Raw genomic sequence first — 111393 nt, 5'->3', positions numbered from 1 at the left:
CGTACGCCTCGCGGACGGCGGCCTGCACCCGGCGGATGACGTGGACCACCTCGCCGCGGATGTAGATGAACGCGTGGTTGGCCCGGATCGCGTAGGACGAGATGATCACGCCCTCGACCAGCGAGTGCGGGTTGGCCATCATGAGCGGGATGTCCTTGCAGGTCCCCGGCTCCGACTCGTCGGCGTTGACCACGAGGTAGTGGGCCTTGCCGTCGCCCTGCGGGATGAATCCCCACTTCATGCCGGTGGGGAAGCCCGCGCCGCCGCGGCCGCGCAGGCCCGAGTCCTTCACCGCCTGGATGACGGCGTCCGGGTCCATGCCCAGGGCCTTCCTGGCGGCCGCGTACTCGCCGTACCCGTCGAGGGTGAACGAGTCGTCCTGGTCCCAGTTTCTGGTGAGAACAGGCGTTAGGGTCGTCACTTCTCGCTCCCCTCGGCCGCGGGGGCCTCCCAGCCGTTGGTCTTGGCGACCTTCAGGCCCTCCAGCGAGGGACCGGCGGCCGACGGGCCCTCGCCCGCCAGTCCGTCGGGGAACCCGGCGAGGACCCGGGAGGCCTCCTTGAACGTGCACAGCCGGCGCGGGCCGCGCGTGGGCGCGACCTCCTTGCCGGCGCGCAGGTCGTCGACGAGCTGCTTGGCCGACTCAGGGGTCTGGTTGTCGAAGAACTCCCAGTTGACCATCATGACCGGCGCGAAGTCGCAGGCGGCGTTGCACTCCAGCCGCTCCAGCGTGATCTTGCCGTCCGCGGTGGTCTCGTCGTGGCCGACGCCCACGTGCTCGCTGAGCTCGTCCCAGATCTGGTCGCCGCCCATCACCGCGCACAGCGTGTTGATGCAGACGCCGACGTTGTACTCGCCGGCGGGCGAGCGCTTGTACATGGTGTAGAAGGTCGCCACGCCGACGACCTCGGCCTTGGACAGGCCCAGCATCTCGGCGCAGAACTCCTGGCCGTCGTCGGAGATGTAGCCGTCCTCCGACTGCACCAGGTGCAGCAGAGGCAGCAGCGCGGAACGCGGCCGGGGGTAGCGGCCGATGATCTCCTTGGCGTCCGTCTCCAGACGCTCGCGGACCTCGGGCGCGTAGCTCATCGGTCCACACCTCCCATGACCGGGTCGATCGAGGCGACCGCGGAGATGACGTCGGCGACCATGCCGCCCTCGCACGTCGCGGGCACCGCCTGCAGGTTCGTGAACGACGGGTCGCGGAAGTGGACCCGGTAGGGCCGGGTGCCGCCGTCGCTGACCACGTGCGCGCCCAGCTCGCCGCGCGGCGACTCGACCGAGGCGTACGCCTGCCCGGCCGGCACCCGGAAGCCCTCGGTCACCAGCTTGAAGTGGTGGATCAGGGCCTCCATCGAGCTGCCCATGATGTGGGCGATGTGGTCGGGCGAGTTGCCGAGGCCGTCGGGGCCGAGCGCGAGCTGCGACGGCCAGCCGATCTTCTTGTCCTCGATCATCACCGGGCCGCCCTTGAGCGGGCCGGACAGCCGGTCGAGCGCCTGCTCGATGATCTTGAGGGACTCCTCCATCTCGGCCATCCGCACGAGGTAGCGGCCGTACACGTCGCAGGTGTTCTGCGTCGGCACGTCGAACTCGTACGTCTCGTAGCCGCAGTAGGGCTGCGACTTGCGCAGGTCCCACGGGAGGCCCGCGGCGCGCAGCATCGGGCCGGTGATGCCCAGCGCCATGCAGCCGGTCAGGTCGAGGTAGGCGACGTCCTTGGTGCGCCGGGTGTAGACCGGGTTGGCGTCGAGGAGCTTGCGCATCTCCTTGATCCGCCCCGGCATGACCTTGAGGAACTCACCGATCTTGTCGACGGCGCCGGCCGGCAGGTCGACGCTGACGCCGCCCGGCCGGACGTACGCCATGTTCATCCGCAGGCCGGTGATGTACTCCATCAGGTCGAGCACCATCTCGCGCTCGCGGAAGCCGAACAGCATCGGCGTCGTCGCGCCCAGTTCCAGGCCGAACGTCGCGATCGCGACCAGGTGCGAGGAGATCCGGGTGAGCTCCATCGTCAGGACCCGGATGGCCTGCGCCCGGTCCGGGATCCTGTCGGTGATCCCCAGAAGCTTCTCGACCCCCATGCAGTAGGCGGTCTCGTTGAAGATCGGCGCGAGGTAGTCCATGCGGGTGACGAACGTGACCCCCTGGGTCCACGTCCGGTACTCCATGTTCTTCTCGATGCCGGTGTGCAGGTAGCCGATCACCGTGCGGGCCTCGGTCACGGTCTCGCCGTCCAGGGTCAGCACGAGCCGGAGCACGCCGTGCGTCGACGGGTGCTGCGGGCCCATGTTGACGACGAGGCGCTCGTCGGCCGACTCGCTGACGGTCTTGACCAGTTCGTCCCAGTCCTGACCCGCGACGTCGTAGATCCGGCCTTCGGTCTCGGTGGTGCTCACGACGCTCTCCTCGCTGCCCTCGTCCACTCGTGCAGGTCGACGCTCACGAGTACGACCTCCTCCGGTCCGGCGCGGGCACCTCGGCGCCGCGGTACTCCACGGGGATGCCGCCGAGCGGGTAGTCCTTGCGCTGCGGGTGCCCCTCCCAGTCGTCCGGCATCTCGATCCGGGTCAGCGCCGGGTGGCCGTCGAAGACGATCCCGAAGAAGTCGTACGTCTCGCGCTCATGCCAGTCGTGCGTGGGGTAGACCTGAACCGTGGAGGGGATGTGCGGGTCGGCGTCGGGGCAGGAGACCTCCACCCGGACGCGCCGGTTGTGCGTGATGGAGCACAGGTGGTAGACGGCGCGCAGTTCGGCGCCGGTCTCCTCGGGGTAGTGGACCCCCGAGACACCGAGCGACAGCTCGAACCGCAGCGCGGGATCGTCACGCAGGTGCTTCATCACCTCGGGCAGCCGCTCGCGCCGCACGTGGAAGGTGACCTCGCCGCGGTCCACGACGACGCGCTCGATCGCGTCCGCGAACGCCGGCTCCAGCGCGTCGGCCACCTCGTCGAAGTACGACCCGTACGGCCGGCCGCTGACCAGCTTGGGCGGGCGGCGGACGACCAGGCGGTTGTAGCCGGAGGTGTCTCCGGTGTCCTTGACGCCGAACATGCCCTTGCGGGCGATGGGCTCCTCGGGCAGCCCGGGCAGGTTCTCGGTGCTCACTTCCCGGCTCCCTGGTCGATCAGCGGCAGCGTACGCAGCGCCTGGAGCTCAAGCTCCTCGATCTGCTTCTCACGGTGCGCGCCGAACTTCATGTTCTGGATCTTGTCGTGCAGCTTCACGATGGCGTCGATCAGCATCTCCGGACGCGGCGGGCAGCCGGGCAGGTAGATGTCGACAGGCACCACGTGATCCACACCCTGGACGATGGCGTAGTTGTTGAACATGCCGCCGCTGGACGCGCAGACGCCCATCGCGATGACCCACTTGGGCTCGGCCATCTGGTCGTAGATCTGGCGAAGCACGGGCGCCATCTTCTGCGACAGCCGGCCGGCCACGATCATGAGGTCGGCCTGCCGCGGGGAGGCGGAGGCGCGCTCCATGCCGAAGCGGGCCAGGTCGTGCTTCGGGCCGCCGGTGGCCATCAGTTCGATGGCGCAGCAGGCGAGACCGAAGGTCGCCGGCCAGACGGAGTTCTTCCGGGCCCAGCCCGCCACCTGCTCGACGGTGGTGAGGACGAACCCGCTCGGGAGTTTCTCTTCAAGACCCATGGCTAATCCCAATCGAGACCGCGACGCCGCCACACGTAGGCGTACGCCACGAGAACGGTGACGATGAACAGCACCATCTCGACGAGCCCGAACACGCCGAGTTTGTCGAAGGCCACCGCCCACGGATAGAGAAAGATGATCTCGATGTCGAACACGATGAACAACATCGCGGTGATCATGTATTTCAGCGGGAATCGGCCGCCGCCGACCGGCTGCGGAGTGGGCTCGATGCCGCACTCGTAGGCGTCCAGCTTCGCGCGGTTCCAGCGCTTCGGCCCGGTGAATGGCGCGATGCTCACGGAGAACACGGCGAATCCCGCCGCGAGGACCGCGAGCACCACGATCGGCACATACAGCTCCATGGCTACATGTCCTCGCTTACTCGATGAAGTTGGGCGATCACGACAATGCCGGAGAGCGCGGTCTGCCGGGCGGCCACTCGCGGGGCCTGCGCCGGGCTGCGCGTCTTCTCGGTCATGAGGGCTTCAGTCATGCGGGCTTCGGCGGTCATGATGGCGGAGCCACCTTGGACAGGGCGTTGATGATGCGGTCGGAGACGTCGCCCCGCCGGTCTGTGAGATTAGCGAGCAACTTGAAGGCGAACCTCATCAGGGTGGGATGGGGCATCCCGTGCCGGGTGGCGAAGCTCATCACTCCCGGTCTCCCGATCGCCTCCACGAACAGGCGGCCGAGGGTGAAGTATCCGCCATGGGCGTCTTTGAGGATACGCGGATACGCGAGTAATACGCGCTCACGCTGCGCGGGCGTGGGTCGGGACAGCGCCTGGACGATCACTTCGGCCGCCGTGCGGCCGGTCTCCATGGCGTAGGCGATGCCCTCGCCGTTGAAGGGGTTGATCGACCCGCCCGCGTCGCCCACGAGAACCAGCCCGCGGGTGTAGTGCGGCTGCCGGTTGAAGCCCATCGGCAGCGCGGCGCCCCTGATCGGGCCCGTCATGTTCTCCTCGGTGTAGCCCCACTCCGACGGCGTGTTCTTCATCCAGCGCCGCAGCAGGTCGCGGTAGTCGATGCTCTTGAACGCGTCGCTGGTGTTCAGCAGGCCGAGGCCGACGTTGGACGTGCCGTCGCCGACCGGAAAGATCCACCCGTAGCCGGGGAGCAACCGGTCGCCGTCCCACAGTTCGAGCCACGTCTCCAGGTAGTCGTCGTCGTGGCGGGGGCTCCGGTAGTAGGTGCGCACCGCCACGCCCATCGGGCGGTCCTCCCGCTTGTGCAGGCCCAGCGCGAGCGACAGCCGGGTCGAGTTGCCGTCGGCCGCCACCACGAGCCGGGAGCGGTAGGACACCTCCTCGCCGTCCGCCTTGGCCGTCACGCCCACGACGTGGCCGCTGCGCTCGTCGAGCAGCGGGCCTGTAACGTTCACGCCCTCGCGCAGCCGGACGCCCGCGCCCTCGGCGTGCCTGGCGAGGATCTGGTCGAAGTCCGCGCGGGTGCGCACGAGGCCGAAGTCGGGGTAGCTCGACAGTTCCGGCCAGTCGAGTTCGAGGCGCACACCACCGCCGTAGACGCGCAGCCCCTTGTTCCTCATCCAGCCGGGCGCGTCGATGTCGACGCCCATGGCGACGAGTTCCTTCACCGCCCGCGGGGTCAGTCCGTCGCCGCAGACCTTCTCCCTGGGGAAGCGCGTCTTCTCCAGGAGCAGCACGTCGAGACCGGCACGGGCGAGATGGAAGGCCGTCGTGGCGCCCGCAGGGCCCGCGCCGACCACGATGACGTCGGCGTCGACCTCTCTCCGCGTCGCGCGGGTTCGCTCACTCACGGGGGACCTGTCCGTTCCAGCGAAGGAAGGCCTCGGAATGGTCTAGACCTTCGTGCCTTTGTGAACAACTTCACAAACTGTCGCGCCGAAGTCTAACCCCTCCCACGGGCGCGACGTCAGAGGGGTGCGGCCAAGCACGTCGCATCACGCCTTGACCGCCCGGTGCAGCGCCACGATCCCGAGCGTGAGGTTGCGCCAGGCCACCTTCCGCCAGCCCGCCTCCTGGATGATCCGGGCCAGCCCCTCCTGGTCGGGCCAGGCCCTGATCGACTCGGCGAGGTATTCGTACGAGTCGGGATTGGAGCTGACCATCCGGGCCACCTGCGGCAGCAGCTTCATCAGATACTGCGTGTAGACGAGGTCGAACGACTGCGGCTTCGGCCGCGAGAACTCGCAGATCACCAGCCGGCCACCCGGCCGGGTCACCCGCAGCATCTCCTCCAGCGCCTGTCCCGTGTCCGCCACGTTGCGCAGGCCGAAGGAGATCGTCACGGCGTCGAACGTCTCGTCGCGGAACGGCAGGCGCAGCGCGTCGCCCGCGACGAACGTCACCCCGCGCACGCCCCCGCCGTACAGGCCGGAACCGCCACGCCGGGCGACGCCGGTGCTGAGCATGCCGAGCGAGAAGTCGCACGCGATGGCCCGCGCCCCGAGCGCGGTGAACGCGTCGGTCGAGGTGCCGGTGCCCGCGGCGAGGTCGAGAACCAGCTCGCCGGGCCCGGCGTCGATGGCCGCCGCGGTGGCCTTGCGCCACAGGCGATCCTGGCCGAGCGACAGGACGTCGTTGACCAGGTCGTAGCGCCGGGCCGTGCGATCGAACATCGCGGCGACCTCGTGCGGCTGCTTGTCCAGCGATGCGCGCGTCATGCAGGCAAGCCTAGGCCGCGAAGAGCGCGCCCCCTCACCGCCGCCACCGGATGAGCGGAACGTAGTTCGCCGATTACGCTGAGTCTGCTAGAAATTGGGGAATGCGCGTCACCACCGCACTACTTCCGGTCGCATCGCTCGTCACCTGCGCCGCGTTCGTCCCCGCCGTCCCGGCATCCGCCGGCATCCGGCAGCCCCGCGTGGTCTCGGCGAACCCGGTGAACACCACGCCGCACGTGCTCGACGGCATCGTGAACGCGTTCGCGCTGGTCGGCCGCACCGTCGTGGTGGGTGGCGAGTTCAGCGCCGTCCGCGAGGCACGCGGCGGTGAGGACCTGCCCCGGACGAACGTCTTCGCCTTCGACCTCTACACAGGGCGCGTCCTGCCCGACTTCGCGCCGGACCTCGACGCGCCGGTGGCCGCGCTGGCCGCCGGCCCTGACGGCACGGTCTTCGTGGGCGGCGCGTTCACCATGCCGGCCCGGGCCCTGGTCCGCCTCCGCGTGTCCGACGGCGCCGTCGCCGAGGACTTCTCCGCCCCCGTCTACGGCGGGAACGTCACCAGCCTGGTACGGCTGGGCGGCGCGCTCTACGTGGGAGGCGACTTCAGCAGGATCGGCCGGAGCCCGCGCACCGCGCTGGCCCGGGTGGACGCGGAGACCGGCGAGGTCGATCCCCGGTTCACGGTCACGCCGGGCAACGGGCGTCACGGAGATCCCCGGATATACGCGATGGCCGCCGTCAGCGACCGCTTAGTGGTGGACGGCTCGTTCACCACGCTCGACGGACTGCGCCGCCCGCAACTCGGCGTGATCGATCTCACGACAGGACGGGTGGCCGACTGGCACACCGAGGCGTACGCCCCGGCGTGCAAGCCGGACTTCCCTTCGTACGTGCGCGGGCTCGACCTGTCGCCGGACGGGCGCTACTTCGTGGTCGTCACGACCGGCGGGGCGGCGCGCGGCACCTCGAAGCTGTGCGACTCGGCCGCCAGGTTCGAGACGTACACGAAGGGCGAGAAGATCCGTCCGACCTGGGTGAACCTGACCGGAGGGGACTCCCTCTACGCGGTCGCGGTCACGGGGTCCGCCGTGTACGTGGGCGGGCACCAGCGCTGGCTGGACAATCCCCTGGGCGCCGACACGGCGGGCCGGGGGGCGGTCCACCGGCCCGGCATCGGGGCGATCGACCCGATCAAGGGCAAGGCTCTGCGCTGGAACCCGACGCGGGAAAGGGGAATCGGGGTAAAGGCCTTCCTTACCGTTAAGACAGGTCTTTTGGTGGGAAGCGACACGACGGAGCTCGGGCATGAGTACCATGCCCGCGTCGGCATGTTCCCGGCGACCTAGTTCATCCCCTGCTCCCGCCGTTTCCCGGCGATGCGCTCGCTCACCGCGTCACGCTGTTTGGACAGCAGGACGTAGCTGGCCAGACCACTGACCAGGACGGCGACGAGGAGGAGCGGGAACGACCGCAGGCCGACGAGATACAGGACGCCGAGAGCGACGGCGAACAGCCCGAGGCGCGAAAGGGTGTAAACGACAACCGGATGCACAGCGTCGAGGTTACGTCACCCTCCCGGCGCGCCGGTCTCTCTTCGCATCTGCTGCGGGCACTGCTAGTGTTCACAACAAGGCGCTTTTGTAAAGAAACACCCATGAGCGCCCCAAAGAGGCTCTATCATATAACAATCGGGCACTGAGCCGGTAACAACCCGTGATCTTCTCCGAAAACCACGGATAAATCAGGCTTCGCTCGGCACACTGGTTACCTGTCCGCCCGCTGCAGGACGCGGGACGCGAGGGGGAGAGATTGTGGAGAGTAGCAGCGAGCGACTGCTGACTCCTGGAGAGGTTGCCGCTCTCTTCAGGGTCGACCCGAAGACCGTGACCCGTTGGGCCGCGGCCGGGCGCATCAGCAGCATCCGTACCCCCGGGGGGCACCGGCGTTTCCGTGAATCGGAAGTGCACGCCCTCCTTCGTGGTGAGGACGTCCTCACGGCCGAAAGGCCGAACGGCGACTCCCCGCGAGTCTGACGAAGTATCAGCACCGAGTGATCCTGCGCACTACCCGGATGGCGCAGGGTCACCGGAGTCAGTCGCATGTCGATTCTGCGTCCCGGCCTGTCCTGCTCCCTTGCCGGGACCGTCAGTCTCCCCACCCGGGTGCTTCAGTCCTGCTCCGCCTTGAAGGCAAGGAACGCCTGCTCCAGCGCTTCGTCACCCTCACGCCAGCGGCGCCGCCGCTCGGCGTCCTCCTCCTCGGTGATCGACTCGGCGAGCCAGCGTTCGTAATCGGGCTCGCCCGGCACGACCTCCACGTACGCGTTGCCGATGAGGCGCCCGTCATCGGTGGTCAGTGACCTGGGCACGCGCAGCGTCCCGTCGCCGAGCCGGATCACGTACATCCGAATCACCTAGATTCCGTAACGCCGGTTGAAGAAGAGCATGACGTTCAGGGCCACCCGCGTGTCGCCGCCCAGCATGTCGACCAGGGCCGGACGCTGCCGGGACGCGATCGCCGCGAACGCGTCGGCGAAGAACTCCTTGCGCCCCAGGCCGCCGGGCTGCCGGTGGAACGACGACGCGAACAGCGGCAGGCACTCCTCGTAGAGCGCCGCGAACTCCGGGGAGTCCGACACCCACTCTCCCGGACCGGCGTCCACGTCGTCCAGCGCATGCCCGACTTCGTGCATCATCACGTCGGGCGTGGGCGAGGGGCGGTCCCCCACCACGATCTTGCGGTCGCCGTACGCGCCGGCGCAGATGTCCCAGGTGGCCCGTCCCGACGGCAGCGGCGCGCCACGCAGGTAGCCCATGTCGTCCAGGTCGGGCACCCCGCCGCGCCCGACGTAGATGCCTTCGAGCCCGATGGCGAGCTTGGTCTTGAGCTGCTCGGGCAGCCGCGCCAGGCTGTCCACGGCCCGTACGGCGTCGGCGGACGGCGGCCCCTCCGCGGCGTCCCACTCGCGGTACAGGATGCGTTCCAGGGGCCCGCAGTGCCGCCTGCCGTCCCGCAGGTCGGGTGCGTCGGGCGGGTGGGGCGCGGCCCGCGTCGTGAGGTCGTCGAGTTCGAAGTCGCGCCAGGTGTACTGCGGCCGGTCGTCCACCACGGGCGCGGTGACCGCGTGGACCCGGTCCGCCGGCCGCTCCTGCGGCCACCCCGCCGCCCAGTCGCCGCCCCGCAGCGCGTCCCACCCGCTGTCCCACTGGCTGTCGCGCCGGGCGTCCCGCTCCCCTGGCCGGTCCCTGTCGCGGTCCGCCGTACGGTCGGAGGGCCTGTCCGAGGGCCTGTCGGGAGCACGGTCGCGAGTCCGTTCAGAGGCTTCCGTCCGCCGATGGGAGGACAGATAGGCTCCTCGCTGCCACCACCGCGACCCTCGCCGGTGGCGGCCCCTGTCGCCCGGCTCCGCCATCGCACCCCTCAGTCAGGCTCCGCGTCCTCGTGCCGCGTACCGGTCCACCGTACGATGCCGGACTGCCCCCGTCACCCCAATGCCCGACCCGATCAGTCGCCCGTATGGCTTAGCGTGTGGGCATGCCTAGCGTGATTATCGGCCTGGCGCTGCTTGCCCTCTGGCTCTACTGCCTCTTCGACGTGATCACGACCCCCGCGCAGGACGTGCGTAATCTCCCGAAGTTCCTGTGGGTCCTCATCGTGGTCTTCCTGGCGGACATCGGCGCGCTGACCTGGCTCCTCGTGGGGCGCCCCCGCCGCGAGCCCGCCGTGCACCCGGCGGGCGCCGGCGGGTGGGCGCGGAGCGGTGAAGCACCCCGCGGACCCGACGACGACCCCGAGTTCCTGCGCACCCTCGAGCGGCGCCTGCGCGACGAGGACTGACCCCTCCGCGAGGCCCCGCCCGGCACGCCGGGCGCCTCCCGCCGACGTCCCCGTGTGCGGACCCCGGCGCGAGCGACCTCTACCTGCGCACGTCTACTTCGGCGCGTCGGCTACTTCGGCACGTCGGCGTAGGAGTGCAGTCCCGAGAAGAAGATGTTGACGCCGACCAGGTTGAACAGCAGGCAGGCGCAGGCGACCAGCGAGATGATCATCGCGGCCTTGCCTCGCCACCCCGCCGTCGCCCGCGCGTGGAGATAGGCGGCGTAGACGACCCACGTGATGAACGACCAGACCTCCTTGGGGTCCCAGCCCCAGTAGCGGCCCCAGGCCCGGTCGGCCCACAGCGCCCCCGCGATGACGGCGAAGGTCCAGATCGGGAAGGCGACGACGATCGCGCGGTGCGCGACGCGCTCCAGGCTCTCCCTGACCGGCAGCACAGACGGGCGCCCGTCCCTGCGGATCAGGTAGAGGATCGCGCACACGCCCGCCAGGATGAACAGCCCGCCGGCCACGATCGCCGCCGTGACGTGGATCGCGATCCAGTACGAGTGCAGCGCGGGCATCACCGGCCCGGCCTGCACGTGGAGGAACAGCACGGCGAAGCCCAGGCCGAGCGCCGCCGTCACGGTCACGAACGCGCCGAGGAAGCGGATCGGCTGACGGACCAGCAGCACGAGGAACGCGGTGACGGCGGCGAAGCAGATGGCCACCACGAACTCGTACATGTTCGCCCACGGCCAACGGCCGACCGCGATGCCCCTGGTGAGGATGCCGGCGAGGTTGGCCGCCCAGCCGAGCCAGGCGACGGCCACGGCGATGGCCCCGGCACGGGCCGCCCAGGCCGCCGGCTGCGGGACCGGGCCCTCCGCCGTGGCGTCGGCCGTCGTGTCGTCCGGCAGCGCCGGGCCGCCCGCGCCGACGAGTTCCCGCCGCCGGACGGCCACGGCCGTACGGGCCCTGCCGAAGGCGAGATCCAGCGCGAAGCAGATCATCGAGGCGAGATACAGCAGGACGGTGACCAGGATCAGCTGGTCGCTCAGCGCGGCGAGACTCTCGTTGACCGCGTGGGTTACCGGGGCGGGCATCACTCACTCCTCGTCCGGGCGGCCGCCCGGCGCAGCGTTTCCGGTGGGCGCGTCCTGCTTGGACGCGCCGGGCTCGGTGGTGGCAGGCTCGGTCGTATCCGGCGTGTCCGGCGCGTCCGGCCCGGTCTCCGACGGCCGCTCGGCGGGGGACGCGCCGGGGCCGCCGCGCAGGGCCGTGACGATCTGGGCGAACTCCTCGGCGAAGGCAGCGCCGCCGCCTTCTGTCCTGGTCAATCCTCCCACCGTGGCCCTCCCGTCCTTCACCCGCACCCAGACGCGGCGACGCCGGACCGTGAGGGACAGCACGAGCCCGATCACCGCGGCGGCCGCGGCGAGCAGGGCGGGCTCCCTGCCGGGGTCGTAGGTGATCTGGAGGCTGATCCACTCCTTGACGCCGGTGAACTGGATCTTCCCCGCGCCGTCGGCGAGCTCCTTCGTCTCCCCCACGTTCAGCGGGGTCGGCTGGGCGGACATCTTGCCGAGCGGCTTCAGGTTCGTGGTGTCGAGCTGGTAGACCGACTGCGGCTGCCCCGACTTCAGGCCGAGATCGCCGCTGAACGGGAAGATCTGGACGGTCGGGTTCACGGCGCCGGGGAAGACCGACACCCAGGCCTCGCCGTCCGGCACGGTGGTGGGCAGGAAGCGCGCCAGGAACCCGAGCTGGGACGGCTGCGCGTCCGGCACCTTGATCACGCACTCGGACGCGTACGTGGCCTGGTCCTCGGCCAGGCACGGCACCGGGCCGTCGTAGGCCACCTGGCCCTTGCCGTCGGTCACCCGGAACGTGGGCGCGTACCCGTGCCCGATCAGGTAGGTCAGCGTGCCGTCCACGTTCAGCGGGTCGTTGACCTTGAGGTCGATCTCACGCGGTGCGGCCGTCGGCGAGTCCTGGACGGTCAGCCTGGCGAGATAGTCGAGCGGCTGGCCCTGCTTCTCACCCGCGGCCACATAGCTCGCCTGGAAGTCCTTCAGCGTGAAGGAGAACGGCTCCAGCGACTCGGCGGTCACCCTGCTGCCCGGCATGAAGCGGTCGTAGGCCGCCACCGCGTTGGAGAAGCCGTCGCCCTCCACCACCAGCACGTTGCCGCGGTAGCCGTACAGGCTTCCGGCGCCGACGGCGAACAGCAGCGCGAGCAGCGCGACGTGGAACAGGAGGTTGCCGGTCTCGCGGAGGTAGCCCTTCTCCGCCGCCACCCAGCCGTCGCCGGTGACCACGCGGAACCGCTTGCGTCTGAGCGTGGCGGCGGCCTGCTCCAGGGTGAGGCCGCCGTCGAGCGCCTCGCTGTGCGGCAGGCGCAGGAGGTTGCGCGGCGCGGCGGGCGGGCGGCGCCGGATCTCCTTGACGTGCGCCAGCGCGCGCGGGAGCACGCACCCGGCCAGCGAGACGAAGAGCAGCAGGTAGATCGCGGCGAACCACGGCGAACCGAAGACGTCGAACATCCAGAACCGGTCGAGCCACCGGGCCTGGGTCGGGTTGTTCTTGAAGTAGAGCGCGACCCTGGCCGGGTCGACCCCGCGCTGCGGGTAGATGGAGCCGGGGACCGAGCCGAGCGCGAACAGGAACAGCAGGATCAGCGCCGTGCGCATCGAGGTGAGCGTGCGCCAGGCCCAGCGCAGCCAGCCGACCGGCCCCAGGCCGACCGGCTTCTTCCGCTCCTGCTCCAGTGCCTCTGTCGGCGCGGGCTCGTCCCGTACGGCGGACACGAGGTCGTCGGGGGCGCTCATCAAAGCACCGGCCTGAAGCCGCCGACCCATACCTGCAGGTGCACGATGATCTCCGCCCACTGTCCGGTCACGAGCAGCAGACCGACGGCCACGAGCATGCCGCCGCCGATCCTGGTGATCAGGGGGGTGTGGCGGCGCACCGCCTTGAACGTGCGCAGCGCCCTGCGGTAGGCCAGCCCCGCCAGCACGAACGGCAGGCCGAGGCCCAGCGCGTACGCGAAGGCGAGGGCGGCGCCGCGCGACGCGCTGCCCTGGTTCACCGAGAGCGTCATCACCACCGCGAGCGTCGGGCCGATGCACGGCGTCCAGCCGAGACCGAAGACGACCCCGAGCAGCGGGGCCGTCGCGATCCCCGCGGCGGGAAGCTTGTGGATGCGCACGTCACGCTGGAGACCGGGGATCACCCCCAGGAAGGCCAGCCCGAGGACGATCGTCACTCCCCCGAGGACCCTGGTGATCACGTCGGCGTTGCCGTGCAGCGCCGCGCCGAGCCCGCCGAACAGCGCGCCCCCAAGGACGAACACGGCCGCGAAGCCGAGCACGAAGAGCGCGCTGCCGAGCACCATCCGGCCCCGCTTCTGGTCGCCGCTCATGCCCGTGACGTACGACAGGTAGCCGGGGACCAGCGGCAGCACGCACGGCGAGACGAACGACACGAGCCCGGCGGCGGCGGCGATCGGCGCGGCCAGCAGCAGCGACCCGCTCGCGACGGTGCTGCCGAGGTCATTCATCGGTCACCTTGGTGACGGCCGAGAGCAGGTCGTCGTACTTGACCGCGCCGAGCGCACGCGCGGCGATGCGGCCCTGGGCGTCGATGATCAGCGTGGAGGGGATGGCGGCGGGCGGCACCGTGCCCTGGAACTGCAGCAGCACCTTGCCGCTCTGGTCGTAGATGCTCGGGTAGCCGGGCTCGATCGAGCGGTCGTACGCCTGGGCGGAGGCCTTGAGGTCCTTGAAGTTGACCCCGAGGAACTGGACGCCCTTGGGCTTCGTGGTCGCCGCGATGTCCTTGAGCACGGGCGCCTCCGCGCGGCAGGGCGCGCACCAGGAGGCCCAGAAGTTCAGCACGTGGACCTTGCCCGCGGCCAGCATGGCCGTGCCGCCGTCGAGGGTCTGGCCCTCGATCACGGGAGCCTTGTGCCGCTGGTCCGCGGGGAAGAACTCGACGCGGCCGTCGCCCGCGACGAAACGCGTGTCCCCGGAGCGGGGCTGTGCCTCCTGACCCCCCGCGCAGCCGGCGAGGACCGTCGCGGCCGCGGCCGCGACGGCGAGCGCGGTCAGGCGCTTGACGGTCACACGTCTGACGGTCACGGGCTTGACGGTCGCACGCGTGGCGGACGGGCGCTTGGCGGACACGGGAGGAGAGTCTCCTTGTACTACAACCGGTAGAGCTGTAAGCCTACCGACCGGCGCGGGTGCCCCGTTCGCGGGGTCACGCGCCGGGGACGGATCGGGGGCCGGGCGTCTCCTCGTCCTCCTGGCCCGCTCTCAGGGCCTCGGGGAGGACCTCGTCGGCCTTGTCGAACAACGCGGCCTCGCCCTGCGGCTGCGCGCCCGACGCCCTGAGCAGCGCCCCGGCGGGCTCGCTGTAGCCGACGCTGATGAGCCGGCCGCCCTCGAAGGTCAGGCTGGTGAGGCTGGCGAGTGCGCACTGACGGCGGCGCGGGTCGTGCCACAGCCGCCTGCCCTCGGCCGCCAGCCGGATGATCCAGATGGGCAGCTGGTGGCTTACCAGCAGCGCCTCGTGGCCGCGCGCCGCCGCCCGCGCGTCGTCGATCACGGCCTTCATCCGCGCCACGATGTCGAGGTACGGCTCGCCCCAGGACGGACGGAACGGGTTCGTGAAGTACCGGTAGGAACGCGGGTCGCGGAAGACGTTGTCGCTTCCCGCCATCCGCAGGCCCTCGAAGACGTTACCCGCCTCGATCAGCCGGTCGTCGGTGGTCACCTCGAGGCCGAGCGCCTTGGCGGGCGGCGCCGCGGTCTCCTGGGCGCGCTCCATGGGCGAGCTCCACACCGCGACGATGTCCCTGCTCTCGACGGCCTTGGCGACCACCTCGGCCATCCGCAGGCCGGTCTCGGACAGGTGGTAGTCCGGCAGCCTGCCGTACAGGACCCCACGAGGATTGTGAACCTCACCGTGCCGGAGCAGGTGAACGATGGTCATCTCTGTCATGACCTGGACAGCCTACCCGCCGGGCAGCTCTGAGCACGCGGAGCGCAGCGCCTCGACGGCGGCGCGGATCGCCGGACGGCGCGCGGCGTCGGTCCGCCAGGCCGCGTAGATCCGCCGCACCGGCGGTGGCTGGACGGCCAGGACGGCGACGCCGTCCGGCAGCGGGCCCCGGCCCAGCCGGGGGATGAGCGCGCACCCGTGACCCTCGGCGACCAGCGCGAGCTGGGTGGGGTACTCGTCGGCCATGCAGACGATACGCGGTTCCCGCTCCTCGGAGCGCAGCAGGAACACCAGGAAGTCGTGACACACCGTGCCGGGGGCCGAGCTGATCCAGTTGTCGCCCGCGAGGTCGCGCAGGCTCACCTGGTCCACGCCCACCAGAGGATGGTCGACCGGTACGACGACGTCGGCCACGTCGTCGAGCAGCGTCGTACGCGACACTCCCTCGGGCAGCGCCAGGGGCCGGTTGAGCCAGTCCTGCAGGATGGCGAGGTCGAGGTCGCCGCGCACCAGTTCGCGGATCTGCCGCTCCGGCTCCCTCTCGTAGGCGAGCAGGTCGAGATCGGGGTGCTGCCTCTTGAGCGCGGTCAGGGCCCGCGGCAGGATCCCCCGGGCGGCGGTGGGGAAAGCGGACATGGTCAGCCTGCCGACCACCGCGCCGCGCAGCGCCTCGAACTCGGCCTCCGCCGTCTCGACGAGCGCGAGGATGCGCTCGGCGTGCTCGGCGAGCAGGCCGGCGGCGTCGGTCAGCTTCACCCCTCGCCCGTTGCGCTCGATCAGGACGGCGCCCGTCTCCCGTTCCAGCTTGGCGAGCTGCTGCGAGATCGCCGAGGGGGTGACCATCAGCGCCTCGGCCGCGGCGCCGACGGAGCCGTAGACCGCGACGGCGTGCAGGGCCTTCAACCGGTTGAGGTCTAACATGTAGCCAGTCTAAACCGTCCTGCTTAGAAAAACTTGTTTGCGCTCAACTGTTTAGTGATGCCACCATGTAGGCATGCGAATTCTGAACAGACTCTTCACGAAGCCCAACCGCTCCGAGCAGACCTCCTACCTGGAGACCCTGGCAAGGCAGGCCAGGCAGACCCGCGAGCGCCGCCCCTCCCGCTGATCACCCGCTGACTCGCGCTGATCCATGCGCCCCCGCCACCTGGCCCTCGCCGTCGCGCTCGCGGCGGTCTGGGGGGTCAACTTCGTCGTGATGCAGACGGGCCTGAAGCACTACCCACCGCTGACGTACGCCGCTCTCCGGTTCCTGCTGGCCGCCTTCCCCGCCGTACTGGTCGCCGGAGGGCCGCGCGTGCCCTGGCGGTGGGTGCTGGCCACCGGCGCGTCGCTGGGCGTCGCACAGTACGGCCTGCTCCTGCTCGGCATGCGCGCCGGGATGCCCGCCGGACTGACCTCCCTGGTCATCCAGGTGCAGGCGGTCTTCACCGCGCTGTTCGCGACCGCGCTGCTGGGCGAACGGCTCGGCCCTCGGCGGATCGCCGGGATGGCGGTGTCCTTCGGCGGCCTCGGCCTGATCGCGGCCGACGTGGCGGCGAGGTCGGGGGCGATCCCCTTCGGCGCGTTCCTGCTGTGCGTCGGCGCGGCGGCCGGGTGGGGGCTCGGCAACGTCGCCACCCGCAAAGCCGCGCCGCCCGACTCCCTGCGGTTCATGGTCTGGGTCAGCGCGGTATCGGCGCCGCCCCTTCTGGCGCTCGCCCTGGCGACCGAAGGGACGTCCTCGCTGGGGTCGTTCACGGCCGAGGGCGTGGGGGCCGTGCTCTACACCGCGCTCCTGTCCACCCTCGGCGGCTTCGCCGTGTGGGGATGGCTGCTGGCCCGCTACGACGCCTCGGTCGTCGCGCCGTACAGCCTGCTCGTGCCGGTCTTCGGCATCGCGTCCGCCGCCCTGTTCACCGGAGAGCCGATCTCCCTCCTCACGGTCGCCGCGGGCGCGCTCATCCTCGCCGGCCTCCTGTTCGCCAACTCACGCCCCCGTACGGCTCCCGCACACCCACCCGTCCCCGCCTCCCGCTGACCCCGCCCGGCCCGCCGATTGGGAGACAATGGACAGTGGTCGAACGGCTACAGTGAGTGACGTGAATGGGGCGGAAGTGCACGATGTGAGTAGCGCACTCGAATACTGGCCGGCACCGCCTCCCTGGGGATGGAGCGCCGAGGACCTCGATCATCTGCCCTGTGAAGGCCCGAACGGCGAGCCCGACTTCTTCAGACACGTCGAGCTGCTCGATGGAGCACTCGTCTTCATGTCCCCCCAGCGGCGGTCCCATCAGAGCCTCATCCGGGGCCTGACCGAACGGCTCGACGCGGAGGCCCCCGCGCACCTGGCAGCCGTTCAGCGGATGGACGTCAAGCTGGGGGAACGAACGCGCCCCTGCCCTGATCTGATGGTCATCGACGCAGAGGCAGCGGCGGACATGAACCGTACGTGTTACGAAGCGCGGGAGGTCCGTCTCGTGATCGAGATCGTCTCCCCCGAGTCGGTGGAGCGTGACCGCAAGCTAAAGCCGCTGCGGTACGCCGAGGCGGGCATCCCGCACTTCTGGCGAGTGGAGGAGAGCGACGGGCGTCCCGTCGTCTACGTGTACGAACGCGACCCCGCCACGGGCGCGTACACGCCGACCGGGATCCACCACGGGCACCTGGCGGTGCAGGTGCCCTTCCCGATCGAGGTGGATCTCGACCAGCTGGTGAAGTGACTCAGACGCCGGCGTCCGAGGAACCTCAGCCGCTTTCCGCGTGGTCGGCGTGTAGCAGCTCGAGGAAGGCGGTGGCCGCCGGGGACGGCCGGTTGCCCCAGATCAGGTGCTCCACCCGCGTCGGAGCGTCGCGAAGACGGATCACGCCCAGGTCGGTGAAGCGCGGCGCGTACGCGGCCGGCAGCATGCCGACACCGAGGCCCTGACGCACCAGATCGACCATGAACTCGGCGGACGACACCTCGAAGGGCACGTCACGCCGCACCCCGGCGGCCGCGAAAGCCTCGTCCGACTGCGCTCGCCCCGCGTGACCGGCGCGGAAGTCGACGAACGGCTCGTCCGCCAGGCTCCGCAGGTCGGCCTCGCTCCCCGCCAGGGGGTGATCGGGCGCGACCACGGCGACCAGCTCGCCTCCGCCTAGACGACGGCTGTGCACGCCCCTGGGCTCCGCGCGGGGCGGCAGGCCGAGGAACGCGACGTCGACGCCGCCCTGCCGGACGCGGTCGGCCAGTTCTTCGCTGCCCGCCGAGGTGAGCGTGATCCGGACGCGTGGATGGCGCCGGCAGTAGTCCCTGAGCGCGACCGGCAGGTTGACGGCCGTCACCGTGGGAACTGCGCCGACGGCGAGCCGTCCGCGGATCTCCCCGCTGGCGACCGCCACTTCGGCCCGCGCGCGGTCCGCGGCCTCCAGGCACTCCCGGGCGGCGGGCAGGAACGCCTCGCCGGCCGCCGTCAGGCGTACGCGACGGCTGGTGCGCTCGAACAGCCGTGTGCCCAGTTCCCGTTCCAGGGCGGCGATCTGGTGGCTCAGCGCCGACTGCACCACCCGGCAGCGCTCGGCCGCCCGGGTGAAGTTGCTGGTCTCCGCGACCGCGACGACATACCTCAGCTGCTGTAGCTCCACACACTCATCGTATTCATCGATCAATAACAATGAAAATCATGTGTTGGACTCATAGATGGCCGCTCCAGCACCCTTGGACCCATGACCGAAACGAAAACGGCCGGCCAGGGCGAACGTACGCGCTCGGCCCTGAGGTCCTGGCTCGGCGTCTCGGCGATCACCGCCAGCCTGTTCGTCTTCCTCACGACCGAGTTGATGCCCGTCGGCCTGCTCACGCCGATAAGCACGAGCCTGGGCATCTCCGTCGGCGCCGCCGGGCTGATGGTCACCCTGTACGGCGTCTCGGCCGGGCTCGGCGTGCCCTTCATCGTGGCGTGGACCAGGCGCGTCAACCGGCGCGTCCTCCTGTCCGCGCTCCTGGCGATACTGACCCTGGGCAACGTGATCATCTCCGTCTCCCCTGACTTTCCGGTGATCCTGACGACGCGGCTCGTCATGGGATTCGCGAACGGGGTGTTCTGGGCCATCGGCGTGAGCATGGCGATGCGCCTTGTCGCGGAACGCCACGCCGGCAGGGCCGCGGCGATCGTGATGTCCGGCATCTCGGTCGCCGCGGTCGTGGGCATACCGCTGGGAACGTTTCTGGAGAGCCTCAGCGGCTGGCGGACCACGTTCCTCATCTGGGCCGGCCTCAGCGCGCTGGTGTTCGTCGCGGTGGTCTCCGTAGTCCCGTCGCTGCCGTCGACGAACGCCGTTTCCGTGCGTGAGGTCTTCACGCTTCCGCTGCGGAACGCCCGACTGCGTCTCGTGCTCATCGCCGTCGTGCTGTTCGTGCTCGGCCATTTCGGCGCGTACACGTTCGTGCGCCCCTACCTGGAGCAGAACGCCTCCGCCACGCCCTTCTTCATCACGCTGGTGCTGATGGTCTACGGCGCCGGAGGCGCGGCGGGCAACTTCGCCGCCGGATCCACGGTGACCAGGAACCCGCGGGGCGGCTTCGTCGCCGGCAGCGCCGGGCTCGTGGTGTCCCTGCTGCTGCTGCTGATCACCATCGGTCACGGGCTCGCCGGTTCGATCGTCGCCCTGACCGCCTGGGGAGTCTCCTTCGGCGTCGTCCAGCTCTCCCAGCTCGCCATGACCCAGGCCGCCGCGCCCCGCACCTTCGAAGCCGCGATGTCGCTCAACACCATGGCCTACAACACGTCCATCGCGCTCGGGGCGCTCTTCGGCGGGCTGTTCGCCGATCACCTGGGCGTGACGAGCGTCGTCTGGTACGGCCTGGCGCTGACGGCGGCTGCGCTGCTGATCGTGCTCGTCACCCGCCGCCGCACGTCGGAGAGCGCCGTCCCGGACGCCGGGTGACTCGGACGCCGGGTGACTCAGACGCCGGGTGACTCAGACGCCGGCGGCCTGAGCGGCGGCCTTGGCCGCCAGGGGCAGGGCTTCGGCCACCTGGGTGAGCGCCGCGTCGTCGTGGGCGGCCGACAGGAACCACGCCTCGTACGCCGACGGCGGCAGGTAGACGCCCTGGTCGAGCATGCTGTGGAAGAAGGCGCGGTACGCGTCGGTGTTCTGCGTCCGGGCCGAGTCGAAGTCGGTGACCGGCGTGTCCGTGAAGAAGATCGAGAACAGGTTCCCGGCCCGCTGGAGGCGGTGCGGGACCCCGGCCGCGGCCAGCGCGTCCGAGGCGGCCCGGCCGATCACCAGGGCGGACGCGTCGACCCGGTCGTACACGTCGTCGTCGCAGGCGCGCAGCGTGGCCAGGCCCGCCGCGCAGGCGAGCGGGTTGCCGGACAGCGTGCCCGCCTGGTAAACGGGCCCCTCGGGGGCGAGCGCGGCCATGACCTCCGCCCGGCCGCCGAACGCGGCGGCGGGCAGCCCGCCACCCATGACCTTGCCGAACGTCATGAGGTCGGCCTCGACGGGGTCGATGCCGTACCAGCCCGAGGCGGACACGCGGAACCCGGTCAGCACCTCGTCGATGATCAGCAACGCGCCATGCTCGGTGCACAGCTCGCGCAGGCGGCGGTTGAAGCCGTCGGCGGGCGGCACCACGCCCATGTTGGCCGGGCACGCCTCAGTGATCACGCAGGCGATCTCGAAGCTGCGGAACGCCTCCTCGACCGCCTCCACCGAGTTGTACGGCAGGACGATCGTGTCCGCGGCGGAGGCGCCGGTGACGCCCGGGGTGTCGGGCAGGCCGAAGGTGACGACACCGGACCCGGCCGAGGCCAGCAGCGCGTCCACGTGCCCGTGGTAGCAGCCGGCGAACTTCACGACCTTCGCCCGCCCGGTGAAACCGCGGGCCAGCCGTACGGCGGACATGGTGGCCTCGGTGCCGGAGCTGACCAGGCGGACCTTCTCGACGGGGGCCACCCGGGAGACGATCTCCTCGGCGAGCAGGACCTCGCCCTCGGTCGCGGCGCCGAACGAGAAGCCGTGCGCGACGGCCTCCTCCAGCGCCTCCACCACGGCGGGGTGACGGTGGCCGAGGATCATGGGGCCCCAGGAGCACACCAGGTCGACGTAGCGGTTGCCGTCCACGTCGGTGATGTACGGGCCGTCGCCGGAGGCCATGAAGCGGGGCGTGCCGCCCACGGCGCCGAAGGCGCGCACCGGCGAGTTCACGCCACCGGGCACGATCCGGCGGGCGCGGTCGAACAGGTCCTCTGAGGTCTGCGTGCGAGTCACGCCCCCAGATTACGGGCCGGGCGGTCCGGGGCCCGTACCGGGAACGGGCAGTGGCTCGTTCTCCTCGCTACGGCGGGGATCAGGAGACGCGGCCTACTCGCAGAAGTCGGCGAGGATGTCGAGCACGCGCAGCGGGTCGGCCAGGGGACGGCCGTCGGGGGGCCTGATCCAGCTCACGACGCCGCCCGAGGGCGTTGTGGACGGCGGCGCGAGCACATAGCTCTCCCGGCAGTGCCAGCGCAGGCCGGGCGTCTCGTCGATGATCTCGGGGCCCGCGTCGAGGTGGCAGGACCACCACTCGTCCTCGTCCTCGGGCGCGCCGCGCGTGGCGACGAAAAAAAGCACCCGGTCGCCGTTCTCGGCGACCGGGCCCGTGTCGAAGCCTGCGGCGTCCATCGCGGCCAGGGCGGGACGGCCCGCCGAGGCCGGTACGTCGAACACGTCGAACACCCTGCCGGTGGGCAGGATCACGTTCGCGTCCGGCTCCTGCTCCCACCACCGCGTGAGCAGGGCCGTGTCCGTCGTGGCCTGCATCTGCCAGGCGGGCGACAGCGGGTGCATCCCGGGGTCGGGACAGCCGACCCGGTCACAGGAGCACGCCCTGCCCCCCTCGCTCAGCGGATGCGCGCCCACACAGCTCGCCCAGCCCAGTTGCGCGTACTCGAGCACCGACGTCAGCTTCCGCGGCGCGTGATGCGCACGCCGTTTCCCGCGTCGGGCCAGCGGGACCCCCACCATGGCGCTCCTCCCCACAAGCGTCACCGCCGCCGTTCCTGCGGTGCGCAAGATGCGGGCGGTACGTACCTGATAATGCCTTCTGGCCGGTAGGGGCGCTGCAGGACCCCCCTGATGAGGAGTCAGGATAGTCCGCGGGCGACCTCGGTGGCCCAGTAGGTGAGGATCATGTCGGCCCCGGCGCGGCGGATCGCGACCAGCGACTCCATGATCACCCGCTCGCGGTCGATCCAGCCGTTGGCCGCCGCCGCCTCGACCATCGCGTACTCACCGCTGACCTGGTAGGCCGCGACCGGCACGTCCACCGTGTCGCGCACCTGCCGCAGGATGTCCAGGTACGCCAGTGCGGGCTTGACCATGACGGCGTCCGCGCCCTCGGCCAGGTCGAGGCGCACCTCGCGCAGCGCCTCGCCGATCGGGCCCGCCGGGTCCTGCTGGTAGGCGCTGCGGTCGCCGAACTGCGGCGCGCACTCCGCGGCGTCGCGGAACGGCCCGTAGAACCCGGAGGCGTACTTCGCGGCGTACGCCAGGATCGGCACCTCGGCGAAGCCGTTGGCGTCGAGCGCCGCGCGGATCGCGCCCACCTGGCCGTCCATCATGCCGCTGGGCCCGATCATCCTGCTGCCCGCCGCGGCCTGTGCGACCGCGGCCGACGCGTACCGCTCCAGCGTCGCGTCGTTGTCCACCTCGCCGTCGGCCGTCAGCAGGCCGCAGTGACCGTGGTCGGTGTACTCGTCCAGGCAGGTGTCGGTCATCAGCACCAGCGCGTCGCCCAGGTCGGAGGAAAGATCGCGCAGCGCCACCTGGACGACGCCGTCGGGGTCGTCGGCGCCGGAGCCGCGCGCGTCCTTGTACGCCGGGATCCCGAACAGCATGATCCCGCCCACGCCGGCCTCGGCCGCCTCGTGGGCCGCCTTGCGCAGCGACTCGCGGGTGTGCTGGACGACCCCCGGCATGGAGGCCACCGGCTGCGGTTCCGCGATGCCCTCCTTGACGAACATCGGCAGGATGAACTCGGCCGGGTGCAGCCGCGTCCCCGCGACCATCCGCCGCATCGCGGCGGTGCGGCGCAGCCGCCGGGGCCGCGCCACCGGGTATTGGGCGTTCACAATGGTCTCCCCGCTCGGAATGGCACCGGCCCGCGGGAGCGACTCCCGCGGGCCGTACGCCCGATTCAGTTCATTTCACGCGCCGCCGTGCGCCCCTGCGCATCTGGGACGGCCGGCGGGGCACCTCGCCCGCCGAGACCGCGGCGTGCCGCATCTTCGCACCGTAGTCCGCCAGCGCGGCCGCGAGGGCCGTGGCGGACGGCTTGTCGGCCATCACGTCGACCCGCAGGCCGAACTCCTCCGCCGTCTTGGCCGTCTGCGGGCCGATGACGGCGATCACCGTGACGTTGTGCGGCTTGCCGGCGATGCCGACGAGGTTCCGCACGGTCGAGGACGACGTGAACAGCACCGCGTCGAACCCGCCGCCCTTGATCGCCTCGCGGATCGGAGCCGGCGGAGGCGCCGCGCGCACGGTCCGGTAGGCCGTCACGTCGTCGCACTCCCAGCCGAGCTGGGTCAGGCCCGCCACCAGCGTCTCCGTCGCGATGTCGGCCCGCGGCAGCAGCACCCGGTTGATCGGGTCCAGCATCGAATCGTACGGCGGCCACTCGGCCAGCAGGCCCTCGGACGACTGGTCGCCCGTCGGCATGAGGTCGGGCTTCACGCCGAACTCCACCAGTGCCCGCGAGGTGGCCTCGCCCACGGCGGCGACCTTGAGCCCGGCGAAGGCCCGGGCGTCCAGGCCGTACTCCTCGAACTTCTCGCGCACCGCCTTGACCGCGTTGGCGCTGGTGAAGGCGACCCACTCGTAGCGGCCCGTGACCAGGCCCTTGATGGCGCGGTCCATCTGCTGCGGCGTACGCGGCGGCTCGACGGAGATCGTCGGCACCTCCTCGGGCACCGCGCCGTACGAGCGCAACTGCTCCGACAGGCCCTTCGACTGCTCCTTGGTGCGCGGCACCAGGACCCGCCAGCCGAACAGCGACTTGGTCTCGAACCAGGACAGCCGCTCGCGCATGCCGACCGCGTCGCCGACCACGATCAGCGCGGGCTCGGTCATGCCGGCGTGCTTCAGGTCGGGGCCGAGCCGTCCGAGCGTGGAAGCCACCGTGTACTGCTCGGTGGTCGTGCCGTCGCTGGTCACCGCCACCGGCGTCGAGTCGGGCTTGCCCGCGGCGATCAGCGCCTTGCCGATCGGGACCGCGTCCGCGACCCCGTTGTAGATCACCAGCGTGCCCTCGCACGCGGCGTGCTTCGACCAGTCGTCCACCTGCGCGGCGTCCACGATCCGGAACTCCGGCACCGACGCCGCCGGCGGGATGCCCGCGTAGGTCAGCACGGCCGTGGCCGGCGGCACACCGGGCACGATCTCGAAGTCCACGTCCGCCTTGGCGCAGGCGGCCACCTCGTCGGTGACGGAGGAGAAGAAGGACGGGTCGCCCGAGCACAGCCGCACGACCGTACGGCCCGCCTTGGCGGCCTGGATGGTCTTCAGCGAGACCGAGTTCTCCGCGGCGTCGGCGGAGATGTCGACGATCTCGACGTCATCGCGGCAGTGGCGCAGCAGCGCGCCGTACGCCTGCCGGTCGAGCACGACGACGTCCGCCCTGCCCAGCAGGTCGGCGCCACGCAACGTGAGCAGGTTCTCGTCACCGGGGCCGGCGCCGACGAAGGCGACGAACCCGGACCGGGTCATTGTGCTGTGATTCGCGGGGCTCAACGGGCCTGCTCCCCCATCAACGTGTCGGCCCCCTCGGCGATCATGGCTGCCGCGAGATCGCGGCCCATCTCCACGGCCGTCGAAGTGGGTCCGGAGGTGGACTTGCGCACCGACCGTGCGCCGTCGACGCCGACGACGGTGGCGGTCAGATTGAGAATGTGCCCGTCACCGGAGGCGAAAGCACCTACCGGGGCCGCGCAACCGGCCTCGAGGGCGGCGAGCACCGAGCGCTCGGCGTCCACCGCGGCCCGCGTCAGCGGGTCGTCGACGGCGCCCAGCAACTCGATGAGGTCATCGCGGTCGGCCAGGCACTCGACGGCGAGCGCGCCCTGCCCGGGAGCGGGCAGCATCTCACCGACCTCGAACACCTGGGCGATCTCCCCGTCGCGGCGGATCCTGGCCAGCCCTGCGGCGGCCAGCACGATGGCGTCGAGCTCACCCGACGTCACCTTGCCGATGCGGGTGTCCGCGTTGCCCCTGATGGGCACGTACTCGAGATCCGGCCTGAGCAGCCGCAGCTGGGCCACCCGGCGCGGCGAACCGGTGCCGACGCGGGCCCCTGCGGGCAGGTCGTGCAGCTTCACCGGGCCGACGAGCGCGTCGCGCGGGTCGTCCCGCCGCGTGATCGCCGCCATCGCGATCCGCCCGTCCGGCTTGGTCGGCAGGTCCTTCAGCGAGTGGACCGCGAAGTCGACCTCGCCGGCGAGCAGCCTGCCGCGCAGGTCGTTCACGAACACGCCGGTGCCGCCGAGCTGGGTCAGGTGGGCCCGGGACACGTCGCCGAACGTGGTGACGCCGACGAGCTCCACGGCCCGCCCGGTCAGGGCGGTCAGCCGGTCGGCGACGATCTGCGACTGCGAGGTCGCCATCAGGCTCTTGCGGGTGCCGAGCCGCAGCGGGACGGTCACTGTTCCACCTCCAGGCCGGCGACGGCGTCGGGCGCTTTGGGATCGAGGCCGAACAGCTCGCGCAGCGCCTCCGCGTACTGGTCGCCGCCCGGTGAGGCGGCCAGCCGCTTGACCCGTACGGTCGGTTCGTGGAGCAGCTTGTCCACGACCCGCCGCACGGTCTGACCGATCTCTTCGCGCATCCGCCCGTCGATGTCGGGCAGGCGCGACAGCAGCCGGCCCATCTCGGCCTCGACGACCCCGGCGGCCTTGCTGCGCAGGGCCACGACCGTGGGAGTGACGAGCGCGGCCCGCGCCGAGTCGAGGTAGGCGGAGACCTCCTCGCCCACGATGCGCCTGACCTCGCGGATCGCCTCCGCCCTGCCGCCGTCGGAGACGTCCTCGCCCACGCCGTCCTGCTGCATCGACTCGAGGTCGACCAGCGTCACGCCGGGCAGGGCCCGTACGCCGGGGTCCACGTCGTGCGGCAGCGCGAGGTCGAGCAGGAACAGCGGGCGATCGCGGTCCCCGATCATCTCGGGGGTGACGGTGCGGGTCCCCGCGCCGACGCAGGAGATGACGATGTCGGCCTCCGCCAGCTCCGCGGGGATGTCGGCCAGGTCGACGGCCCGGCCGCCGACCGTCTCCGCGAGCCGTTCCGCCCGCTCGCGGGTGCGGTTGGCGACGACGACGCCGGTCAGGCCCGCGCGGGACAGCGTCGCGACGGACAGCGAGCTCATCGAGCCCGCGCCCACGACCAGGGCGCGCCGGCCGGGGATCGGGCCGAGCACCCGCTCGGCGAGCGTCAGTCCCACCCCGACCAGGGACGCCCCCGCCCGGTCGATGCCCGTGTCCGCGTGGGCGCGCTTGCCCACGCGCAGCGCGTGCTGGGCCAGCTCGTTGAGCGTGGTCGCGGCCGTGCCCTGCTCCTGCGCAAGGCGCAGCGCGCCGCGGATCTGGCCGAGGATCTGCCCCTCGCCGATGACCATGGAGTCGAGCCCGCAGGCGACGGTGAACAGGTGCTGGACCGCGCGGTCCTCGTAGTGCACGTACAGGTGCCGCGCGAGCGTCTCCTGCGGGAGGCCGGAGTGAGCGGCGAGCATGTTCGTCACCGCCGTGACGCCGCCGTGGAAACGGTCGACGACGACGTAGACCTCGACGCGGTTGCACGTCGAGACGACCAGCGCCTCGGACACGTTCTCGTCCGCCTGCACGTCGTGCAGCAGCTTGACGAGCGCGTCCCCGCTGACCGTGACACGTTCGAGCAGCGCGACAGGTGTGGTCCTGTGGCTCAGGCCGACGACGAGGACACTCATGAGCTCGCTCCGATCGATGGCTCACTCACATGACCACCCCGTCCGGCCACTCCTCGGCCATGATGGGCCCTCCATTAGCCTTACGCTGCTCGTGGAACGCAAGTATCTGCAGTTCAATGGATAAATCGACTTTACGGACGTCCACGCCGTCAGGCACAGCCAGGACGACAGGGGCGAAGTTCAAAATACTCGTGACACCGGCCGCGGTGACACGGTCACAAACCTGCTGCGCCGCCGTGGCAGGGGTGGCGATCACCACGATCGACACCCCGCGCTTCTTGATCACCGACTCCAATTCGTCCGTGTGCTCAACGACGAGACCGACGATTCGGTCGCCCACGACGTGCGGATCCGCGTCGAGCAGGCCCGCGATCCGGAATCCACGGGAGGCGAAGCCGCCGTAGTTGGCCAGCGCCCGGCCGAGGTTTCCCACCCCCACGATGGCCACTGCCCAGTCTTGAGTGAGACCAAGCTCACGCGATATTTGGTAGATGAGGTACTGCACGTCGTAGCCCACGCCCCGGGTGCCGTACGACCCGAGGTGGGACAGGTCCTTGCGGAGTTTCGCGGAGTTCACCCCGGCGGCGAGCGCCAGGTCCTCCGAGCTCACCGTGGCCGTGCCCCGCTCCGCCATGCCGTTGAGCGCACGCAAATAGAGCGGCAGCCTCGCCACGGTGGCGTCGGGGATGCCGCGGTCGCGGTCCTGCGGGATACGGCGGATCACTTGCCGGGGCTCCAGGGGGACGGACGGCCGGTTGCGCCCCCGGCCGCGCAGCGGATGCGAAGGATGAATACCAGGTTAGTGCCTTTGTGAAGCGATGCACAAAGTGATCGAGCGCCGCCTACCATGCATCCAAGGGTCCCAGGAGGGGACGCCGGTCTCCATTCCGGGCCACAAGGATCGCAATAATCGAGAGCATGGCTCCTCGAGATCACCGGATCACGCTGCTCGGCAAGCCCGGCTGCCATCTGTGCGACGACGCCCGCGAGGTGGTCGGGCGCGTGGCGGCGGAACTGGGCGTTCCCTGGGAGGAACGCGACATCACCGCCTCGCCGGAGGACCAGGCGGAGTACGGGGAGATGATCCCCGTCGTACTGATCGACGGCGTGCAGCACGACTACTGGCGGGTGAACGAGAACCGGCTCCGCACCGCCCTCACCCGGTGAGCGGGGTGGGGGTTAGGCACCGGCCGTGATCTTGTAGTTTGTCGCAGCGACCCACTCCCACCTGCGACGTTAATTTCCGTGACCATGCAGTACGGCCGCCAAAAGGCCCGCCTACCTGCGGCTACATCATTCGTGATCTTGCAGTATCAGGAAATCGCAAGATCACGAATCGCGTTTCCGCAGGTCAGCGTACGCATCCCCAGGCGGAGTGCATGATCCCGAAGGTCGTCACCGCAGGTCATCCCCCATGCCTGCGACAAACTACAAGATCACGGGAGGTGGCGGGTGGGGAGGGGGACGACCTTGGCGGCGTTGACGGTGAGCTCGATCACGTTGGCCGCCAGCACGTATCTCACCCGCTCGGTCGCGAAGCGCTCCATGTGCGGCTGGCGCTGGTGCTCGCCGTAGCCGACCTCGTCCCGGTAGAGCTCGTAGACGATGCGCTGGAGCGGCGCCGACTTGACGCCGTGGCAGACGAACAGCAGCGTGTCGGGCTCGTTGCGCTGGACGGCCTGCACCGTCTCCTCGGCCAGTTTGTCGAACGCCTCGCCCGTGCCGTCGAGCAGCGTGAACACGGTCAGCAGGCCGTAGATGCCCGGGGCCGGCTTCACCGAGCTCCCCTGACCGGCCGGCCTGGCCGCCTGCCGGTCCCCCAGCACGTCGGCGGGACGGTTCATGGGCGGCCGTGACCTGCCGCCGAACCCCACACCTAAGCTCGCCGCGAGGTCGCCGGGGTCGGGGATCTCCGCGCCGGGATACAGGGCCCCCGTGGCCGGCATCGCCCGGTCGGGCTCGGACGGAGACGCCGCGGGCATGCCGTACTCGGGCCGGCGCGGCTGGCCGTACTGGTCGGCGGCGAGAAGCTGGCCGGTCGCGGGCCCGCCGAAGTCGTCGGCGGACCGGCGGCCGTCGGGGGGCCGCATGCGGGCGGCGTAGTCGACCTCGCCCTGCTCCCCCGCGCGGTATTCGGCCACCAGGTCGCCGAGCCCCGACCGCCGCGGCGCCCCCGCGGCTCCGGGGACGCCCGGCATCCCGGGAGCTCCGGCCGGAACCGCTCCCGGCCCGCCGGGGTGGCCTCCATAGGACCCGCGCGGCGGCGTCGGCGGACCGGATGGCGCGGACGGCACACGGGTCTCGGCGCGCAGCGCGCTGTCGGCCCGTCCGCCGCGCCGCCCCTGCCACTCCTCCGCGGGCGCCTCGTCATCCTCGTCCTCGTCCTCGTACGGCGCGAGCGGACGGGCCACGGCGTACCAGACGCCTCCCGCCGTGGCGGCCAGCACCACGACGACGACCAGCCCGGGAAGCCCGAATTCGAGCACGCCGGCGACGGCCATGCCCGCCGGGGCGATCACGACGGTGGCGTTCATGTTGTCGACGTCGTACTCGTCGCCGTCCCGCCACGCCAGCAAGGCCATGGCGAGGAGGAGCAGGAGCAGGAAGATCACCAGGCCGTGTACGCCCCGCAGCAGCCACTCCGGCCAGAGGTCCCAGTGGGCCGGCCCGTCGGGCAGCGTCTTGCCGAACCCGGCGGTCACGACGGGGTCGAGCACCATGATGACCGTGCCCACGACGGTGAGCGCGGCGCCGAGCAGCCAGCCGGCGAAGCGGGCACCGCCCTTCTCCGCGAGGAGCTGGATGACGCCGATCGTCAGCCACAGCGGCGCCAGCAGCGACCCGGTGATCTGGTACGTCCGGAACATCAGGGGACCGAAACCGGTGAGGTGGCCGACTGCGATGGCGCCGAGCGACAACGTGAGCGCGCCCGTGGCGATGCTCCACGCGATCAGCCAACCGGCCGGCTCGTCACGGAGACGCCCGACGAGGACGCCGGTGGTGATGCCGGCGAGCAGCGCGCCGGCGAACGCGAGGAGTGCGACGAGGACTTCCATGGTGCCACCCATGCTGCCGGACATCGGCTCCTGACGGGTAGCCGGTCGCCCTGTACGGGAATGTCACCCTCGGCGTCTCCCCACCCGTACGGGATTGGTCCACCCGAACGGATTGTGTTATCTCCGGTTGATTTCTAGAGTGTTCGAGCACGCCGACTCCCCTTCCCCCATGGGATAACGGATGCCGAATACGTGGCCGTTGGCCGGGCTGTCCCCTCCGGCCACCGCAGGAGCAGCGCAATCCACGGGTTCCGCCGGTCTTTACGACCGCGAGCACGAGTACGACGAGATGCGAAGCCTCGTGCTGCGCGCCAAGACCGGCGACAGCGAGGCGTTCGGCGTGCTCTACGACCACTATCTGGAGTTGGTCTACCGGTACGTCTACTTCCGGGTCGGCAGCCATGCGCTGGCCGAGGACCTGACGAGCGACACGTTCCTGCGGGCGCTGCGCGGCATCTCCGAGTTCACCTGGCAGGGCCGCGATTTCGGGGCCTGGCTGGTCACCATCGCCCGCAACCTCGTCACCGACCACTACAAGTCGGGCCGCAACCGTCTCGAGGTGACCACCGCCGAAATACTCGACACGCCCCTGGACGGCCCGCACATCCCGGAGAACGCGGTCGTCGCGAACATGGTCAACGAGCGGGTCATGCAGGCGATCAAGCAACTCGGCGCTGAGCAGCAGGAATGTGTGATCCTGCGCTTCCTGCACGGGATGTCGCTCGCCGAGACGGCGAAAATCATGGGCAAGAAGTCGGGGGCGATCAAGGCGCTGCAGTTCCGGGCGATCAAGGCGCTCGCCCGGGCGCTCCCCGAGGATCTCGGCTGACATCCCCGTAACCATTCCCCGCGTCCCGTCGTTGGGCATGTGGCAGGTCGGATCTTCAGGCGGGTTCCGCGCGCGGACCTCCGCCGGGCGTCAACCGGGGGATGGCAGGAGCGGTGATGGGCGGGTGGCGACCCTCGCGCCGGGCCCGTGGCGGGTCCGGGGCCCGCGCCCGCGATGCCTCCGGCCGCCGGGTTCCGTTCCGCCGCGGGCCCGCGGCCCGCGCGCGCGGCGTCGTCGCGCGCCTGACCGGCGTGCGCTCGCGACTGGACGGCGGTCCGAGGCCGGAGTTCCGCGAGAGGCTGCGGGCCGAACTGATGCGCGCGCACGCGGCGGAGCGCGCCGCGGGCAGGCACGCGACGCCGCCCGCCGCCGAGCCCCCGCGCCCGCGGCCCCGCCCGTCCCTGCTCGTACGGCTGCGCCCCCTGCTGGTGCTCGGCGTCCTGCTGGGAGGGATGTTCTGGACCGGGGTGCGGACATACCACTCGGTGCCCGGCGAGTCGCTGTACCCGCTGAAGCGACTGGCGGAGGCGACGGTGCTCGACCTCTCCTACGACGAGCAGGAACTGGCGAGGCGGGAGATGGTGGCGGCACGGCAGCGCGCGGCCGAGACCGCCTCGCTGGTGGGCGCGTCGGCCCCGGACAGCCGCAGGCTGATCGCGCAGACGCTCGACGACATGGAGACGACAACCAGGTCGGCGCTCAGCCGGGTGGCCCGGCCTGGACAAACCTCGGGAGACGCCCGCAAGTTCGCCCGTGAGCAGCGCAATCTGGTGGAGCCGCTGTTGCCGAAACTCGACCAGGAAAACCGCGACAAAGCGAACCAATACCTGAGTTATATCGACTCGTTCACCGGTTCCGGACGCTGACACGTCATGTCACGCTCACACCCTGGTCCCGTTCACGGCACCGTCCGGCGGATAAGCTGATGAGTCATGAGGCGGCTATTGCGACGGCGGGAAGCGGCGGAAATCGCCGGTGAAGTGGCGGCCGCCGCGGCGGTGTCCGCCCCCGAGGTCGTCCCCGATCTCACCGCGGCGGCGTTCTTCGACGTGGACAACACCATGATGCGCGGCGCCTCGATCTACCACTTCGCCCGGGGACTCGCGGCGCGCGGCCTGTTCACCAGCCGTGACCTCATGAAGTTCGCGCTCGGGCAGGCGTGGTTTCGGGTGCGGGGCAACGAGAACCCCGAGCACATCGCGAAGGCCAAGGAGATGGCCCTCGCCTTCGTCGCCGGGCTCAAGGTGGACGAGGTCGTCAGGCTCGGCGAGGAGATCTACGACGACGTGATGGCCGACCGGGTGTGGCAGGGCACCCGGGCGCTGGCCCAGGCGCACCTCGACGCGGGGCAGCGCGTGTGGCTGGTCACCGCCACTCCGGTCGAGCTGGCCCGCGTCATCGCGCAGCGGCTCGGGCTCACCGGCGCGCTCGGCACGGTCGCGGAGACCGCCGACGGCGCCTACACAGGCAGGCTCGTCGGCGACCTGCTGCACGGCCCGGCCAAGGCCGAGGCGGTCCGGGCGCTCGCGCGCCGCGAGGGTCTCGATCTCGCGCGCTGCTCGGCCTACAGCGACTCGGCCAACGACCTGCCGATGCTCTCCCTGGTCGGGCACCCGTACGCGATCAACCCGGACAGCGAGCTGCGCGAGCACGCCAGGGAGAACGACTGGGGCATCCGCGACTTCCGCACGGGCAGGAAGGCGACGATGATCGGCCTGCCGATCGCCGCGACGGCGGGGGCCATCGCGGGCGGCGTCGCCGCGGGCATCGCCCTGCGCCGCCACTACCGCTCCCCCGTCTGACCCCGGCCGTGAGGGGCTGTCAGGCCGCGTGGCGGTCCGCCACGGCCCGTACGATCAAGCCGGCCAGCTCCCGGTTCACCAGTTCGGCGCGTTCGTAGCCGATCATGTGCCCGGCGCCGGGGACGCGGACGAACCTGGCCCCGGGCAACGCCCTGGCGATCCTGCTGCCGTGGGCGAGCGGGGTGAGCCGGTCCAGCTCTCCCACCATGACGAGCGTCTCCGTGGTCTCCAGCGCCTTCAGCGCGGCGTGCTTGTCGAGTGCCCGGAACTCCCGGAAGAACCCGACCATGACCTCCGTGGGCGTCGCCGCGGCCATCGCGTTCACCGCCCGGACGTGCCGGCGGCTCGCGCCCCTGCCGAAGGCGATGTAGCGGATCACCATCCGGTTCGTCCAGCGCTTCAGCCGGGGACGCGCGTCGATGGCCGAGGCGCGGGCCGGCATGCTCTCGAACACCGACGTCGTGACGCGGGGAGCCAGCCGCCCGAGCGGCCCCGGGAGGCCGAAGGAACCGGAGTCGAGCCCGCCCGACGAGGTGCCGAGCAGCGCCGCGCCCGCCACCCGCGACTGGACCAGGCCGGGATGCCGGTCCGCGAGCGCCATGATCGTCATGCCGCCCATCGAGTGGCCGACGAGGACGACGGGCAGCCCGTCCGGCACGGCGGCCTCGATGACGGCGGCCAGGTCGTCACCCAGCCGGTCGATCGTGTACGCCTCCCGCGCCCCGGGCGAGGAGTCGCCGTGCCCGCGCTGGTCGTAGAAGACGAGCGTGCCAAGGCCCGCCAGGGCCTCCCGCTGGGGCTGCCAGCAGTGCCGGTTCATCAGCCAGCCGTGCGCGAAGACGACGGCGCAGCGGGGATCGGGGTGGTCGTCGATCTCGACGGCCAGGCTCACCCCGTCGTCGGTCGTGACCGTGGCCCGGCGCGCGGGCGGGGCGGGCGGAGCCTGCGCGGCCTTGGCGCGTGCCACCTGTACGCGTCGCGCGGTGCCGATCGCAAGACCGAGGGCGAGCCCGGCGAGGGCGGCCTTACTGCCCTTGTGCATGGTGCTTCTCCGGGGGTGAGGGTGAGCACACCATACCGACCAGTAGGTCGCCCTACCCGGCCCGCCTCCCGGGCAGGGTCCTCACATCGCGATCGGGGGGAACGCCGGCCCCCTGCGCAGCCGCAGGGCGTCGAGCTGCCGCTGCATGGTCTCCCGGATGTGGTCGCTCAGGTCGAAGACCAGCATGGGGTCGTCGGCCTCCTCCGGGGCGTACTGGTCGGTCCTGATCGGCTCGCCGAACTCGATCAGCCACTTCGACGGCAGCGGGAGCATGCCGAGCGGCCCGAACCAGGGGAACAGCGGCGTGATCGGCAGGTACGGCAGGCCGAGCAGGCGGGCCAGCGACGGAAGGTCGCCGATCTTGGGGTAGATCTCCTCCGCCCCCACGATGGCGCACGGGACGATCGGCACGCCGGCTCTGATCGCCGACGCGACGAACCCGCCCCGGCCGAACCGCTGGAGCCGGTAGCGCTCGGAGAAGGGCTTGCCGATGCCCTTGAAGCCCTCGGGGAAGACGCCGACGGCCTCGCCCTTGCGCAGCAGCCGGTCGGCGTCCTCGGGGCAGGCGAGCGTGTGCCCAGACTTGCGGGCCAGGTGCCCGAGCACGGGAAGCTGGTAGACCAGGTGGGCGCCGAGCAGGCGCAGCGACCTGCCCAGCTCGTCGTGCATCGCGACCTGCAGCATCAGCGCGTCCACGGGCAACGTGCCGGAATGGTTGGCCACGACCAGCACGCCGCTGTCGGCAGGCACGTTGCCGAGGCCGAGTGCCTTGGCCCTGAACCAGTGCCGGTAGAGCGGGCGGACCGCCTCCAGCAGCACCTTCTCGTTGAGCTCGGGGTCGAAGCCGAACTCGTCGACCTCGTAGTCGCCGGTGATCCTGCGCCGCAGGAAGGAGAACAGCTCGGCGAGCCGCTCCTCCGCCCTGCCGCCGGCCGTGCCACCGGTCGCGGCCCCGGCCGTGCGCCGGTCCCGGAAGTCGTCCATCAGCGTCCCGTCACGAGATGGCCCAGCCAGTCGACCACGGCGCGCGGCAGCTCGCCCGGGCCGCCCAGGGAGCGGAGGAAGTCGTCGAACGCCGCCGCCGTGCTGTACTTCGGCCGCCAGCCGAGCTCGGCGGCGAGCCTGGTGGTGTCCACCGCGCGGCCGTGGCTCATGAGTGACAGCTGCTCGGGCGAGAAGTCCACCAGCCGCGCGCCGCGGGCGATCCCGCTGACGAGGCGGAAGGCGGGAGACGGCATCGGCACCACCGGCCGGCCCGTGCGCCGCGCGCACTGCGACAGCAGCAGGATGCCGTCGCCCGCGACGTTGAACACGCCGGCGTGGTCGGCCCGCGCCGTACGGCACAGCACCTCGACCGCGTCGTCCTCGTGGACGAACTGCAGCCGGGGGTCGAACCCGAGCACGGTGGGCAGCACGGGCTGGGAGAAGTACCGCGTAAGCGGCGAGTCGACGCCCGGCCCCATGAGGCTGGCGAACCGGAGTGTGGTCGTCGTCACGTCGGGCCTGCGCCGGGCGAAGCCCCGCACGTACGACTCCATCTCCGTGGCGTCCCTGGCGTAGCCGTGACGGGACACCTCGACCGGCATGGTGTCCTCGGTGAACACGGCCGGCGCGTGGGGTGAGGAGCCGTAGACGGCCGTGGTGGACCGCACGACCACCCGGCGCACCGTGGCGGAGCGCTGACACGCCGCGAGCAGTTGCATCGTCCCGACGACGTTGTGCTCCTTCATCGCCGGCCTGCCACCGGCCCGGCCGCCGCCGGGGCCGCTGACCAGGCTGAGGTGCACGACGGTGTCGACGTCGGCGTCCCTGATGACCTTGACCAGGTCGGGACCGCGCAACGCGACCCGGACGAACTCGGTGCGGCCGAGCACCGCGCCGTCCTCCCCGGCAGGGGATGGCGGCGGCGCCGTGTCCACGCCGATGACCCGGTCGATCTCCGGGTCGGCCGCGAGTGAGGTCGCCACACGAGCGCCGATGTGCCCGGAGACGCCGGTGACCAGCACAGTACGAGTCATCGAGGCCTCGCCGGGGGTGTGCGTGTTCACGGTGGCCCGGTCCCTGAGGACCGGTGCGCGCTCCGTCTCGGCTACTTCTTGTTACGCCGCTGGATGCGGGTCTTCTTCAGCAGCTTGCGGTGCTTCTTCTTGGCCATGCGCTTACGGCGCTTCTTGATCACAGAGCCCACGGGACCCCCAGGTGAAGGTGTGACTGTCGAACCGGCGCGCGAGCGCACACCGGCTCAACAGACTACCGGCGATCCATGGTAGATCGCTCCCCCGGGGACCCCGCGTCGGCCGGGAGTAAGCCACGTCACCGTCAAACGCGGCCTCCGGGCCGGTTCACCCTGCTTCGATGAACGCGTCCCGCAAGTAGTCGTGGACCGCCTGCTCGGGCACTCTGAACGACCGGCCGACACGGATGGCCGGTAACTCGCCGGAGTGCACAAGCCGGTACACGGTCATCTTGGACACCCGCATGACGGTCGCGACCTCGGCCACCGTCAAGAACTTCACCTCGCTGAGAGGTCTTTCGCCTGCACCCATCGGACGCCTCTTCCGCACGTGTTTACGGGTTATCCCCACTGGTGCCATTGCTCACGCACGTGTACTGCCGTCAGCGTAAGTCCGGACTTCGGCTAGGCAAACCCCTCATTCCATCAGTCATCTGAGCCGTATGCCGTCGAAACCGGGAAACTCGCTGGCAGCAGCCGGACCGTGCCCCTCGCCTCACCCTTGGAACGGACCAACTTCTCTCCCATTAGAGTCGCCCAGGCACACAAAAAAGTTGGCAATCGGTCGGCACAGAGGCACAAAAGCGGGCGCGAAATGCCCGGTTTGGGAGGTCCGGAAGGGGAAGTCAGAGGCTCCGGGTGACCCGGGCCAGCAGGTACGCCGTCAACGGAGCGTAATAGCGCGGAAGCACGTTGTCGTCGAGGGGGACGGCGACCGCGATCTTCCCCTCCGCCTCCCCCACGAACAGCGCGGGGTCGTTGCTGTCGGCGAAGCCCACGGTCTCGACCCCGGCCTCGCCCGCGGCGCCGGCCCAGCCGTGGTCGGCGATCACCAGGTCGGGCCGCTCCTCGTCCAGCATCGCCCGCATCGGCTCGGCCTCGTGGGTGTGGACGAACGTGCCCCGATCCTCCAGCATCGCCACGCCGTCCAGATAGCGGATGTGCCTGCGGCGGCCCAGGCCGCTGATGTGCGACCACCCCTCGGCCGGGAAGAGCAGGGTCGCCCCCTTCTCCGCGAGGAACCGGGCGAGCGCGAGATGGATGGTGAGCAGGCCGGTCGGGTGGCCGGTGGCGAGCACGATCCGGGGCGAGCCGCGCCGCAGCGCCTTCGCGATCCGCTCGCCCATCTCCTCCGTGGCGTCGATGGTCCGTTCCGGGTCGATGGTGTCGGGACCCTCGCGGTGCTCCGGGTCCGCGGCCACGCCCGCCTTCTCGGCCATCAGCGCGAGCACCTCGCGGTAGGACCACTCGCCCTCGAAGCTGAGCCCGAAGAGGTAGTGCGGGTCGCGCAGCGCGAGCGACCTGTAGTGATCGAGGTTGTTCTCACGGCTGGTCGCCACGTCACCGGCGATGGCGGTCCTGACGAGGTGTTCGCGCAGTTCGGCTCGGGAGGGTGGAAGGGTCACGAGAGGTACAGCGCTCCTCGGCTCGGCGTGATTCCGGGCTCCCCTCGGGCGTCACGGCATGGGGTCCAGCCCGTGGAAGGGGAACACCGCCTTCCTGGTCGCGATGACGGCCCGGTCGACGGCGTCGGCTGGATCGTACCCCTCCGATATGTCACGCCATCGCGGATGCCGCCCATCCGTCATCCGCAGGGGCGGGATCTCCCCGGTGTGCTCCCGCGCGAAGGTCCGCCAGGTCTCCGGCGTCTCGGTCGACGGGTCCACCGGGCGTCCCACCGCCTCGGCGATCAGGTGGGTCCACGCCCGCGGCACGACCTGGACCAGTTCGTATCCCCCGCCGCCCACCGCGATCCACCGGCCGCCTGCGGTCTCGTGTGCCAGCCGGTGCAGCGCGGCGTACGCGGTGCGCTGGCCGTCGAGGCTGAGCATCAGGTTGGCCAGCGGGTCGAGGGCGTGGCTGTCGCAGCCCTGCTGGGTGACCAGGACCTGCGGCTGGAAGTGATGCAGCAGCGGCGGGACCACCGCGTGGAAGGCGCGCAGCCACTCGGTGTCGCCGCACCCGGCCGGCAGCGCGACGTTGACGGCCGTGCCCTCCGCCCCGGTCTCCTGGGGAAAGCCGGTGCCGGGGAACAGCGTGCCCGGGCTCTCGTGCAGGCTGATCGTGAGCACCCTCGGGTCGTCGTAGAACGCCGTCTGCACGCCGTCGCCGTGATGCACGTCCACGTCCACGTACGCGATCCTGGTCGCGCCCTGCGACAGCAGCCACGCGATGGCGACGGCCGGGTCGTTGTAGACGCAGAAGCCGCTGGCGGCGCCGGGCATGGCGTGGTGCAGCCCGCCCGCGACGTTGACCGCGTGCTCGGCCTCACCCGTCCACACCGCCCTGGCCGCGGCCAGCGTCGCCCCGGTGACCAGGGCGGCCGCCTCGTGGACGCCCGCGAAGGCGGGGTTGTCCTCGGTGCCGAGCCCGTAGCGCAGTGCGGGGCGGCCGTCCTTGGAGACGTTCTTGACCGCCTCGATGTAGTCCCGGGTGTGCACGAGCGCGATCTCGTCCTCGGTCGCGGGGACGCAGCCGATCATCTCCGCGGCGTCGAGCACGCCCAGGTCGCGGGCGAGTGCCATGGTCAGCTCGACGCGTACGGGCGCGAGCGGATGGCCTGGCCCGAAATCATAGGAGAGCAGATCTTCGTCCCATACCACCCGCACTGCCTTGCTCATGCCGCGACGCTACCGCACAGCTGATCGCGAACAACCCCGCGGTACGGGGGTGTGTCGGCCTCAGCCGGCGGCGAGGCGGCGGCTGCGCTCGCAGGCGGCCTCGATCGCGTCGAGGAACGCGGCCCGCACCTTGTGGCGCTCCAGTTCGGCGATGGCGGCGATCGTGGTGCCTCCGGGCGAGGTCACGGCCTCGCGCAGGATCACCGGGTGCTCCCCGGAGTCGCGCAGCATGATCGCGGCGCCGACGATCGACTGCGTGACCATGTCGAGAGCGGCGGCGCGCGGCATGCCCAGCAGGATCCCGGCGTCGACCATCGCCTCGACCAGGTAGAAGAAGTACGCGGGGCCGCTGCCGGACAGCGCGGTGGCGGCGTCCTGCTGCTTCTCCGGGATGCGCAGCACCTTGCCGACCGGGTTGAGCAGCGCCTCGGTGCGCTTGAGGTGCTCCTCGGATGCGTTGGCCCCGGCCGAGATGACGCTCATGGCCTCGTCCACCAGGACGGGGGTGTTGGACATGACCCGCACGACCGCGACGCCGTCGCCGAGCCGCGCCTCCACGAACGCGGTCGTGATGCCGGCCGCCACCGAGATCACCAGCCGGTCGGCGGCCACATGCGGGGCGACCTCGGTCAGCAGCGCGTCCATGTCCTGCGGCTTGACCGCGAGGATGAGCGTGTCGGCCAGCTTGGCGGCCTCGGCGTTGCTCCCGACGCGCACGCCGTACCGCTCGCGCAGCGCCTCGGCCCGCTCGGGCCTGCGGGCCGTCGCCACGATCTCCTCTGGTGGCAGCCCCGCGCGCACCAGCCCGGAGAGCAGGGCCTCGCCCATCTTTCCGGTCCCGAGAATCGCGATCATCCCTGCACCTCTTCCGGGTCCGCCGAGGATCTCACCGCAGCCTACCGACCTCGCGGGACGGAGCCGAACCCGCCGGGCCGCGCCGCCCGCGTACGGGGATTCGGTCAGGAGGTGCGGCGGCGCAGCGTGGCGGCGCCCAGCAGCAGGGCCAGTACGGCCGACCCCGCCACCACGGCGACGTCGCGCCAGAACTCGCCACCCGGGCCGGCGTCCGCGACCGCGTGCGCCATCGCCTCGATCGCGTACGACATGGGCAGCACGTTCGAGACCCACTCCAGCACGGTCGCCATCTGCCCGCGCGGCACGAGGATCCCGCCGAGCAGGATCTGGGGGATCATCACGATCGGCATGAACTGCACGGCCTGGAACTCCGTACGGGCGAAGGCGCTGCACAGCAGGCCGAGCGCGGTGCCGAGCAGGGCGTTGAGCAGGGCGACGAGCACCAGCGGCCACAGCGGGCCGGGCAGGTCGAGGCCCAGCCAGGTGAGGGAGACGGCCAGCGCCAGCGCCACCTGGGCGCACGCCGCCAGCCCGAACGCGAGGCCGTAGCCGAGGAGGAGGTCGAGCCGGCCGAGCGGCATCGCCATGAGCCGCTCCAGCGTGCCCGACGTGCGCTCGCGCAGGGTCGCGATCGAGGTGATGAGGAACATCACGAGGAAGGGGAAGACGCACAGCAGGATCGGCGCCCAGTGGCCGAAGGCACGCTCGTCGTCCATCACGTAGTAGAGCAGGATCATCACCAGCGTCGGCACCAGGACCATCAGCGCGACCGTCCGCCGATCGTGGCGGAGCTGGGTCATGATCCGCCTGGCGGTGGCGAGCGTGATCGCGAGACTCATGCCGCCGCCCTCTCCTCGATCAGGCGCAGGAACGCCTCCTCCAGGTCGGTCGTACGCGTGTGGGCGCGCAGGGCGCCGGGGGTGTCGTCGGCGAGGATCTCCCCCTGGCGCAGCACGATCAGCCGCTCGCACCGCGCGGCCTCGTCCATGACGTGGCTGGAGACAAGGATTGTGGTGCCGCCCTCGGCCAGGCGGTGGAAGAGCGTCCACAGCTCCTGCCGCAGCACGGGGTCGAGCCCGACCGTCGGCTCGTCGAGCACGAGCAGTTCCGGACGGCCGAGCAGGGCCGCGGCGAGCCCGGCGCGGCCCAGCTGACCGCCCGAGAGCGTGGCCGCGAGCTGCCCGGCGGCGTCGGCGAGCCCCACCTCCGCGAGCACCCGCTCGGGGTCGTCCTTCGGCGCGCCGAGCACGGCGGCGAAGTAGCGCAGGTTCTCCAGCACGGTCAGGTCCCGGTAGACCGCCGGGCTCTGGGTGGAGTAACCGATCCTGCGGCGCAGGCCCGCGCTCCCGGCCGGTTCGCCGAGCACGCTCACCTCGCCGCCGCCGACGATCTGGACGCCCACGATCGCCCGCATGAGCGTCGTCTTGCCGCAGCCGCTCGGCCCGAGCAGGCCGGTGACCTGTCCCCGGGGCACCTCGAAGGTGAGGCCGTGCAGGACCTCCGCCCCGCCCCTCGACACCCGCAGATCGCGTACGGCGATCGCGGGATCGGATAAATTCATCATGCGTTGAATTTAATGCCGGCGAGGTGCCGCGTCAACGCTCTTCAGCGGGTGAACCGGGGATGCCCGGCAACCGTGTAAGGGGCATGAGAAAGCTCTGGCTCGTGGCCCTCCTGTTCCTGGCGGTCGCCTGCGGCGGAACCTCCTCCACCTCGGCCTCACCCGAGCAGCCGGACGGCTCCACCTCCGGCGCCGGGGCCGACCACGGCACGCCCGCCTCGCCGTCCGGCGCCCCCAGCGGCGCCCCGTCTCCCGTGACCCCCGCCGGGCCGACCGTGAACCCGCGCAAGGTGCCGTGGGAGAGCGCGACCCCGGCCGGCGACGGCCGTTCCCTCGACATCGTGTGGTGGTCGGGCGTCGAGCCCTGCTACGTGCTCGACCGCGTCGAGGTGACCGAGACGGCCCGCGAGGTCACCGTCACCCTGTACGAGGGCCAGGACCCGCGCCAGCCCGACGCCGCCTGCATCGAGATCGCCATCGAGAAGACCACGACGGTGTGGCTCAAGTCCCCGCTCGACGACAGGAAGGTCGTGGACGGCGCCAAGTAGGCCGGCCGGGCGGGGGCGGCGCCAGCGCCCCACCGCCGCGAAGCAGCGCGGACGTGCCACCGGCGTTCGCGATGCAGGGAAGAAATCCGCGCGTCCCAGGGTTGAGCCTCATAGACTCAAACTGTTTGACAGAACCCCGCCGGGGTCCCAGAATTTGAGTCTGACCGACTCAACTTTGACTACAAGGACGTACTCATGGCACGTGCGGTAGGTATCGACCTGGGGACGACCAACTCTGTCGTCTCGATCCTCGAGGGCGGCGAGCCCACGGTCATCGCGAACGCTCAGGGCTCGCGGACCACGCCGTCCGTGGTCGCGTTCGCCAAGAACGGGGAGGTTCTCGTCGGCGAGGTCGCCAAGCGGCAGGCGGTGACCAACGTCGACAGGACCATCCGCTCGGTCAAGCGTCACATGGGCACGAACTGGTCGATCGAGATCGACGGTAAGAAGTTCACGGCCCAGCAGATCAGCGCGTTCGTCCTGCAGAAGCTCAAGCAGGACGCGGAGTCGTACCTGGGCGAGAAGATCACCGACGCGGTGATCACCGTCCCTGCGTACTTCAACGACGCCCAGCGGCAGGCCACCAAGGAGGCCGGTCAGATCGCGGGCCTCAACGTTCTGCGCATCATCAACGAGCCCACCTCCGCGGCCCTGGCCTACGGCCTGGACAAGGAGAAGGACCAGACCATCCTGGTCTTCGACCTCGGCGGCGGCACCTTCGACGTGTCCCTGCTCGACGTCGGCCAGGAGGACGGGCACGGCTTCGTCGAGGTCAAGGCCACCAGCGGTGACAACCACCTCGGCGGCGACGACTGGGACCAGCGCGTCGTCGACGAACTGGTGACCCGCTTCAAGAACGCGCACGGCGTCGACCTGTCCAAGGACAAGATGGCCCTGCAGCGCCTGCGCGAGGCCGCGGAGAAGGCCAAGATCGAGCTGTCGGCCCAGACCGAGACCACGATCAACCTGCCCTACATCACCGCCTCCTCCGAGGGCCCGCTGCACCTGGAGGAGAAGCTGACCCGGGCGGAGTTCCAGCGGATCACCGCCGACCTGCTCGAGCGCTGCAAGGGCCCCTTCAACCAGGTCATCAAGGACGCGGGCATCAAGGTCTCCGACATCGCCCACGTGGTCATGGTCGGCGGCTCCACCCGCATGCCCGCCGTGTCCGACCTGGTCAAGGAGCTGACCGGCGGCAAGGAGCCCAACAAGGGCGTGAACCCGGACGAGGTCGTCGCCATCGGCGCCGCGCTCCAGGCCGGTGTCCTGAAGGGCGAGGTCAAGGACGTCCTGCTCCTCGACGTGACCCCGCTGAGCCTCGGCATCGAGACCAAGGGCGGGATCTTCACCAAGATCATCGAGCGTAACACCACGATCCCGACCAAGCGCTCCGAGGTCTTCACCACGGCGGAGGACAACCAGCCGTCGGTGCAGATCCAGGTCTACCAGGGCGAGCGCGAGATCGCGGCGTACAACAAGAAGCTGGCCACCTTCGAGCTGACCGGCATCGCCCCTGCTCCGCGCGGCATCCCGCAGATCGAGGTCACCTTCGACATCGACGCCAACGGCATCGTGAACGTGTCGGCGAAGGACCTCGGCACGGGCAAGGAGCAGTCGATGACCATCACCGGCGGCTCGGCCCTGGGCAAGGACGACATCGAGCGCATGATGCGCGAGGCGGAGTCCTACGCCGAGGAGGACAAGAACCGCCGCGAGGAGGCCGAGGTCCGCAACAACGCGGACGCGCTGGCCTACCAGACGGAGAAGTTCCTCCGCGAGAACGACGACAAGGTCCCGGCCGACGTGAAGACCGAGGTCAACGACTCGCTCGCCGAGCTGAAGAAGGCGCTGGAGGGCACCGACGTCCCCGCCATCCGCGCCTCGGCGGAGAAGCTCGCGACCGTCAGCCAGAAGATGGGCTCGGCGATCTACGCCCAGTCGCAGGCCGGCGCCGACGGCGCCACGGCGGACGCCGGTGCGGGCCCGGAGGGCGCGCAGGCCAAGGCCGACGAGGACGTCGTCGAGGCCGAGATCGTCGATGACGAGCGGGAGGGCGGCCGCAAGTGAGCCCGCGCGAGAACGGCTCAGAGGAGGAACCGGTGATCCGCGACAATCGCAAGATCGACCCGGAGACCGGGAAGGCCCGCGAGTCCGCCGGAGGCGCCACCGAGGCGGCCCCAGGGGACGACGGGGTGGAGGCGGCCGCGCCCGCCGAAGGGTCCGCCGCGGACCTGCTCGCGGAGCGCACCGCCGACCTCCAGCGGCTCCAGGCGGAGTTCAGCAACTACCGCAAGCGGGTGGACCGCGACCGGATCGCCGTCCGGGAGCAGGCCGTCGCGAGCGTGCTCACCGAACTGCTTCCGGTGCTCGACGACATCGGTCGCGCACGCGACCACGGCGAGCTGACCGGCGGCTTCGCGAAGGTGAGCGAGTCGCTGGAGGCGGCCGTCGGCAAGCTGGGCCTGACCTCGTACGGCGCGAAGGGCGACCCCTTCGACCCGACCGTGCACGAGGCCCTGCTGCACAGCTACTCGGCGGACGTCAGCGAGCCGACGTGCGTCGAGATCCTCCAGCCCGGCTACCGGGTCAACGACCGGATTCTGCGGGCCGCCCGCGTGGCCGTCGCCGAGCCGAGCGAGGAGGCGGCGCCGGAGACCGCGGCCGCCTCCGGCGAGTCCGGCGGACCGGACGAGAACTGAGACCGCGGAGATCTCTCCCGATCGCCGGAGATCGGGAGAGATCCGCGACGGCTCCCGCGGCGACAGCCGCGGGACCACTGACTGACTCCCCACCTTTCGTGCGAAGGAAGCGATAGATGAGCACCAAGGACTACTTGGAAAAGGACTACTACGCCGTCCTTGGTGTGCCCAAGACCGCGAGCGCGGAGGAGATCAAGAAGGCCTACCGCAAGCTGGCCAGGAAGTACCACCCCGACGCCAACCCGGGGAACAAGGAGACCGAGGAGAAGTTCAAGGAGGTCTCCGCGGCGTACGACGTGCTGTCCGACGTCAAGCGGCGCAAGGAGTACGACGAGGCGCGCACCCTGTTCGGCTCGGGCGTGGGCGGCTTCGCGGGGGCGGGAGGCCCGCGCAGCGCCGGTGGCGGCTTCAACTTCGACCTCGGCGACCTGTTCGGCGGCTCGGGGTCGGGCGAGCGGATCGGGGACCTGTTCGGGGGACTGTTCAACCGGGGCGGAGCGGCGGGCACGCGCACGACCACCGCCAGGCCCCGGCGCGGCCAGGACGTCGAATCGGAGGTCACGCTCGCCTTTGGCGAGGCCGTCGACGGCACGACCGTGTCACTCCGGCTCACCAGTTCGGCCGCCTGCACCGGCTGCGGCGGCACGGGGGCGAAAGCGGGCACGACGCCGCGGGTCTGCCCGACCTGCGAGGGAACCGGGGCCGCCAGTCGCAACCTCGGCAACTTCGCATTCTCCGAGCCGTGCCGCGACTGCCGCGGCCGGGGTCTGGTGGTCGACGACCCCTGCCCCGTCTGCGACGGCAGCGGGCGCGGCAAGAGCACCCGTACGATCCAGGCCCGCATCCCGGCCGGGGTCGGCGACGGCCAGCGCATCAGGATCAAGGGCAAGGGCGCGCCCGGTGAGAACGGCGGCCCGGCCGGCGACCTCTATGTGATGGTCCACGTCAAGCCGCACCCCGTGTTCGGGCGCAGCGGGGAGAATCTCACGGTCACGGTCCCCGTCACCTTCCCCGAGGCCGCGCTCGGCGCCGAGATCAAGGTGCCGACCCTCCGGTCGCTGCCGGTGACCCTGCGCATTCCGGAGGGGACGCCCAACGGGCGGACGTTCCGGGTCCGCGGCAGGGGGGCCTCCCGCAAGGACGGGACGAAGGGCGACCTCCTGGTCACCGTCCAGGTCGCCGTACCCCAGAACCTCGACGACAAGGCCCGCGCGGCCCTCGAGGAGTTCAGGAACGCCACCGAGGGCCCGGACCTTCGCGAAGAACTCATCAAGCAGGCCAGAAGCGAGTGAGCCGATGGATGCCAGGTTTTTCGACATCTCCGACGACACACCTGTTTATGTGATCTCCGTAGCCGCCCAGCTTTCCGGGCTGCACCCGCAGACGCTCCGCCAGTACGACCGGCTCGGGCTCGTCAGCCCCGGCCGTACGGCGGGGCGGGGGCGGCTCTACTCCACAAGGGACATCGTGCTCCTGCGCGAGGTCCAGCGGCTCTCCCAGGAGCACGGCATCAACCTCGCCGGGATCAAGCGCATCCTCGAACTCGAAACCGAGAACATGCACCTGCGCGAGGAGGTCACCCGGCTCAGGGGTGAGCTCACGATGTTGCGGGCACTGGTCCGCTACGAACTGCCACCTGCCTGACCGGCGAAACGAGGCATCCAGATATGGACTACAAGTTCACCCAGAAGAGTCAGGAGGCCCTGTCCGCGGCCGTCCGGCGCGCCGCCGCCGACGGCAACCCAGAGGTGGGGCCCGCGCACCTGCTGGCGACGCTGCTGACGCAGAACGGGGGCATCGCCGGGCCGCTGCTCGAGGCCGTCGGGGCGGACCCCCGGAGGCTGCGCACCCAGGCGGAGGAGCTGCTCGCCCGGCTGCCCAAGGCGCAGGGCTCCACCGTGAGCGCGCCGTCCAGCTCGCGCCAGTTGCTGACCGTGCTCAACACCGCCGCGCAGCGCGCCAAGCAACTCGAGGACGAGTACGTCTCGACCGAGCACCTGCTGGTCGGGCTCGCCACGGACGGCGGGCAGGTCGCCGACCTGCTGAAGGCCGCGGGCGCCACCCCCGACGCGCTGCTCGAGGCGTTCGAGAAGGTCCGCGGGCACGCCAGGGTGACCAGCGAGACCCCCGAGGACACCTACCAGGCGCTGGAGAAGTACGGCGTCGACCTCACCGAGCGCGCCCGGTCAGGCAAGCTCGACCCGGTGATCGGCCGTGACAGCGAGATCCGCAGGGTCATCCAGGTGCTGTCGCGCCGCACCAAGAACAACCCGGTGCTGATCGGCGAACCCGGCGTGGGCAAGACCGCCGTGGTCGAGGGCCTCGCCCAGCGGATCGTCGCGGGCGACGTGCCGGAGAGCCTGCGCAACAAGCGCCTGGTTGCGCTCGACCTCGGCGCGATGGTCGCGGGCGCGAAGTACCGCGGCGAGTTCGAGGAACGCCTCAAGGCTGTGCTCAACGAGATCAAGGAGAGCAACGGCCAGGTCGTCACGTTCATCGACGAGCTGCACACGATGGTGGGCGCCGGCGCGGCCGAGGGCGCGATGGACGCCGGCAACATGCTGAAGCCCATGCTGGCCCGCGGCGAGCTGCGCATGATCGGCGCGACCACGCTCGACGAGTACCGCGAGCGCATCGAGAAGGACCCGGCCCTGGAGCGGCGGTTCCAGCAGGTCTACGTCGGCGAGCCGACGGTCGAGGACACGATCGCGATCCTGCGCGGGCTCAAGGGCCGCTACGAGGCGCACCACCAGGTGCAGATCTCCGACAGCGCCCTGGTCGCCGCCGCGACGCTCTCCGACCGCTACATCACGGCGCGGTTCCTGCCCGACAAGGCGATCGACCTGGTGGACGAGTCGATGTCGCGGCTGCGCATGGAGATCGACTCGCGGCCGGTGGAGATCGACCAGCTCCAGCGGAGCGTGGACCGCCTCAAGATGGAGGAGCTCGCACTCGCCAAGGAGACCGACGAGGCCAGCCGCCAGCGCCTGGAGAAGCTCCGCGAGGAGCTGGCCAACCGGCAGGAGGACCTCAACGCCCTCGTCAGCCGGTGGGAGCGGGAGAAGGCGGGCCTGAACAAGGTCGGCGAGCTGAAGAAGCAGCTCGACGAGGCGCGCGGCGCGGCCGAACGGGCCCAGCGCGACGGCGACTTCGAGGCCGCGTCGCGGCTCATGTACGGCGACGTCCCGCGCCTGGAGAAGGAGCTCGCCGAGGCCACCAAGGCCGCGGAGTCGGCCGAGGCCGAGGCCGAGCCCATGGTGAAGGAGGAGGTCGGCCCCGACGACATCGCCGAGGTCATCTCCTCGTGGACCGGCATCCCGGCGGGACGGCTGCTGGAGGGCGAGACCGCCAAGCTGCTGCGGATGGAGGACGAGCTCGGCAGGCGCCTGATCGGCCAGAGGGAGGCGGTCCAGGCCGTCTCCGACGCCGTACGGCGGGCCAGGGCCGGCATCTCCGACCCCGACCGGCCGACCGGCTCGTTCCTCTTCCTCGGCCCGACCGGCGTGGGCAAGACCGAGCTGGCCAAGGCGCTCGCCGAGTTCCTGTTCGACGACGAGCGGGCCATGACCCGCATCGACATGAGCGAGTACAGCGAGAAGCACAGCGTGGCCCGCCTCGTCGGCGCGCCGCCCGGATACGTCGGCTACGAGGAAGGCGGCCAGCTCACCGAGGCCGTGCGGCGCAGGCCGTACACCGTGGTGCTGCTCGACGAGATCGAGAAGGCCCACCCGGAGGTCTTCGACATCCTGCTCCAGGTGCTCGACGACGGCCGGCTCACCGACGGGCAGGGCCGCACGGTCGACTTCCGCAACACGATCCTGATCCTCACCTCGAACATCGGCTCGCAGTTCCTCGTGGATCCCACGATGGAGAACCAGGCCAAGCGCGACGCCGTGATGAACCTGGTGCGGGCCTCGTTCAAGCCCGAGTTCCTCAACCGGCTCGACGACATCATCGTGTTCGACGCGCTGGGCACCGAGGAGCTGTCGCAGATCGTGGACCTGCAGGTGGCCAGGCTCGCCCGGCGGCTGGCCGACCGGCGGCTCACGCTGACCGTCACTCCGGCGGCCCGCGACTGGCTCGCGCTGACCGGCTTCGACCCGTTGTACGGCGCGCGTCCGCTGCGCCGCCTGATCCAGTCGGCGATCGGCGACCGGCTCGCCAAGGAGCTGCTGTCGGGGGCCATCCGGGACGGCGACGAGGTAATCGTCGACTTTGACGAGGCAGGTGACACGCTGACGATCCGGCCCGTTCGGTAAGGTCTTCCCCACCATTGGGGCAAGCAGGCCCCGCCCTTCTCCCTCGCTGCTACGTTCGGCGTTCGTCGGACTACCGTACGTGATCAGGGGGACGTGGATGTCCAGGACATCACGAAGTATTCGAGGGCGGTGCGTCGCGCTTGCGGCGGTCACGGCCGGGGTGAGCTGGCTCACCGGGGGCGCGGCGATGGCGAAGGACGGCGCGCTGGCCGACGCCTGCCGGACCCAGAGCCGCGGCGTCACGGCGGGTGACACCGGCCGTGACACCCCGGGCCGCGTCGCCGGCCGCGACGGCACGGGCCGCGACCTGACGGGCGGGCTCGGCACCCTCGCTCCTGCGGCGGGCGTGCTGAGCATCGCCGACGCGGCCGGAGCGGCCGCCGGTCAGGGACGCAACTCGCTGCCCACCGGCCCGGCGACGCGGGCCCTCCCGGCGCCCGCGGCGCTGCCCGGTCCCCGCACTCTCCCGGCCGTGCCCGGCCCCCGTACCCTGCCGGGTTCGATGACGGGTGCGATGACCGGTGCGATGACCGGTGCGGCCCCCGCCGTGGCCAAGGCCGCACCGGCCGTGCCCGCGGCGGACGCCAAGAACCTGCTCCCGGCCAGGACCCCCGTGCCCCTCCTCGCCGTCGCGCCGGCCAAGCCGAGCACCGCGGACGCGTGCTCGGCCAAGGCGCTGCGGACCGCGCCCGCCACCCACGGGCGGGAGCACCCCGCCACGCAGGGGCATCCGAAGAAGGGCCACCGGAATCCGAAGCCGGAGGGCGATCCGGCGGGCGCCCCGACCCACGGCGACATCCCCCGTGGCGACACGGCCCAGGGCGCGCTGTCGCAGAACCCCGGGTCGCGCAGGCCCGAGGCCCGCAACGCTGGGGCGCAGAAGCCGGAGACGCGCAACCAGGGTCCCCAGGGCGCACAGGGCCCTCAGGGGGCGCAGGGTCAGGGGGCACAGGGCGGCGCGATGCCGCAGGGAGTCTCCAACAGCAACAGTTCGCAGAGCTCGGCCTCCGGTCAGGAGCAGAGCACGAAGACCTTCCCGCCGCGTGGCCGCCACCACCGCAAGCACCACCCCCGCAATCAGCCGGGGCTCGTGCCACCGGCGCCGGCCACGAACCAGGCGGGTCACGCCGGCCGGCCCGCGGCCGGTCCGCGGAACGCCTCGATGCCGGAGAACGAGCGCAAGAATGGGGCCAAGGACGGGCGTCAGCGGCACGAGGGCGGGCGGAAGACCGCTCCGGTCCTGCAGCCCAACGGGGCGGACGGCCGGCACGTGCCGCGGATGCAGCCGCGTGAGTACCCCAAGGCGGCCGTGCGCCAGCAGAACGGCGACATCACCGCACCGGCCGCCCTCGCCAAGGCGACGGACCCGCGCGCGGTGACCAACCTGGCCGCCGAGACCGGCAAGAAGCTCCTGCCCTGACCCGCCGTACGCCGTGGGCGGGCACGTGAGGACGGCGGCCCGGGTTCCACGGCAGGGCCGGGACGAGTGACGGGTTCGCCGTACGGCGAACGCCTGCGGGAACCGGACGGCGCGAAGAACGCCTGCGGGGAAGGTGGGCGCCGGCCGTGGTGAGCCGCGCCGCCCCCTCCCCACCCGGCTCGCGTCCCGCACCGGCCCGCCCGGCGCGGAAGCCCTGGGCGGGATTCAGCAGAACCAAGACAGCGACACCCAAAGACAGCGACACCCCAAGACAGCGACACCCAAAGGGGCCGTGGTTCACGGCCCCTTTTCGCATGGCGGGGACCATCGCCCCCGCCATCGGCCGGCCGCGCGTCCGGTGCCGAGCGGCTCAGCGGGAGACGTCGAGGAGGGCGTCGAGGTCGTCCTCGGGCAGTCCGAGGTCGACCCGGATGCGGTAGCGGGTGCGCAGCAGCGAGTCGCGGATGCTCGATCCCGCGTTGTCACAGGCGCGGATCCCGTAGGTCGCCCACTCGTGCGCCGCGTCGAGGTCGCCGTACGCCACCAGGGTCTCTGCCACGGTCAGCGCGGTGGCCGGGCCGCAGCCCGCCGCACGGATCGCGGCGATCACGCCCCTGGCCTCCTCGGCCCTGCCGAGCTCGAACAACGTGTCGGCGATCCCCGCGCGCGGATCCACCGGCACCTCGCCGCCGTCGTCCAGCGCGCTTCGGTAGCGTTCGAGGGCGGTGGCGGGCTGCCCGGCCTGACGCCACTCCTCCGCGGCGAGCACGAGGATCGCCGCCCTGGACATCTCTCCGGACTCGTACCCCTGGGCCAGCCCGTCGAGGCGGCGGGCGAGGGCACCATGGTCATCGAGCAGCAGGGCCTGTTCGAGCAGTCGGTCCACCTGCTCATTTGTCACATGTGCCACAGTGCCGAGGCTACCGATCTCATCCTGCTTTCGCAGGACAACACCAGGCATTGCCGAAGCAACAGTTAGTGCACGTTTAGCTACTATGCGCTTTTCTCGGCAGATAGTCGGGCATATCGCACAACGCCGGTGCCAATCGAGACTCGGCGAGGAGCGCTGCAGCATGTCCAAGCGGGTGATACTGACTCTCGCCTCCACCACGGTGCTCGCCGCCCTGGTCCCGGGTTTCGCCGGCTTCGTCACGGCGCAGTACGAGGCGCTCGACCAGGCCCGCGCCGATCTGGCCCGGCTGCAGACCAAGCTGCAGATGATGGAGCTCAGGACGGAGCCCGCTGCGGCGCTGGGGTGCCGTACCGACACCGGCGAAGCGGGCAGGCGACAGCCCGGCCACCCGGACAGGGACGACCCGCGGGAACTGACGATTCCACCGCGCACCCACACCAGGTCGTGGCAGAACACCGCCTACGTGCAGGGCGGCGGCTCGCCGGGACTGTGGCCGTCGATCGACGTCAACCGCGCCGTGACCGGCCCCCAGGCGCCGGCCGGCAAGCGCGGCCGGCAAGCGCATCCCACGGGCCGGTGAGCGTGCCGCCCAAGGCGCGGCCTCCGGCCCAATGAGCGTGCCCCGCCCGCGGCGTCACCACTGCCGGGGGACGGCAGAGGTGAGCTGGCGGGACAGGTATCCGCGGACCAGTTGCTTGGCCTCGGCCACGATTCCGGGGTCGCCGTTCTGGTCGTGCCGGAAGGCGAGCTTCAGCACCGCGTCCCCCGCCTCCACCGCGATGAGAATGGCACGGTCCAAATCCTCACTGTCGGCCAGTCCGAATTCGGCGAGGAGGAGCCCGCGGAGCCGCCCGGCGATCACGGTGTTGTTGTCGGCGACGGAGTCGAGGAGCCCGAGGTCGAAGACCTCGCCGAAGTGCAGCGACCGGAACCCGGGCACACTGCGGTGCATCTCGACGTACTCGTCGATGACGGCGTCGACGGCGTCCCACCATCCGGCGTAGTCCTCGACCATGAACCGGCGCCCCACCCGGGCCACGAACAGCTCGACGTTGCGCCGGGTCAGGGCCTGGCTGAGCGCTCGTTTGTCGGGGAAGAACTGGTAGACGGAGCCGATCGCCACCCCGGCCCGCTCGGCCACCCTGGTCGTCGTCAGCGCGTCGTACCCCGCCTCGTCGAGCAACTCGGCGCAGGCGTCGAGCATCCGTTCCACCCTGCGGGCGCTGCGGCGCTGCGAAGGACGCCGCCGCAGCGGCTCGTCGGGACGCGCCGAGCTCGGCGGCGTCCCCTCACTGCTCTCGTTGTCCCGTTCCTCGACCGCGACGCACTGCTCTGCGGCACAGTGCTCGACGAAGAGGCCGCCCGGTTCCGTCACCCCACAGCTGGACACCCACCCATCTTGCCTGCTGAACGCGCGATGGTCAGCGCTAATCAGTCAGTCGTCTGATTTGCGGCAAGAATCCAGTGGGTCGCCGTCAGGAGTCGACGGGCGCCGCCGACAGGCCGGTGCAGCCGCGCAGCGCGCGGTAGGAGCCGAGCGCCTGCTGCCTGGCGCTGTCGGTCAACGGAATGGGCACGCCGCCGTTGATCCGGGCGGGGGTCCACTGGTCCTTCAGCACCTTCCTGCCGTTGATCGTCAGGGTGAGCACGCCGGTCAGCCCGGTAGCGGGGCCCCAGTTGTAGAAGGCGAAGTTGCCGAGGCCGTAATGCACGTACGCCTGGCCGGAGTAGCCGCCGCCCAGCAGGATGTGCGCGTGGCTGCCCACGATCACGTCCGCCCCCGCGGCCACGAGCTTGTCGCTCAGGCTCCGCTGCACCGGCGTCGGGCACTTGACCAGCTCCGCGCCCCAGTGCAGGAACACGATCACGGTGTCGGAGTTCTTGCGCGCCTGCCGTACGGCCCGGACGATGCGGGGCTCGTTCTTGGCGGAGGCGAGCCCGCCCTTGTCGCCGGAGGCGGTCCACGACTGGATGAACTCCGAGTCGAGCACCTGGGTGGCGCCGATGATCGAGACCCGGTTGCCGTTGACCGTCCTGCGGTAGGGCCGGAACGCCTCGGTCTCGTTCGCGCCGATGCCGATGACGGGGAACTTCGACGTCCTGATCGCCTTGAGCGTGTCGGCCAGGCCGCTCTCCATGTAGTCCATGCCGTGGTTGTTGGCCATCGTGACGACGTCCACCCCCGCGGCCTTGAGCGCGGTGAACGCCGTGGCCGGGGCGCGGAAGGTGTACTGCTTGCCCGGCGCGGGCGTCCCGCCGGTGGTGATGGCCGTCTCGAGGTTGAGCGCGGTGAGGTTCGACCTGCGCAGGACGGCGGCGATCGGGCCGAGCGCCGTACGCGGGTTGGCGTCGAGCCGGCTCCGCAGGACCCCTTCGAAGTGCACGTCGCCGGCGAAGGAGATGGTGAACGGCCGCCGCTGCGGCGGTTTGGGAGACGGCGGCGCGGTCTTCGTCTCCGGTTGCGACGCCACGGGGACGGGTTCGCTCTCCGCCGGGCTGCATCCCGCCATGAGAAGGGGAGCCGCGAGGAAGGCGAGGAGGGGCAGGGCGAGGGAGTGACGTCTCACGGCACCTGAGCATGCCATCTCACGACGGCATCCGGGGAGCCCACGGGAGATCGTGAGGAAAGTAACTTGGATAAGTCCTTTACTTGAGTCATTCAACTTTAGTGTTAGCGTGGTGATGTGAACGACGCCTGTCGCCTTCGTGAAGCCGGACTGCGGGTGACCGCGGCCCGTCTGGCGATCCTGCACACGGTGGAGGACGGCGACCATCTCGACGTGGACGCCATCCATCGCGGTGTGTGCGCGCGCGTCGGGCAGGTGTCCCTGCAGGCCGTCTACGACTCGCTGAACGCGTTGCAGCGCGGCGGACTGCTCCGCCGCATCGAGCCCGCGGGCAGCCCGACGCGGTACGAGGCGCGGGTGGGCGACAACCACCACCACCTCGTCTGCCGCCACTGCGGACGTGTCAGGGACGTCGACTGCGCGGTGGGCCACGCGCCGTGCCTGGAGCCGGCGTCGGACGCCGGTTACCTGGTGGACGAGGCCGACGTCATCTACTGGGGACTGTGCCCGCCGTGCCGGGCCGAGACGGGCGACGCCTTATGACTCGTCCTGTCTGTCCGTGTCCCCCCGGGGCCCGGGGCGTCACCTGACCCCCTTCCCCTCGCGTACGGCTCGCGCCTTCCCGGCGCGGGCCGTACGCGCAAAAGGCCTGGCCGCCATGAGCGCCGGCCAGGCCGATGACTAAAGGTCGAACTCGCCGTCCTTCACGCCGCCGATGAACGCGTCCCATTCCGCGGAGGTGAAGACGAGAGCGGGACCGTCCTGGTTCTTGCTGTCACGTACGCCCACATGCCCGTCGGGCAGTACCGCCACTTCCACGCAGGCGCAGTTGTTGGCGCTCCGGCTGCTCTTCCACCAGGCGGCGCCGGACAGGTCAATCGAGTTCATGGATAATGTTTTCTCCCCCCGGAAATCACAGCGCGAGGGTTTCCGGGGCGGGTCTAGAGCTGGCTATCGCCAGTGACGGACAGTTTTCTCCAAGAACCGGCGGGACTCGTCCACGTCGAGCGCTCTCGTCTCCAGGTAGTCGAATGCCACCTCGTACCGGTAGACGATCGCCTCGTCCTCGACCAGACGCCCGCCCAGAAGTGCCTCGAGGTACACCACGTCGTGGAACTCCGGCAACTTGAGATGGGAGAACGCCCCGGTGTTGATCGGGTGGTCCGCGTCGAACGGAAGAATCCGCAAGTCGACGTTCGGCAGTTCCGACACCTCGATCAGTCGCCTGAGCTGTTCCCGCATCACCTCGTGGTCGCCGAACCGGCGCAGCAGGACCGACTCCTCAAGCACGACCGAGATCGCCAGCGCGCTCCCCGCACCGAGAACCGCGTGCTGGCGCGCCATCCGGACCTCGATCCGGCTGCGGACGTTGCCCGGCGCCTCAAGGGTGCTCCGCTGTCCGCTCTCCATCATGGCTCGGACATAGGCCTCTGTCTGGAACAGGCCCGGCACCACCTGGGGTTCCCAGTCGCGTGCCGTCGTGGCTTCGGCCTCCAGGCCCAGGAACGTTGTGTATTCCTTGGGCAGGGAGTCGCGGTAATCCTCCCACCAGCCCTTCCGGGTCGCGTCCCGGTGCAGGGCGAGAAGCTCTTGGCGTTGGCCGGAATCTACCATGTAGATCACGAGCAGCGCTTCCACGTCGACGGTTCTTGGCGAGGTCCGCGCCGTCTCTATTCTGCTGATCTTCGCTGCGGACCAGCCGAGCCGGGCGGCGACCTGGTCGCCCGTCAGATCGGCGCGCTCACGCAACCGGCGTAGTTCCTGTCCCAGTCGCCGTCGGCGGACGGTGGGACTGCCGTGCTCGGGCATCCCCTGCCGACCTCCTTCGTCCGGTGGTCCGGTGTTCCCGGGGACGCGCGGATGGGTGGGGCGCGCCCCGGCGAGCATGGGCCCCCGGGTGACGGGCGCCCTGTCCGAAGATTACAACGCCGGCTCGTGCAACTTGCACTGCAATTTGCAGCGAATCTCCACAAGATTCTTGCGGATTTCTTTTCGCCAAGTATTGCAGGGGAATGCGTCCTGAGTCACGATCGATACGGGAAGGGTCTTCCGGATTGTGGGGGCGCCGGCGGTCGCCGGCGGAATACTCCGAGACCCGATTTCCTATCCGGGGCACGCGCCCGGCGAGGGGCGCCGGCCGCCTCGGATGCGGGTGAAAACGGGAGGCATCCGGGCCAATGGGATTTCGACATCCAGCCGGCGTAGCCGGCGCTCGCGTTCGCTGAGCGGCGATCACTCAACGGGCCCGCTCCCGCGAGGGGACGACGCCCACTTTCTCCGTATCGAAAACGACGAGATCCCCATTTGGCACCCGTCCGCGAAGGAGGGCTCCCCATGAATCCCCCCGGTGCCGCCTGGTTGTCGCTGATCAGAACCCGGATGATGATGGCCGACCTGGCGCTGTGCGCCGACCAGGACAGGTGGGCACGCGACCTGAGATGGACCGTCAGCCGCACCGGCTTCGGCGCCCGGCACTACCGCGACCCCCGCTTCGACCTCGTACGGGAACTCGAGGAGGCCTGCCGCCTCTTCACCGTCTGAGCCACCACGGCCACCGCAGGGGCACAACGGGGGCACTACGGGCGCGCTCCGGAGGCCGCGCGGCACGCGCCCGTGAATCAAGCGGAAGGTGATCGCGACCGGTTAGGCTTGCGCGGGTGACGACCGCGCTCATCCACGAACGGCTGCAGTCTCAGCTCGACTTCCACCTGGAGATCGACAAGCTGAAGCGCGTCATCCGCCGGAACTCGCTGATCGACGGCTCACGCCGGGAGAACGACGCGGAGCACTCCTGGCATCTGGCCATGATGGCGATGACCCTGACGGAGCACGCGCCCCCGGGCACCGACATGTCCAGGGTGGTCGCGATGCTGCTCGTCCACGACATCGTCGAGATCGACGCGGGCGACACCTTCATCTACGACCCCGTCGCGGTCGAGGGCCAGGCCGCCCTCGAGCGCGCGGCGGCCGACCGCATCTTCGGGCTGCTCCCCGAGGACCAGGGGGAGCGCCTGCGGACCCTGTGGGACGAGTTCGAGGAGCGGCGCACACCGGAGGCCAGGTTCGCCAGGGCGCTCGACCGGCTCGCGCCGATCATCGCGAACCACCACAACGACGGCGGCACGTGGCCGCTGTTCAAGGTGACGGCCACCCAGGTCATGGAGAAGGTGCGGCTCATCGAGGAGGGGTCCCCCACGCTCGGCGAGTACGCCGCGGAACTGGTCGCCGCCTCGGTCGCGCGAGGCCACCTGGCACCCTGACGGCAGGCGCCGTCGTACGCCGCTCAGCTCGAAACTCGCACATACCGTCTCATGCCTGTCCATGTTCACAGCTGTGACGCGCGGGTACGTGATCCCGTGTTAGGGGGCGAACATGGAAGAGACGACCAGGCCGCGACGTGCGCGCAAGACGACACGGAGGGTCCCCTCGGCAGAGCTCCTCGACGGGCTCGAGCGGGCCACCGCGCTCGACCGGCCGATCGCCGTCATCTCGAAGAAGGTCCGCCGCAGGCTCGGCCCCGGCAAGCTCAGGGACATCCTGCACGGCGTGCCGATGGGACACCCGCTGCATCCGGCGCTCGCCGTGACGACCTACGGCTGCTGGATGTCGGCGAGCGTGGTCGACATGACCAACTCGGGCTCGCGCGCGGCGCGGACGCTGATCCTGGCCGGGCTCGGCAGCGCCGTTCCCACGGTGGCGGCGGGGCTCACCGACTGGTCCACGCTCCACCGCGAACAGCAGCGGGTGGGGTTCGTGCACGCCATGACCAACGCCACGGCGGCGCTCTGCTACGCCGGGTCCCTCCTCTTACGGGTGGCGGGGCGGGAACGGGCCGGGCGTGCCCTGGGGTACGCGGGCCTGGTGGCGGCCTCGGCGGGCGCGCATCTCGGCAGCCACATGTCCTACCGCCAGGCCGCGGGGGCCAACCACGCGGAGTCGGTCGGACACCTGATGCCGCTCGGCTGGCACGACCTGTGCTCCCTCAAGGACCTGCCCAACGGACGGCCGGTCCGGCGGCGACTCGGCTACATCGACCTGTTCGTGCTGCGTCTCGGCGACGACGTGAGCGTCCTCGCGGACAACTGTTCCCACCTGGCCGGCCCTCTCCACCAGGGCCGGGTCGCGATGGACGAGGGCGACGCCTGCATCGTCTGCCCATGGCACGGCAGCGCCTTCCGCATCTCCGACGGCCGGGTCATGCACGGTCCGGCGACGTCGCGCCAGCCGGCCTTCCAGACCCGGCTGCGGCAGGACGGCGTCATCCAGGTCCGCCCCGCGGAGTGACCCCCGCGCCGTACGCCGCCGGCGGAACCGCGAATGAACCACCGCCGTGCCCGGACGCCGCTCAGCCGGTGTCCGGGCCGCGGTCGTCCGCGGGGTGCTCCACCAGCGCCAGGACGCGGTTGGACATGAACCTCGCGGTGCGTACGGGAGTGCCCGCCCGCGTGACCTCGGTGACCTCGACCACGCCGCGGCCCGTCGTGATCTCGATCCGGCGGCCCGCCCTGGTCGCGACCACCTCGTAGGTGCGCGGGGTTCCCCCCGCATCGATGACGATCTCCACCCGGTCGCCCTTCACAAGGGCAGACATACCCTTTCAGGACAGCAGCTTCACTATCGCCACGACACCGACGACAACAATGAATCCCCGCAGCAAGGGCGCGGGCAACCGGCGGCCCACCCGGGCGCCGAGGAACCCGCCGACCGCCGAGCCGAGCGCGACGACGAGCACGGCAGTCCAGTCCACCGGCGCGATGAACGCGAACAGCACCGCCGCGGCACCGTTGACCAGCAGCGACAGCAGGTTCTTCGCCGCGTTGACCCGTTGCAGGTCCTCGTCGAGGAAGCTGCCGAGCAGGCCTATCAGGACGATGCCCTGGGCCGCGCCGAAATAGCCGCCGTACATGCCGGCGCCGAGGACGCCCAGCCACAGCCACGGCCCGCCGTGGGGATGCGGCCTGCGCCGTACGGCGAGCCACTGGTTGATCCTCGGCTGGAACACCACGAGGAGGCAGGCGACCGCGATGAGCGCCGGGACGATGACCTTGAACGCCTCCGCGGGCAGCCACAGCAGGAGCAGGCCTCCGGCGAGCGAGCCGGTCACCGACGCGACGCCGAGCCGCAGCAGCCGCTCGCGCTGGCCCTTCAGCTCAGCCCGGTAGCCGAGCACCCCGGTCACGCCGCCCGGGACGAGTCCGATGTTGTTGGACACGTTCGCGACGATCGGCGGGAAGCCCACGGCCAGCATCGTCGGGAACGTGATCAGCGACCCCGATCCCACGACGGCGTTGATGGCCCCGGCCCCGATCCCGGCCGCGAAGACCGCGACCGCCTCCCACGGCGTCACTCGCTCCACTCCCTCGTACGGCTATCCGCCAAGGGTAGGGCGGCGGGTTCCGCAGGAGGTCACAGGGGACGGGCGTACCAGCGGCCCTCCTGCCCCCGGTCGAGGTGCAACGGCACGCCGAACGTCGCGGACAGGTTCTCCGGCGTCATCACCGAGTCGATCGGCCCCTGGGCGACCACCGAGCCGTGCCGCAGCAGCAGCACGTGGGTGAACCCGGCGGGGATCTCCTCGACGTGATGGGTGACGAGCACCATCGTGGGCGACTTCGGGTCGCGGGCCAGCGCGCCGAGGCGGCGTACCAGGTCCTCGCGGCCCGCCACGTCGAGCCCGGCGGCGGGCTCGTCGAGCAGGAGCAGCTCCGGATCGGGCATGAGCGCGCGGGCGATCTGCACCCGCTTGCGCTCGCCCTCCGACAGGGTGCCGAAGCGCCGCCGGATCAGGTGGGCGCAGCCGAGCTGGTCGATCAGCTCCACCGCCCGGGTGACGTCGTGGGAGTCGTACTCCTCCGTCCACCGGCCCAGGATCGCGTACGACGCGGTGAGCACGAGGTCGATGACCTTCTCGTCCGGCGGGATGCGCTCGGACAGGGCCGCGCTGGCCAGGCCGATCCTGGGCCGCAGCTCGAACACGTCCGTCTGGCCGAGCCGCTCGCCGAGGATCTCCACGGAGCCGTCGGAGGGGAACAGCAGCGATGCGGCCACCTGGAGCAGCGTCGTCTTCCCCGCGCCGTTGGGCCCGATCACGACCCAGCGCTCGTCCTCCCGCACGCTCCAGTCGATGCCGCGCAGCAGCGCCGCGCCGTCTCTGCGGACGGTCACGTCCTGAAGCTGAAGCACCTGACCGCCCATGTGGTCCCCCTCCGTGGTTCGCTGAGATAAAACTATGGCAGTCCGACCACATATCGTGGATCGGGTGCGCACCGATTCACCGATCTCCGCCACGCTCGTCGCCTGGACCAACGCCTGGCTCGGGGGACACGTGAGCCTGGAGGACGCCCTCGACCGCGTCGAGCGCGAGGCCGGGCCGCAGGTGGTGGCGGCGGACGGCGTCGAGACCCCGCTGCTGGCCTTCCTCGTGGACCGGCGGATCGAGGGGCTCCGCGCGTTCCGGCTGGCCCTGCCCGTCGCCGGCGACCCGCTCGGGCTCACCGGCCCCCCCGCCTTCAACGGCGCCGCCATCGACGCGGGCCAGGCCGCCGTGGCCGTCCTGCCCGGACGGTGCCTCGGCCTCGTGCCGTGCGACGACCGGCGCGGCTCCTCGTACTCCGGGGTCCTGTGGACCGTGACCGAGACGTCGGCCGTCCCGCCAGACGTGCCGTCACTGGCCGAGGCGGAGCAGGCGCTGCGGACCACCATGATGGCCGCCACCGAGGCGCTGCTCGGCGTGGACGGGCCGGCGCAGGGATTCCCCGCGCCCGATGCCCTCGACCGCGCGGGCGAGGCCCTCGCGCCCGGCTATCCGGGCAGGGCCCACCGGGTCGGCGCCCTCGCCTCCCGGCTGGCGCTCGCGCTCCGCCTCGCCGACGAGCGGGGGCTCACCTCGGGGCAGGCCGCCGCCCGGGGTCTGGCCCTGCGCGACCTCGACCGGGCCGTGCGCCGGGCCCGGGTCGCCGCGCACAACGCCATCGTCGAGTCGCAGGTCTGACCCGCTCACCGCTACTCGCGCTCAGGCCAGCCCGTGGCGTACGGCGTAGAGCGCGGCCTGGGTGCGGTCCTGCACGCCGAGCTTCATGAGCACGTTGGAGACGTGGGTCTTCACGGTCTTCTCCGCCACGACGAGCTCGCGGGCGATCTCGCGGTTCGAGCGACCGGCGGCGAGCAGCCGCAGCACCTCGCGCTCCCGGTCGGTCAGCGCGACCGCCCCGCCGTTCCGCCCGCTGTCCTCGCCGGTCAGCATCGCCTCGGCGGCCTCCGGCGCGAGCAGGACCTGACCGCCGTGCACGGCGCGGATCGCCTGGACGAGCGCGCCCGGGTCCACGTCCTTGTAGAGGAAGCCCGCCGCGCCTGCCCGCATGGCGGGGGCCACGTCGCCGCGGTCGCTCACCGACGTGAGGACGATCACGCGCACGTCCCGGCCGGACAGCTCCGTGAGCGCGCCGATGCCGTCGAAGACCGGCATCTTGAGGTCGAGCAGCAGGACGTCAGGGGCGAGCTCCCCGGCCAGCGTCACGGCCTCGGCGCCGTCGGCCGCCTCCCCCACGACGCTGATGTCCTCCTGGATCTCCAGGAACGTGCGCAGGCCCTGCCGTACGACCGGGTGGTCGTCGGCGATCAGCACGCGGATCACGCGGGCACCTCCAGTCGTACGGTCGTGCCGCGGCCGGTCGCGGAGGAGACCGACAGCTCGCCGCCGACGGCCTGGGCACGGTCGGTCATGGACGGCAGGCCGAGTCCCTGCGCTCCCGCACCGTCGAGCCCCGCGCTGTCGAACCCGGCGCCGTCGTCGCTGACCTCGAGCACGAGCCCGGCCACGCCGTGCGTGAGCCGTACGTCGACGCGGGCGGCGCGGGCGTGCCGTACGGCGTTGTGCAGCGCCTCCTGGGCGACCCTGAGCACGGCGACCTCGATCTCGGGCGTCAGGGCGGGGAAGCGCTCGGGATCGTGCCCGTCCCCGGTCGTGAAGGCGACCGTCATGGGATGCAGCCGGTCGAGGAGTGCCACCTGCCTGCGCAGGCTCTCCACCAGGCCGTGCCGGTCCAGCTCGGGCGGGCGCAGCTCCACGATCACCGCGCGCAGCTCGGTCAGCGCCTCTCCCGCCATCCGCTCGACCCGGTCGATCGTCTCCGCCGCGCGCTCGGGATCCGTACGGGCGAGCGCGGCGGCGGCCCGCGCGGTCAGCCGCAGCGAGAACAGCTTCTGGCTGACGGCGTCGTGCAGTTCGCGGGCCAGGCGCGTACGCTCCTCGACCACGGTGAGCTCGCGCCCCCGCTCGTAGAGCCGGGCGTTGATGAGCGCGATGGCGGCGTGCGCCGCGAACAACGTCAGCAGTTCCTCGTCTGCCTCGCCGAACCCGCCCGGCGTCCGCTTGTTGGACAGGAAGATGATCCCGAGGACGGTGCCACCGTCCATGATCGGCACCCCGAGGAAGTCCGTGAGGATCGGATGGGCCTTCGGCCACCACTCGAACCTGGGGTCCTGGCGGATGTCGGCCAGCCGGACGGGCGTCCCCTCGCGCAGCATCGCGCCCAGCATGCCGTGCTGGCGCGGGGTCGGGCCGATGGCCTTCCACTGCTCGTCGGAGATGCCCTCGGCCACGAACTCGGCGAACGCGCCGTCGTCGTCGGGGACGCCGAGCGCGGCGTACTTCGCGTCCAGCAGCCGCGCGGCCGAGCGCACGATCACCTGGAGGACCTCGCGGACCGACAGGTGCCTGGTGACGGCGAGCACGGCCGAACTGACCGCGTGCAGCACCTCGTCGCGGTCCCGCGCGGACGCGGCGGCGGGGTCTTCCGCGAAGTCGTTCGTAGAGTCTTCCGCGAGGTCTTCCGTGGGTTCGGCGGCCTTGGGCACAGACCCAGACTAGGCCGAGCATCGGGCATACCGCCTCGGTCTCCGGGCCTAGTCCGAAGTGCCGAGCGAGGGCGGGACCTCCGCCCGGCGCGCGGCCGACGTGCCGGTTCCTAGCGTGACGCGTATGAAGCACGCACTCATCACCGGAGCGTCGCGGGGGCTCGGGCTCGCTCTCGCCAGGGCGCTCGCCGACGACGGCTGGTCGCTCCTGCTCACCGCCCGGGGCGAGGAGGACCTGATGTCCGCGGCCTTCGACCTCGGCGCCAGGGCCATCCCCGGTGACGTCGCCGACCCGGCGCACGTGGGCAGGCTCGCCGAGGCGGCGCCCGAGCTCGACCTCCTGGTCAACAACGCGAGCGGGCTCGGGCCGGCCCCGCTGCCCAGGCTCGCCGACTATCCGCTGGACGCGCTGCGCGCGCTGTTCGAGACCAACGTGATCGCGCCGCTCGCGCTGGCGCAGGCGACGCTGCCCGCGCTGCGCGAGCGGCGGGGCGCGATCCTCAACGTCTCGTCCGACGCCGCCGTCGAGGCGTACGAGGGCTGGGGCGGCTACGGCGCGACCAAGGCCGCCCTGGACCAGGTCTCCAACGTCCTCGCCGCCGAGGAGCCCGGCGTGGCGGTCTGGTGGGTGGACCCCGGCGAGATGCGCACCCGCATGCTGGCGGACGCCGTCGGGCCCGAGGAGGCCGGGGCCGCGCCGCCCCCCGAGAGCGTGGTCCCCGCGCTGCTGCGCCTCGTGCGCACCCGCCCCGCATCCGGCCGCCTGACCCGGGGAGGGCTGGAATGACCACCCCAGACCCCGACGACGTCACCGGGCCCCGATCGCCGCTGACAGGGCCGCTGAGGGCGCTGCAGGAGGCGCGTGAGCCACCGGAGGCCCGGGGGCTGCGCCGCGACGAGGTCAGGCTGCTGGTGTCCCGCCGCGACACCGGCGAGGTCGGCCACCACGTCTTCGCCGACCTGCCGTCGCTGCTGTCCCCCGGCGACCTGCTGGTGGTCAACAACTCCGCCACCCTGCCCGCGGCGGTGCGGCTCGACCGGCTCGCCGTCCACTTCTCCGGCCGCCTCGCGTCCGGCGAATGGCTGGTCGAGCTGCGCCGCCGTACGGCGAAGGCCACGGCGCCCTACTCCGGCGCCGCGCCGGGAGAGTGGCTGCCGTTGCCGGGGGGTGCCACGCTGCGCCTGCTGGGACAGGAGACGCCGCGCCTGTGGCGCGCCCTGCTGGACCGCGACGTGCTCTCCTACCTCGCCGCGCACGGCACGCCCATCCGGTACGGCTACGTGGAGCGCGACTGGCCCCTCGCCGACTACCAGACGGTCTTCGGGACCGAGCAGGGCAGCGCGGAGATGCCCAGCGCGGGCCGGCCGTTCACCCCGGAGCTCGTCACCGCGCTGGTAAGCCGGGGGATCGGGGTCGCGCCGATCACGCTGCACACCGGGGTCGCGTCCCCCGAGAAGGACGAGCCGCCCTATCCCGAGTGGTTCTCGGTCTCCCCGTGGACGGCACGGCTGGCGAACATCACCCGCGAGCACGGGGGCCGGGTGATCGCCGTCGGCACGACCGTCGTACGGGCGCTGGAGACCGCCGCGCTCGATGCCCCCGCCCCCGGCAGGGTGCGGGCGATGTCGGGCTGGACCTCCCACGTCGTCACCCCAGAGGGCGGCGTCCGGGTGGTGGACGGCCTGGTCACCGGCCTGCACGAGCCCCGTTCCAGCCATCTGAGGATGCTGACGGCGATCACCGGAAGCGCTGTGCTCGCCCGCGCGTACGCGGTGGCGCTCGCCGAGGGCTACCTCTGGCACGAGTTCGGCGACAGCCATCTCCTTCTGTGATACGTGACCGCGCCGTGATCTCGATCGTCAAGGCTTGCCGCATGCGTACCCCCATCGGCAAGCCGACCCTGCTGCTGGCCGTGCCACTGGTCGCGGGCGCGCTGGTCGCCTCCGGCGCGCCCGCCTCCGCCTCCTCCGCCGGCTCGTCCGCGGTCACGGCGTCCACGGCGTCCACGACGTCCACCGCGTCCGCCGCGTCCGCCGCCGGAGCCTCGGCCAAGGCGGCGTCGGCGCCCGTCCGCATCCAGGTCAGCTACCCCTACAGCGTCCGCCGTGGACGCGTGGTGTCCTTCAAGGTCACGCTCGTCAACAAGCTGAAGACGAAGACCGACGAGATCTTCCTCGCGGTCAAGTTCCCCAAGAACGTGACCAAGACCCGGATCTACGTCCCGCACGGCACCAACTACCACGAGCAGTGCACGCGGGAGCGGACCCGCGCGCTGTGCGTGCTGCCCGGCCTGAAGAAGGGCAAGAGCTACACGTTCTATGCGAAGGCCCAGGTGAGCGGGTCGGCCAGCGGCAAGCTCTACGGCTACTTCGGCGGGGCGGTCATCGACACCTCGCTGAACACCGACCCGAAGGAGCTGTTCAGCGAGTTCGGCGACAGCATCGGCTGGGTGAAGACGAAGAGCTCGATCACCCGCTGACGTCCCGCACGACTCGAAACTCCCTGTCCATGGCGCCCGTCCGGCCCCGCCGGGCGGGCGCGAGCCGTCTCAGGCCGCCCTCCCGGCCCCGTCCTGCCGTCTCAGGCCGCCGGCGCCTGCCCGTCCGATTCCGTGAGCCCGGTTCTGACCTGAGCCTCGGCGATCCGCGCCAGCACCGCCCGTGGCTCCCCCCTGCGGGCCTGCCCTCCGTACGCCGCCGGGTGGTCGAGCCGTACGGCGGGGAAGAGCGTCACCTCCACGACGAGGTCCAGGGTCGCGACGATCCGCAGGACGGACGCGAGCAGCGTGTCGTCCCCGACGTACGACGGCCGGGTGGACAGGGCGGCGCGCTCCCCCGTCCCCTCCACGAACCGCAGCGCCACCGGCCGTACGGGCACTCCCGCGTCGAGCGCCGCCTGGAACACCGCGGGCCGGAAGCCGCCCATCTCGCGTCCGCACCGCGTGGTGCCCTCGGGGAACGCCGCCACGCTCTCGCCGCTCCGCAGCGCGGCGGCCATGTCCGCGACGACCCCCGGCAGGGCCGACAGCCTGTCCCTGTCGATGAACAGCGCGCCGCCCCCGGCGGCGAGCGTGCGGATGATCGGCCACCTGCCCACCTCCGCCTTGGCCAGCGGCCGGCAGGCGACGGTCGCCGTGAGGACCAGGGGGTCGAGCCAGGAGACGTGGTTGCCGACGATCAGGGCGGGGCCTTCCTCCTCCGGCACGGCCCGCGCCCGCGCGGAACCCCCGATGAAGGAGAACCCCCGGCGCGTCACGAGCCTGACGCCCAGTGCCCGCAACAGCAGCCGCGACCACAGCATGGTGACCGCCCCACGCCGTGCCGTACGCCCCAGTGTGAGCGCGATCGGCAGACCGGCGATCAGCACAGCGACCGCGCCCGCCAGGCGGGCCGCCCGGCGCAGGGGGCAGGCCGTGCGCGTCCGCGTGGGCAGGCAGGCGCCGGGCCCGCAGGGAGAGACCGGCAGCCAGGCGGAGGAGCCCGGCTTCCGGTGCGCGACGGCGCTCATCGCGCCTGCCCGAGGAAGTGCCGCAGATAGCGGGGGTCGGCCTTGTCCACGGAGAGCAGCACGAAGAAGTCGGCGGTGCCGAAGTCGGGGTCGTGCGCGGGAGCGCCGCAGATCCACGCGCCGAGCCGCAGGTAGCCGCGCAGCAGCGACGGCAGGACGAACCGCTCCGGGCGCGGCACCCCCGCGTCGCGCCAGGGCGTGCGCGGCGTCACGCGATACTCACCCGGCCCGAGCGGCACCTGGTCGACGACCCCGGCCGCGACCGCGCCGCCGTCGTCCAGCGGCACCGAGCAGCAGCCCGCCAGCCAGGCGTGTCCCCGGCTCGTCATGTAATGGGCGATTCCCGCCCACATGAGGGCGACGACCGCTCCGCCGCGGTGATCCGGGTGCACGCACGTGCGCCCGGCCTCCACCAGGTCGCCGCGCAGGCCCCTGAGCGCGCCGAGGTCGAACTCGGAGTCGGAGTAGAGCCGGTCGCTGCGGCGGGGCGGCAGCAGGCGATAGGTGCCGACCACCGTGTCCCCCTCACGGACGAGGAGGTGATCGCAGTACGCGTCGAGCGGCTCGACGTCGAGCCCACTCAGCGGGGAGTCGAGCCTGGCCCCCATCTCCCCGGCGAACACCTCGTACCGCAGCCGCTGGACGGCACGCAGATCGGCGGCGCTCTCGGCGAGACCGACGGTGTAACGGCCGGAGCCTGGGGAGCGCCGGGGGGCAGGGGATCGCAAGGAGATGGTCATGCGCGTCACGTCCTTCCTCAGGGGTGCAGGCAGCGGTCAGGCGTCCCGTCTCTCCTGGTCCGCGCCGCGGCCCACCACCATGACGACATGCGGAAATGACAACGGCCCCTCAGGTCGTGGGCATGAAGGCGTCCGCATCGTGAACCTCGTGCGCGCACATGACAACCGGCGCAGTAACCTCAAACAACGTGAACCAGCGCACGCTCCTGATCACGCTGACGGGTCCTGACCGCCCCGGCGTCACCTCTCGGTTGTTCGCCGTGCTGGCCGGGTTCCCGGTCGTCGTGGCCGACGTGGAGCAGGTCGTCATCCGTGGCCGCCTCACCCTGGGCGTGCTCGTCGCCTACTCCGGGGGACCGCCGACAGGCACCGGAGGCACCATCGGCGGCCTGTGGACGGCCGTCGAGCAGGTCGCCGCCGACCTCGACATGGACCTCGAGATCGCCACCGGCACGACGTCCAAGGAGAAACGGCGGCGCGGCAGGCTGCACGTCACCGTCCTCGGCGCGCCGCTGCTGCCCGCCGCCATGGCCGGAATCGCCGGCCGCATCGCGGCGAGCGGCGCCAACATCGACAGGATCGAACGGCTGTCGAGCTATCCGGTGACGTGCATCGAGCTCGCCGTCTCCGGCGCCGACCCCCAGGCCATGCGGACGGAACTCGCCGCGGAGGCGGCCGCCCAGAAGGTGGACGTCGCCGTCCAGCGCAGCGGCCTGCACCGCCGTGCCAAGCGCCTCATCGTCATGGACGTCGACTCGACCCTGATCCAGAACGAGGTCATCGAACTGCTGGCGCGGCACGCCGGCTGCCTCGACGAGGTCGCCCGGGTCACGGACGAGGCCATGCGGGGCGAGATCGACTTCGCCGAGTCGCTGGTCAGGCGGGTCGCGCTGCTCGAAGGGCTGTCGGAGGAGGTCTTCGAGAAGGTCGCCAAGGAGGTCGTACTGACCCCCGGCGCGCGCACGCTCGTGCGCACGCTCAAGCGGCTCGACTACCGCTTCGCGATCGTCAGCGGCGGCTTCACCCAGATCACCGACTCTCTCGTGGCCGACCTCGGCATCGACTATTCGGCCGCCAACACCCTGGAGGTCGTGGACGGCAAGCTCACCGGCCGGGTCGTCGGCGAGATCGTGGACCGGCCGGGCAAGGCCCGCGCGCTGGAGCGCTTCGCCGCCGCCGCGGGCATCCCGCTGAGCCAGACCGTCGCGATCGGCGACGGCGCGAACGACCTCGACATGTTCGCCAGCGCCGGCCTCGGCATCGCCTTCAACGCCAAGCCGATCGTGCGGCAGGCCGCCGACACGGCGGTCAACGTGCCGTACCTCGACTCGATCCTCTACCTGCTCGGCATCTCCCGCGAGGAGGTCGAGGCGGCCGACGCCGAGGACGCCGTGCCGCCCGCCGTCACCTGACCCGGGCCCTGGGCGTCAGGGTCGCGGGGTCGCGAAAGCGCCGGCCGACGCCGCGCACAGCCGTACGGCGTCGGCGTCCAGCGAGCGCAGCGCCTGGTCGACCGCGAGGCTCCGCAGCAGTGCCCGCCCCGAACCCGGCTCTTTCGCGGCCGTCTTCGGTCCCGGCCCGGTCGCGCCGTTCTCCAGCTCGGTGAGCCGGCGCTCGGCCTGGGCGCCGACCCACACGGCGTCGTCCGCGAGGCCCACGTCCGCCGCCGGTTCCTCGTACGGCTCCCGCCCCCGCACGGCCTGCGCCGTGTCCCGCAGGCGCCCGGCCACGGCGTCCAGGACGTCCGGGACCGGCCCGGCGCCGATCGGGGCGTCGCGCAGCACCGAGATCAGCGTCAGGAGGTGGTCGCGAACCCTCTGGGCGGCCTCCAGCGCCTCCTCGACGGCGTCCGGGGCCGCGCCGCCGGGCTCCTTCGCGATGTAGCCGAGTGCCGCGGCGACCATATCGGCATCCAGCGCGGCCTTCCTGACCCGTTCCTCGGCCCGGTTGGCGCCCGCCCTGCCCCGGACCAACTGGGCGAGCGACCGGGCGACCGCCGCGTGCGAGTCGAGCATCCGGCCGACCCGCCCGGCCAGCCGGTCCGTCTCCCCCCGCGGCCACAGCAGCCGCGTGCAGGCGATGGCGATGACGCCGCCGGCGACGGTGAGCACGACCCGCGACTCGGCGATCTCCTCGGTCTGCCGCACCTGGAAGTCGAGCAGCAGCAGCACGCACATCGTCATGAACGTCGCCCAGTAGGCCTGGTGCGTCGGGGCCAGGCCGAACGCCAGAGCGGCCGACACCCCGATCAGCGCCACGAGCGGCCAATGCCCCGGCGCGACGTGCAGGATCACGGCAGACACCAGCCCGCCCACCGTACTGCCGCCCACCCGCCACCACACCCTGGCCCGCGTCTCCCCGTACGTCGGCTGGATGGTGACCAGCACCGCGATCACCATCCAGTGCGGGAACGCGGGCTTGAACAGCACGATCACGAGAGAGGCGAAGGCGGTGCCGAGCACAAGCCGCAGCGCGTGCCGCACGCGCGGGTCGTCGAAGGCGAGCGGCGGGGGAACCGCCAGGGTGGCCATGTCGAGAGCGGGGGCGAGGCCGGGCGCGCACACGCGGCCGGCCGCCTCGGCTGTGCCGTCGAGCGCCGCCCTGATCCGTCCGGCGCTGTGGGCGATCTGCCGCAGGAGCACGAGCACGACCATCCCGCGCTCGCCGCCCGCGCCCCGCTCGCGCAGCCGGTCCACGCGGTCGCCGAAGTCCACGACGCGCACCCGCGCGGGCGGGCGCTCGGCCAGGTACGCCCGCAGCGACGCGGACAGCGAGTCCACCAGGTCGCCGAGCCCCACCTCCACCGCCGCGCCGGGCGCCCGTCGCGCCAGAGTGGCGCACAGCCCGCGCAGTGCGATGATCTCGTGGAAGACCCGGCGCAGCGCGAACGCGACGTCCTCGGCCGCCCGCGACCGCTCCCACCGCAGGCGGCGGGCCCTGGCCGTACGAATCTCGATGATCGCGTGCGAGGCCGTCCTGCGGCGCTCGTCCCACTCGTCCTGACCCACCGCGGGGTCGGCCACCGCCTCGGCCAGCTCGGCCAGGGTGCCGGCCGTCTCCCCCAGCACCGCGACGATCGGGCGGGTGCGCCGCCACGGCCAGGGCAGGGTGAGCAGGACGGCCGCCAGCAGCCCGCCGAGCAGTTGCAGGCCCGTGTGCGGCACTGGGTCGAGCGGCAGCGGGTTGGCCGCGGTCAGCAGGAGCGTGAGCGCCGGGGTGACGCCGATCGGGGGCACCAGACCGCCGAGCCCGGCCAGTGCCGAGGCGACGGCGACCATCAACCACGGACTGCCCGACAGCAGGATCCCCAGCGACGTCCCCACGCCGACCGACAGCACGACCCCGAGCAGGTACGGCGTGCGCACGCCCGCGGGATTCGCGATGGCCCGCCCGGCGACCAGCCAGGCCCCGAGTCCGACAGTCGCGCCGCCCGCCGGGTGACCGGTGGCCAGGCCCACGAGCAGCGGGATCGCCAGGCAGGCGGCCCCGGTCAGGCCGAAGCCGAGCGCGAGGCGTGGATCCTCCAGCCTCGGCGCTCTGGCGAGCACTGCGTTCCTGAGCGGCAGGCAGCTTTTCCTACCCGCGTTCCAGGTGAGCTATCAGGGGTGGCTCGCCCTGACCAGGCGCCCGGTGCCGGGAGCGGCGTCCTCCCACGGCACGTCCAGCTCGATCACCGCGTACGCGCCGGGCGGGAAGCCGTCGAGCCTCGTGTCCGTCAGGGCGGCGACGAGTTCGTGCACGCCGGGGTTGTGGCCAACCAGCACGACCGAGGTGATCTCGCCGTCCGTACGGCGCAGCACGCCGAACAGGTCGTCCGGGTACGCCTCGTAGATGTCGCGCTCGATCTCGACGGGGGCGTCGAGGCCGAGCAGCTCCGCGGTCCTGCGGGTGCGCACCGAGGGCGAGCACAGGACGAGCCCCGGGCTGAGCGGCCTGATCTCCTCCCCCGCCGCCGTGGCGTCCCGTTCGCCGCCGGAGGTGAGCGGACGTTCGCTGTCCCGAAGCCCGGGAGCGTGGCCGGCCTTGGCATGCCTGACCACGACGAGGGTCCTGACGCTCACGGCATGGCCCACACGGCGAGGCCCACGATGACGACGATCATCGCCGCCATGGTCAGCAGGATCAGTGCCAGCGTCCTGCCACCGTTCGGCTTGTCCATAAGTGCTCAGTGTATGGAGAAGGTCCCCCGCTCAGGGAGCAGGGGACCTTCGGGGTGCGGGGCTGCCGTCGTCAGTGGGCGACGGGCTCCGTGGCCCGGGAGGCCTGGTCGGCCTCGCCGGTCGGGGCGATACCCGTGGCACGGCGCTTGGACACGATCACCGCGCCGACGACGACCACCACGGCGACGGCCGTCGCGGTGGTGCGGACCGCGACGTTGTCGGCGTACGCCACGACGGCCGGGGCGATCAGCAGCGCGACCAGGTTCATCACCTTGATCAGCGGGTTGATGGCCGGGCCCGCGGTGTCCTTGAACGGGTCGCCGACGGTGTCGCCGATCACGGTGGCGGCGTGCGCCTCCGAGCCCTTGCCGCCGTGGTGGCCGTCCTCGACCAGCTTCTTGGCGTTGTCCCAGGCGCCGCCGGAGTTGGCGAGGAACACCGCCATCAGCGTGCCCGACGCGATGGCGCCGGCCAGGTAGGCGCCGAGCGGCGCGTACCCGAACGCGAAGCCGACCGCGATCGGGGTCAGCACGGCGAGCAGACCGGGTGTCGCGAGCTCGCGCAGCGAGTCGCGGGTGCAGATGTCGACCACGCGGCCGTAGTCGGGCAGCTCGCTGCCGTCCATGATCCCCGGCTTGGTGCGGAACTGCTCGCGCACCTCGTACACGACCCGGGCCGCCGCCCTGCCCACGGCGCTGATCGCGAGGCCGGAGAAGAGGAACACCACGGCCGCGCCGATGATGAGGCCGACCAGCACGTTCGGGGCGTCCACCGACAGGCTGAAGTCGGCGAACGTGCCGAGCGCGTCCTTCACGCCCTGTGACGCCTTGGCCAGCTCGCTCTCGACCGCGGTGCGGAACGAGCCGAACAACGCGGTCGCCGCGAGCACGGCGGTAGCGATCGCGATGCCCTTGGTGATGGCCTTGGTGGTGTTGCCGACCGCGTCGAGGGAGGTGAGCACGCGGGCGCCCTCGCCCTCGACGTCGCCCGACATCTCGGCGATGCCCTGGGCGTTGTCGGAGACCGGGCCGAAGGTGTCCATCGACACGATCACGCCGACCGTGGTCAGCAGGCCGGTGCCGGCGAGCGCCACGGCGAACAGCGCCACGGTCACGTTGCCGAAGCCGAGCAGGAAGGCGCCGTAGACCGCGCCGCCGATCAGCAGCGCCGAGTAGACCGCCGACTCCAGGCCGACCGAGATGCCGGACAGGATGACCGTGGCGGGACCGGTGAGCGAGCTCTCGCCGATCTCCCGGACCGGGCGCCGGTTGGTCTCGGTGAAGTAGCCGGTGAGGATCTGGATGGCGCTGGCCAGGACCAGGCCGATGAGCACCGCGCCGATCGCGATCAGGCGCGGGTCCGCGGTGAGCGCGGCGACGTCGGCCGCTGCACCGGACAGTTCCGCGAAGCTCGACGGGAGGTAGGCGAACGCCGCGACGGCCACCAGCACCGCGGAGATGGCGGCGGAGATGAAGAAGCCGCGGTTGATGGCGGCCATGCCGGACCGGTCACGCCCGCGCGGCGCGGTGGCGAAGATGCCGACGACCGCGGTGATCACACCGATCATCGGGACGATCAGCGGGAAGACCAGGCCCTCGGTGCCGAAGGCGGCCCGGCCGAGGATCAGGCTGGCGACCAGGGTGACGGCGTACGACTCGAACAGGTCGGCCGCCATGCCGGCGCAGTCGCCGACGTTGTCACCCACGTTGTCGGCGATGGTGGCGGCGTTGCGCGGGTCGTCCTCGGGGATGCCCTGCTCGACCTTGCCCACCAGGTCGGCGCCGACGTCGGCGGCCTTGGTGAAGATGCCGCCGCCGACTCGCATGAACATCGCGAGCAGCGCGGCGCCGAAGCCGAACCCCTCGAGGACGTTCGGCGCGTCGCCCTTGTAGACGAGCACGACGATCGCGGCGCCCAGCAGGCCGAGACCGACCGTGAACATGCCGGCGACGCCGCCCGTGCGGAACGCGATGCGCATCGCGGTCTTCTCGCCCGACTCACGGGCGGCGGACGCGACGCGGACGTTTCCGCGTACGGCGAGCCACATGCCGATGAAACCCGTCAGCGCGGAGAACACCGCGCCGACGACGAAGAAGACGGACCTGCCGATTCTCTCGCCGGTGGAACCGGCGGGTAGAAGCAGCAGCAGGAACGGAATGACGACGACGAATATCGCGAGCGTCCGGAACTGCCGCGCGAGATAGGCGGCGGCTCCCTGTTGCACGGCCCTCGCGATGTTCTGCATTCGCTCGGTGCCCTGCCCCGCGGCGAGCACCTCCCGCACGAGTCCGCCCGCGACGGCCAGAGCGAGCAGCGCCACGACGGCGACGACAATGACAAGGGTGAGATGGGAACCGTTCAGAGCTACCGCTGCGCCTTCGTCAGCGGCAGCGGCGTAATAGGCAGACATCCGTCCTCCTCGGCCAGACGGGGATTCGGTCCTCCTGCCCGGGCCGCGCTGGACGAACCCACGGGCCGTGGCGCGCTTCCGGGCGGTCGACAAGTGCCGCTTCCGGTTGCATCCGCAATACCTTGGCCGGTGCCGGGAGTCTACGCAGCGATCCCGCGGATATGAAGGCCCTCTGGCCCCGCAATCGAGGCGGCGCCCCGTAATGAGCGAACATTTGCACCGCTATCAAGGTGCTTTGACCAGCGGAGTCAGGGGCCTGTCGGGACGGGTCGCCCAGGTTACGGCACTACCGCATAGCTGATTTCGGGTGTCCGATATTGGGGTTGACACAAACAAAAGATCGAGTGTCACGCCGGGGGCGACACTCGATCTGCTGGAAGGTCGGTCCTGCGGGCTCCTGAAGCGGGCCCTGTCCGCGGAGGCCGGATCCTCACCGTTTTACGGAAGCCGGGTCCTCACGGTCTGCGGAAGCCGGATCCTCACGGCCTGCGGAGGAGCCGGTCTTCACGGTCTCCGAGGGCCGGCGGGGGTCCTCGGAGATTCGCCGGAGGTCTCGGCGGTCAGAGAGCGCCGATGCCGTGGGAGGACGCGGGCCAGCTCATGCGGATGCGCATGCCCTTCGGCCCGGGGAGCACCTCGACGTCGTCGGCCAGTCCCGCGATGACGGCGATGCCCAGATTGTCCATCTCGGGCATGAGGCTGCCGTCCGCCTCCAGCCCCTGGGGCGTCACGTCCTCGCCCGGGGCGGCATCGGTGACGGTCACCTCGAAACGCCCCGAGTCATCGCGTAACTCGATGCGTACGGGCTCCCCCGGGCAGTGGAGGCGATGCGCCTCCACAGCCCGTGAGCACGCCTCTCCGACGGCGAGCCGCACCTCGTCCAAGATCGCCTCCGCCACGCCCGTACGCCGGGCGATGGCCGTGGCGACCAGCCGGGCCGTCCGCACGTGGGCGGGCAGAGCGCTGAACGTCAGCTCGACGGTGGCCATGTTGCGAAATCCCCGGCCGTCACTTGTCCCGGCCGTGGGCTTCCTTGGCCTCCTCGACCGAGGCGTAGATCCCGAAGACCTTCGTCAGACCGGTGATGCGGAAGATCTTCAGGATGCGCTCCTGCGTGCAGACGAGCTCCAGGGAGCCGTCGTGCGCCCGCACCCGCTTGAGGCCGCCGACCAGCACGCCAAGGCCCGTCGAGTCGAGGAAGTCCACCTTCTCCATGTTCACGAGCAGGTGGAAGTTGCCCTTGTTGACCAGGTCGATCAGCAGCTCACGCAGTCTGGGCGCGGTGTAGACGTCGATCTCACCCTCGACATCGACGATGGTGAGATTGTCCTCGGAATGGTGGTCCAACTTCAGATCCACAGATCCTCCAGCGCCTTACTTGCGTAGGTCTCGATACAGGTCATGCATCCTGGTAGTCCAGACGCACAGACCCGATGCGCGGCATTCAACCACGCTACGACTCCGTGTCTATACGAAATCACGACTCCGGGCGACTCTCCCCGCAGATGCCAAACTGGAAACCAGTGACTCCGACTTCTTCGCCCTCTGCCCGAACAGGCGACGTTCTCACCCGTCTGCTCGCGGTTCCCGCACGCCGTGGGCGCGTGACTCATGTGGAGCATGTTCCAGCACGTCAGGCGAGTGAGACCAGATGGCCGGAATGGACCCCAGAACTGCTGGTCTCGCGGCTGAGCCTGCAGGGGGTCACCGGCCTCTGGGAACACCAGCTTCAGGCCGCCGAGCTGGTTAAACGTGGCCAAAACGTGATCATTGCCACAGGCACCGCGTCCGGCAAGTCGCTGGCCTACCTGGTCCCGGCCGTCGCGGAGATCTTCTCCGGCGGCACCGTGCTCTACCTCACCCCGACCAAGGCGCTCGCCGCCGACCAGCTCAGGGCGCTGCGGAAACTGCGGCTTACGCAGGTGCGCGCGGCCACGTACGACGGGGACACGCCGCCCGAGGAACGCCGGTGGGTCCGCCAGAACGCCAACTACGTGCTGACCAACCCGGACATGCTGCACAGGTCGATTCTGCCTCGCCACTCCTCGTGGTCCTCCTTCTGGCGGCGGCTGCGGCTGGTGGTCGTCGACGAGTGCCACGGCTACCGGGGGGTCTTCGGCTCCCACGTCGCCCAGATCCTGCGCCGGCTGCGCCGGGTCAGCGGCAAATACGGCTCCTCCCCCGTGTTCCTGCTGGCATCGGCCACCGCCAGCGACCCCGCGGCCGCGGGAATGCGCCTCACCGGCCTTGAGATGGCCGAGGTGACCACGGACGCCTCTCCCAGGGGTTCGACCACCTTCGCCCTGTGGGAGCCGCCTCTGACGGATCTGCGCGGGGAGAGCGGAGCCCCGGTCCGCCGCACCGCCACGGCCGAGGCGGCCGACCTCCTGGCCGACCTCGTGATCGAGGACGTCCGCACTCTCGCGTTCGTCCGCTCCCGCCGCGCCGCCGAAACCGTTGCCGTCACCGCCCGCCGCACCCTGGAGGAGGTGGAGGCCCTCCTCGACGCGGAGCCCCCGCCGTACGGCGAGCACGTGCCGGATCCGGACGAGACGAGCGGCCTGTACGCCGACGGGCCTGCTGTCGCCGGAGAGCCTTTGGGAGTGCCCGCCGGGGGGTTACGCGGTGAGACCTACGGCGGAGCCCCCGGCGCACCTCACGAAGGAGCCTTCGCGGGAGAGGGCGGACCGTCATCCGCGCGAGCCGCCCGGAGCGCGGACACGGCCGCGACCGGCCGGGAGAGGAACCGGCTGGCGGATCGGGTGGCGGCCTACCGGGCCGGCTACCTGGCCGACGATCGGCGGGTGCTCGAAAAGGCGCTGCGTTCGGGCGAGCTGACCGGCCTGGCCACCACGAACGCGCTGGAACTCGGCGTCGACGTGTCGGGGCTCGACGCGGTCCTCATCGCCGGGTGGCCCGGCACCCGCGCCTCGCTGTGGCAGCAGGCGGGCCGGGCCGGGCGCGCGGGCCAGGACGCGCTGGCCGTGCTCATCGCCCGCGACGACCCGCTGGACACCTACATCGTCCATCATCCGGAGGCCGTGTTCGGGCAACCGGTGGAGGCCATCGTCCTCGACCCCGACAATCCGTACGTGCTCGCGCCCCACCTGTGCGCGGCCGCCGCGGAGATCCCGCTGACCGAGGACGACCTGGAGATCTTCGGCCCGGCGGCGCGGGACGCGCTCGACGACCTCGTCAGCCGCGGGCTGCTGCGCAGGCGGCCCACCGGATGGTTCTGGACGAGCCGCGACCACGCGGCCGACCTGGCGGACATCCGCGGGTCCGGTGGCGCGCCGGTCCAGGTCGTCGAGGCGTCGACCGGCCGCCTGCTCGGCACGGTCGACGAGCCGTCGGCGCACACCATGGTCCACGCGGGAGCCGTCTATCTGCACCAGAGCGAGACGTTCGTGGTCGACGTGCTCGACTTGGACGCGGGGGTCGCCCTGGTCACGGCCGCGGAACCGGACTACTCGACCTTCGCGCGGGACGTCACGGACATCCGCGTGATCGAGTCGCTGCGTTCGCGGCCCATCGGGCCGGGCACCCTGCACTTCGGGTCGGTGGAGGTCACCCGCCAGGTCGTCTCGTACCTCAAGCGGCGCGCCCAGACCGGCGAGGTCATCGGCGAGGAGCCGCTCGACCTGCCGCCGCGCACGCTGTGCACCCGCGCGGTGTGGTGGACCCTGCCCACGCCCGCCCTCGCCGGTCTGACGCGACCGGGGGCCGCGGTCGATCTCGGCGGGGCCGCCCACGCGGCAGAACACGCGTCGATCGGCCTGCTGCCGCTGTTCGCGACCTGCGACCGCTGGGACATCGGGGGCGTCTCCACCGAACTCCACCCCGACACCGGTCTGCTCACGGTCTTCGTCTATGACGGCCACGACGGAGGCGCGGGGTTCGCCGAGCGCGGGTACACCCGGGCGTCCGAGTGGCTGACGGCGACGCGGGAGGCGATCGCCTCGTGCGAGTGCGAACGCGGCTGCCCGTCCTGCATCCAGTCGCCCAAATGCGGCAACGGCAACGAACCACTCGACAAGGCGGGGGCGATCCGCCTCCTCGGCATCCTCCTGGGCGACTGAGGCGAGGTGTCCGCGTCAGGTCAGGCCCCGGCGGCCGCTCCCGCTCCCGACGCGACCGGGGCGGGAGCAGGCACAGGGGTCGCGACCGTCAGAGATCGCGGTGACGGCCGGGGTGGAGCGAGTCGTCGTCCTCCGTCCAGACGTCCGGCTCGGGCTGGCGAAGAGGCGGATCCGGCATCCGGGCGTTGACCGCCGCCCCCGTGGACGCCACCGGCACCGAGGCCACCGGCCCCCGGTCTGACTGCCCGGCGGTCGACGGCGACGTGTGGGCGGGGACCGCCTGACCGGTCCCGATCGGCTCCTGATGGGACAGTGTGATCTCCCTGCCCGAGCCCGTGGTCGCAGGCACGCTCGTGGCCGCAGGCATGCTCGTGGCCGCAGGCACGCTCGTGGCCGCAGGCATGGTCGCGGTCGCAGGCATGGTCGCGGCTGTCGGGGCGTCGCCGCCTGGTCCGGCCCCGGCGCCGATCACCGTCTCCGGGAGATCCTCCCGGGCCTTCGGTCTGGCCAGGATGATGGAGGGACGTCGTACGGGCGTGGCCCCTCGCGCCTTCGCCGTAGCGGGGCCGCCCAGCGCGACCGTGCCACCGGCCACGCCACCGACCGCGCCACCAGCCACGGGGGCCGCCTCCGGCGAGGCGTCCGTCTCCCCGGTCGCCGGACGCGACTGCGAGCCTCCGGTCTGTCCGTTGCCCGCGGTGTCCCCGGTCAGACCCTTGCGCCGCAGCCATGCCCCCAGGTTCGCGCCCGTGAGCAGCAGGACGACGGCGAGCGCGATGTACACGCCGAAGTTGAGCCCGCCGAGCGGCAGGAAGGAGGACTGGGCCGTCGTCTTCGGATCGTCGGTCTCCTCCGGGACGACCACCGGCTCGGTCTGGTCGTCGCCGCCGGCCTCCGGAAGCGTGAGCTCGGTGTTCCCGCCCAGCTCAGGGTCCTCGGTCAACTGGGTGTCCTCCGGCAGCGCCGGCTCCGGCTCCGCGCTGGGCCGGTGCGTGTCCGGGGTCTTGGCGACGGGCGGCTGGGCCGCCTGGTCCGTCTTCGACGGTTTCGGAGAAGGACTCGGAGATGCCTTGGGAGCGGGGACGGACACGTCAGGGGCCGCGGAGCGCTCGGACCCGACCGTGCCGCCGGCGCCGTCAGACCGGAAGGCGCGGACGGAGACGTCCACCTTCTGCCCGCCCAGACCGGCCGGCAGCGCGAGGCTCGCCTGGCAGGTCGAACCCGAGCAGGCGGAGTCGACGGAGACGGAACCGGACTTGCCGGCCTTGACCGAGGTGATCTCGTACGACTGAAGATCCGGTTCCGCGCCCTTCGCCCAGCTGACCCGGATAGTCGATAGGCCTTCGAGCTCTGCCCGGACCCCGGAGGGCGCCTCCGGCGGACGGCTGAGCACGAAGGTCGACGTGGCGTAGGTCTTGTGGGTGACCTCGCCGAACAGGCTGACCGTGAACGTGCCGTTGGGAGCGTCGCCTGGGTCGAAGGACCCGCTGATCGTCTGGTTCGCGCCGCCGGAGGCGATCTTCTGCCGGGATCCGGACGGGCTCTCGACGTAGAGGGACATGCTGACCTGGTACCAGTCCGTCTTCGCGGACACGGTCACCGGCCGGGATGACGTGAGAACCTCACCATCCCCGGGTGTCAGGATCTCGGCGCCGTCCGCGTACGCCGGAGCGGCGCCGGCCAGCAGTGCGGATGCCAGAGCCGCCGAAACGACCATCGCGGTTGCCCCCAGCCTGCGAACCCTGGTCACGACGCATCCCTTCGTGGAGAACCGTCCACCCCCTGCCGCCTCTGCCGATGCGCGCGACGACTGAGAGTACGCGGCACCTTATGCCAACCGTCCACTCTTGGACCTAATGTCTAAGAAGTCGTGATTCTATTGCGACGCGATCAGCGCGACATCACGAAAGCCTCGACTGCCTTCCCTGGTCTCGACTGCCTCTCCTGGTGCGGCGCTCTCCGCTCGGCCGTCCGGCCCGTCGGTTACCCGCCCCTCATGCCACCGCACCGACCGGACCTGCCCTGGCGGAAGCGGCGGCCGTCGCGGGACCGAGGAGGGGAACCGCGAACCGCACCGTCACCGCTACCTCGGCGACGCCGTCCGACAGCGAGCACGACCGCAGTGACGCGCGGTTGGCCGTCGCGATCGCCTCCGCGCGGGCGCAGGCCTCGTCCGGGGCCGCGAGCGCGATGCGCGCGGCCCCGAGCGCGCCGAGATCGGCCGCGCTCTGCGCCCGGTGCCGCGCCACCCGGGCGACGCCCACCAGGACGACGGCCATCGCCACCGCCCAGACGCCGGTCATGAGCGCGATCGTCCAGATGGTCGCCGAGCCGCGCTCCCGCAGGCCGCGCGCCCCCTTCTCGAAGGTCCGCGATCTCCTCATTCGCATGTCCTCATGTCCGCACTTCATCCGTCGTCCATTCGTCCATTCGTCCCCGCCGTTCCGAACGATCCGCCGTCCGCGTTTCCCCGGCTCACCGCCGTACGCCCGCCGCGCTCCTCGGCCGGTGTTCCTCAGCCGCGTCAGCCCGGTGCAGTAGCGTCGAGGGCTCCCCCGCGACCAGAAGACCCGCCCGGCTCCGCCACCGTCGACAGCGGCGGAAGGACGCCGGGCTCGGTGGCGGAGACGGCGTCGGCCCGGAGGCGAACCGGCGGCAGTGGCGACCTGAAAGGCGGCCCGACGCTGGCGACGACCTCCACCCGGGTGGTGTCGGCTCCCATGCGAATGGACACCGTGGCACCCTCGGGAGCCAGTCGCAGGACCAGCGTCCGCACCTCCTCGGCGGCCTCCCCCCGCGCCGCCGCGCGGGCGCCGGCCCTGGCCGCGTCGACGCACCGCAGTTGGGCGCCCGTGACCGTCACCGCCCACAGCGAGGCGGCCAGCACCAGCACGAGGGCCGGAAGGGCGACGGCGGCCTCCGCGGTCACCGACCCTCGATCCCCCGCGCGCCGCACGCCGGGCACGCGACGTCGCGGCGGCCGGGCCCGGCGGCGCACCACCGACGACCTCATGCGGCCAGCTTCAGTGCCTTCTGGATGAGCGCGGCGAGCATGGACCTCACTTCGGCGCTCGTGACGACCTTCCAGAGCAGGGCGGCGAAGCCACAGGCGGCGATCGTGCCGACCGCGTACTCCGCGGTCGACATGCCCGCCTCTGCCCTCGTACGCGCCTGCACGGTCCACTGGATGCCCAGCGTCCTGGCTCGGCAGGAGGCCCGGGCGACGGAACGCCGGAGCGCCGCGCACGACCGCCGCAGAGCCTGCCGGACCACCTCCGCGCCGTCCCGTGGCTGGGACCACCGCCGGACGACACCCCCCAGGACGTCACCCAGGGCACCGGAGCGCCCGGGCCGTCCCACACCCCGCAGCACGGCCGGTGCGCTGACGGCGAGCACGCCCACGGCGGCGAGTATGCCGCCGCCACGGCCGTATCCCCGCCCCCAGCCGATCATCCACCGGTCGGCGGCCACCCACTGTCCCTGGCGACCGAATGCCGCCCCTCGGCCCGGCAGCGGCGACCGCCTCCAGCCCTCCGAGCCGCCCGTCCTACCCCATCCGCCGCAGCGGGCCGCCATCGACACCCGCCGGGAGCGGCTGGACAGCGCGCTTCGCACGGCACGCGCGAGCGCGGCCCATCGTGCCGGTCGCGCCCTGTGACGGCCGACCGCGCCCCTGCTCCTCCGCCGGGGAGCTTCGCCGGCACCGGTGCCGGTCGGGGCGCCCGCCTGGTTGGTTCTGCCGGTCGCGGCGTGCTTGCTCATCGGTCCTCCTGACCCGCTCGGGGCGGCCCGCCCGCCCCAGCTGGGCCAGGTTGCGGGATCGCGGACGGCGGGAATCGAGCCGAGCGCGATTCTGTGGACAGCGGCTCTGCCGACCAGGTTGTCCACAGGGCGACGTCGCCACTTCTGGATCGTCGAGCCGCGATGTGGGAGCTGGCGGGTCATTCGTCCCACCGGCTGTCCACAGGTGTGGATGGTGTTGTCCACAGGCTGTTCACGGCAGGAGTATCTGACCCGCCAGGCCTGCGACCATGGGGACGATCCCGAGGAAGACGAAGGCCGGCAGGAAGCACAGCCCGAGCGGCGCGACGGCGTGCACGCCGACCCTCCGTGCCGCGGCCGAGGCCGTCGCCCGAGCCGTACGCCGGGCGTCGTCGGCGAGCCGCGTGAGCACGTCGGCCACCGGCGCACCGCTCTGGGCGGCCCTGATCATTGTTCTGGCGAGGACGGCGAGCGCGGGCTCGTCGGCCAAAGCGGCCCACGCCTCCTCCGGCGGAGCGCCCAGACGCATCTGAGCGCCGGCCCACGACAGGCGTTCCCCGACCGGGCCCGAGACGGCGACGGCGGTCGTCTCGACGGCCCCGCTCATCGGCTGCCCGGCCCGCAGGCAGGCGACGATCAGGTCGACGGCGAAGGGAAGGTCGGCCCCGATGCGTTCCCTGCAGCGCCTGACCTCGGCGGGCTCCCGCCTGCGCACCGCGAGGAAGACGCCTGCTCCCGCCGCCGTCCCCGCCAGCGCCCCGACCGGCCCGCCCACGAGGAGGAGGATCGCGAGGCCCACGGGCGCCGCGATGGCCGCCGCCCGACCAGACGCGCTCGCGTCCGCCCGCGTGGAGCCCGGCGGCTCCTGCGCGGACGCCAGAGGGGACGGCGCCGCCGACGCGATGGCGTTCAGCCGCGCGGCCGGCGAACGGGCGATCGGCCAGGCCAGCACCGCCAGTGTGGTGAGGATCCCGGCCAGCACGGCGATCACGTCTCGCACCCCTTCCCGCCGGGACGCCCGGCGTCGCTCCCGCCGCTCATCGGCGAGCGGATCCCGGCGGCTCCTCGGCCCGGATGACCAGCCTGTGCGTCCACCAAACCCCGGCGGCGTCGAGCGCGAGCCCGACGACCAGGCAGGCGAACCCCGCCGGGCCGCCGAGCAGGAAGGCCAGCGGGTTCATGCCGAGCCCGGCGGCCATCAACAGGCCGAGCACGGGCAGGCCCGCCAGCATCCGGGCGGTCGCCCGAGGGCCGGAAAGCTGCGCGGCCACCTCCTCCCGATGGGCCTGCGCCTCCCGCAGGGACACGCACACCCGGTCCACCAGCGCGGTCAGGCCGCCGCCCACAGCGACGCTCACCCGCCAGCACGCGGCCAGCCGCACCAGGCCCTCACCACCACGGGCGGGCGCCGCGCCGGACAGGGCCGCGGCGACGTCGCCGCCGTCCCTGGCCGCGGCGACCACCGGGGCCAGCGCGGCGGGATCCGGCAGGCCGACCGACGAGATCGCGCGCGTGAGCGCGTCGCCGGGAGGCCGGCCCGCCGACAACTCGGCGGCCAGGCTCTGGCACAGCTCGATCGACGCCGCACGCCAGGCCGCCGCCGTCGCCCCGGGGCGTGGGCGGCGGGTGAGCGCCGCACAGGACCTGCGCAGGTCCCTTGTCCGCCGTGTTCCGGTCAGCGACGCGAGCCGTCTCGTCCCGGAGCCGGGGCCCGCCCACACCCAGGCGGCGAAGGCGGCGGCCAGCACGGCGGCAAGCCCCAGGACGGGCCCGCTCGGCGGCGTCATGAGGGCCACGACCCAGCGCACCGTTCGCGCAGCACGTCGAAGCAGGGGCCGAGGACCGCCTGGCCCTGCGCGTCGAAGGTCAGCGCCGGCAGCGCCGTCACCAGGCCGGACGGGCCGCGTTCCAGCACGCAGATCTCCGACACGCGACGGCGTCCGCCGCCGGCCTCCCGCACGAGGTGGATGACGAGGTCGAGCGCGGCGGCGATCTGGCTGTGCACCGCCTCCCGCGACAGTCCCGCGGCGCAGGCCAGGGCCTCCAGCCGCGCGGGCACGTCGGCGGCGTTGTTGGCGTGCAGCGTCCCGCAGCCTCCTTCGTGGCCCGTGTTGAGCGCCGCCAGCAGGTCGACCACCTCCGCTCCCCGCACCTCGCCCACCACCAGGCGGTCGGGCCGCATCCGGAGTGCCTGCCGTACGAGGTCGCGCAGCCCGACGCCGCCCGCGCCCTCCAGGTTCGGCGGCCGGGCCTCCAGCCGTACGACGTGGGGGTGCGTCGGCTGCAGTTCGGCCGAGTCCTCGACCAGCAGCAGGCGCTCCGCCGGACCCGCGAGCGCGAGCATGGCGCTCAACATCGTCGTCTTGCCTGTTCCGGTGCCCCCGGACACCAGGAACGCCAGCCGCGCCCCCATGATCGCGCGGAGCACGGCGGCTCCGTCCCGCGGGGCGAGCTCCTCGACCGTGAACGCCCGCCGCGAGGGCAGCCGCAGGGACAGGCAGGTCCCCTCCGCCGCGACGGGCGGCAGCACCGCGTGCAGGCGCACGCCGCCGGCGAGCCTGGCGTCCACGTAGGGGCAGGCGTCGTCGAGGCGACGTCCGGCCGACGCGGCCAGCCGCTGGGCGAGCCTGCGGACCTCGTCGTCTCCCGGGAAGGTCACGTTCGTCCTGCGCAGGCCGTCTCCGTCGTCCACCCACACCTCGCGCGGGCCGTTGACCAGGACGTCCGTGACGCCAGGCTCGGCCAGCAGGGTTTCGAGAGGGCCCGCGCCGATGAGGTGCGCGCGCAGCGTGCGCGCGACGGCCAGGACCTCGGCGTCGCCGAGCACGGCACGCTCCGCGCGCAGGGCCGCCGCCACCTGCGCGGCGGTGGGAGCGGCGCCTGTCTGCGACAGCCGTACCCGGACCGCCTCGACCAGGTCCGCGCCGACGGCGGGGACGGTCACCGGGCCTTCGCGGGTCACGGGCCGGCCGTCCCGGTGGAGGGCCGGCCGGTCGAGAAGCCGCCCGGCAGGGCGTCGAGCAGGTCCGCGCAGAAACGGCCCAGGGGCGAGCGGCGCAGCGGCGGCGGATCTCCTCGATCCAGCGTCTCGACGAGCCCGCGCACCTCCGGGAGCACGCCCGCGCACGGGACCGACAGGGACGCCGCGACGACGTCCGGATCGAGCGTCCCCCCGCGCATCACCAGGCGCAGGTCTCCGGTCCCCGGCCGAAGCAGCGACACCGTCTGGGCCGCCGCGAGGGCTCCCCGCAGGTCCGCGGGCACGACGACGATCGTCGCGGCGGCCCTGGCCAGCGCCTCCGCCTCGGCTTCGCCCGCGTGCCTCGGCAGGTCGACCACGACCAGGTCGCAACCGCGCCGCGCGGCGTCGAGCACAACGCGCATCGCCTCCCTGGGGATCCGCACCGGCTCACCGCGATGCGCGGACAACACGGTGAGCTCGCCGAAGGTCGGCAGCGCCTCCTGCAGGGCGGCGAAGCTCACCCTGCCTTCCCTTCCTGCCACGTCGGGCCAGCGGGCGCCCAGCGCCTCCTCCTGGCCGAGCAGCACGTCGATACCCCCACCGAGCGGATCGGCGTCGACGAGGAGCGTTCGCAGCCCGGCCCGGGACGCCGTCAGCGCCAGGGACGCCGCGAGGACGCTGGCGCCCGCGCCGCCCTTCCCCGCCGCGACGCACAGGACCGTGCCCGCCCTGGTGGCGGGCTCCGCCGCGTCACCGAACTCCTCCACCAGGAGCCGCTCGGCCACGGGCAGTTCCAGCACGGTGTGCGCGCCGACGGCGACGCACCTGCGCCACATGTCGGGGTCGTCCGCCGTACGCGTCACGACGACCACGTTCGGCCGGGCCGGCGGACTCGTGGCGGCTAGCTCGTCCGCCAGGTCGCCGCCGACCACGACCAGCGGCGCACGGGTCCAGTACGGCCTGGCGTGGGCGGCCGCGTGGGCCACGTCGAGTTCGACGCCCGCGGCGGCGGCGATGCGGAGCAGATCGTCGAGGAGTTCCTGGTCGTCGGTTATGGCCAGTGGGCGTGGCATCGGTGTCTCCCTGTCGTCCGGGACGACTCGGCGTTCGGGAGGACCACAATGCGGGCGACCGCCACCGGCCCGAGGCGCCGAACCACGTTCTGTGGACGGAACACCACCTGTGGACAAGACAAGCGATCAAAGCCCGAAATCGATCAGAAGACCGGGAGAAAAGGGGCGACCCCCGCCGGGGGGGATAGCGGGGGTCGCCGTTGCGGTCCGGCTCTGGGGGGGTAGAGCCGGGCCCGTATTACAAGAAAGCTTTATTCAGGAGACCTGGACGTGACAAGAGCGCACACCCAGGGACGCTCGCGTTCAGCATCAGAGACACACCGTATGCTGCCTGATCAGGAGAGGGTACGTCGAGGATCCTCTCAAATCTGAGCAAAACTTTTTCTCAGAGTCAGTCTGGCAGGTCGACGCGCGCGGTGCAATGGGTGACGCCCATGGCCACCCTCGGTCACGCACCGCATCCATTTGTGCCGACATGCGGCCCTAATGGGGACATACGTACAGGAATGACGCATGTGACCCGGCAAAGCTCTTGGAGTGGGGGGTTCCCATCCAAGGGGAACGGACGTAAAAAGGGATTACGGACCTGCGGGTCCGCGTACGGCATCGGGTACCCACGCGCGACCAGCCGCGGGAGGCGTGCCGAGACGGGCTTGACCCGCTCCGGCAGATACAGGTGCACGCTTGGTAGCCCGGTGACACGTACTGGCGACGGCGTCCCACACCAGGGACGCCGTCTGCTTTGCCCGCACTCCTGCGCCCCCGCTGCCTCGCCCGCACCTCGCGCGCATCCCAGGCGCGCGCGTCAGCGGGACATGGCCTCGCAGATCGCCGTCGTCTCGCGCACGCCCAGGACGACCGCCGAGGCGCAGTGCCGCACCCACGTGCCGACGCCCTCGCCCGTGCCCTTCAGGTACGCCCTGAGGCTCTCCGCGTACGCGTCACCGAGCTCGGCGTGGCCCATCTCGACGACGGCCAGCGACTTGGGGTCCAGACCGAGGTCGACCAGCGTGAGCCGTTCGGCGGCCCGGGCGACCAGGCCGTCGGCCACGCCGAAGGGACGCAGCACCGCCAGTTCGGCGTGCACGATCGCGGCGAGCACGAGGGCGGGCGCCGTGGCGGACGCGGTCACGGGCGCCGCGGCCGACTCCGTGACCAGCCCGGCGAGGGCCGACATGCGGGCCGCGGTCTCCTCCGGTCCCGGCGCGGGGCCGAGCCCGAGCGGATCGGCGGCCGTGGGCGCGGTGCGCGGCCTGCCGGGGTCGCCGGTCAGGCCGGCCGCGGCGAGCGCGTGCAGCCGGGCGAGCACCTGGCGCGGCGCCGACCGCCACGTGGGGGCCAGCCGGCCGAGCTCCGCCGAGGCGCGCAGCGCGCCCTGCACGACGGGGTCGCTCACCTCGCCCATGCGCAGCGGCTCCAGCGGCACGTCCACACCCTCGATCGCGGCGGAGGCACGCGCGCCGCGCAGGGCGGACTCGGCCGACACCTGGGGACCGCGGCGGCGCAGCACCCGATGCCGATAGAGACGGTCGACGGCCTCCCGGGCCTCCTGAACGGCCTCGGGCACGCCGGGCAGCCCGGCGATCACGGCCAGTGGATCGCTCACAGCCCCCGACCATACCCGCCGGTCGAACGTCGTTCGCCGAGGAGGTGCCGCCGTTCACCGCACGACGACGACGCCGGTCTCGGTGGCGTGCCCCCTTGCGGCTACCTTTGCAGGACAAAGGCCGGTAACAGCACCAAACACCCCAGCCCCTATTACTTGTACTTCACACCGCTCGCCTGGTGAAGTGGGAGCCGCATACCCCAGCTTGGCCGAGGCGGCCGAACGAGAGACAACCTTTCAGACCCTGCGAAGGAGCACGGAGTGGCCACCGAGACCCCCGGTCAGGAAAGCCAGGAGACGCTGTCGAACCTGCTGAGCGAGACCCGCCGGTTCGAGCCCCCGGCGGACCTGGCGTCGGCCGCGAACGTCACGGCGGACGCCTACGAGGAGGCCGCCCAGGACCGGCTGGCCTTCTGGGAGCGCGCCGCGGAGCGGCTGACGTGGGCGGAGCGCTGGGACACCACCCTGGAGTGGGAGCCGCCCTTCGCCAAGTGGTTCACCGGCGGCAAGCTCAACGTCGCCTACAACTGCGTCGACCGCCACGTGGAGGCCGGGAGGGGCGACAAGGTCGCCTACCACTGGGAGGGCGAGCCCGAGGGCGACAGCCGTACGATCACGTACGCCGACCTGCAGAAGGAGGTCGCGAAGGCGGCCAACGCGCTGCAGGAGCTGGGGGTGCGCAAGGGCGACAGGGTCGCGGTCTACATGCCGATGATCCCCGAGCTGCCGATCACCCTGCTGGCCTGCGCCCGCATCGGGGCGATCCACTCCGTGGTCTTCGGCGGATTCTCCGCCTCCGCGCTCAAGAGCCGCATCCACGACGCGGACGCCAAGGTCGTCGTCACGGCCGACGGCGGCTTCCGCCGCGGCGCGCCCAGCGCGCTCAAGCCGACCGTGGACGAGGCGGTCGCCGAGTGCCCCGGCGTCGAGCACGTTCTCGTCGTACGCAGGACCGGCCAGGACGTCGCGGTCACCGAGCGGGACGTGTGGTGGCACGACCTCGTCGACCGCCAGCCGGCCGAGCACGAGCCGGTGCCGCACGACGCCGAGGACCCGCTGTACATCCTCTACACCAGCGGCACGACCGGGAAGCCCAAGGGCATCCTGCACACCACCGGCGGCTACCTCACCCAGGTCGCCTGGACCCACCACGCGGTCTTCGACCTCAAGCCCGAGACCGACGTCTACTGGTGCACGGCCGACATCGGCTGGGTCACCGGCCACTCCTACATCGTGTACGGCCCGCTCGCCAACGGCGCGACCAGCGTGATCTACGAGGGCACCCCGGACACCCCGCACCGCGGCCGGTTCTGGGAGATCGTGCAGAAGTACAAGGTCACGATCCTCTACACCGCCCCCACCGCGATCCGTACGTTCATGAAGTGGGGCGACGACATCCCGGCGAAGTACGACATGTCGTCGCTGCGGGTGCTCGGGTCGGTCGGCGAGCCCATCAACCCCGAGGCGTACGTCTGGTACCGCGAGCACATCGGCGGCGACCGCTGCCCCGTCGTGGACACGTGGTGGCAGACGGAGACGGGCGGCATCATGATCAGCCCGCTGCCCGGCGTCACGGCCGCCAAGCCCGGCGCCGCCATGCGGCCGCTCCCCGGCGTCTCGGCCGACGTGGTCGACGACCTGGGCAACTCGGTGCCGAACGGCGGCGGCGGGTTCCTCGTGGTCCGCGAGCCCTGGCCTGCCATGCTCCGGACGATCTGGGGTGACGACAAGCGCTACGTCGACACCTACTGGTCGCGGTTCGACGGGATCTACTTCCCCGGCGACGGCGCCAAGCGCGACGAGGACGGCGACCTGTGGCTGCTCGGCCGGGTGGACGACGTCATGCTCGTCTCCGGGCACAACATCTCCACGACCGAGGTCGAGAGCGCGCTGGTCAGCCACCCGAAGGTGGCCGAGGCGGCCGTCGTGGGCGCCACCGACCCGCTCACCGGCCAGGCCATCGTGGCCTTCGTGATCCTGCGCGGCAGCGCGGAGGAGAGCGACGACATCGGTGCCGAACTGCGCGCCCACGTGGCCAAGACGCTCGGCCCGATCGCCAAGCCGCGGCAGATCCTGGTCGTGCCCGAGTTGCCGAAGACGCGCTCCGGCAAGATCATGCGCCGGCTGCTGCGCGACGTGGCGGAGAACCGCTCTCTCGGCGACGTCACCACGCTGACCGACAGCTCGGTCATGAACCTGATCGCCGAGAAGCTGCCCAGCGCCAAGAGCGACGATTGATCGCGAGCCGCGCGAGCTCGTGAGGAAGAGGAAGGCGTGGACCACCGGCGTCCGCGCCTTCCGCGTCTGCACGCCCGTGGAGAGACCGCGCCGGTCGGTACGGGGTCGGCCGTGGACCGGCGCGCTTCGCCGCGAAGGGGAGCGGGCAGATCATCCGAGGCGTCATATTCCCGCCTGCGGCGGGCAGTGACCCGCGTGTGCGTCCTCCCGGCGGCGGTCATCCACAGGCGAGCGGTCATCCACAGGCGAGGGCTTCGCGTGCACACGCGCGGACGGGCACGAGATGATGTTTGATAGTCGCAGATAGGAGATCGCTCATGCCCGAGGACGAATCGCTCGGTGCGCTGGTCGCCCAGGCGAGCCATCACATCTCGACCCTCGTACGGTCGGAGATCGAGCTGGCGAAGGCCGAGCTCAAGTTCGACGCGAAGCGGGTCGGCGTGGCCGCCGGACTGTTCGGCGCCGCGGCCTTCATCGGGCACCTGTGCCTGATCCTGGCCTCCTTCGCGATCGCGTACGCCCTCGTGGCCGTTGGGCTGGCCACCTGGCTCGCGTTCACGATCGTCACCGTGTTCTACCTGCTGGTGGCCGGATTGCTGGTCTTCATCGGCTATCGGCGGCTGAAGGGGCTCACCGGCATGAAGCGCACCAGGCGGAGCCTGCGCGGCCTGGGCGGCTCGGAGGAGGCCGAGGAGCTGCCGGAGAGGCGCGAGGCCCCTGTCGCCGCCGCCCCGGCGCCCCCGCCGTACACCGGCCCCACCGCGGGGCAGGTGGGCGCCCACCGGGAGTCCGTGAGCGATGCCGGCTGACGAGACGCTGATCGAGGTCGACGGCCCCTGGGCGCACCGGACCGTGCACGCGGGCGGCGTGCGCTTCCACGTGGCCGAGGCCGGGGACGGGCCGCTGGTCCTGCTGCTGCACGGGTTCCCCCAGTTCTGGTGGACCTGGCGGCACCAGCTTCCCGCGCTGGCCGAGGCCGGCTACCGGGCCGTCGCCGTCGACCTGCGCGGATACGGCGCCAGCGACAAGCCGCCGCGCGGATACGATCTGCCCACGCTCGCCGTGGACGCGGCGGGCCTGGTGCGCGCGCTCGGCGAGACGAGCGCCGTCGTGGTGGGCCACGACTGGGGCGGCCTGCTGGGCTGGACGATGGGCGTCCTCGACCCGAAGGTGGTGCGGCGGCTGGTCGCGGTGTCGGCGCCGCACCCGCTGCGCCTGCGCACCGCGCTGTTCACCGACCCGCTGGGGCAGCTCAAGGCCAGCCGATACGCCCTGGGGTTCCAGCTACCCTTCCTGCCGGAACGGAAGCTGACCCGCAGGGGCGGCGCGGCGGTGGCCAGGCTCGTGCACAGGTGGGCCGGGCCGCAGTGGCCGGGCGACGGCGTGACGCACATGTACCGGGAGGCGATCAGGATCCCGGCTGTGGCCCACTGCGCGCTGGAGTACTACCGCTGGTTCGCCCGGTCCCAGATCCGCCCGGACGGCTTCCGCTACGCCCGGCAGATGCGCGCCGAGATCGAGGCGCCGACGCTGCAACTGCACGGCGCGCTCGACCCGTGCGTCCTGCCGCGCACCGCCCAGGGCTCCAGCAGGTTCGTGGCCGCGCCGTACCGGTGGCGCCTGATCGAGGGCGCTGGGCATTTCCCGCACGAGGAGCGGCCGGAGCAGTTCAACACCGAGCTCATCTCCTGGCTCTCCGACCCGGAACCCGACCGCTGACCCCGGCCGCCGACCCCCGACCGCCGACCCCCGGCGGCTGACCTACCGTCCGGCGCCGGCCCGTCCCGTCGTCGCCGCCCCCGCACCGTGACCGTCCCCTGTGACCGTCCCCAGTCGCAGTCCCGGCACCGTGGCGTCCCCCGGGTGTCCTTCCGCCCAACGCCGGGGCCGGCTACCGGGTCGGCACTCCATGACCTTGAAGGATCCAGTAGAAATGTGCCCTGAAGTGGCCCAACTTCCTGGCTGACCTCCGGTGCTCCAGGAGATCGCCGGCGCTTCGGCCGCTCTGACCGCCCACGCGCCCTGCGGAGAGATCATGCGTGACCGTGACGAGGCGGGCCGCCCCCGCAATGCACGCCCCCGAGACGAGTACGGCAGGCCGCTTCCGAAAGGCTCCGAGGGAGTGCCCAGGGTGCCGGACGACTATGCCCCCACCGCCGGGGAGGCGCTGGAGGAGGCCAGGAAGCTGCTCGCCGCGGGCCGGCCGTTCCACGCCCACGAGGTGCTGGAGGCCCGCTGGAAGACCGGCCCTGCCGAGGAACGCGAGCTGTGGCAGGGGCTCGCGCAGATCTGCGTCGGTCTCACGCACATCCAGCGCGGCAACCTCGCCGGGGCGGCCGCCCTGCTGACCCGTGGCTCCGCCAGGCTCGGCGCGTACGGCTCGACCCGGCCCCACGGGCTCGACCTGCGGGCCCTGGCCGTGACCGCCGACGCGATCACGGCCGACATCGACGAGGGGAACGCCGACGCGGGCTCCGCCGTCTCAGCCGTCCTCGCCCGCCTGACTCCCGGGGAGTAGCCGGCCCGTCAGTCGCAGTCCTGGGTGCCGACGCCGATGACGGCGTCGCTGCCGTCGTTGGCGTCGGGCATGACCTCCTCCGCCGTGAGGGCGAAGCCCGTCTCCGGCTGGTCGGTAGCGGCCGCGAAGATCACGCCGAGCACCCGGCCCTCCGGGCTCAGCAGCGGGCCGCCCGAGTTGCCCGGCTGGACCTTGCCGCGGATCGCGTACACCTCGCGCTCCACCTTGCGCTGGTTGTAGATGTCGTACGACTCGGCGCGCTGCTTGACCCTGACTCGCGCGGCGAGCGGCGTGAAGGGGTGTCCCTTCGGGTAACCGGCGATGATCGCGCTGTCGCCCTTCTCCGCGGTCATGTCGAAGCGCAGGGCGCCGATCGGGATGTCGGGGACGTACAGGACCGCGATGTCGCGCTCGGGGTTGTAGAGGACGACCTTGGCGTCGTACTGGTTGCCGTCATAGTCGGTCACCCGCAGCCCCTCGGTGACCCCGGCGACGACGTGGGCGTTGGTCATGATCCGCTGCCGCGAGTAGACGAACCCGGTCCCCTCGATGCGCTTGCGGCAACTCGGCGCGGTTCCCTGCACCTTGACGATCGCCTTGCGCGCCCGGACGAGGGCGGGACTGCTGGTGATCAGGCTCTGGTCCGGCGGCGGCACGTTCTGGCCGCCGATGGAGGTGATCACCTGTGGCCACTCGGAGGTGGTGACGAAGTCCCTGAACGGCTTCTGCATGGCCCGTACGCCGTCGGGGATGGCCTCGTCGACCGTCTGCCACACGACCGACCCGTTGATCTGATCCTTGATCAGTGGCTGGCCGATGCTCATCGAGACCATCAGAGAGCCGATCAGCCAGGCGATGGCCAGGACCGACAGGCCGCTGGCGACCGAGCCGCCGAAGGCGTCGACCGCTTTGGCCGGCTCCCAGGTGACGTGGCTGCGGGCCACCGCGCCGATCGTCGAGGACGCGAACTGTCCGACCGTCGCCGCCAGGAAGACGATGACGATGGCTAACAGGGCCCTCTCGATGTCGCCGCTGACGATCGCTCCGGCCAGGGGTGGCGCGATGAACAATCCCAGGATGGCGCCACCGACGAATCCGATGAAGCTGAAGGCACCGATGATGAAGCCCTGGCGGTAGCCCGATACCGCGAAGGCCACCACCAGGCCTATCAGGATGAGATCCAGAAGATCGCCGCGCACGGTTTCCACGGTATAGCCACGCCATCCGTCGCGCGGGCGTCTACCCGGTCTCGTGGCCGTCGTGACGTACGAACGGCCCGCCCTGGGCGGCGCTCAGCCCCGCGCGGCCAGCGCCACGACCTCGGGGGGAAGATCCTCGATCCGTGAGCGGTCCCAGGGGCGCTCGAAGCCGCCCGCCGTCAGCACGCCGTCCAGAACCCCGGCGGTGAAGCCCCACACCAGCAGGCCGCGTACGCGGAACGCCACGGAGGGGGCGATGCCGCGGGGATGGCGCAGCCGCAGCCGGTTGGCGGGGTCCACCAGTTCCGCGACCGGGACCCGCTCGACGGCCTCGACCTCGTCGGGAGACGCGGCGTGCACCGCGCAGGGCGTGTGCCACCAGGCGAGCACGGGCGTCACCCGGTTGTCGCTGCGCCACACGTAGAGCTCCGGCATGGTCCCGACGACCTCGACTCCCGCGGGGTCGAGCCCGGTCTCCTCCTGTGCCTCCCGCACCGCGGCGCCTATCGGGCCGTCGTCCCCGGGATCGACGCCGCCGCCGGGGAAGGCGGGCTGGCCTGCGTGCACGCGGCCCCTCGAACTGCGCTGGATGAGCAGGACGTCGGGCCCCTGAGGTCCCTGACCGAACAGCAGCAGCACCGCGGCCGAACGCCCGGAGCCGTTCGGCGGCGGCCGCAGCGCGGTGGGGACAGGGGTGTGCGCGGCCTTCGCGGCCAGGTCCTTCAACCAATCGGGAGCCACGACCACCTCCACATCGTCACACAGGACACTCGCGTGCGTGCCGTACAACCACGGGAGAGCGCCCGCGCTTCCCGATCATCGAGGATTCACGAGAACGGGCCGGGCCGCACCAGCTTGCGGGCCTCGTCGGGGTCGGTGGGGCCGGTGCCGTACGACGGGCAGAGCGCGGCGAGGGGACACACTCCGCAGGCGGGCTTGCGCGCGTGGCAGATGCGGCGGCCGTGCCAGATCAGCCGATGCGACAGCATCGTCCACTCGGATTTGGGGATCAGCTCGCCGACCTCGTGCTCGATCTTCACGGGATCGGTCTCGGCGGTCCAGCCGAAGCGCCTGGTCAGCCGCTGGAAGTGAGTGTCGACGGTGATGCCGGGGACGTCGAAGGCGTTGCCGAGCACGACGTTCGCGGTCTTGCGGCCCACGCCGGGGAGTTTGACCAGGTCCGCCAGCTTGCCGGGGACCTCCCCCTTGTGGTGTTCGCAGAGGGCCTGCGCCATCCCGATGATGCTGTTGGCCTTCGCCCGGAAGAACCCCGTCGACTTGATGATCTCTTCGAGTTCGGCGCGGTCGGCTCCGGCGTAGTCGGCCGCGGTCCGGTACTTCGCGAAGAGCACCGGCGTGACCATGTTGACCCTCTTGTCCGTGCACTGCGCCGAGAGGATCGTGGCGACCAGCAACTCCAGCGGGTTGCCGAAGTCGAGTTCGCAGTGCGCGTCGGGGTAGGTCTCGGCCAGGATGCGGTTGGTGCGCCGCGCCCGCCGTACGAGTCCCAGGCGGGTCTCGGCCTGGCGTTGACGCCGCCGGGGAGCGGCCGTGTTCGTCGCCATGCCGCAAGCGTAGGGCCTCGGGCGACCGCCCACCTCACCCCTCCGCGAGCCGAGGACCTTGTCATATCTGCACATATACGGCCGGTATTTGCCAGTTTGTCACTACGCTGCGCAATACACTGAGCCCGTAGGGGGACGACCGGCCGCCCGAGCCGGTCGAGCGCGCGCAATGGGCGTACGGATAGGTTTCCGCCAAGATTGTGTTGTTTCGTCAGCACTACGCGTCCGGCCACGAGCCGGGATCGACGTCCATGCGACGTGACGGGACACCCCGTAATACGTCGAAGGAGGCGTGGGTCACAATGGCTAACACGGAGCCGGCGACCGAGCGCGCCCGCAGCAAGGAGGCACCGTGAGCACCGAGGAAGTACTGAGCAAGGCGCCGCTGTTCTCCGCGCTCGACCGCGAGAGCGCCGCGGCTCTGCGTGCGAGCATCACCGAGGTGGAGCTGCCCAAGGGCCGCACCCTCTTCAGTGAGAACGAGACGGGCGATCGGCTGTACGTGGTGCTCGAAGGCAAGATCAAGCTGGCGCGCACCGCCCCCGACGGCCGGGAGAACCTGCTGAGCGTGCTCGGCCCGGGTGAGATGTTCGGCGAGTTGTCGCTGTTCGACCCGCGCCCGCGCACGGCCTCGGCGATCGCGCTGACCGACGTGCGCCTGGCCGGGCTGGGCCACGACGACCTGCGCCCTTGGCTGACCGGCAGGCCCGAGGTCGCGCTTCACCTGCTGCGCGCCCTGGCCCAGCGGCTACGCCGCACGAACGACGTGCTCGCGGACCTCGTCTTCACCGACGTGCCCGGCCGTGTCGCCAAGCAGCTCCTCGACCTGGCCGACCGGTTCGGGCAGAAGACCGACGACGGCATCCGGGTGCACCACGACCTCACCCAGGAGGAGCTCGCCCAGCTCGTTGGCGCCTCACGGGAGACGGTCAACAAGGCCCTGGCCGACTTCGCCCAGCGCGGCTGGCTCCGCATCGAGGCGAAGGCCGTGGTGATCATGGACAGGGAGCGGCTCTACAACCGCTCCCGCTGACGCCAGGGCTGCCGGGAGCCGGGTGCTAGAGCGTCTTGAGATAGTCGAGCTGGGCCGCCACCGACATCTCCGCGGCAGGCCACAGCGACCGGTCCACCTCGGCGTAGACCATCTCGACGATCTCACGCGCGTCCCTGGCGCCCCGCCGGATCGCCTCGCGGATCTGCTCCAGCCGCTCCCGCCGATGGGCGATGTACGCGTCGAGCACTCCTGAGGGGTCCGGCAGCACGGGCCCGTGGCCGGGCAGCAGCGCCGCCGCCTCCAGCATCTCGGCCCCCCGCCGCAGCCGGTCGAGACTGCGCAGGTAGTCGCCGAGGTTCCCGTCCGGGGCGATCACGGTCGTGCCCCTCCCGAGCACGGTGTCGCCGGTGAGCATCGCCCGGTCGCCGGGCAGCCAGAAGCACAGCGAGTCGAACGAGTGCCCCGGCGTGCCCACGACCCGCACCTCCACGTCGTCCGCGGTGACGACGTCGCCGTCGACCAGTCCCTCCTCGCCCAGGCGGTGCCGGGGGTCGAGCGCCCGCACCGGCGCGCCGAGCAGCCGCGCGAGAGCCCCCGCGCCCCCGCTGTGGTCGGAGTGACCATGCGTCAGCAGGAGGGCGGTCACCCGGCGGCCGCCCACCCGTTCGGCGACCCGCCGCAGGTGGGCCTCGTCGTCCGGGCCCGGATCGACGACCAGCACGGTCCGCTCCCCGCCGACGATCCACGTGTTGGTGCCGTCGAGGGTCATCGGCGACGGATTGGGCGCCAGCACGTTCACGGCGCTCGCCGTGCCCGCGCCGTCGAGTCTCCCGGAGCCGTCCGGCCCCTCCACGGGGATGCGCAGGCCGCTCATTCGACCGTCTCTCCTGTGCCGGGGAACGTCAGCATCATCCGCCCGTCCACCTCGGCGGGCGCCGGCTGGACTGTCGTGATCGACCGGGGGCAGGCGAGCACGTCGCCTGCCGACTCGAACGTCGCCATCTCGGCCAGCGTCCGCATGGTGGGCGGCAGCATGTGCGCCGTACCCGCCCGCGCGGCGGCCAGCGCGTCCCGCGGCCGCATCCAGGCGACCCCCGCTGCCTCCCCGCCGACGTCACGCGTACGCTGCCCCGGCGGCAGGGCCGCCACGAAGAAGCGGGTGTCGAAGCGCCGGGGCTCCATGACCGGCGTGATCCAGTGCGCCCACGCCTTGAGCAGGTCGGATCTGAGCACGAGACCCCGCCGGTCGAGGAACTCGGCGAACGACATCGTGCGCGCGATCAGCGCGAGGCGGTCGGCCTCCCAGTCGGGCCCTGTCGTGTCCGTCACCACCGCGTCCCGGCCGGGCCCGGCCAGGAGCACGCCCGACTCCTCGAACGTCTCGCGTACGGCGGCGCAGACGAGGCCCCGGGCCGTGCTCTCGTCGGCCCGGAAGACCTCGCCCCACTCGGCGGGCGAAGGCCCCGCCCAGGACACGGCGTGGTCGGCGTCCCGCGGGTCGACCGACCCCCCGGGAAACACGTAGGCGCCCGCGGCGAAGGCCATCGTCGTCGTGCGCCTGAGGAGGTAGACCTCCAGAGGATCGTCACGCAGCAGCACCACCGTGGCCGCGTCCCTTGGGGGGACGGGGGCCAGGCGGCCGGCGAGGATCTCCCGCGCCCGCTCGCCGGCCTCGCCGGGCAGCGGAAAGCTCATGAGACCCTCCAGAACAAGTTTCGGTTCAACCGGCCCCATGCTCCCCCACCGCTTCGCGACACCGCAAACCCCTGTTTCCCCGGGGGCCTGATCCGTCGTCAGCGGACCTCCGCGATGACCTCCACCTCGACCGGGGCGTCGAGCGGGAGCACCGCCACGCCGACCGCGCTCCTCGCGTGGCTGCCCGCCTCGCCCAGCACCTCGCCCAGCAGCTCACTGGCGCCGTTGACGACCTGCGGCTGACCGGTGAAGCCGGGAGCGCTCGCGACGAACCCGACCACCTTCACGATCCGCACGACCTGCGACAGGTCGCCCACCACGGACTTGATGGCCGCCAGCGCGTTGACGGCGCAGATGCGCGCCTGTTCCTTGGCCTCCTCGGCCGACACCTCCGCGCCGACCTTGCCGGTGACGCCCAGCTCACCCCGCACGAGCGGGAGCTGGCCCGAGGTGTAGACGTAGTCGCCCGTCCGCAGGGCGGGCACGTACGCGGCCAGCGGGGGCACGACCTCGGGCAGGACGATCCCGAGCTCGGTGAGCCGCTCCTCCGGGGTCGCCATCACTTGGCCCGCTTCATGTAGGCGACGAGCTGCTCCGGGTTGGGCCCCGGGATGACGGAGACGAGCTCCCACCCGTCCTCGCCCCAGTTGTCCAGGATCTGCTTCGTCGCGTGCGTGAGCAGCGGCACGGTCACGTATTCCCACTTGGTCATGGCCAAAGGCTATCGAGGCGGGGCCCGCCCTCCGCGCCCAGGAACGGGGTTCGGGAGAGAGCCCGTCGACGAACGATTACCCGATCCAAGTACAAGCCGTACCTCGGTGGCCCGATCGGGGACGACCCCCGCGTATCGGCAGGTAACCCTTGGGTAGCCTTCCTCACGAGAGCGAGTGGAGCAGGCACGCCCACGTGGAGGAGGCACGGTGAGTCAGCCGACCGGCGGTCGCGCCGGAACCAACGGGGAGGCCCGTGACACCGACTGGGACGGCGTGCGTCTGCACGTGGTGAGCGGCAAGGGCGGCACCGGGAAGACCACGGTGGCCGCCGCGCTCGCGCTGGCCCTCGCGGCGGGCGGGCGCAGGGTGCTGCTCGTCGAGGTCGAGGGACGGCAGGGCATCGCTCAGGCGTTCGACCTGCCGCCGCTGCCGTACGAGGAGCGCAAGATCGCCGTGGCGCCCGGCGGCGGGGACGTGTACGCGCTGGCCATCGACCCCGAAGAGGCGATGCTCGAATACCTGGAGATGTTCTACGGCATCAAGCGCGTGGGCAAGGCGCTGACCCGCATGGGAGTGGTCGACTTCGCCACGACCATCGCCCCCGGCCTGCGGGACGTCCTGGTCACCGGCAAGACCAGCGAGGCCGTACGGCGCCGCGACAAGCTGGGCCGCAGGGCGTACGACGCGGTCGTCATGGACGCGCCCCCGACCGGCCGGGTCGCCCGCTTCCTGAACGTGACCCAGGAGGTCGCGGGGCTGGCCAGGGTCGGGCCCATCAAGAACCACGCCGACCTCGTGCGGGGCGTCTTCGCCTCCCCGGAGACGGCGGTCCACTTCGTGACGCTCCTCGAGGAGATGCCCGTACAGGAGACGCTGGACGGCATCGAGGAGCTGCGCTCCACCGGCCTTCCCGTCGGCGGCGTGTTCGTCAACATGGTGCGCCCCGCCGTGCTGCCCGAGGGCGTGCTCCAGGCGGCCGGCGAGGGCCGGTTCGACTCCGCCGAGCTCGCGCTCGGACTCAAGGCGGCCGGGCTGACGGACGGCACGGCCGACGCCTCCGCGGTCGCCGAGGCGCTGGCCCGTGAGGTGACCGAGCACGCCCTGAGGACCGAGCTGGAGAAGCGGGAGCGCGCCGCGCTCGAGCAGGCGGACGTGCCGCGCTACGACCTGCCGCTGCTGCCCGACGGCGCCGACCTCGCCGGGCTCTACGAACTGGCCGACGCCCTGCGCGCCCAGTGTGTCGCGTGAACCGTGCGCGGCGTGACCTTCTGATCGAGTGCATCGAGTGAGAGGCTGAGCTGTGACCAGGACGGCGCCCGCGCTGGACATCGACGCGATCTTGGATGACCCGGACACCCGGATCATCGTGTGCTGCGGCTCGGGCGGTGTCGGCAAGACCACGACGGCCGCGGCCCTCGGGCTGCGCGCCGCCGAGCGGGGCCGCTCGGCGGTCGTCCTGACCGTCGACCCCGCCAGGCGGCTCGCCCAGGCGATGGGCCTGACCGAGCTGGACAACACCCCGAGGCGCGTCGACGGCGCCGGGGAGTCCGGCGGCGAACTGCACGCGATGATGCTCGACATGAAGCGGACCTTCGACGAGATCATCGAGGCCCACGCCGACCCCGAGCGGGCCCAGCAGATCCTGACGAACCCCTTCTACCAGTCGTTGTCTTCCAGCTTCTCGGGCACGCAGGAGTACATGGCCATGGAGAAGCTGGGCCAGCTCCGCCGCTCGGACGAGTGGGACCTGATCGTGGTGGACACCCCGCCGTCGCGGTCGGCGCTCGACTTCCTCGACGCTCCCGAGCGCCTCGGCCGGTTCCTCGACGGCAGGCTGATCCGCATCCTCACCGCACCGGCAAAGGCGGGCGGGCGCAGCGCGTTCAAGCTGCTCAACGCCGGGTTCGGGATGGTCGCGGGCATCCTGACCAAGGTGATCGGGGCTCAGGTGCTCAAGGACATCCAGATGTTCGTCACCGCGCTCGACGCCGTGTTCGGCGGCTTCCGCCAGCGGGCCGAGCAGACGTACCGGCTGCTCCAGGCCCCGGGCACGGCGTTCGTCGTCGTCGCCGCGCCGGAACGCGACGCGATGCGCGAGGCGTCCTACTTCGTGGAACGGCTCGCCGACGAGCGGATGCCGCTGGCCGGGCTCGTCGTCAACCGCGTGCACCGTCCGCTGGCGCCGTCGCTGTCGGCGGCGCGCAGCTCCGCCGCCGCCGAGGAGCTCGACGCCAGAGGCGAGCACGAACTGACCGCCGCCGTGCTACGGCTGCACGCCGGAAGGATGCAGCTCGCCGCCCGGGAGCGGCGCCAGCAGGACCACTTCACCTCGGCCCATCCGACGGTGCCCGTCGCACAGGTGCCCGCGATGCCCGAGGATGTGCACGATCTGGCGGGACTGCGCCAGATCGGGCAACTCCTCGCGTCCTGAAAGGCGTGTCTTCGGCGTCCCGCCACGCGGGACGCCGCGTCTGGCTCAGCCGGCGATCAACTCGTTCGTCCGCTCGTACTCCTCCTTGGCGGATTCCAGCAGGTCCCGCCAGGACTCCACGTCCGGCCTGCGCCTGAGCAGCGCACGCCGTTCCCTCTCCGTCATCCCGCCCCACACCCCGAACTCGATGCGGTTGTCCAGCGCATCGGCGAGGCACTCGGTACGGACGGGGCATCCACGGCAGATGAGCTTCGCCCGATTCTGGGCTGCGCCTTGCACGAAGAGTGCGTCAGGATCCGCACCTCGGCAGGCGGCACGGGAGGTCCAATCCGTGATCCACATGTTCGACCCCACTCCCCTTAGGTGGTCAGTCGTTCGGCCGACGGGCGCGGGCGTCGGGCCTCCTGGTTGCAGTAGCCGCAGAGGAGAAAGTACGCAAGGAAACGATCGAACCGACATACCCCGGGGGGACCAAATTCGTGCATGGTCATGTCAGGCCATGTGGCCGGGAATGACTAGTCCCCCCCTCGTAGGGGTAATGCGGATCCGTGAGGTCGATGCAGGAAGAGCCGCCAAACGGACGTACCCTTGGTTCCGTGCAAGCTCACGGCAAATCTCTGGCATCCCGGACAGGTGCTGCCCTGCGTCTTGTCGGCGCCTCGGGCGTCGCTGGAGTGCTGGCGGCGGCGATTGCACTACCCGCCGTCGGCGGAGCCGGTGTGACGGTCAAGTCGAGCATCGAGACCCTGAGTCTCAAGCCGGCGGACCTCGACGAACCGCCGCTGCCCGAGAAGACGGTCCTGCTCGACGCCGACGGCAAGCAGATCGCCCAGTTCTACTTCGAGAACCGGGAATCGGTCTCGATGGACCGCATCGCGCCGATCATGCGCAAGGCTATCGTAGCGATCGAGGACTTCCGCTTTTACGAGCACGGCCCGCTAGACGTCGAGGGCACCACCCGCGCGCTCGTCAAGAACCTCACGACAGGCGGGGTGACCCAGGGCGGCTCGTCCATCACGCAGCAGTACGTGAAGCAGGTCCTGTACAACAAGGCGGAGACCGACGAGGAGAAGGCCGCCGCCGTCGCGCCGACCGTCGGCCGCAAGCTCAACGAGATCCGCTACGCGATGTCGATGGAGCAGAAGTACAGCAAGGACGAGATCCTCAACCGGTATCTCAACATCGCCTACTTCGGCGCCAGCGCGTACGGCATCGAGGCGGCGTCCAAGCGGTTCTTCGGCAAGCACGCCTCGGAGCTGACCCTGGCCGAGGCCGCGACGCTCGCCGGAGCCGTCCAGGACCCGAACGCCACCGACCCCAACCGGGGCAAGACGTTCCGGGACCGGCTGGTGGCCCGGCGCAACGTGGTGCTCGACCGCATGCAGCAGCTGAACATCATCACCGTGGCCGAGCGCGACGCGGCCAAGAAGAAGAAGCTGGGGTGGAAGGACAAGGAGATCCCCGGCGGCTGCGAGGAGAGCGACTACCCGTACTTCTGCCTGTACGTGCGCAACGAGATCCTCAACGACCCGCAGTTCGGCAAGACCAAGAAGGCCCGGCAGGACTTCCTGGCCCGCGGCGGCCTGACGATCCGCACCACGCTGGATCGGAAGATGCAGAAGGCCGCCGACACGGCGATCAAGAAGTACGTCCACCCGTCCGACAAGCCGGTCGCCTCCGAGGCTCTGGTCGAACCGGGCACGGGTGCCATCCGAGCGATGGCCGCCAGCCGGAAGTTCGGCACCAGCAAGAAGAAGAACGAGATGTCGATCAACGTCGTGGCCGACGCGCAGCACGGCGGCGGCGCGGGCTTCCAGGCGGGGTCGACCTTCAAGGTGTTCACGCTGATCACCGCGTTGAAGAAGGGCTGGAAGTTCAACGACGGCCTCAACAGCGGCGCGACCTTCCAGGCCAGCGGTCCCTCGGCCTTCAAGGACTGCGAGGGCAACCTGGTCGGCGACCCCCGGGTGACCCAGCACAACTCCGAGGGCGGCAACGGCGGGTTCCTGACCCTGCAGACCGGCACCTGGAAGTCGGTGAACACCTTCTTCATGGAGCTCGAGCGGCGGGTCGGCCTCTGCGACGTCGTCAAGACCGCCAAGGACCTCGGCATCAAGCGGGCCGACGGCTCGAAGCTGCGCGAGTTCCAGACGTTCACCCTTGGCTTCAACGAGATGGACCCGGTGACCGTGGCCAGCGCCTACGCGGGCATCGCGGCGCGCGGTAAGTACTGCAAGCCCATGGCGATCACCGAGATCACCGACCGCTACAACAAGGTGACCACGTTCAAGCCGTCCTGCAAGCAGGCCATCGAGGCCGAGATCGCGGACGCCGCCACCGGCATCCTGTCGGGCGTGTTCACCAAGGGCACCATGTCAGGTGTCGGCGGCATCGGCAGGGACGCCGCCGGCAAGACCGGTACCGGTGACGAGTCCCGCACCGTATGGTTCGCCGGGTTCACGCCCGACCTCGCGGGCGCGGTCAGCCTCGGTGACCCGCGCGGCCCGATGCGCTATCCGCTCCCCGGACAGGTGATGGCCGGCCGGTCGTACGGCTCGGTCTTCGGCGCCACCGTCCCCGGCCCGATCTGGAAGGCCACCTTCATCGCGGCGCTCAAGGGCGTCGATCCCACGCCGTTCGTGAAGCCGGACATGTCGAGGTTCGGTGGCTGCGCCCACCAGTGCGCGCCCCCGCCGAAGCCGAAGACCGACCGGGGCGGCGACGGTCGTGACGGTGGCCCCGGCGGCGACGGTCCCGGTGACGGACGCGGCGGCGGCCGCGGTCCCGGTGGCGGCCCTGGCGGCGGTCCCGGCGGCGGCGACTCGCCGTTCGACCCGTTCAACTGATCCGGCTGATCTCGCACGATGGGCCGCTCCCCGTTACGGGGAGCGGCCCATCGTCGTCTCCGCCCCAGGCCGTTATCAGGACCGGTTACGCGGACCGCTATGGGGGCCGTTACGCGGACAGACGGGCGCGTACGGCCTGGGCGACGCGGCCACCCTCGGCACGGCCCGCGACCTTCGGGTTCAGGACCTTCATGACCTGACCCATGGCCTTGGGACCCTCCGCGCCGCTCTCGGCGATCGCCTCGTCGACGAGCGTGTTGAGCTCGTCGTCGCTCAACTGGGCGGGAAGGTACTCCTCCAGGACCGCCTGCTCGTCCAACTCGGCCTGGGCCTGCTCGGCCCGCCCGGCGCCCGCGAACGCCTCGGAGGCCTCCCGGCGCTTCTTGGCCTCGCGGGTCAGGATCTTGATCACCTCGTCGTCGGAGAGCTGGCGTGCCTCCTTGCCCGCGACCTCCTCGACGTTGACGGCGGCCAGCGCCATCCGGATCGTCCGGACCCTTACCTCGTCACGGGCCTTCATCGACACCGCGAGATCGGCCTTCAGCTTGTCCTTCAACGCACTCATGCGTCCATCTTGCCGTGCCCGGGCTCCGATCTTCGCCAGGTTATGCGGGAGGCGGGCCGTACGTCGGGCATCATGGCTGTGTGAGGAAAGCAGCCGCGGTTCCCCTGTCCATCCTCGGTCTCGGCGTGGCCGGCGCCGCTTACGCCTCCGTGGTCGAACGGAACTGGTTCCGGCTGCGGCGCTTCGACGTGCCCGTCCTGACACCGGGCCAGCGCCCGGTGCGGATCCTGCAGATCTCCGACCTGCACCTCACGCCCCGCCGCCGGCGGCTGATCGAGTGGGTGCGGTCGCTCTCCTCGCTCAACCCCGACCTCGTCGTCAACACCGGCGACACGCTGGCCCACCCCGACGCCGTCGAGTCGTACATGTACGCCGTGGAGCCGCTGCTCGACCGGCCTGGCCTGTTCGTCTACGGCTCCAACGACCTCTACGCCCCCCGGCCGAAGAACCCGGCCCGCTACCTGTGGCGCACCTCCAAGGGAGACTCGCGGCAGAACGTACCGAACCTGCCGTGGGACGAGCTGGGCGCCGCGATGCGGGAGGCCGGCTGGCTCGACATGAACAACGCCGCCGCCCGCCTCAAGGTGGCCGACCTCGACGTCCACGTGGGCGGCATCCACGACTCCCACATCGACCGGGACCGGTACGACGAGATCGCCGGCCAGGCGCCCGCCGACGCCGACCTGCGGCTCGGCGTCATGCACTCCCCCGAGCCGCGCAACATGTCGCGGTTCGCCGAGGACGGATATCAGCTGCTGCTGGCCGGGCACACCCATGGCGGGCAGCTGTGCATCCCCTTCTACGGCGCCCTGGTGACCAACTGCGGCATCGACCGCGCCCGCGTCAAGGGGCTCAGCAGGCACGAGAGCGCCTGGCTGCACGTCTCCGCCGGCCTCGGCACCTCGCCGTACGCGCCCGCGCGCTTCGCCTGCCCGCCCGAGGCGACCCTGCTGACGCTCGTTCCCCGCCGCCCCGTCGTGCCGGATGGCACAAGCGGCCGCAAAGTCCGCTAGACTTGCCGAGGCGCAGGACGAAAAGTCCGAGCGACCGGGGTGTAGCGCAGCTTGGCAGCGCGCTTCGTTCGGGACGAAGAGGCCGTGGGTTCAAATCCCGCCACCCCGACCATGTAGTACCAGCTGAGAGGCCGGTTCCGAAGATCGGAACCGGCCTTCTGCGTTGCTGAGTGACCACGAGCCCCTCGGTGGTTCAGGCTGTCCACGTTCGTCCAGATCCCCCCGCCCGCACCGGGTGAGCTGACCCCAGTCGCGGTATTCACTTCGGGGACATGGCATTCGCCGGACGAGAAGCCGTGCGATCACATGATGCGATCCGTACCTTGAGGAAGCAGGACGAGCGGCAAGGGGGCATGATGAGCGAGAGCCAGCCAGATCACCCGATCTTCCCGCCTGTCCGGAAGAAGACCTCGATCGAGGAGTTGATCAGGGCTAAGCAAGCGCGTCCGATCCGTTCTGTTGACGAGCTCGCTGCCGAGACCTTCGAAAGCGATGAGGTATTGGACGAGTTCCTGGCCTTCACCTATGCCGAGCGCCACGCCGACATCGCCTGACCCACCCGATTACCACGCCCCCTGTCGTCCTGGACACTGACGCCTCCTCACTGATCCACAAGCGCCGACTGCCGGAGACCTTGGCCGCCAAGTTGGTGGGAGCCGTTCCGGTGATCACATTCGTTACTCTCGCCGAGCTGACGAAGTGGATGGAAGTCCGCGACTGGGGCACACGGAGCCGCGGCGCTCTTGCGGAATGGCTCGTCGGCGTCCCCGTCCCTGCCCGGCGATGAAGACGTCGCTGTTACCTGGGGCAAGCTCTCCGCCGCCGGGATGAAACGCGGTCGCGCACGCCCGATGAATGACATGTGGATCGCCGCCTGTTGCCTGACACACGGTCTGCCGCTTGCCACGCTGAACGTAAAGGATTTCGAAGACTTCAAGGTCCATCACGGCCTCATGCTGATCACCCCGTGAATTCTTCATCGAACCATTCATGAACCTTCCGGCTTACCCGACCCTTCCCGATGGTCCCCATGCCAGGGTTCGGGACGAAGAGGCCGTGGGTTCAAATCCCGCCACCCCGACCATGTAGTGGCAGGTCAAGGGCCTGATAGCAGTAGGCGGCGATCAGGCCCTTGTCGTTCGTTAGCGTGGCGTTAGTGGTTTGAACCCGATCACGTAGCCGTTAAGAACCTCAGGCAGCCCTGAAGGTCACCCGCCCGTGGCCCACTCACAACATGCGCCTTTCGTCTCGCACTGCCGCCCTGCGGGCTGCCGGCCAGGGGGTCATGGCCTCGTCAGCGGAATGAGCACCTCATCGACGATGGAGGCGATCTCGCCGGAGTCCACGCGACCGCCCTCCCATGTTTGGAAGAGGATCAGGCGTGGCCCGACTGAGACGACGCGCGGGGTGAGGCTGCCGGGTGCGGCTTCGCCGCGTTCGACCGCCTGGCGCAGGACGGACAGCAGTACTTCCTGGTGCGGGCGGACCACCAGCCGGTGGACCTGCTCGAACAGCTCGGGATGGCGGTGGCGGTGGGCGATGAGCGGGAGCAGCGCGCGGCCGCGCGGCTCGTCGAGCGCCCGTGCGAAGTGCTCGAGCAGGGCGATCAGGTCATCGCGCAGTGCGCCCGTGCCGGGCGGCGCCGGCGGGTCGCCGAAGCCGGTCGCGGGGTCGCTCAGCGCGGCGAGGACGAGTTCGGCCGGGGTGGACCAGCGCCGGTACAAGGCCGCTTTCCCGGTCCCGGCCGCGGAGGCGATCTTGTCGAACGTCAGCTCCTCGAAGCTGCTCCCGGCCAGTTCGCTCAGGACGGCCTGGAAGATCGCGGTGGTGAGGGCGTCTCCGCGGCGGCGGGTGGGACTCATGAGGACGGATATATCACGCACTTCGCCGTGCTAGCCTCCGATAGTGAACAAAATTGTTCCTTATTTGGGGTGGGTGGCCCATGTCCACTGACGGCAGGACAGCCGTGCGCAATGTGCGGGTCTTCGATGGCGAACGGCTCGGCGAGCCCCGCACCGTCGTCATCGACGGTGCGCTGATCGGCGACGATCCCGCCGGCGCGGAGGAGATCGACGCGGCGGGGGCGGCGCTGCTGCCCGGGCTGATCGACGCGCATGTCCACCTGCACGACCCCGGGAACCTGGCCGCCCTGGCCGCCTGGGGAGTGACGACCGGACTCGACATGGCCTGCTGGCCGGCCGAGCGGGTGGCCTCGCTGCGCGAGATCCAAGGAGCAGCCGACTTCCGTACAGCCGGACTGCCCGCGATCGGGCCGGGCGGCCACCACGCCCGCATGCCGGGAATGCCGCCGGAAGCCGTCATCCTGACCGCAGCCGATGCCCGGCGGCACGTCGAGGCGCGGGCGGCGGAAGGTGTCGACTACATCAAGGGCGTCGCCGAGGCCCCCGGCGAGGGCGGGCCGCCCGCGGACGCACTGCGTGCGCTGGTGGAGGCGGCACGCGAGTACGGGCTCAAAACGATCGTGCACGCCGCCACGGCGGGCGCCTACACGATGGCCGTGGAGTCGGGAGCGGAGTTCGTCACGCACACGCCGATCACCGGCGGGATCCGGGCGCACGACGTCGCCGCGATGAGGAGCGCCGGCCAGAGGTCCATCCCGACGATCACCATGATGGAGGCGTTGCTCACCGCCTTCATGACCTCCGGCCCGCCGCCTGGGCGGGCCGACCACCTGGGGGCGGTGCTGGGCGACGTCGGCCGTCTGCACCGGGCCGGTGTTGAGATCCTCGCCGGGACGGACGCGAACACCGAGCCGTCCGCGCCGCTGCCCGTGCCCCACGGCGAGAGCCTGCATCACGAGTTCGAGCTGATGGCGCGGGCCGGCATGACGCCGGTGGAGATCCTGCGCTCGGCGACCGTGCTGCCCGCCCGCGCCTTCGGCCTGGCCGACCGGGGCGCCGTCCGGCCGGGCATGCGGGCCGACCTGTTGCTGGTCAACGGCGACCCGACCCGGGACATCACGGCCACCCGCGACATCCGCGCCGTCTGGTGCGCGGGTCACCCCGTTACTCCGGCCACCGCTCGCGAACCCTGATACCCGGCCGCCGCCGGTGGGCCTCGGTGAAGAGAACACCGCTCACGGTGTGCGCTCCGCACCAGCCAGTGCGGCGGTGCCGGCCAGAGCCAAGGTCGCCTCGGGGGTGAGGGGGTGGAACGGGCCGCCCCGGACGTCCCGATATGCCCGTTCCAATAGGGAGGTCCGGAAGAAGGCGGCGCCTCCCACAGCGTCGAGGGCGAGGTCGACGATGGCCTTCGCCTCACACACGGCGTGCCGCTTGGCCACCATTAGCGTGATCAAGGTCGGCTCGTCCGCCGGCGGGTCGTCGCCGACCTCTTCGACAGCGGCGAGCAGCGCCCACCATGCCACCCGCAGGCGGGCGGCCATCTCCCCCAGCTGACGTACCGCCGCCGGAGCCGGGTCCCCCGCACGCGCGCCGAGGACACGGAGCGCCTCGGCGTACGCCCCCTGCGCGATGCCCAGATACACCGCGCCCGCGACGGGCGCGAAGTGAATGGCGGCGACCAGCAGCGGGCCCGAGAGCTTCCCGTACGGCCGGCGCCCGAGGATCTTGTCGGCTGGGACGAACACGTCCTCGAATATCAGGTCATGGCTGGCGGTGCCACGCATGCCGAGGGTGTCCCAGGTCTCGACCAGCGACACGCCGGGGCTGGACAGCGGCACTCCCGCGTGCAGCACCTCGGCGTCGGGTCCGGGTTCCCCGAGCACTGCCGAGGTGGAGATGACGGTGGCGACCGGCGCCTGCGAGCAGAAGGTCTTCCGTCCGGTGAACCGGAACCCGCCGTCGACCTCGACGGCCGTCGTCGTCGGACACACCCAGTCCGATCCACCGCTGGTAGCCATGATCAGTCCGTCGGAGGCGATTCGGCGCAGCGCGCCTTCGGCGTCCGGCGCGCCTCGACGGTGCCGCCAGCACTGGACCAGCGTCAGATAGAGGTGCATGGCGGAGGCCAGCGCGGCCGATCCGGCATGGCGGGCGAGCTCGCCCTCCGCCAGCACCACCTGGCGCAGTGCGGCACCCAGGCCGCCGAACTCCGTGGGTACGGCCAGCCTCAGGTAGCCGTGATCCCGCATCGCCTGGTAGCCCTCCGCGACGAAGGTCGCGTCCAGGTCGTGCCGCGCCTCGGTGGGGGCGCATTTCTGTCCTACTTCGGCGGCCAGTGCGACGACATCGGCATCGTGCAGGGGCTCGTTCATCGTCAGGGTCATGGCTCGACGCTAGAAACTCCAGGAGGCCCTCTCTAGTACAAGATGTGTACCGCCTGCTGGTTTCGTCTCGGGTTAGGCTGAGCGGCGTGGGTTCCTCGTACGGACAATTCTGTCCCGTCGCGAAGGCGATGGAGCTGCTCGACGAGCGTTGGACACTGCTCATCATCCGGGAGCTGGTCACCGGAAGCCGGTACTTCAACGAGCTGCGCCGCGGGGTGCCGAGGATGTCCCCCTCTCTGCTGTCCAGGCGGCTCAACCGGTTGGAGCGGGCCGGCGTCCTGGAGCGCCATGCAGACGGCAACCGGGTGCGGTACCTGCTCACCCCGGCCGGGCAGGAACTGCGGCCAGTGGTCGAAGCGCTGGGCGCCTGGGGCATGCGCTGGATCCCGGAGCTTGGCGACGAGGACCTCGATCCGCAGTTGCTGCTGTGGGACATGCACCGCAACGTCGACCACGATGTCATCCCTCAACAGCGCACGGTGGTGCAGTTCAGCTTCACGGATGTGGCAGCGCGCACCCGCGACTGGTGGCTGGTCATCACCCCCGGCGATGTCGACGTATGCGACGACGATCCGGGCTATCCACCGACGGTGACGGTGGTCGTGGGCCTGCGGCGGATGACCGAGATCTGGCGTGGCGACCTCACCTGGTCCGACGCTCTCCGTTCCGGCACTCTTGAGGTGCGAGGCCCGGAGAAGCTACGCCGCAGCATGCCCCGATGGTTCAGGCTTTCCACGTTCGCCCAGGTCCCCCGCCCGCACCGCGTGAGCTGACCCGCGGTGCAAGCCGTGCTGCAGGACGTGCGGGTTCCCTGGCGGTGCGAGATGTCCCTCTCCCGTCGTGGCGCTGGTGGCCGGAGGAGGTGATCATGTAGTCATGACCTCCACGCCCCGCCCGCCGCACGTCGGTGGCCGACCGGATCCCACAGGCGGGACTACCGCGCCCGGCGGAGAGCCCGCCCGCCGGTACCTGCTGGACAACGCGCGCGCCGAGGCGGGCGAGCGATTCGTCTGGCTGGCCGAGCTGTTCGACGGTGTGACGCGGGGGCACTTCGATCGACTGGGGGTCAGGGCCGGCTCGCGCTGCTGGGAGGTCGGGGCCGGTGGCCGCAGCATCCCGGAGGCGCTCGCGGCGGCCGTCGGTCCGGCCGGGCACGTGCTGGCCACGGACATCGACCCGTCGTGGCTGAAGGCAGGCGACGGGTACGAGGTGCGCCGGCACGACGTCGCCGCTGATCCGCCCCCGGAGCCGGGGACGTTCGATCTCGTGCACGCCCGGCTCGTGCTGGTCCACGTACCCGACCGGGCTCGGGCGCTGGCCAACATGGCGGCGGCGCTGCGGCCCGGCGGCTGGCTGCTGGTCGAAGACGCCGACACCGCCCTGCAGCCACTGGCATGCCTGGACGACAGCGGCCCGGCGCAGCGGCGGGCCAACCGGCTGCGCGACGCGGTCCGGGAGCTGCTGACGCGCCGCGGCGCGGACCTGCGCTACGGCCGGACACTGCCGCAGGCACTGCGTGAGGCCGGCTTGGTAGATGTCGCCGCGGCGGGCTCTTTCCCGGTCGGCGGGCCGGCCTGCGATCGGCTGGAGGCGGCGACCATCCGGCACGTACGCGGTGAGCTGCTCGCGGCCGGCCTGGCCGAAGACGCCGAGATCGACGCGCACTTGGCCGCCATCCACGCGGGCGAACTCGACCTGACACTCGCGCCGCTGATCTCGGCCTGGGGACGCCGTCCAGCCGAGCGCCCGCCGGCACTCGGTTAGGTGCGGATCCAGGCGTTGGCCGGCCTGCCCACAGGCAGGACGCCGCGATCCGGATCCCCGGTGCCGAGCTCACAGTATGAGATCGGCACCGGGAGGGACGTACCGAGGATCCGCGGTCACGTCGAGACGACCGTTAGACGGCCGTGCGCGACCATTGCTGGTTGGCGCCGGTGTTGCACGGATACTGCTTGAGGATCACGCCATCCGCGGTCGACGCGGACGGCACGTCCACGCATTTGCCGCTGTGTCGTGCCCGGAGCTGGAAGTAGCCGCCGTTGGCGACCATCTGGAACTGCTGGTTGTTGCCGGTGCCGCAGGTGTACTGGATGAGTTCGGCGCCGTCGGCGGTCGAGGCGCCCGTCACGTCGAGGCACTTTCCGCTGTGGCGGCTGATGATGCGCCAGTAGCCGCTGCCGGCGTCCTGGAACCGCCACTGCTGCCACGCGTTGCCGCCGTAGGTGTACTGGTCGACGCGCGCGTTGTTGCTGGTGCTCGCTTGCAGGACGTCCATGGCCTTACCGCTGTGGCGCACGTCGAGCCTGTAGAACGTCTCCGGCTGCTGCGAAGGCGAAGGCGAAGGTGCAGGTGAAGGGGTGGAGTCGCGGACGGTGTCGCCCCAGCCGTAGCGGACCCGGTCGGCGCCGGATTGGTTGCGGATGCTCAAGGTGAGGTTGGTGCCGCTGCCGCCGAGGGCGTACATCGAGTACCAGTCGTAGCCGATGTTGCCCGGCTTGCCGCCGAGGGCGGGCCAGTAGGTGCCGCCCATCTGGTTGTCACGCATGACCTGGGCCATGGCGCGGAGGTAGCGCACGAAGTTGTCGGTGCTGTTCGGGTCGGCGTAGTTGAGGCCGGTGGACATCGGCGCGCCGAATTCCGTCGCGACCGCGCGGGAGGCGCAGTTGCCCAGAAGCGTCTGGATGTGGCTCCGGAAGCCGTCGTAGGTCATCGCGCTGTAGAAGAAGGCGTA

116 protein-coding genes, 1 tRNA gene and 1 pseudogene (2 of these 118 running past the window's edge) are annotated in these 111393 nt (G+C 71.3%); 43 read left to right on the top strand and 75 right to left on the bottom strand.

All coding sequences use genetic code 11. The features are described 5' to 3' along the window. The 9 genes from nuoF to HHX31_RS20470 form a co-directional block, all read right to left on the bottom strand. Window positions 1-421: the start of an NADH-quinone oxidoreductase subunit NuoF gene (nuoF, locus tag HHX31_RS20510; RefSeq protein ID WP_169949898.1), read on the bottom strand. 866 nt of this gene lie to the left of the window's left edge; the window shows 421 of its 1287 coding nt (coding positions 1-421); it begins with the start codon at window positions 419-421; the stop codon falls past the left edge of the window. Next, window positions 418-1089, bottom strand: coding sequence for an NADH-quinone oxidoreductase subunit NuoE (gene nuoE, locus HHX31_RS20505; protein ID WP_169949897.1), 672 nt, complete (start codon window positions 1087-1089; stop codon window positions 418-420). The genes nuoF and nuoE overlap by 4 nt, the downstream gene beginning before the upstream one ends. Further along, window positions 1086-2402 carry an NADH-quinone oxidoreductase subunit D gene (locus HHX31_RS20500; protein WP_169949896.1) on the bottom strand — a complete coding sequence of 439 codons (1317 nt, stop codon included), beginning with the start codon at window positions 2400-2402 and terminating at the stop codon, window positions 1086-1088. The genes nuoE and HHX31_RS20500 overlap by 4 nt, the downstream gene beginning before the upstream one ends. A 43-nt stretch (window positions 2403-2445) precedes the next feature. Then, on the bottom strand, window positions 2446-3111 hold the full coding sequence (locus tag HHX31_RS20495; protein WP_169949895.1) for an NADH-quinone oxidoreductase subunit C: 666 nt from the start codon (window positions 3109-3111) through the stop codon (window positions 2446-2448). After that, a complete protein-coding gene (locus HHX31_RS20490) occupies window positions 3108-3659 on the bottom strand; it encodes an NADH-quinone oxidoreductase subunit B family protein (RefSeq protein WP_079315518.1) in 552 nt (183 codons plus the stop codon). Before HHX31_RS20490 ends, HHX31_RS20495 begins: the two co-directional genes overlap by 4 nt. 2 nt (window positions 3660-3661) lie before the next feature. Then, window positions 3662-4021 (bottom strand): NADH-quinone oxidoreductase subunit A, encoded by a 360-nt coding sequence (locus tag HHX31_RS20485; protein ID WP_079315519.1) that lies wholly within the window; start codon window positions 4019-4021, stop codon window positions 3662-3664. Window positions 4022-4023: 2 nt separating this feature from the next. Beyond that, complete coding sequence (locus HHX31_RS20480; RefSeq protein WP_169949894.1) at window positions 4024-4170, bottom strand: hypothetical protein; 147 nt, start codon at window positions 4168-4170, stop codon at window positions 4024-4026. Then, a complete protein-coding gene (locus tag HHX31_RS20475) occupies window positions 4167-5438 on the bottom strand; it encodes a geranylgeranyl reductase family protein (protein WP_169949893.1) in 1272 nt (423 codons plus the stop codon). The genes HHX31_RS20480 and HHX31_RS20475 overlap by 4 nt, the downstream gene beginning before the upstream one ends. A gap of 144 nt (window positions 5439-5582) precedes the next feature. After that, window positions 5583-6305, bottom strand: a complete 723-nt coding sequence (locus tag HHX31_RS20470; protein ID WP_169949892.1) for a demethylmenaquinone methyltransferase — start codon at window positions 6303-6305, stop codon at window positions 5583-5585. Between the two features lie 101 nt (window positions 6306-6406). Here HHX31_RS20470 and HHX31_RS20465 point away from each other — a divergent pair, with 101 nt between their 5' ends. Then, entirely contained in the window at window positions 6407-7654 is a 1248-nt protein-coding gene (locus HHX31_RS20465) for a hypothetical protein (RefSeq protein WP_169949891.1), read from the top strand. Here HHX31_RS20465 and HHX31_RS20460 read toward each other — a convergent pair. After that, entirely contained in the window at window positions 7651-7860 is a 210-nt protein-coding gene (locus HHX31_RS20460; protein ID WP_169949890.1) for a DUF4229 domain-containing protein, read from the bottom strand. The two genes, HHX31_RS20465 and HHX31_RS20460, sit on opposite strands and share 4 nt — an antisense overlap. Window positions 7861-8119: 259 nt before the next feature. Between HHX31_RS20460 and HHX31_RS20455 the strand changes: the two genes are divergently transcribed. After that, complete coding sequence (locus HHX31_RS20455) at window positions 8120-8341, top strand: BldC family transcriptional regulator (protein WP_079315524.1); 222 nt, start codon at window positions 8120-8122, stop codon at window positions 8339-8341. Window positions 8342-8475: 134 nt separating this feature from the next. On the opposite strand, the gene HHX31_RS20450 is transcribed toward HHX31_RS20455, so the two are convergent. Both HHX31_RS20450 and HHX31_RS20445 read right to left on the bottom strand, forming a co-directional pair. Further along, window positions 8476-8712 carry a hypothetical protein gene (locus HHX31_RS20450; RefSeq protein WP_169949889.1) on the bottom strand — a complete coding sequence of 79 codons (237 nt, stop codon included), beginning with the start codon at window positions 8710-8712 and terminating at the stop codon, window positions 8476-8478. Between the two features lie 9 nt (window positions 8713-8721). Continuing rightward, a complete protein-coding gene (locus HHX31_RS20445) occupies window positions 8722-9720 on the bottom strand; it encodes a hypothetical protein (protein ID WP_169949888.1) in 999 nt (332 codons plus the stop codon). A 122-nt stretch (window positions 9721-9842) separates the two neighbouring features. Here HHX31_RS20445 and HHX31_RS20440 point away from each other — a divergent pair, with 122 nt between their 5' ends. Continuing rightward, window positions 9843-10145 (top strand): PLD nuclease N-terminal domain-containing protein, encoded by a 303-nt coding sequence (locus HHX31_RS20440; RefSeq protein ID WP_169949887.1) that lies wholly within the window; start codon window positions 9843-9845, stop codon window positions 10143-10145. Between the two features lie 110 nt (window positions 10146-10255). Here HHX31_RS20440 and ccsB read toward each other — a convergent pair whose 3' ends face one another. The 6 genes and pseudogenes from ccsB to HHX31_RS20410 form a co-directional block, all read right to left on the bottom strand. Then, window positions 10256-11230, bottom strand: a complete 975-nt coding sequence (ccsB, locus tag HHX31_RS20435; RefSeq protein WP_169949886.1) for a c-type cytochrome biogenesis protein CcsB — start codon at window positions 11228-11230, stop codon at window positions 10256-10258. Between the two features lie 3 nt (window positions 11231-11233). After that, window positions 11234-12955, bottom strand: a complete 1722-nt coding sequence (locus HHX31_RS20430) for a cytochrome c biogenesis protein ResB (RefSeq protein ID WP_169949885.1) — start codon at window positions 12953-12955, stop codon at window positions 11234-11236. Beyond that, window positions 12955-13686, bottom strand: coding sequence for a cytochrome c biogenesis CcdA family protein (locus HHX31_RS20425; protein WP_169949884.1), 732 nt, complete (start codon window positions 13684-13686; stop codon window positions 12955-12957). The genes HHX31_RS20430 and HHX31_RS20425 overlap by 1 nt, the downstream gene beginning before the upstream one ends. Then, entirely contained in the window at window positions 13679-14266 is a 588-nt protein-coding gene (locus HHX31_RS20420; RefSeq protein WP_311932133.1) for a TlpA disulfide reductase family protein, read from the bottom strand. Before HHX31_RS20420 ends, HHX31_RS20425 begins: the two co-directional genes overlap by 8 nt. 262 nt (window positions 14267-14528) lie before the next feature. Beyond that, window positions 14529-15131, bottom strand: a pseudogene (locus HHX31_RS20415) (histidine phosphatase family protein); the annotation flags it as partial. A gap of 12 nt (window positions 15132-15143) precedes the next feature. Further along, on the bottom strand, window positions 15144-16052 hold the full coding sequence (locus tag HHX31_RS20410; protein ID WP_169949882.1) for a LysR family transcriptional regulator: 909 nt from the start codon (window positions 16050-16052) through the stop codon (window positions 15144-15146). A gap of 211 nt (window positions 16053-16263) precedes the next feature. Here HHX31_RS20410 and HHX31_RS20405 point away from each other — a divergent pair, with 211 nt between their 5' ends. Together HHX31_RS20405 and HHX31_RS20400 are read left to right on the top strand one after the other, a co-directional pair. Then, window positions 16264-17151, top strand: coding sequence for an EamA family transporter (locus HHX31_RS20405; RefSeq protein WP_169949881.1), 888 nt, complete (start codon window positions 16264-16266; stop codon window positions 17149-17151). A gap of 85 nt (window positions 17152-17236) precedes the next feature. Continuing rightward, window positions 17237-17833: a Uma2 family endonuclease gene (locus tag HHX31_RS20400; protein WP_311932132.1), complete on the top strand. Its 597-nt coding sequence runs from the start codon at window positions 17237-17239 to the stop codon at window positions 17831-17833. 25 nt (window positions 17834-17858) lie between these two features. Here the strand turns inward: HHX31_RS20400 and HHX31_RS20395 are convergent, their stop codons facing one another. Continuing rightward, on the bottom strand, window positions 17859-18737 hold the full coding sequence (locus tag HHX31_RS20395) for a LysR family transcriptional regulator (protein WP_169949879.1): 879 nt from the start codon (window positions 18735-18737) through the stop codon (window positions 17859-17861). Window positions 18738-18818: 81 nt separating this feature from the next. On the opposite strand from HHX31_RS20395, the gene HHX31_RS20390 reads away from it, so the two are divergent. Continuing rightward, entirely contained in the window at window positions 18819-20039 is a 1221-nt protein-coding gene (locus HHX31_RS20390; RefSeq protein WP_169949878.1) for an MFS transporter, read from the top strand. Window positions 20040-20072: 33 nt separating this feature from the next. Here the strand turns inward: HHX31_RS20390 and hemL are convergent, their stop codons facing one another. The 7 genes from hemL to HHX31_RS20355 form a co-directional block, all read right to left on the bottom strand. Then, complete coding sequence (hemL, locus tag HHX31_RS20385; RefSeq protein WP_169949877.1) at window positions 20073-21368, bottom strand: glutamate-1-semialdehyde 2,1-aminomutase; 1296 nt, start codon at window positions 21366-21368, stop codon at window positions 20073-20075. A gap of 93 nt (window positions 21369-21461) precedes the next feature. Then, on the bottom strand, window positions 21462-22106 hold the full coding sequence (locus HHX31_RS20380; protein WP_169949876.1) for a bifunctional DNA primase/polymerase: 645 nt from the start codon (window positions 22104-22106) through the stop codon (window positions 21462-21464). A gap of 119 nt (window positions 22107-22225) precedes the next feature. Further along, window positions 22226-23212 (bottom strand): porphobilinogen synthase, encoded by a 987-nt coding sequence (gene hemB, locus HHX31_RS20375; RefSeq protein WP_169949875.1) that lies wholly within the window; start codon window positions 23210-23212, stop codon window positions 22226-22228. A 70-nt stretch (window positions 23213-23282) separates the two neighbouring features. Beyond that, window positions 23283-24848 (bottom strand): uroporphyrinogen-III synthase, encoded by a 1566-nt coding sequence (locus tag HHX31_RS20370; protein ID WP_169949874.1) that lies wholly within the window; start codon window positions 24846-24848, stop codon window positions 23283-23285. A 20-nt stretch (window positions 24849-24868) separates the two neighbouring features. Further along, on the bottom strand, window positions 24869-25741 hold the full coding sequence (gene hemC, locus HHX31_RS20365) for a hydroxymethylbilane synthase (RefSeq protein ID WP_211590065.1): 873 nt from the start codon (window positions 25739-25741) through the stop codon (window positions 24869-24871). 35 nt (window positions 25742-25776) lie between these two features. Then, window positions 25777-27075 carry a glutamyl-tRNA reductase gene (locus HHX31_RS20360; protein ID WP_169949872.1) on the bottom strand — a complete coding sequence of 433 codons (1299 nt, stop codon included), beginning with the start codon at window positions 27073-27075 and terminating at the stop codon, window positions 25777-25779. Window positions 27076-27100: 25 nt separating this feature from the next. After that, the gene (locus HHX31_RS20355; protein WP_169949871.1) at window positions 27101-27799 is read right to left on the bottom strand and encodes a redox-sensing transcriptional repressor Rex; all 699 of its coding nucleotides are present in this window, start codon (window positions 27797-27799) and stop codon (window positions 27101-27103) included. Window positions 27800-27993: 194 nt separating this feature from the next. Here HHX31_RS20355 and HHX31_RS20350 point away from each other — a divergent pair, with 194 nt between their 5' ends. After that, window positions 27994-28242 (top strand): glutaredoxin family protein, encoded by a 249-nt coding sequence (locus tag HHX31_RS20350; RefSeq protein WP_169949870.1) that lies wholly within the window; start codon window positions 27994-27996, stop codon window positions 28240-28242. Between the two features lie 269 nt (window positions 28243-28511). On the opposite strand, the gene HHX31_RS20345 is transcribed toward HHX31_RS20350, so the two are convergent. Beyond that, window positions 28512-30131: a hypothetical protein gene (locus HHX31_RS20345; RefSeq protein WP_169949869.1), complete on the bottom strand. Its 1620-nt coding sequence runs from the start codon at window positions 30129-30131 to the stop codon at window positions 28512-28514. 181 nt (window positions 30132-30312) lie between these two features. Here HHX31_RS20345 and HHX31_RS20340 point away from each other — a divergent pair, with 181 nt between their 5' ends. The 3 genes from HHX31_RS20340 to HHX31_RS20330 all read left to right on the top strand — a co-directional run bounded on the left by HHX31_RS20340 (window position 30313) and on the right by HHX31_RS20330 (window position 32762). Beyond that, the gene (locus HHX31_RS20340) at window positions 30313-30960 is read left to right on the top strand and encodes a sigma-70 family RNA polymerase sigma factor (RefSeq protein ID WP_169949868.1); all 648 of its coding nucleotides are present in this window, start codon (window positions 30313-30315) and stop codon (window positions 30958-30960) included. A 116-nt stretch (window positions 30961-31076) separates the two neighbouring features. Next, the gene (locus HHX31_RS20335; RefSeq protein ID WP_169949867.1) at window positions 31077-31826 is read left to right on the top strand and encodes a DUF5667 domain-containing protein; all 750 of its coding nucleotides are present in this window, start codon (window positions 31077-31079) and stop codon (window positions 31824-31826) included. A gap of 66 nt (window positions 31827-31892) precedes the next feature. Further along, a complete protein-coding gene (locus tag HHX31_RS20330; protein WP_169949866.1) occupies window positions 31893-32762 on the top strand; it encodes an HAD family phosphatase in 870 nt (289 codons plus the stop codon). 19 nt (window positions 32763-32781) lie between these two features. On the opposite strand, the gene HHX31_RS20325 is transcribed toward HHX31_RS20330, so the two are convergent. The 10 genes from HHX31_RS20325 to HHX31_RS20280 form a co-directional block, all read right to left on the bottom strand. Beyond that, window positions 32782-33804 (bottom strand): alpha/beta fold hydrolase, encoded by a 1023-nt coding sequence (locus HHX31_RS20325; protein WP_169949865.1) that lies wholly within the window; start codon window positions 33802-33804, stop codon window positions 32782-32784. A gap of 81 nt (window positions 33805-33885) precedes the next feature. Then, entirely contained in the window at window positions 33886-34788 is a 903-nt protein-coding gene (locus tag HHX31_RS20320) for a lysophospholipid acyltransferase family protein (protein WP_169949864.1), read from the bottom strand. Then, window positions 34788-35822 carry an NAD-dependent epimerase/dehydratase family protein gene (locus tag HHX31_RS20315; protein ID WP_169949863.1) on the bottom strand — a complete coding sequence of 345 codons (1035 nt, stop codon included), beginning with the start codon at window positions 35820-35822 and terminating at the stop codon, window positions 34788-34790. Before HHX31_RS20315 ends, HHX31_RS20320 begins: the two co-directional genes overlap by 1 nt. 71 nt (window positions 35823-35893) lie before the next feature. Then, on the bottom strand, window positions 35894-35992 hold the full coding sequence (locus tag HHX31_RS20310) for a 30S ribosomal protein bS22 (RefSeq protein WP_018654693.1): 99 nt from the start codon (window positions 35990-35992) through the stop codon (window positions 35894-35896). A 154-nt stretch (window positions 35993-36146) separates the two neighbouring features. After that, window positions 36147-36350 (bottom strand): helix-turn-helix domain-containing protein, encoded by a 204-nt coding sequence (locus tag HHX31_RS20305; RefSeq protein WP_030456159.1) that lies wholly within the window; start codon window positions 36348-36350, stop codon window positions 36147-36149. 313 nt (window positions 36351-36663) lie between these two features. Beyond that, window positions 36664-37443 carry a phosphatase gene (locus HHX31_RS20300; protein WP_169949862.1) on the bottom strand — a complete coding sequence of 260 codons (780 nt, stop codon included), beginning with the start codon at window positions 37441-37443 and terminating at the stop codon, window positions 36664-36666. Window positions 37444-37494: 51 nt separating this feature from the next. Beyond that, window positions 37495-38658 carry an acetoin utilization protein AcuC gene (locus HHX31_RS20295; RefSeq protein ID WP_169949861.1) on the bottom strand — a complete coding sequence of 388 codons (1164 nt, stop codon included), beginning with the start codon at window positions 38656-38658 and terminating at the stop codon, window positions 37495-37497. 60 nt (window positions 38659-38718) lie between these two features. Continuing rightward, window positions 38719-39513 (bottom strand): pyrroline-5-carboxylate reductase, encoded by a 795-nt coding sequence (gene proC / locus HHX31_RS20290; RefSeq protein ID WP_169949860.1) that lies wholly within the window; start codon window positions 39511-39513, stop codon window positions 38719-38721. A 104-nt stretch (window positions 39514-39617) separates the two neighbouring features. Continuing rightward, the gene (locus tag HHX31_RS20285; RefSeq protein ID WP_169949859.1) at window positions 39618-40352 is read right to left on the bottom strand and encodes an ABC transporter permease; all 735 of its coding nucleotides are present in this window, start codon (window positions 40350-40352) and stop codon (window positions 39618-39620) included. Then, window positions 40349-41077: an ABC transporter ATP-binding protein gene (locus HHX31_RS20280; protein ID WP_249346170.1), complete on the bottom strand. Its 729-nt coding sequence runs from the start codon at window positions 41075-41077 to the stop codon at window positions 40349-40351. The genes HHX31_RS20285 and HHX31_RS20280 overlap by 4 nt, the downstream gene beginning before the upstream one ends. Window positions 41078-41160: 83 nt before the next feature. Here HHX31_RS20280 and HHX31_RS20275 point away from each other — a divergent pair, with 83 nt between their 5' ends. The 7 genes from HHX31_RS20275 to HHX31_RS20245 all read left to right on the top strand — a co-directional run bounded on the left by HHX31_RS20275 (window position 41161) and on the right by HHX31_RS20245 (window position 50000). After that, a complete protein-coding gene (locus HHX31_RS20275) occupies window positions 41161-41622 on the top strand; it encodes a hypothetical protein (protein ID WP_211590001.1) in 462 nt (153 codons plus the stop codon). A gap of 195 nt (window positions 41623-41817) precedes the next feature. Continuing rightward, window positions 41818-43689: a molecular chaperone DnaK gene (dnaK, locus tag HHX31_RS20270; RefSeq protein WP_169949858.1), complete on the top strand. Its 1872-nt coding sequence runs from the start codon at window positions 41818-41820 to the stop codon at window positions 43687-43689. Continuing rightward, the gene (grpE, locus tag HHX31_RS20265; RefSeq protein ID WP_169949857.1) at window positions 43686-44321 is read left to right on the top strand and encodes a nucleotide exchange factor GrpE; all 636 of its coding nucleotides are present in this window, start codon (window positions 43686-43688) and stop codon (window positions 44319-44321) included. The genes dnaK and grpE overlap by 4 nt, the downstream gene beginning before the upstream one ends. 116 nt (window positions 44322-44437) lie before the next feature. Then, on the top strand, window positions 44438-45613 hold the full coding sequence (gene dnaJ / locus HHX31_RS20260; RefSeq protein WP_169949856.1) for a molecular chaperone DnaJ: 1176 nt from the start codon (window positions 44438-44440) through the stop codon (window positions 45611-45613). 4 nt (window positions 45614-45617) lie between these two features. Continuing rightward, a complete protein-coding gene (locus HHX31_RS20255) occupies window positions 45618-45965 on the top strand; it encodes a heat shock protein transcriptional repressor HspR (RefSeq protein WP_142616174.1) in 348 nt (115 codons plus the stop codon). Between the two features lie 23 nt (window positions 45966-45988). Continuing rightward, window positions 45989-48580 (top strand): ATP-dependent chaperone ClpB, encoded by a 2592-nt coding sequence (gene clpB / locus HHX31_RS20250; RefSeq protein ID WP_169949855.1) that lies wholly within the window; start codon window positions 45989-45991, stop codon window positions 48578-48580. A gap of 97 nt (window positions 48581-48677) precedes the next feature. Further along, a complete protein-coding gene (locus HHX31_RS20245) occupies window positions 48678-50000 on the top strand; it encodes a hypothetical protein (RefSeq protein ID WP_169949854.1) in 1323 nt (440 codons plus the stop codon). A 370-nt stretch (window positions 50001-50370) separates the two neighbouring features. On the opposite strand, the gene HHX31_RS20240 is transcribed toward HHX31_RS20245, so the two are convergent. Continuing rightward, entirely contained in the window at window positions 50371-50910 is a 540-nt protein-coding gene (locus HHX31_RS20240) for a tetratricopeptide repeat protein (protein WP_311932127.1), read from the bottom strand. Between the two features lie 163 nt (window positions 50911-51073). Between HHX31_RS20240 and HHX31_RS20235 the strand changes: the two genes are divergently transcribed. Beyond that, window positions 51074-51493, top strand: coding sequence for a hypothetical protein (locus HHX31_RS20235; protein ID WP_169949852.1), 420 nt, complete (start codon window positions 51074-51076; stop codon window positions 51491-51493). 54 nt (window positions 51494-51547) lie between these two features. On the opposite strand, the gene HHX31_RS20230 is transcribed toward HHX31_RS20235, so the two are convergent. Then, entirely contained in the window at window positions 51548-52165 is a 618-nt protein-coding gene (locus HHX31_RS20230; protein WP_249346213.1) for a TetR family transcriptional regulator, read from the bottom strand. 223 nt (window positions 52166-52388) lie between these two features. Further along, a complete protein-coding gene (locus HHX31_RS20225; protein WP_311932126.1) occupies window positions 52389-53480 on the bottom strand; it encodes a CapA family protein in 1092 nt (363 codons plus the stop codon). Between the two features lie 117 nt (window positions 53481-53597). On the opposite strand from HHX31_RS20225, the gene HHX31_RS20220 reads away from it, so the two are divergent. Next, on the top strand, window positions 53598-54023 hold the full coding sequence (locus HHX31_RS20220) for a Fur family transcriptional regulator (RefSeq protein ID WP_169949850.1): 426 nt from the start codon (window positions 53598-53600) through the stop codon (window positions 54021-54023). A gap of 138 nt (window positions 54024-54161) precedes the next feature. Here the strand turns inward: HHX31_RS20220 and HHX31_RS20215 are convergent, their stop codons facing one another. Together HHX31_RS20215 and HHX31_RS20210 are read right to left on the bottom strand one after the other, a co-directional pair. Then, on the bottom strand, window positions 54162-54368 hold the full coding sequence (locus tag HHX31_RS20215; protein WP_169949849.1) for a DUF397 domain-containing protein: 207 nt from the start codon (window positions 54366-54368) through the stop codon (window positions 54162-54164). A gap of 63 nt (window positions 54369-54431) precedes the next feature. Further along, a complete protein-coding gene (locus tag HHX31_RS20210) occupies window positions 54432-55289 on the bottom strand; it encodes a helix-turn-helix transcriptional regulator (protein WP_169949848.1) in 858 nt (285 codons plus the stop codon). A 525-nt stretch (window positions 55290-55814) separates the two neighbouring features. On the opposite strand from HHX31_RS20210, the gene HHX31_RS20205 reads away from it, so the two are divergent. The 3 genes from HHX31_RS20205 to HHX31_RS20195 all read left to right on the top strand — a co-directional run bounded on the left by HHX31_RS20205 (window position 55815) and on the right by HHX31_RS20195 (window position 57764). Further along, the gene (locus HHX31_RS20205; protein WP_169949847.1) at window positions 55815-56021 is read left to right on the top strand and encodes a hypothetical protein; all 207 of its coding nucleotides are present in this window, start codon (window positions 55815-55817) and stop codon (window positions 56019-56021) included. Between the two features lie 116 nt (window positions 56022-56137). Beyond that, window positions 56138-56740 carry an HD family hydrolase gene (locus tag HHX31_RS20200; protein WP_169949846.1) on the top strand — a complete coding sequence of 201 codons (603 nt, stop codon included), beginning with the start codon at window positions 56138-56140 and terminating at the stop codon, window positions 56738-56740. A gap of 112 nt (window positions 56741-56852) precedes the next feature. Beyond that, the gene (locus HHX31_RS20195) at window positions 56853-57764 is read left to right on the top strand and encodes a Rieske (2Fe-2S) protein (protein WP_169949845.1); all 912 of its coding nucleotides are present in this window, start codon (window positions 56853-56855) and stop codon (window positions 57762-57764) included. 61 nt (window positions 57765-57825) lie between these two features. On the opposite strand, the gene HHX31_RS20190 is transcribed toward HHX31_RS20195, so the two are convergent. The 3 genes from HHX31_RS20190 to HHX31_RS20180 are packed head-to-tail and all read right to left on the bottom strand — an operon-like array spanning window position 57826 to window position 59675. Continuing rightward, window positions 57826-58071 (bottom strand): hypothetical protein, encoded by a 246-nt coding sequence (locus HHX31_RS20190; protein ID WP_205830246.1) that lies wholly within the window; start codon window positions 58069-58071, stop codon window positions 57826-57828. Window positions 58072-58077: 6 nt separating this feature from the next. Continuing rightward, entirely contained in the window at window positions 58078-58827 is a 750-nt protein-coding gene (locus tag HHX31_RS20185; RefSeq protein WP_169949844.1) for a sulfite exporter TauE/SafE family protein, read from the bottom strand. Between the two features lie 59 nt (window positions 58828-58886). Continuing rightward, a complete protein-coding gene (locus tag HHX31_RS20180; RefSeq protein ID WP_169949843.1) occupies window positions 58887-59675 on the bottom strand; it encodes an ABC transporter ATP-binding protein in 789 nt (262 codons plus the stop codon). A 64-nt stretch (window positions 59676-59739) separates the two neighbouring features. Here HHX31_RS20180 and HHX31_RS20175 point away from each other — a divergent pair, with 64 nt between their 5' ends. Next, window positions 59740-60471 (top strand): hypothetical protein, encoded by a 732-nt coding sequence (locus HHX31_RS20175; protein WP_311932122.1) that lies wholly within the window; start codon window positions 59740-59742, stop codon window positions 60469-60471. A gap of 21 nt (window positions 60472-60492) precedes the next feature. Here the strand turns inward: HHX31_RS20175 and HHX31_RS20170 are convergent, their stop codons facing one another. Both HHX31_RS20170 and HHX31_RS20165 read right to left on the bottom strand, forming a co-directional pair. After that, window positions 60493-61113 (bottom strand): response regulator transcription factor, encoded by a 621-nt coding sequence (locus tag HHX31_RS20170; protein WP_311932120.1) that lies wholly within the window; start codon window positions 61111-61113, stop codon window positions 60493-60495. Next, window positions 61110-62336 carry a GAF domain-containing sensor histidine kinase gene (locus HHX31_RS20165; RefSeq protein WP_311932117.1) on the bottom strand — a complete coding sequence of 409 codons (1227 nt, stop codon included), beginning with the start codon at window positions 62334-62336 and terminating at the stop codon, window positions 61110-61112. The genes HHX31_RS20170 and HHX31_RS20165 overlap by 4 nt, the downstream gene beginning before the upstream one ends. 124 nt (window positions 62337-62460) lie before the next feature. On the opposite strand from HHX31_RS20165, the gene HHX31_RS20160 reads away from it, so the two are divergent. Genes HHX31_RS20160 through HHX31_RS20150 form a run of 3 tightly spaced genes read left to right on the top strand, consistent with a single transcriptional unit; the run spans window position 62461 to window position 64816 of the window. Then, the gene (locus tag HHX31_RS20160) at window positions 62461-63123 is read left to right on the top strand and encodes an SDR family oxidoreductase (protein WP_169949841.1); all 663 of its coding nucleotides are present in this window, start codon (window positions 62461-62463) and stop codon (window positions 63121-63123) included. Further along, window positions 63120-64169, top strand: coding sequence for an S-adenosylmethionine:tRNA ribosyltransferase-isomerase (locus HHX31_RS20155; RefSeq protein WP_169949840.1), 1050 nt, complete (start codon window positions 63120-63122; stop codon window positions 64167-64169). Before HHX31_RS20160 ends, HHX31_RS20155 begins: the two co-directional genes overlap by 4 nt. Before the next feature lie 41 nt (window positions 64170-64210). Then, the gene (locus tag HHX31_RS20150; protein ID WP_169949839.1) at window positions 64211-64816 is read left to right on the top strand and encodes a hypothetical protein; all 606 of its coding nucleotides are present in this window, start codon (window positions 64211-64213) and stop codon (window positions 64814-64816) included. A gap of 101 nt (window positions 64817-64917) precedes the next feature. On the opposite strand, the gene HHX31_RS20145 is transcribed toward HHX31_RS20150, so the two are convergent. Together HHX31_RS20145 and HHX31_RS20140 are read right to left on the bottom strand one after the other, a co-directional pair. Continuing rightward, the gene (locus HHX31_RS20145; protein ID WP_211589999.1) at window positions 64918-65844 is read right to left on the bottom strand and encodes a lysophospholipid acyltransferase family protein; all 927 of its coding nucleotides are present in this window, start codon (window positions 65842-65844) and stop codon (window positions 64918-64920) included. After that, a complete protein-coding gene (locus HHX31_RS20140) occupies window positions 65841-66584 on the bottom strand; it encodes a GNAT family N-acetyltransferase (protein WP_169949838.1) in 744 nt (247 codons plus the stop codon). The genes HHX31_RS20145 and HHX31_RS20140 overlap by 4 nt, the downstream gene beginning before the upstream one ends. Before the next feature lie 188 nt (window positions 66585-66772). On the opposite strand from HHX31_RS20140, the gene serB reads away from it, so the two are divergent. Then, entirely contained in the window at window positions 66773-67996 is a 1224-nt protein-coding gene (gene serB / locus HHX31_RS20135; protein ID WP_311932114.1) for a phosphoserine phosphatase SerB, read from the top strand. Window positions 67997-68011: 15 nt separating this feature from the next. On the opposite strand, the gene HHX31_RS35760 is transcribed toward serB, so the two are convergent. From HHX31_RS35760 to HHX31_RS20110, 5 genes are all read right to left on the bottom strand, one after another. Continuing rightward, a complete protein-coding gene (locus tag HHX31_RS35760; RefSeq protein WP_169949836.1) occupies window positions 68012-70132 on the bottom strand; it encodes an FUSC family protein in 2121 nt (706 codons plus the stop codon). A gap of 51 nt (window positions 70133-70183) precedes the next feature. Next, on the bottom strand, window positions 70184-70645 hold the full coding sequence (locus HHX31_RS20125) for a histidine phosphatase family protein (protein ID WP_311932111.1): 462 nt from the start codon (window positions 70643-70645) through the stop codon (window positions 70184-70186). Between the two features lie 169 nt (window positions 70646-70814). Further along, window positions 70815-73154: a sodium-translocating pyrophosphatase gene (locus HHX31_RS20120; RefSeq protein ID WP_169949835.1), complete on the bottom strand. Its 2340-nt coding sequence runs from the start codon at window positions 73152-73154 to the stop codon at window positions 70815-70817. Window positions 73155-73714: 560 nt separating this feature from the next. After that, entirely contained in the window at window positions 73715-74143 is a 429-nt protein-coding gene (locus tag HHX31_RS20115) for an ATP-binding protein (RefSeq protein WP_169949834.1), read from the bottom strand. A 19-nt stretch (window positions 74144-74162) separates the two neighbouring features. Next, entirely contained in the window at window positions 74163-74513 is a 351-nt protein-coding gene (locus HHX31_RS20110) for an STAS domain-containing protein (RefSeq protein ID WP_030506779.1), read from the bottom strand. A gap of 404 nt (window positions 74514-74917) precedes the next feature. Here HHX31_RS20110 and HHX31_RS20105 point away from each other — a divergent pair, with 404 nt between their 5' ends. After that, entirely contained in the window at window positions 74918-77233 is a 2316-nt protein-coding gene (locus HHX31_RS20105) for a DEAD/DEAH box helicase (protein ID WP_396711331.1), read from the top strand. Between the two features lie 88 nt (window positions 77234-77321). Here the strand turns inward: HHX31_RS20105 and HHX31_RS20100 are convergent, their stop codons facing one another. The 9 genes from HHX31_RS20100 to HHX31_RS20060 form a co-directional block, all read right to left on the bottom strand. Next, a complete protein-coding gene (locus HHX31_RS20100; protein WP_169949832.1) occupies window positions 77322-78983 on the bottom strand; it encodes a hypothetical protein in 1662 nt (553 codons plus the stop codon). Between the two features lie 244 nt (window positions 78984-79227). Further along, window positions 79228-79617: an Rv3654c family TadE-like protein gene (locus HHX31_RS20095; RefSeq protein WP_169949831.1), complete on the bottom strand. Its 390-nt coding sequence runs from the start codon at window positions 79615-79617 to the stop codon at window positions 79228-79230. Between the two features lie 140 nt (window positions 79618-79757). Next, window positions 79758-80246, bottom strand: a complete 489-nt coding sequence (locus HHX31_RS20090; RefSeq protein ID WP_249346169.1) for a TadE family type IV pilus minor pilin — start codon at window positions 80244-80246, stop codon at window positions 79758-79760. After that, window positions 80243-80995 (bottom strand): DUF4244 domain-containing protein, encoded by a 753-nt coding sequence (locus HHX31_RS34510; RefSeq protein ID WP_249346168.1) that lies wholly within the window; start codon window positions 80993-80995, stop codon window positions 80243-80245. Before HHX31_RS34510 ends, HHX31_RS20090 begins: the two co-directional genes overlap by 4 nt. Before the next feature lie 232 nt (window positions 80996-81227). Next, complete coding sequence (locus HHX31_RS20080) at window positions 81228-81986, bottom strand: type II secretion system F family protein (protein ID WP_311932107.1); 759 nt, start codon at window positions 81984-81986, stop codon at window positions 81228-81230. A 46-nt stretch (window positions 81987-82032) separates the two neighbouring features. Then, on the bottom strand, window positions 82033-82782 hold the full coding sequence (locus HHX31_RS20075; RefSeq protein ID WP_169949958.1) for a type II secretion system F family protein: 750 nt from the start codon (window positions 82780-82782) through the stop codon (window positions 82033-82035). Continuing rightward, window positions 82779-83957, bottom strand: a complete 1179-nt coding sequence (locus tag HHX31_RS20070; RefSeq protein ID WP_169949830.1) for a TadA family conjugal transfer-associated ATPase — start codon at window positions 83955-83957, stop codon at window positions 82779-82781. The genes HHX31_RS20075 and HHX31_RS20070 overlap by 4 nt, the downstream gene beginning before the upstream one ends. Further along, window positions 83954-85030 carry a septum site-determining protein Ssd gene (gene ssd / locus HHX31_RS20065; protein WP_169949829.1) on the bottom strand — a complete coding sequence of 359 codons (1077 nt, stop codon included), beginning with the start codon at window positions 85028-85030 and terminating at the stop codon, window positions 83954-83956. The genes HHX31_RS20070 and ssd overlap by 4 nt, the downstream gene beginning before the upstream one ends. 805 nt (window positions 85031-85835) lie before the next feature. Continuing rightward, on the bottom strand, window positions 85836-86636 hold the full coding sequence (locus HHX31_RS20060; protein WP_169949828.1) for a Fic family protein: 801 nt from the start codon (window positions 86634-86636) through the stop codon (window positions 85836-85838). 261 nt (window positions 86637-86897) lie between these two features. Between HHX31_RS20060 and acs the strand changes: the two genes are divergently transcribed. The 4 genes from acs to HHX31_RS20040 all read left to right on the top strand — a co-directional run bounded on the left by acs (window position 86898) and on the right by HHX31_RS20040 (window position 91392). Beyond that, window positions 86898-88874 carry an acetate--CoA ligase gene (gene acs / locus HHX31_RS20055; RefSeq protein ID WP_169949827.1) on the top strand — a complete coding sequence of 659 codons (1977 nt, stop codon included), beginning with the start codon at window positions 86898-86900 and terminating at the stop codon, window positions 88872-88874. A gap of 317 nt (window positions 88875-89191) precedes the next feature. Further along, window positions 89192-89683 (top strand): phage holin family protein, encoded by a 492-nt coding sequence (locus tag HHX31_RS20050; RefSeq protein ID WP_169949826.1) that lies wholly within the window; start codon window positions 89192-89194, stop codon window positions 89681-89683. Continuing rightward, entirely contained in the window at window positions 89673-90593 is a 921-nt protein-coding gene (locus HHX31_RS20045) for an alpha/beta fold hydrolase (RefSeq protein ID WP_169949825.1), read from the top strand. Before HHX31_RS20050 ends, HHX31_RS20045 begins: the two co-directional genes overlap by 11 nt. A 412-nt stretch (window positions 90594-91005) precedes the next feature. Continuing rightward, window positions 91006-91392: a DUF309 domain-containing protein gene (locus HHX31_RS20040; protein WP_311932101.1), complete on the top strand. Its 387-nt coding sequence runs from the start codon at window positions 91006-91008 to the stop codon at window positions 91390-91392. Between the two features lie 8 nt (window positions 91393-91400). Here HHX31_RS20040 and HHX31_RS20035 read toward each other — a convergent pair whose 3' ends face one another. The 3 genes from HHX31_RS20035 to nth all read right to left on the bottom strand — a co-directional run bounded on the left by HHX31_RS20035 (window position 91401) and on the right by nth (window position 94156). Next, window positions 91401-92591, bottom strand: a complete 1191-nt coding sequence (locus HHX31_RS20035; RefSeq protein WP_169949823.1) for a MarP family serine protease — start codon at window positions 92589-92591, stop codon at window positions 91401-91403. A 93-nt stretch (window positions 92592-92684) separates the two neighbouring features. Beyond that, on the bottom strand, window positions 92685-93332 hold the full coding sequence (locus HHX31_RS20030) for a CoA pyrophosphatase (RefSeq protein ID WP_169949822.1): 648 nt from the start codon (window positions 93330-93332) through the stop codon (window positions 92685-92687). An 86-nt stretch (window positions 93333-93418) separates the two neighbouring features. Beyond that, window positions 93419-94156 (bottom strand): endonuclease III, encoded by a 738-nt coding sequence (nth, locus tag HHX31_RS20025; protein WP_169949821.1) that lies wholly within the window; start codon window positions 94154-94156, stop codon window positions 93419-93421. 352 nt (window positions 94157-94508) lie between these two features. Here nth and HHX31_RS20020 point away from each other — a divergent pair, with 352 nt between their 5' ends. Then, window positions 94509-95189 carry a Crp/Fnr family transcriptional regulator gene (locus HHX31_RS20020; RefSeq protein ID WP_169949820.1) on the top strand — a complete coding sequence of 227 codons (681 nt, stop codon included), beginning with the start codon at window positions 94509-94511 and terminating at the stop codon, window positions 95187-95189. Between the two features lie 25 nt (window positions 95190-95214). On the opposite strand, the gene HHX31_RS20015 is transcribed toward HHX31_RS20020, so the two are convergent. The 4 genes from HHX31_RS20015 to HHX31_RS20000 all read right to left on the bottom strand — a co-directional run bounded on the left by HHX31_RS20015 (window position 95215) and on the right by HHX31_RS20000 (window position 97557). After that, entirely contained in the window at window positions 95215-96024 is an 810-nt protein-coding gene (locus HHX31_RS20015; RefSeq protein WP_169949819.1) for an MBL fold metallo-hydrolase, read from the bottom strand. After that, a complete protein-coding gene (locus HHX31_RS20010; RefSeq protein ID WP_169949818.1) occupies window positions 96021-96845 on the bottom strand; it encodes an NUDIX domain-containing protein in 825 nt (274 codons plus the stop codon). Before HHX31_RS20010 ends, HHX31_RS20015 begins: the two co-directional genes overlap by 4 nt. Before the next feature lie 98 nt (window positions 96846-96943). After that, entirely contained in the window at window positions 96944-97405 is a 462-nt protein-coding gene (locus HHX31_RS20005) for a RidA family protein (RefSeq protein WP_169949817.1), read from the bottom strand. Beyond that, window positions 97405-97557: a DUF4177 domain-containing protein gene (locus HHX31_RS20000; RefSeq protein WP_143737071.1), complete on the bottom strand. Its 153-nt coding sequence runs from the start codon at window positions 97555-97557 to the stop codon at window positions 97405-97407. Before HHX31_RS20000 ends, HHX31_RS20005 begins: the two co-directional genes overlap by 1 nt. A 208-nt stretch (window positions 97558-97765) precedes the next feature. Between HHX31_RS20000 and HHX31_RS19995 the strand changes: the two genes are divergently transcribed. Both HHX31_RS19995 and HHX31_RS19990 read left to right on the top strand, forming a co-directional pair. After that, on the top strand, window positions 97766-98806 hold the full coding sequence (locus HHX31_RS19995) for an ArsA-related P-loop ATPase (protein WP_311932099.1): 1041 nt from the start codon (window positions 97766-97768) through the stop codon (window positions 98804-98806). Window positions 98807-98858: 52 nt separating this feature from the next. After that, on the top strand, window positions 98859-99989 hold the full coding sequence (locus tag HHX31_RS19990) for an ArsA family ATPase (RefSeq protein ID WP_169949816.1): 1131 nt from the start codon (window positions 98859-98861) through the stop codon (window positions 99987-99989). A 45-nt stretch (window positions 99990-100034) separates the two neighbouring features. Here the strand turns inward: HHX31_RS19990 and HHX31_RS19985 are convergent, their stop codons facing one another. Next, window positions 100035-100331, bottom strand: coding sequence for a WhiB family transcriptional regulator (locus HHX31_RS19985; RefSeq protein ID WP_030506755.1), 297 nt, complete (start codon window positions 100329-100331; stop codon window positions 100035-100037). A 377-nt stretch (window positions 100332-100708) separates the two neighbouring features. Between HHX31_RS19985 and HHX31_RS19980 the strand changes: the two genes are divergently transcribed. Continuing rightward, a complete protein-coding gene (locus HHX31_RS19980; RefSeq protein WP_311932096.1) occupies window positions 100709-102835 on the top strand; it encodes a transglycosylase domain-containing protein in 2127 nt (708 codons plus the stop codon). A 109-nt stretch (window positions 102836-102944) separates the two neighbouring features. Here HHX31_RS19980 and HHX31_RS19975 read toward each other — a convergent pair whose 3' ends face one another. Further along, window positions 102945-103400, bottom strand: a complete 456-nt coding sequence (locus HHX31_RS19975; RefSeq protein WP_169949815.1) for a GatB/YqeY domain-containing protein — start codon at window positions 103398-103400, stop codon at window positions 102945-102947. An 80-nt stretch (window positions 103401-103480) separates the two neighbouring features. Here HHX31_RS19975 and HHX31_RS19970 point away from each other — a divergent pair, with 80 nt between their 5' ends. From HHX31_RS19970 to HHX31_RS33745, 4 genes are all read left to right on the top strand, one after another. Continuing rightward, window positions 103481-104413: a metallophosphoesterase gene (locus tag HHX31_RS19970; RefSeq protein WP_169949814.1), complete on the top strand. Its 933-nt coding sequence runs from the start codon at window positions 103481-103483 to the stop codon at window positions 104411-104413. 35 nt (window positions 104414-104448) lie between these two features. Beyond that, a tRNA-Pro gene (locus HHX31_RS19965) sits at window positions 104449-104525 on the top strand. Window positions 104526-104685: 160 nt separating this feature from the next. Next, window positions 104686-104967, top strand: a complete 282-nt coding sequence (locus HHX31_RS19960; RefSeq protein ID WP_211589997.1) for a hypothetical protein — start codon at window positions 104686-104688, stop codon at window positions 104965-104967. A 189-nt stretch (window positions 104968-105156) separates the two neighbouring features. Beyond that, entirely contained in the window at window positions 105157-105384 is a 228-nt protein-coding gene (locus HHX31_RS33745; protein WP_211589995.1) for a hypothetical protein, read from the top strand. Window positions 105385-105696: 312 nt separating this feature from the next. Here the strand turns inward: HHX31_RS33745 and HHX31_RS19950 are convergent, their stop codons facing one another. Continuing rightward, a complete protein-coding gene (locus HHX31_RS19950) occupies window positions 105697-106275 on the bottom strand; it encodes a TetR/AcrR family transcriptional regulator (RefSeq protein WP_169949813.1) in 579 nt (192 codons plus the stop codon). Window positions 106276-106355: 80 nt separating this feature from the next. On the opposite strand from HHX31_RS19950, the gene HHX31_RS19945 reads away from it, so the two are divergent. Continuing rightward, window positions 106356-107468: an amidohydrolase family protein gene (locus HHX31_RS19945; protein ID WP_169949812.1), complete on the top strand. Its 1113-nt coding sequence runs from the start codon at window positions 106356-106358 to the stop codon at window positions 107466-107468. A 42-nt stretch (window positions 107469-107510) separates the two neighbouring features. Here the strand turns inward: HHX31_RS19945 and HHX31_RS19940 are convergent, their stop codons facing one another. Beyond that, the gene (locus HHX31_RS19940) at window positions 107511-108662 is read right to left on the bottom strand and encodes an acyl-CoA dehydrogenase family protein (protein ID WP_169949811.1); all 1152 of its coding nucleotides are present in this window, start codon (window positions 108660-108662) and stop codon (window positions 107511-107513) included. A gap of 86 nt (window positions 108663-108748) precedes the next feature. Here HHX31_RS19940 and HHX31_RS19935 point away from each other — a divergent pair, with 86 nt between their 5' ends. After that, a complete protein-coding gene (locus tag HHX31_RS19935; RefSeq protein ID WP_169949810.1) occupies window positions 108749-109435 on the top strand; it encodes a helix-turn-helix domain-containing protein in 687 nt (228 codons plus the stop codon). Window positions 109436-109538: 103 nt separating this feature from the next. Further along, on the top strand, window positions 109539-110426 hold the full coding sequence (locus HHX31_RS19930; RefSeq protein WP_169949809.1) for a methyltransferase domain-containing protein: 888 nt from the start codon (window positions 109539-109541) through the stop codon (window positions 110424-110426). Window positions 110427-110559: 133 nt separating this feature from the next. On the opposite strand, the gene HHX31_RS19925 is transcribed toward HHX31_RS19930, so the two are convergent. Further along, a protein-coding gene (locus HHX31_RS19925) for an RICIN domain-containing protein (RefSeq protein ID WP_211589994.1) crosses the window boundary here: on the bottom strand, window positions 110560-111393 show its 3' portion. The gene runs 711 nt beyond the window's last position; only the last 834 of its 1545 coding nucleotides appear in the window; its start codon lies off the right edge, out of view; it ends in the stop codon at window positions 110560-110562.

Source organism: Microbispora sp. H11081 (assembly GCF_012999535.1).
Taxonomy (GTDB): Bacteria; Actinomycetota; Actinomycetes; order Streptosporangiales; family Streptosporangiaceae; genus Microbispora.
The sequence above is the reverse complement of the archived record's forward strand: the minus strand, read 5'-3'. Positions and strand labels throughout refer to the sequence as shown.

Excerpts from the sequence above, each read along its gene's own strand:
- HHX31_RS20285 (WP_169949859.1), bottom strand. The coding sequence starts at position 40,352 with ATGAGTCTCGCGATCACGCTCGCCACCGCCAGGCGGATCATGACCCAG.
- HHX31_RS34510 (WP_249346168.1), bottom strand. The coding sequence starts at position 80,995 with ATGAGCAAGCACGCCGCGACCGGCAGAACCAACCAGGCGGGCGCCCCG.
- HHX31_RS20320 (WP_169949864.1), bottom strand. The coding sequence starts at position 34,788 with ATGGACGACTTCCGGGACCGGCGCACGGCCGGGGCCGCGACCGGTGGC.
- HHX31_RS19930 (WP_169949809.1), top strand. The coding sequence starts at position 109,539 with ATGACCTCCACGCCCCGCCCGCCGCACGTCGGTGGCCGACCGGATCCC.
- HHX31_RS20000 (WP_143737071.1), bottom strand. The coding sequence starts at position 97,557 with ATGACCAAGTGGGAATACGTGACCGTGCCGCTGCTCACGCACGCGACG.
- HHX31_RS19940 (WP_169949811.1), bottom strand. The coding sequence starts at position 108,662 with ATGACCCTGACGATGAACGAGCCCCTGCACGATGCCGATGTCGTCGCA.
- HHX31_RS20450 (WP_169949889.1), bottom strand. The coding sequence starts at position 8,712 with ATGTACGTGATCCGGCTCGGCGACGGGACGCTGCGCGTGCCCAGGTCA.
- HHX31_RS20255 (WP_142616174.1), top strand. The coding sequence starts at position 45,618 with ATGGATGCCAGGTTTTTCGACATCTCCGACGACACACCTGTTTATGTG.
- dnaJ (WP_169949856.1), top strand. The coding sequence starts at position 44,438 with ATGAGCACCAAGGACTACTTGGAAAAGGACTACTACGCCGTCCTTGGT.
- HHX31_RS20330 (WP_169949866.1), top strand. The coding sequence starts at position 31,893 with ATGAGGCGGCTATTGCGACGGCGGGAAGCGGCGGAAATCGCCGGTGAA.
- HHX31_RS20010 (WP_169949818.1), bottom strand. The coding sequence starts at position 96,845 with ATGAGCTTTCCGCTGCCCGGCGAGGCCGGCGAGCGGGCGCGGGAGATC.
- HHX31_RS20425 (WP_169949884.1), bottom strand. The coding sequence starts at position 13,686 with ATGAATGACCTCGGCAGCACCGTCGCGAGCGGGTCGCTGCTGCTGGCC.
- HHX31_RS20485 (WP_079315519.1), bottom strand. The coding sequence starts at position 4,021 with ATGGAGCTGTATGTGCCGATCGTGGTGCTCGCGGTCCTCGCGGCGGGA.
- HHX31_RS20370 (WP_169949874.1), bottom strand. The coding sequence starts at position 24,848 with ATGACCCGGTCCGGGTTCGTCGCCTTCGTCGGCGCCGGCCCCGGTGAC.
- HHX31_RS20075 (WP_169949958.1), bottom strand. The coding sequence starts at position 82,782 with ATGACGCCGCCGAGCGGGCCCGTCCTGGGGCTTGCCGCCGTGCTGGCC.
- HHX31_RS19960 (WP_211589997.1), top strand. The coding sequence starts at position 104,686 with ATGGCATTCGCCGGACGAGAAGCCGTGCGATCACATGATGCGATCCGT.
- HHX31_RS20215 (WP_169949849.1), bottom strand. The coding sequence starts at position 54,368 with ATGAACTCGATTGACCTGTCCGGCGCCGCCTGGTGGAAGAGCAGCCGG.
- clpB (WP_169949855.1), top strand. The coding sequence starts at position 45,989 with ATGGACTACAAGTTCACCCAGAAGAGTCAGGAGGCCCTGTCCGCGGCC.
- HHX31_RS20210 (WP_169949848.1), bottom strand. The coding sequence starts at position 55,289 with ATGCCCGAGCACGGCAGTCCCACCGTCCGCCGACGGCGACTGGGACAG.
- HHX31_RS20440 (WP_169949887.1), top strand. The coding sequence starts at position 9,843 with ATGCCTAGCGTGATTATCGGCCTGGCGCTGCTTGCCCTCTGGCTCTAC.
- HHX31_RS20410 (WP_169949882.1), bottom strand. The coding sequence starts at position 16,052 with ATGTTAGACCTCAACCGGTTGAAGGCCCTGCACGCCGTCGCGGTCTAC.
- HHX31_RS20015 (WP_169949819.1), bottom strand. The coding sequence starts at position 96,024 with ATGAGCGGCCTGCGCATCCCCGTGGAGGGGCCGGACGGCTCCGGGAGA.
- HHX31_RS20335 (WP_169949867.1), top strand. The coding sequence starts at position 31,077 with ATGGGCGGGTGGCGACCCTCGCGCCGGGCCCGTGGCGGGTCCGGGGCC.
- HHX31_RS20360 (WP_169949872.1), bottom strand. The coding sequence starts at position 27,075 with ATGAGTGTCCTCGTCGTCGGCCTGAGCCACAGGACCACACCTGTCGCG.
- HHX31_RS20465 (WP_169949891.1), top strand. The coding sequence starts at position 6,407 with ATGCGCGTCACCACCGCACTACTTCCGGTCGCATCGCTCGTCACCTGC.
- HHX31_RS20305 (WP_030456159.1), bottom strand. The coding sequence starts at position 36,350 with ATGGGTGCAGGCGAAAGACCTCTCAGCGAGGTGAAGTTCTTGACGGTG.
- dnaK (WP_169949858.1), top strand. The coding sequence starts at position 41,818 with ATGGCACGTGCGGTAGGTATCGACCTGGGGACGACCAACTCTGTCGTC.
- HHX31_RS20160 (WP_169949841.1), top strand. The coding sequence starts at position 62,461 with ATGAAGCACGCACTCATCACCGGAGCGTCGCGGGGGCTCGGGCTCGCT.
- HHX31_RS20470 (WP_169949892.1), bottom strand. The coding sequence starts at position 6,305 with ATGACGCGCGCATCGCTGGACAAGCAGCCGCACGAGGTCGCCGCGATG.
- HHX31_RS20195 (WP_169949845.1), top strand. The coding sequence starts at position 56,853 with ATGGAAGAGACGACCAGGCCGCGACGTGCGCGCAAGACGACACGGAGG.
- HHX31_RS19975 (WP_169949815.1), bottom strand. The coding sequence starts at position 103,400 with ATGAGTGCGTTGAAGGACAAGCTGAAGGCCGATCTCGCGGTGTCGATG.
- HHX31_RS20180 (WP_169949843.1), bottom strand. The coding sequence starts at position 59,675 with ATGGGCGGTCAGGTGCTTCAGCTTCAGGACGTGACCGTCCGCAGAGAC.
- ccsB (WP_169949886.1), bottom strand. The coding sequence starts at position 11,230 with ATGCCCGCCCCGGTAACCCACGCGGTCAACGAGAGTCTCGCCGCGCTG.
- HHX31_RS20095 (WP_169949831.1), bottom strand. The coding sequence starts at position 79,617 with ATGAGGAGATCGCGGACCTTCGAGAAGGGGGCGCGCGGCCTGCGGGAG.
- nth (WP_169949821.1), bottom strand. The coding sequence starts at position 94,156 with ATGGCGACGAACACGGCCGCTCCCCGGCGGCGTCAACGCCAGGCCGAG.
- nuoE (WP_169949897.1), bottom strand. The coding sequence starts at position 1,089 with ATGAGCTACGCGCCCGAGGTCCGCGAGCGTCTGGAGACGGACGCCAAG.
- HHX31_RS19950 (WP_169949813.1), bottom strand. The coding sequence starts at position 106,275 with ATGAGTCCCACCCGCCGCCGCGGAGACGCCCTCACCACCGCGATCTTC.
- HHX31_RS20245 (WP_169949854.1), top strand. The coding sequence starts at position 48,678 with ATGTCCAGGACATCACGAAGTATTCGAGGGCGGTGCGTCGCGCTTGCG.
- HHX31_RS20155 (WP_169949840.1), top strand. The coding sequence starts at position 63,120 with ATGACCACCCCAGACCCCGACGACGTCACCGGGCCCCGATCGCCGCTG.
- HHX31_RS20295 (WP_169949861.1), bottom strand. The coding sequence starts at position 38,658 with ATGAGCAAGGCAGTGCGGGTGGTATGGGACGAAGATCTGCTCTCCTAT.
- HHX31_RS20205 (WP_169949847.1), top strand. The coding sequence starts at position 55,815 with ATGAATCCCCCCGGTGCCGCCTGGTTGTCGCTGATCAGAACCCGGATG.
- HHX31_RS20150 (WP_169949839.1), top strand. The coding sequence starts at position 64,211 with ATGCGTACCCCCATCGGCAAGCCGACCCTGCTGCTGGCCGTGCCACTG.
- HHX31_RS20140 (WP_169949838.1), bottom strand. The coding sequence starts at position 66,584 with ATGACCATCTCCTTGCGATCCCCTGCCCCCCGGCGCTCCCCAGGCTCC.
- HHX31_RS20275 (WP_211590001.1), top strand. The coding sequence starts at position 41,161 with ATGAGAAAGCTCTGGCTCGTGGCCCTCCTGTTCCTGGCGGTCGCCTGC.
- HHX31_RS19985 (WP_030506755.1), bottom strand. The coding sequence starts at position 100,331 with ATGTGGATCACGGATTGGACCTCCCGTGCCGCCTGCCGAGGTGCGGAT.
- HHX31_RS20280 (WP_249346170.1), bottom strand. The coding sequence starts at position 41,077 with ATGATGAATTTATCCGATCCCGCGATCGCCGTACGCGATCTGCGGGTG.
- HHX31_RS20345 (WP_169949869.1), bottom strand. The coding sequence starts at position 30,131 with ATGGAAGTCCTCGTCGCACTCCTCGCGTTCGCCGGCGCGCTGCTCGCC.
- HHX31_RS19945 (WP_169949812.1), top strand. The coding sequence starts at position 106,356 with ATGTCCACTGACGGCAGGACAGCCGTGCGCAATGTGCGGGTCTTCGAT.
- HHX31_RS20490 (WP_079315518.1), bottom strand. The coding sequence starts at position 3,659 with ATGGGTCTTGAAGAGAAACTCCCGAGCGGGTTCGTCCTCACCACCGTC.
- HHX31_RS20120 (WP_169949835.1), bottom strand. The coding sequence starts at position 73,154 with ATGTCTGCCTATTACGCCGCTGCCGCTGACGAAGGCGCAGCGGTAGCT.
- HHX31_RS20045 (WP_169949825.1), top strand. The coding sequence starts at position 89,673 with ATGCCGGCTGACGAGACGCTGATCGAGGTCGACGGCCCCTGGGCGCAC.
- HHX31_RS20115 (WP_169949834.1), bottom strand. The coding sequence starts at position 74,143 with ATGGCCACCGTCGAGCTGACGTTCAGCGCTCTGCCCGCCCACGTGCGG.
- HHX31_RS20005 (WP_169949817.1), bottom strand. The coding sequence starts at position 97,405 with ATGGCGACCCCGGAGGAGCGGCTCACCGAGCTCGGGATCGTCCTGCCC.
- HHX31_RS20405 (WP_169949881.1), top strand. The coding sequence starts at position 16,264 with ATGCGCCCCCGCCACCTGGCCCTCGCCGTCGCGCTCGCGGCGGTCTGG.
- HHX31_RS20340 (WP_169949868.1), top strand. The coding sequence starts at position 30,313 with ATGCCGAATACGTGGCCGTTGGCCGGGCTGTCCCCTCCGGCCACCGCA.
- HHX31_RS20380 (WP_169949876.1), bottom strand. The coding sequence starts at position 22,106 with ATGGTGGGGGTCCCGCTGGCCCGACGCGGGAAACGGCGTGCGCATCAC.
- ssd (WP_169949829.1), bottom strand. The coding sequence starts at position 85,030 with ATGCCACGCCCACTGGCCATAACCGACGACCAGGAACTCCTCGACGAT.
- HHX31_RS20090 (WP_249346169.1), bottom strand. The coding sequence starts at position 80,246 with ATGAGGTCGTCGGTGGTGCGCCGCCGGGCCCGGCCGCCGCGACGTCGC.
- HHX31_RS20050 (WP_169949826.1), top strand. The coding sequence starts at position 89,192 with ATGCCCGAGGACGAATCGCTCGGTGCGCTGGTCGCCCAGGCGAGCCAT.
- HHX31_RS20430 (WP_169949885.1), bottom strand. The coding sequence starts at position 12,955 with ATGAGCGCCCCCGACGACCTCGTGTCCGCCGTACGGGACGAGCCCGCG.
- HHX31_RS20315 (WP_169949863.1), bottom strand. The coding sequence starts at position 35,822 with ATGACTCGTACTGTGCTGGTCACCGGCGTCTCCGGGCACATCGGCGCT.
- HHX31_RS20190 (WP_205830246.1), bottom strand. The coding sequence starts at position 58,071 with ATGTCTGCCCTTGTGAAGGGCGACCGGGTGGAGATCGTCATCGATGCG.
- HHX31_RS20480 (WP_169949894.1), bottom strand. The coding sequence starts at position 4,170 with ATGACCGCCGAAGCCCGCATGACTGAAGCCCTCATGACCGAGAAGACG.
- HHX31_RS20350 (WP_169949870.1), top strand. The coding sequence starts at position 27,994 with ATGGCTCCTCGAGATCACCGGATCACGCTGCTCGGCAAGCCCGGCTGC.
- HHX31_RS20390 (WP_169949878.1), top strand. The coding sequence starts at position 18,819 with ATGACCGAAACGAAAACGGCCGGCCAGGGCGAACGTACGCGCTCGGCC.
- HHX31_RS20445 (WP_169949888.1), bottom strand. The coding sequence starts at position 9,720 with ATGGCGGAGCCGGGCGACAGGGGCCGCCACCGGCGAGGGTCGCGGTGG.
- hemC (WP_211590065.1), bottom strand. The coding sequence starts at position 25,741 with ATGGCGACCTCGCAGTCGCAGATCGTCGCCGACCGGCTGACCGCCCTG.
- HHX31_RS20325 (WP_169949865.1), bottom strand. The coding sequence starts at position 33,804 with ATGCACAAGGGCAGTAAGGCCGCCCTCGCCGGGCTCGCCCTCGGTCTT.
- proC (WP_169949860.1), bottom strand. The coding sequence starts at position 39,513 with ATGATCGCGATTCTCGGGACCGGAAAGATGGGCGAGGCCCTGCTCTCC.
- HHX31_RS20235 (WP_169949852.1), top strand. The coding sequence starts at position 51,074 with ATGTCCAAGCGGGTGATACTGACTCTCGCCTCCACCACGGTGCTCGCC.
- HHX31_RS20145 (WP_211589999.1), bottom strand. The coding sequence starts at position 65,844 with ATGAGCGCCGTCGCGCACCGGAAGCCGGGCTCCTCCGCCTGGCTGCCG.